Genomic DNA, 109,352 nt, shown 5'->3' on the forward strand with positions numbered 1-109,352 from the left:
TTTCCGGCCGGAAAGACCGCCCACCGGCGGGGCTACGGGGATGCTCTCAGTGCCGGTGATTGTGACCGGCGTGGTCGTGGCCCGCGTGGTCGTCCTCGTCCTCGTCCTCATCCGAGGGGCCGTCGGAGGGCTCGACGCCCAGCACGGCCTCGCGGGGCTCGATCTGCTCGACGTGCTCGATCAATCCCAGGACGTGGTCCGGCTCGATCAGCCACTGCAGCGCCGTGGCGCCGGTCTCGTCGGCCGAGACCAGTTCGGCCTGCTCCTTGCGCTCGTCGTCGTCCAGGTCGGCGTCAGGGTGGTTGATCTCCTTCAACGCGGCGGCCTGCAGGGAGGCGATGTCCTGCACCTCCACGGTCAGCTCAACAGTCAGACGCAGATAGCGTTCAGTGCCCGATTCATCACTCATGGTGGAAATCCTAGTGCCTGGTGAGGGTCGGACAGGGCCTGGGACCTGCCCGTTGGATCTTTTGCCCGCTGCTCCGCGCCGTAAGATCCGCGGGACGCGGCTAGGGGAGCTTCCACTCCACGGGGGTCGCGCCCTGCTGCTGGAGAAGCTCGTTCGTCTTGCTGAACGGGCGGGAGCCGAAGAAGCCGCTGCGGGCCGACAGGGGGCTGGGGTGGGCCGACTCGATGGCCGGGATGTTGCCGAGCATCGGGCGCAGGTTGCGGGCGTCGCGCCCCCACAGGATCGCCACCATCGGCTGCTCGCGTGCGACGAGGGCCTTGATGGCCTGCTCGGTGACCTCCTCCCAGCCCTTGCCCCGGTGCGAGGCGGGCTTGCCCGGCATGACGGTGAGCACCCGGTTGAGCAGCAGCACGCCCTGCTCGGTCCAGGGGGTCAGGTCGCCGTTGCTCGGCATCGGCAGCCCGAGATCCTCGGTGAGCTCCTTGTAGATGTTGCGCAGGCTGGCCGGGATCGGGCGTACGTCTGCGGCGACGGAGAAGCTCAGACCGATGGGGTGACCCGGCGTGGGATACGGATCCTGCCCCACGATCAGCACCTTGACCTGGTCAAAGGGCTGCTGGAAGGCGCGGAGCACGTTGGCCCCGGACGGAAGGTACTGCCTGCCCTCCGCCACTTCCCTCCGGAGGAACTCGCCCATCTCGGCGATCTTCTCGGCAGCCGGTTCCAGGGCCTCGGCCCACCCGGCTTCCACGACTTCATTCAAGGGACGTGCGGCCATGTGCAGGACCCTATCGATGTTTTAGGCCCGGTACGGCGTGTGCCGGAAATCAGCGCGCGCCGCACCGGGCCTGCCCCTGGCTCTACTTCACCGAGCCGGCCATCATCCCTTGGACGAAATACCTCTGGAAGGCGAAAAAGAGGATCAACGGGATGATCAGCGACAGGAAAGCGCCTGGCGCAAGAATGTCCACGTTGGTCCCGAATTGCCGCATCTGGGATTGCAGGGCCTTGGTCATCGGCTGGTTCTCGGTGTTGGCGAAGACCAGGGCGACGAGCAGGTCGTTCCAGACCCAGAGGAACTGGAAGATGCCGAGCGAGGCGACCGCGGGCTTGGCCAGCGGGAACACCACGGTCGAGAAGATCTTCCACTCGCCGGCACCGTCCATGCGCGCCGCCTCGAGCAGCGAGCGGGGGATGCCCGCGAAGAAGTTGCGGAGCAGGAAGATGGCGAACGGAAGCCCGAAGGCGACGTGGAAGAGGACCACGCCCGCGATGGAGCCGAAGATGCCGACCGTGCCGTAGAGCTTCGCGATCGGGATCAGCGCGATCTGGATCGGCACCACCAGCAGGCCGACCACCACGAGGAAGAGCGCGTCCCTGCCGGGGAACTCCATCCAGGCGAACGCGTACGCCGCCATGGCCGCGATGCCGATCACCAGGAGCGTCGCGGGCACCGTGATGAACACGGTGTTCCAGAACGACGCGGTGAACCCGCTCGCCAGCAGGTCGGAGTAGCTCTTGAGGGTGAACTCGGCGGGTTTGACAAGGGCGGTCCACCAGCCGGTGGAGTTGTTGGCCGTCTCCTCGCGGAGCGAGACCACGAACAGTCCGAGGGTCGGGACCAGCCAGAAGATGCCGATCAGCACCAGCACCGCCTGGACCAGGCCGCCGCCGATCCGGTCGACGACGCGGCCCGCCGCGCTGCGCGGTGGAGCGCCGAGGGTGGAGGTGGTCACTGGTTGTCCCTCCTGAACCGGCGGATGTTGAGAATCATGAAGGGCAGCACGAGGATCAGCAGGAAGATGGAGAGCGCGCTGCCCAGCCCCTGGTTGCCTCCGCCGCCGAAGGAGACGCGCCACATCTCCAGCGCGATCACGTTGGCCTGCGGCTGCACCGATCCCGGCGCGATGACGAAGACCAGGTCGAAGACCTTCAAGGTGTTGATGATCATCGTGACGAACACGACGAGCAGCACCGGGGCGAGCAGCGGGACGGTGATCCTGCGGAACACCTGCCACTCGGTGGCGCCGTCGATGCGGGCCGCCTCGAGCGCGTCGCGCGGGATGGCCGACAGGCCCGCCGCGATCAGCACCATGGAGAACCCGGCCCACACCCAGACGAACGCTCCGATGATCGCCGGGGTGATCAGGGTCGGTCCCAGCCAGGAGATCCCGTTGAAGGCCGCCTGGAAGTTCGACTGCGGCAGCCGCACCTGGTAGTCGCCGGGAGCGAGGCCGGTGAAGCGGAAGGTGCCGTCGGCCTCGGTGCGGGCGGTGGCCTTGACGGCGCCGTCCCGCACCGCCTCCACGGTCACCCCGACCAGCCCCTTCTCCGTCGGATCCACCTGGTTGACCGCTCCGCCGCCGCCCTGGGCGAAGTCCACCCACACCGTCCCGGCCAGCTCGCCGGGACCCGGCTGGGCCGCCTTCGCCGGTGCGGCCGAGGCGAGGGCGTCCGGCTTCACGCCGACCAGCGGGACGAGCACCGCCTGCCCGGGGGCGGCGGGCCCCCTGCTCACCACCGCGCCCTGCTGGGCGATGACCGGTGCCTGGTCGTTCTCCCTGGGACGGGCGTCGGGATAGCCCTGGTCGGAGCCGAAGAGGCCGGTCACCGAGGTGATCACGGCGTTGGCTACGCCCCGGTCGGGGTCCTGCTCGTACACCAGGCGGAAGATGACGCCGGAGGCCATCAGGGAGACGGCCATCGGCATGAACACGATCAGTTTGAAAGCCGTGGCCCAGCGGATCCGCTCGGTGAGCACCGCGAAGATCAAGCCCATCACGGTGACCAGGAGCGGGGCCACCACCACCCAGATCAGGTTGTTCCTGATCGTGACCAGGGTGGCGGAGTCGCTGAAGATCGTGGCGTAGTTCTCCGCGCCGACGAAACCGTCGCCGTTGGCGTCGTAGAGGCTGCGGAAGATCGAGTAGATGATCGGGTAGATCACCATCACGCCGAGCAGGAGCGCCCCCGGCAGCAGGAACCAGATCGCCATGCTCGGCGGCGGTCCCAGCCGGGTGGCCCTCTTCGCCTCCATCGGCGCGGTGCCCCCGGCGGGGGCGGCGGCTGGGGAGGTGCGGACCTCGGTGCCGGCGTCGGGCGCCGGTCGCCGGGTGTCGTCAGGTCCGGGGGAGGACCCGCCGGCGGTGTCGCCGTGCGGGCCCTGCGGGCCGTCTAACCGGTCGGTCACGGCCTGTCTCCCTTACTTCCAGGCTTTCTTGGCCTCGGCCTCGAGCTTGGCCTGGATGCCCTTGACGTCCGAGGGGTCGCGGACGAAGTCCTGCAGGAGCTTCCACTGGCCCTTGCCGTCCGTGCCACCGAAGGCGCTCGGCGCCAGGTCGGACATGTCGTAGCGGACCGCGTCGCCGGCGGAGATGATCGTCTGGGCGAGCTGCTTGGTCAGCTCGGCGGGGTAGTTGTCGGGCGAGACGTTGCGGTTGGGGGAGAGGTAGCCGGGGAGCTTCGCCCAGATCTCGCCGCCCTCGACGGAGGCGAGGAACTCCAGCAGGGCCATCGCGCCCTCGGAGTCCTTCATCACCACCGCGATGTCGCCGCCCAGCACGACCGGCTCGGTGTCACCGGCCTTCGGGAACGGGAAGTACTTGGCCTCCTCGCCCAGCTTGGCGCCCGACTCCTCGGCGGTGGTGCCCACGAAGTCGGCCTCGATGACCATGGCGGACTTGTCCTGGCCGTAGACCTGGGTCACGCAGGTCGGGAAGTCGGTCTGCAGGGCGCCGGAGGAGCCGCCGAGCAGGAACTCCTTCTTGCCGACGAGCTGCCCGATCTTCTCCAGCGCGCCGGTCACGCTGGGGTCGGTCCACGGGATCTCGTGGTTGGAGAGCTTGGTGTAGTTCTCCGGGCCCGCGCTGGACAGGTAGACGTTCTCGAACAGGTCGGTCAGCGTCCAGCCGGAGGCGCCGCAGAGGGAGAACGGCGGGGTGCCGGAGTCGGCGATCGTCTGGGCGGTCTTGATCAGATCGTCCCAGGTGGCCGGAGGCTGCGCCCCCGCGTCCTGGAACGCCTGGTCGCGGTACCAGATGAGCGACTTGTGGGCCGCCTTCACCAGCACGCCGTAGGACTGGCCGTCCGCGGAGCCGAGCTCCTTCCAGTACGGGGTGTAGTTGTCGTCGATCTGCTTCAGGACCCCGGCGGTGAGCGGCTTGAGCGCCTTCTGGTCCGCGTACTGCTTGACCAGGCCCGGCTGGGGCAGGATCGCGACGTCCGGCGGGTTGCCGCCCTGGATGCGGGGACCGAGGTAGGCGCCGGTGTCCTCGCCGGTAGAGGCGTAGATGACCTTGGCGCCGGTCTTCGCCTCGAACGCCTTGAGCACTTGCTCGAAGTTGGCCTGCTCGGGGCCGGTCCACTTGGCGGCGACCTCGATGGACACCCCGTCGAGGGTCTTGGCGGCGGGCGCGGACGAGCCACCGCTCCCGGCCGGTGCCGGAGTGGCCGACCCGCCGCCGCACGCGGCGAGTGCCAGGGCGAGTCCCGCCGTGGTCACCGCTGCAATGGTTCTGCGCATGCTGAACAGACCTCCTGAGATGTCAAGGTTTTGGAACAGGGGGATGTGAGGACGTACAAGCAGCCGAGATGGGGATGACGGCTCCTGCCAGGGGGTACCCCGGCGTCAACGAGCCCGAATGATCTCGTCGAGCTGGTCTCTCATGGAGGCGACAACGTCGTCGCCGGCCTCCTCGAAGGGTGGGGTGAGCGCATTGGAGACCGCGCTGGCGATCACCAGGCTCACCTGGTTGTAGTTGGCACCCGCCGGTCTGGGCCGGGCGGAGAGGATGCTCTGCTTGAGGACCGGCAGGTAGGGGAAACGCTTGATCAGGGCGGGGTCGTCGTACAGTTCGGCCCACACGGGCGGGAACGAGCCGTTGGTGAGCACCTTTCGCTGGTTCTCCAGGCCGGTGAAGTAGCGGATGAAGTCGGTGGCCGACTTCTGCCGCTTGGAGAAGGCGCTCACCGCGAGGTTGTAGCCGCCGAGCGAGCCGGTGCCGGGGCCGTCGAGGCCGGGCAGCCGGGTCACCCCGAACTTGCCGGCGACCGCCGAGGTGGTGGCCGGTCCGTAGGCGTGCGGCCAGTTGCGGGCGAAGGCCAGCCGTCCCTCCTCGAAGGCGAGCTGTGCCTCGTCCTCTTTGAAGGAGAGCGACTCCTGCGGGATCCAGCCCTCCCGGAACCCGTCCACCAGGAAGTTCAGGCCGGCCTTCGCCCTGGCCACGTCCATGGTCACCTTGGTGCCGTCCTGGCTGAGGATCTGCCCGCCCGCCGACTGCACGGCCTCGGTGAAGTTGACGGTCAGGCCCTCGTAGGCCAGGAACTGGCCGGCGTAGCCGCCGATGCCGTACCTCTCGTGCAGAGTGCGTGCCTGCGTGCGGAGTTCCTCCCAGGTCTTCGGCGGTTTGAAACCCTGCTTGGCCAGCAGGTCCTTGCGGTAGTAGAGCAGCCCGGCGTTGCTGGTGTACGGCACGGCCCAGAGCTTGTCCCGGTAGACCGCCGTGTCGACGACCGGTGGCAGGAACCGGTCGAGCGGGAACATCGAGCGCTCCAGCGGCAGGATCCAGCCGGCGTCGGCGAACTCCGCGGTCCAGATCACGTCCAGCCCGATCACGTCGTATCGGTCGCTTTTGGCCTGGAGGTTGGCGACCATCTGCGCCCGCTGCTCGTCGGCCGCCTCGGGGAGTTCGAGCAGGGTCGCCCGCTCCTCGGGGTGGGTCTGGTTCCAGCGATCGAGCAGCGGCTGCAGGTAGGCGGTCGCGGGGCGCCCGATCACCAGGGTGAACGGGCCGGTCCCGCCGAACCGTTCGCCCTCCCGCTCTCCGGCCGCCGAGCAGCCGGCGACGAGAAGCACGATGAGCACGACGGGGATGAGTCGACGCACCGTGGCCTCCCGGTTTCCGGCTGATTACATACATGTTAGGTAGATGCATGTTATGCATGGCGATAACATCGTCGTCAACGGATAAACCCGTAACGCTCACGTAACGAGCTCTCCGAGGAGGTGGGGCGTGCGGCTGATGCTGCTGGCGCTCCTCGCGAAGGAACCTGCCCACGGCTACGAGCTCAAACAGGCGCTTGAGCAGATCTTCGGGAGCGCCTACCCCTCACCGAACATCGGGCAGATCTACGTCACGCTCGGCCGCCTGGAGAAGGACGGTCTGGTGCGCGCGGTGGACGTCGCGCAGTCCAACCGGCCGAACAAGAAGGTCTACCACCTGACGGCCGCGGGCCGCGACATCCTCGACACCTGGGTGGACGAGCCCACCGAGGGGCCCAGGGTCAGGGACGAGTTCTTCATGAAGCTCGTGCTGGCCCCGATGACCGGCATCGCCGACAGGATGGCGATGATCAACCGCCAGCGCCGGCACTACCTCGGGCTCATGCGCGACCTCAACGAACTCGTGGAGCGGACCGATCCGGGCAATCGTGTCGCGCTCCTGCTGGTCGAGGGGGCCATGCTGCACCTCCAGGCCGACCTTGAGTGGCTCGAACGCTGCCAGGAGGAGTTGAGTTGACGTCCCCCGTGGTCGACACAGTCAATCTTGTCAAGATCTACCAGGACGGCGGGGTGCCGGTGCCCGCCGTGCGGGGGGTCGACCTGCGGGTGAACGCGGGGGAGTTCGTGGCGGTCATGGGGCCGTCGGGGTCGGGCAAGTCCACGCTGGTCCACATGATCGGTGGTCTGGAGGCCAGGACCAGCGGCGAGATCTGGCTCGACGGGCAGCGGGCCGACACGCTGAACGAGAGCGCCTGGGCGCTGCTCCGCCGCCGGAAGATCGGCTTCGTCTTCCAGTTCTTCAATCTCGTCGCCAACATGACCGTGGCCGACAACGTCGAGCTGCCCGCGCTGCTGGCCGGGGTCGGCGCGCGCGAGGCCCGCCTGCGCCGCGAGTACCTGCTCGGCGAGCTCGGCCTGACCGCGCGTGCCGACGCCGCGCCCGCCCAGCTGGCCGGGGGCGAGCAGCAGCGGGTCGCGCTGGCCCGCGCGCTGGCCAACAAGCCGAGCCTGCTGCTCGCGGACGAGCCCACCGGCAATCTCGACAGCCGCAACACCCGCGACGTCCTGCGCCTGCTCGGCGAGGTCCACCGCGAGGGCCAGACCGTCATCATGGTCACCCACGACGCCCGGGTGGCGAGCCTGGCCGACCGGGTGGTCTCCCTGCTGGACGGTCAGATCGTCGACGACGGCGGCGCCGGCCTGGTCCGCCGCCGTCCCAGGGGTAGCGCGGGCGACGTCGTCGAGCTGAGAGGCTGACCGATGCCCCTGCCGCCGGGGACCTTTCGACCCGTGCTCCCGAACGCCGCCGGGTGGGCCGTGCGGACCCGGATCCGGGGGGCGTCGCGGTGAGCACCGCCCGAGCCTCCTTCAGATGGATCCGGGCCGACCTCAGGGCACGCAGAGGGCAGGCGCTGCTGACGGTGCTGGCCGTGGCGGGGATCGTCACGGCGCTGATCACCTCCGCGACCCTGCTTGAGGACGGCACCAACCCGTGGCGCGGCCTGTTCGCCGAGTCCAGGGGCGCGCACGTGTGGATACACACCAGGGACGCCCCCGAGGTGGCCGCGCTGTCGAGGCTCCCCGGCGTGGTCCAGGTGGCCGGTCCCTACCGGTCGGCCCCGGTCACGCTCACCCTGGACGGGAAGAAGTCGCCGGTGGCGCTGCGCGAGATGTCCGCGACGCCGCCGAAGGTCGCCGTCCCGCTGATCCGCGAGGGGCGCCCGCTCCGCCCCGGCGACACCGACGGCGTGGTCGTCGAGCGCTCCTTCGCCAGGGCGCTCGGCCTGAGGGTGGGCGGCCCCTTCCTGGTGACCGGGCTCAACGGCGCCACCCACCCGCTCATCGTGGTCGGCCTGGCGGACAGCGCCGACCAGGGCTTCTATCCCGAGTGGACGCCCGGCCTGGCCTGGACGCTCGCGCCGGTCCTGGCCAGGGTCGAGCCCGCGCTGGGCCGCAGCGAGTCGGTCACCGGGCTGCGCCTGGCCGACGGCGAGGCCACGCTGCCCGCCGTCCACGGTGCCGTCACCCTCCTGGAGGGGCAGATCCAGCGGATGTCCACCTGGCGCGAGGTCCGCGCCTCGATGGAGCTGGACAACCGGCTGCTCGGCCTGCTGCTCGCGCTGTTCGGCATCACCGGGCTGGTCGCCGCCGCGCTCGCCATCGCCAACGCGGTGGGCGGCCGGGTGCTGACCCAGACCCGTGACATCGCCACCCTCAAGTCCCTCGGCTACACCCGGGGCCAGGTCTTCGGCGTGCTGATGGCCGAGCACGGTGCGCTCGGGTCGCTCGGCATCGTCATCGGGCTCCTCTGCGGTCAGGTCGCCGCCTCGTTCGTCCTGGACGGGGCGCCGATCCTGCCGCTCTCGCCGGGCCCGCTGCTCGCCATCGCCGGCGGCACCGCCGCGGTGGTCTGCGTGGCGGTGGCCCTGCCGGCCTGGCGTGGCGGGCGCACCCCTCCGATCCCCGCGGCCCCCGCGGCGCCGCTCCGGGGGCACCTGTCGCACCTGGCGCGGCTGGCGCTGCTGCTGCGGCTGCCGCCCGCCCTGGTCCTGGGCACCCGTGACGCCTTCACCCGGCGGGTCCCGGCGTTCCTGAGCATCTTCGGCGTCGCGATCCCGATGATGATGATCACCATCGGGCTCGGCTGCTGGGCCACCCTGGACGACTTCCTCCGCCACCCCGAGCAGGTGGGCCAGGCGGCGGCGCTCACGGTACGCCCGGACGAGCTCCCTGCGGACGAGGCCCTCAGGATCGCCAGGGCCGACCCCGGGGTGCTGGCCGCCTATCCCGGCGCCGAGGTGCTCGCCCTGGAGCCCGAGCAGACCAGGAGCGTGCTGACCCGCGCCGCGGGCACCTCGGCCGAGCCGTACCCGTTCTCGGTGGTCGAGGGCCGGATGTACGCCGCCAGGGGAGAGGCGGTCGCCGGGCAGGGGCTGTTCGACCTGCTGGGGGTGCGGATCGGCGATCGGGTCCGGCTGACCGTGGGCGGCACCCCGCTGATCGTGCACCTGGTGGGCCGGGTGGTGGAGCCGGACCAGGACGGGGAGGTGCTCTCCTTCGGCATCGACAGCCTCGCGGCCAAGGACGCGGTACCGCCGCAGTTCTACAGCCTGGTGCTCAGGCCGGGCGCGGACCCGGTCGAGGTCCGGGCGCGGCTGCTGGCCGCCTCGGGAGAGGCCCTTGAGGTGCACCGGGTGGTCAACCCGGCGGAGCGGCTCGCGATCATCCGGGTGGTGATCGTGGCGCTGATCGGCGTGCTCGCCCTGCTGGGCCTGGCCAACCTCCTGACGGCCGGTGCCCTGGGCCTGCGCGACCACGCCTTCGACCTCGCGGTGCTCAAGGCCATGGGCCTCACGCCCAGACAGGTGGCCGCCACCCTGGTCACCGGGACCGGCCTGCTGATCGTGCTGGGCGCGGTCGCGGGCACCGCGGCCGGGGCCTCGCTGGTCAGCGGGCTGATCGACCTGCAGGGCCACACCAGCGGCGTCGGCGCCGGCATCGGCCGTACGCCCTCGGCCCTGACGCTCGCCGTCGCGGTGCTCGTCGCGGTCGGCTCCGCCCTGCTGGTGACGCTGATCCCGGCGGCCCGCGCGGCCCGCGCCCAGGTCCCGGTAGCGGCCAGATAGCCCCGGGACACGCGTCCCGGGGCTATCTCGAAAGCCGTCCTCAGGGCTTGAGCGAGAACCAGTAGAAACCGTGACCCGGCAGGGTCAGCAGGTACGGCAGGGCGCCCACCGCGGGGAAGTGCACCCCGCCCCTGGCCTCGACGGGGGTCATCCCCGCGAAGCGGCGCAGGTCGAGCTCGACCGGCTGCGGATACTTCGACAGGTTGTTGACGCAGAGCATCAGGTCGTCCCCGTCCTCACGGACGAAGCTGAGCACCGCCGGGTTGCTGGACCACAGCTCGTTGTAGACGCCGGTGCCGAAGACCGGGTGTTCACGGCGGATCGCCAGCATGTTCCTGGTGAAGTGGAGCAGCGAGGCGGGGTTCCGCTGCTGCGCCTCCACGTTGACCGCCTGGTAGCCGTAGATCGGGTCCATCACGGCGGGCAGGTAGAGGCGTCCGGGATCGGCCGTGGAGAAGCCCGCGTTGCGGTCCGGGCTCCACTGCATCGGGGTGCGGACCGCGTCGCGGTCCTCCAGCCAGATGTTGTCACCCATGCCGATCTCGTCGCCGTAGTACATGACCGGGGAGCCGGGCAGCGAGAGCAGCAGCGCGGTGAACAGCTCGATCTGGTCGCGGTCGTTCTCCAGCAGCGGGGCGAGGCGGCGCCGGATGCCGAGGTAGGCCCGCATGCGCGGGTCCTTGGCGTACTCGGAGTGCATGTAGTCGCGCTCCTCCTCGGTGACCGTCTCAAGCGTCAGCTCGTCGTGGTTACGGAGGAAGATGCCCCACTGGGCGCTCTCGGGGAGCTTCGGGGTCCGCGACATGATCTCGGAGATCGGCTCGCGGCTGCCCCGCCGCACGCCCATGAAGATGCGCGGCATGAGCGGGAAGTGGAAGGCCATGTGGCACTCGTCGCCGCCGACCGCGGGGTCACCAAAGTACTCGACCACGTCCTCGGGCCAGCCGTTGGCCTCGGCCAGCAGCACCCGGTCGGGGTAGAGGCGGTCGACCTCGGCGCGGACCTTCTTCAGGTAGGCGTGGGTCTCCGGCAGGCCGGAGCAGTCGGTGCCCTCGCGCTCGAAGAGGTAGGGCACCGCGTCGAGGCGGAAGCCGTCGATGCCCAGGTCCAGCCAGAAGCGCAGGACCTCCAGCATGGCCTCCTGGACCGCCGGGTTCTCGTAGTTCAGGTCCGGCTGGTGGTGGAAGAAGCGGTGCCAGTAGTACTGCTTGCGGACCGGGTCGTAGGTCCAGTTGGACTCCTCGGCGCCGATGAAGATGATCGGCGCGTCGGGGTAGCCGGTCGGGCTGTCCGACCAGACGTAGAAGTCGCCGTACGGCCCCTCGGGGTCGTGCCGGGACGCCTGGAACCAGGGGTGCTTGTCGCTGGTGTGGTTCATCACCAGGTCGGTGATGATGCGCAGGCCCCGCCGGTGCGCCGACTCGATCAGCTCCACGAAGTCTCCGAGATCGCCGAAGTCCGGAAGGATCTTCATGTAGTCGGAGATGTCGTAACCGCCGTCACGCAGGGGGGACTCGTACAGCGGGAGCAGCCACAGGCAGTCGACGCCGAGCCACTGGACGTAGTCCAGCTTCTCGATGAGGCCGCGCAGATCACCCGTGCCGTCGCCGTTGGAGTCCTTGAACCCGCGGACCAGCACCTCGTAGAAGACCGCGCGCTTGTACCACTGGGGGTCGGCCGAGACGAAGTCCTCGGCGACGGACTCCGGGGAGGGGGAGGGGAGGGGGGATGGATTCATCGTGTTCTCGCTCACGGTGATAAAGGGCAGGACGAAGTCACCGGATGCTCCGGCTGATGATGTTTGGTGACCGCGCCGGCGGGAGCCGTCATCCCCACGAGCTCCATGGCCACGGACGGGCCGAATTTGTGATTCGGGGCCATCCGTTGTGGCGCTTTCTGGGCCGAACACTACCAGCCGAGTGAACCCCTCGAAGCCCCCTTGGCGTGGTACGTCGCCCCCGCCCCACGGAATCGCGGCGCGCATCGCGCCATGCCCGCGTAATCGCCGCGTCGCTTACTGTTTTCCTGCCTGAAACACGACACGCCCCAACGTGGTGACCTCGGCTTATGCCCGCGGACCCGGTCGGGGCGCGCGCGGTGCGGCGGGGACGCGCTCCGGCGTTCTCGAAGGGGTGGCCGGGCCCGATTCCGGGGGCGCGCGAAAACTCCGCGGGGCCGTGTGGTAGGGCCCCGGCGGGGGGAGGGCGTCAGGAGGTCAGTTCCAGGGCGGGCTGAGGTCGGGGAGGCGGTCCTGGTAGTCGCCGAGCCAGGCGCCGAACAGCACCAGGCCGCGCACCCAGAAACGGTCGTTCCAGCCGTTGAACCGCGTCAGGCCGTCGGGGCCCTCGGCGATCACGGTGTGCAACTGCTCGGAGAGCAGCGAGGGCACGGCGTCGGCGACGAGGGTGAGCATCCGGTGGCCGTACTCCCTGGCGGGCGCGGCGGCCGAGCGGAGCGGGACCCGCGCCAGTGGCTGCTTGACCACGTTGGTGGAGGGCAGCGCGGCCACGCGCGGGTTGGCCGCGTACAGCAGCTCGCGGTAGAAGCGCCCCTGGTCCTTGCGGTTCACCCCGACGGAGAGCGCCGCGTCGAAGAAGTCAGGGTGCATGAACGGCGCCGTGAACGAGACCTCGGGGCCGACCAGGTTGACCGGGGAGCGGGCGATGCCCCGCGCCGTCCTGGTGTGCAGGACCGACAGCGGCAGCTCCGCCCGGTGGCCGTTGAGCATGGAGGTCGACTGGGTGAAGGCGTGCCCGACGCTGTCGGTGATCCACTCTTGCGCCCGCTCCGACAGGAAGGGCGTGGAGGGGGAGCCCAGCGCCAGCGAGCCGAGCAGCGCGGCCTTGCGCTCGGCCTGGTTGGCGGCCTCCAGCGCGGCCCCGCTGACCATGAAGTTCTTCAGCAGCGGCCCCCCGGCCAGCCCGTCGACCAGGGTCCGCCCGGCCCGGTGCACCTCGCGGGCGAAAGGGGTGTACCAGGCGTGGTGCGGGGTGAGGAACTCCAGCCGCCGCGCCGCGGCCAGCGCGTCGTCGGGATAGGCGGCGGCGTCCTGAGGGATCACCCGGTGGCGCACGCCCAGCTCGTGGGTTATCGCCTTGGCGAAGACGATGTCGGTGTCGGTGCCGTCGTCGGGGCTGGTCGTCCACGACTCCACGTCGGCGCCGCGGGCCACCGCCACCGAGCAGAGCAGCCGCGAGTCGTAGCCGCCGCTGACCGGTACGAGCAGCGGGCGCCCGTCGAGTTCCTTGTAGACCTCGTGCAGGATCTCCAGGATCTCCCCGGCGGTCCTTCCCGCCTCGTACGGTTCCTCGCGCAGCCACCGGGGCAGCATCCGCTCGACGGAGATCCGGCCCGACGCCCGGTCGAAGACCAGCGCGCTCGCCCCGGCCAGCCGCTTCACCTGCGTGTACGGGGTGTCGTCGCGCAACGGGAAGGTGAGCTGGATGATCGAGGCCCAGGCGTCCCAGTTGATCTCGTACGGGGTACGCGCCAGGGAGAGCAGCGGTTCGAGCAGCGAGGAGAAGTAGAGCGCCCCGCCGCGGAACAGGTAGTAGACGTCCACGAGGCCGAGGCCGCCGGCGTGCAGGGTGATCCGCTCGCCGTCGTCGATCAGGCCGGGCGTCTCGTAGGTCTCGGCCACGGTGATCCATTGTGCGTTCCACGGTGTGTTCGACGGTGCCGCCCCGCCGGGCTTGCGCTCCCCCCAGGCGAAGGCCCAGCCGCGCTCGTCCCGCCGGTAGGGCGGCAGCGGGGAGGAGCTGAACAGGGCCGCGTTCTGGCTCTGGACGGCGGGTCTGACCCGCGGTCCCGCCCCGCGCAGCGTCTCCAGGACCGCCTCGTCGAGCTGCCCGATGCCGCCGCAGACGTACGGCCTCACATTGAACGTCGGCCACTGCACCGTGCTGACTCCTCTATGTCGCGATTGAGCAAAGGGTATCCTTTCGCCCGGCTGAGGAAACGGAGGACGGCGTGACGGGCGACCAACTCGAAAGCACACGGCAGGCGTTACGGGAGGCGGTGGCGCACGCGGAAAGGGCTTCCGAGCTGGCCCGTCTGCTTGACGCGGCACAGGCCAAGATCGCTGACGCGGAGCGGGTGGCCGAAGAACTGCGTGGGGTGCGAGAACTTCTCAGCGAGACCGAGGAGCGGCTGGAGGCGGCGAACGCGGCCGAGGAGAAGCTCCGCAAGGACCTGGCGGAGCAGCGTTACCAGGCCGAGGTGGCCAGGTGGAAGCTCTCCTCGGTGCAGGTGGCCCGCTGGTCCAGGCTCGGTGACGCGATCAAGACGGGCAGGAGCAACCCGGTGCGGCTGGCGCGTGGCCTGCGCGGGGCGGCCAAGCCCGCCAAACGCCCGACCGCTCCCAAGCGCCAGCCGGTGCCGCGCAAGAGCGGCGACAAGACGGCGGTGCCCGGCGCGTCCTTCCAGGCCACCAGCTCCGTCCGAACCGTCGGCGGCAGGTCGGTCAAGCTCAAGCCGTTCCGCGTCCCGACCGGGCCGAACACCCGCCCGCACCTGACCGCCGCTGTGATCGCCTCACCGCACGGCGAGGCACTGCTGCGCTACGAGTGGCGCCAGAGCACCGGCTTCACGCCCAAGGACTTCGCCCGGGTGCTGGCGGCGGAGGTCCCGCACCTGCTGCTGGTCGAGTCGGTGACCGAGGGGCCGTGGGCACAGGAGCTGTGCCGGCCGGGCCAGGGGCTGCGCGCCCTGCTGTCCTGGTGCGCGGAGCGGGGCATCCGCACGGTCTTCTGGCACACCGGGGGCGAGGCCGCCGGATTCGTCGCCGCGGCCAGGCTGTTCGAGCACGTGGTGACCGCGCTGCCCAAGTCCGTGGGGGCCTGGGGCGCCGCGCTGGCGGCCCAGGAGCCCGAGCCGGGCCGCCGGGCGCCCTCGCTGGGAATCCTGCCCTTCGCCATCCAGCCGCGCGTGCACAACCCGCTGCCGCTGGCCGGGGACCGGTTCGAGCGGGTGCTCTCGCTGGAGGAACTGCTCCCCGGGCACCTGTCGTATCCGGACGTGCTCACCTCCTACCGCTGGCCCGTCGCGGTCGACTGCCCGCCGGGCACCGAGCCCTGGCGGATGGCCGAGCTGGCCGCCTGTGGAACCTCCATCGGCACCGAGCCCGACCCGCGCCGGGCCCACCTGGCGCTCCGCCAGGCGTACGCCTCGGGCACGATGACCAACAAGGTCGACGATCTGCTGGACGCGATCGGCCTGCCCAGCGGCCGGGCCACCCTGAACATCTCGGTGATCATGATCGACCGGGGCGACCTGGACCACACGCTGGCCCAGGTCGCGCCACAGAAGGGCGTCGTCCAGCTGGTGCTGCTCTCGGACGTCCCGGACGCCGCCGCGCGGGCCCGCGCCGCGCTGCCCGACCAGGTGCACGTCACGGTACGCCGCCCCGACCCCGGCCTCACCACGGGCGGCATGCTCAACCGCGCCCTCGACCTGTGCCAGGGGGACCTGGTGGCGGTCATGGACGCCCGTGACCGGTACGGAGAGCACTACCTGACCGATCTCAGCCGGGCGTTCCTGTTCGCGAGCGCCGACATCGTCGGCAAGGCGGCCTACTACGCCCACCTGCGCGACGTCGCGGCGACGGTGCTGCGCCAGCCCTCGGCGGAGTACTCCTACCTCCCCGACGTCGCGGGGGCCACCCTGCTGGCCCGCCGTACGGTGCTGCGCGGCATCGGCTTCGCCGACGTCTCGGAGAACTGGGCCGACGTGCTGATGCGCCAGTGCCGCGCGGACGGGATCAAGGTCTTCTCCGCGGACCGCTTCGGCTACGTCTGCCTCCGTGACCGCGACCGCTGGCTGCTCGGCTCGGCCCAGCTCGTCGACTACGGCCCGGCCGACCCGCACGCGCTGATCTGAGCGCGTACGTCCGGAGTCTAGGCTGACCAGATGAGGCCAGGCGCGCTCGGTGAGGTCCTCGGCCTGCCGCCGATCCCCAAGGGGACGTGGGCCGAGGAGGCGATCTACGTCTCCCCGGCCGCGCTGCGCCGGGGAGAGGATCCGGAGCGGACGGCCGACCGGCTTCGCGCGCTGCCGGGCATCGCGGCCGTCCGGGTGCCGGCCGGCGGTTTTCTGGAGATCGTGGTGTCCGTGCCCGGCGAGCTCGTCACGGAGATCGGCGGGCCCGTTCCCCCCGTCACGGGCACGTCCCCGTGGGACGACCTCCCCAGGACGTGGGCCAACCCCGGGTTCGTCGTCAGGTACGCGCACGCACGGGCGGTCGCCGTGCAGCGCTGGGCGGTGGAGCTGGGTGTCGGCGGGGCCTTCAGGCCCGAACTGCTCGACGACCGCAGGGACAGGGCGGTGCTCAGGTCGCTGGCCGAGGTGCATGGCAGGCGGGTGAGCCGGGATCCCGGGTGGGCCGCCTACGCCGAGCACCTGGCCCTGGCCTACCACGACGCCTTCGAGGGGGCCGCCGCGCTCCCCGCCGGTGACGAGGAGCCGTCGGAGCTGCACACCGCCCGCGTACGCCTGGCGCGGGCGGTACGGGACGTGCTGGCCGAGGCGCTGGCGGCGCTTGGCGAGACGGCCCCCGACAGGTTGTGATAGACCCTCTCAAAGAAGATCAAAAGGATCAGGAGAGCGGCGAATGGGCGGTCCCCGTGACTGGGAGGCGTACGAGCCACGCCGCCCCGGGATGATCCGACGGGTGCTGCCGATGCTGCTCGCCTTCGCGGTGATCCTCGGCGGGCTCGCCTATCTGGGAGGCGACCTGCGCGAACTCCTCGGAACCGCGCCGGGCTCGCCCCGCTCGGCCGCGGCGACGCACCGCCTGTACGAGGAGACGGGGCCGATCGACGCCCGCTGCGGCACGCTCCCGGGAAACCTCGACGCCGACGCCCGCGCGTCGCTGAAGGCCCTCGCCGGATGCCTGGACCGGATGTGGGCGGACACCCTGGCGAGGGCGGGCATCGACTACGCGCCGCCGGAGGAGGTGCGGCTGATCGCCGTCCCCGAGGCGGCCGCGTGCGGGATCGACGACTACGACTGGGCCGGGATCTACTGTCCCGACTCCCACGTCGTCAACGTGCTGGTCGAGGACGAACCGGCCTTCCCGATGATGTTCACGCTCGCCCACGAGTACGCCCATCACGTTCAGGAGGTCAGCGGGATCGCCGACCAGAGAGGTTCCGAGGCCTTCGACGAGGCGTGGTCGCGGCGGCTCGAACTCCAGGCGGACTGCCTGGCGGCGGCGACGCTGCGCATCGCCACGCCGCGCCGGCTGGAGAACCTGCGCGGCTTCGCCGGGCACGATTCCGGCGCCGAGGACGGCGCGGAGGCGGGCTACCGGCAGTCGCACGGCTCGGGCGCCAGCAGCGCCGAGTGGATGCGGCGCGGCCAGGAGGGCGGCACGGTGGCGTCCTGCAACACCTGGGGCGCTCCCGCCGAACGGGTCTCCTGAGGATCCTGTCGCGACGCGACATTAAAATATGTCGCCAAAGTGGTCAATAACGTAAAAAGTTCGCGCGTTCGAGGGCGATCGCGTCTCGATAGGTGGGCAATCGTCTCAGGGGGATCACCGGGTCCGATAGCCTCGATCGGGTGAGTCGATTCGCCCATCCCGCCGGTGACCGGCATGCCGAAGTGCTGCCCGAGGAGCGCCCTCCGCACGCACCCGCCGACCTGAACACGCTTGACCCGACCATCTGGCCGCGAACGTCGGAGCGAGCCGACGGCTCGATCACGATCGGCGGCGTGGACGTCAGGGACCTGGTCGCCGAGCACGGCACCCCGCTCTACGTGGTGGACGAGGAGGATTTCCGATCCCGCTGCCGCGACTACGCCGGCGCGTTCTCCGGGGGCGAGGTCCACTACGCGGGCAAGGCGTTCCTGTGCCGTGAGGTCGCCCGCTGGATCATGCAGGAGGGCCTCGGCCTCGACGTGTGCAGCGCCGGTGAGCTCGCCGTCGCGCTCAGCGTCGGCTTCCCGCCCGAGCGGATCACCATGCACGGCAACAACAAGTCGTACGCCGAGCTGGAGAGGGCCGTCGAGGCCGGTGTCGGGCACATCGTGGCCGACTCCTTCGAGGAGATCGCCCGTCTGGGTTTCCTCGCCGACAAGCACGGCAGGCGCCCCCGGGTGATGATCCGGGTCACCGTGGGCGTCGAGGCCCACACCCACGAGTTCATCGCGACCGCCCACGACGACCAGAAGTTCGGCTTCTCGCTGAGCTCCGGCGCGGCGGCGGAGGCGGCCAGGCGGATCCTCGCCCTGCCCCAGCTGGAACTCGTCGGCCTGCACTCCCACATCGGTTCCCAGATCACCGACACCGCGGGGTTCGAGGTGGCCGCGGGCCGCCTGGCCAAGCTCCTGGTACAGATCAAGGACGAGCACGACGTCGTGCTGCCCGAGCTCGACCTCGGCGGCGGCTACGGCATCCCCTACGTCGACGGTGACATCGCGCTCGACGTCAAGGAGATCGCCGACAGTCTGCGGGAGATCGTCAGCAAGGTGGCCAGGACCGCCGGGCTGCCGGTGCCCAAGCTCACCGTCGAACCCGGCAGGGGCATCGCCGGGCTCGCCGGGGTGACGCTCTACGAGGTCGGCACGATCAAGGACGTCGAGGGGCTGCGCACCTACGTCAGCGTCGACGGCGGCATGAGCGACAACCTCCGCACCGCCCTCTACGGGGCCGAGTACACCGCGCGCCTGGCCTCCCGGGAGAGCGCCGCGGAGCCGATGCTCTCCCGGATGGTCGGCAAGCACTGCGAGAGCGGCGACATCGTCGTGCGAGACCTGTGGCTCCCCGGAGACCTGGCCCCCGGCGATCTGATCGCCGTCGCGGGCACCGGCGCCTACTGCCGCTCGCTCGCCAACAACTACAACTACCTCCCCAAGCCCGCCGTGGTCGCGGTCAAGGACGGGGTGTCCCGCGTGATCGTCCGCAGGGAGACCGAGGACGACCTGCTGAGAGGACAGCTGTGAAACGACCAGGAGCGGACGAGAAACCCGTGCGTGGCATGGGCGAGAGGGGGGCGTGATCGTATGGCGCTGAAAGTCGCACTTCTGGGCTGCGGGGTCGTCGGCTCCCAGGTGGTCAGGCTCCTGCACGAGCAGGCCGACGACCTCACCGCACGCATCGGGGCACCGCTGGAGCTCGCCGGGGTCGCCGTGCGGCGCCTGGGCCGCAGACGGGACGCCGACGTGGACCCCGCCCTGCTCACCACCGACGCCGAGGCCCTGGTCACCCGGGACGACATCGACATCGTCATCGAGGTGATCGGCGGAATCGAGCCGGCCAGGGCGCTCATCCTGGCCGCGCTGAACGGCGGCAAGTCCGTCGTCACGGCCAACAAGGCGCTGCTCGCCGAGGACGGCGCGACGGTCCACGCCGCGGCCAGGGCCGGCAACGCCGACCTCTACTTCGAGGCCGCCGTCGCGGGCGCGATCCCGCTGGTCCGCCCGTTGCGCGAGTCGCTCGCCGGGGATCACGTCCACCGCGTGCTCGGCATCGTCAACGGCACCACCAACTACATCCTCGACAAGATGGACTCCACCGGGGCCTCGTTCTCCGACGCGCTGGGGGAGGCCCAGGCACTGGGCTACGCCGAGGCGGACCCCACCGCCGACGTGGAGGGCTTCGACGCCGCGGCCAAGGCCGCGATCCTCGCCGGGATCGCCTTCCACAGCCGGGTGACGGCCGCCGACGTGCACCGCGAGGGCATCACCGAGATCACGGCGACGGACGTGGCCAGCGCCAAGGCCATGGGCTACGTCATCAAGCTGCTGGCGATCTGTGCCCGCTCGGAGGACGGCAGGTCGTTCGGCGTACGGGTGCATCCGGCGATGATCCCCAGGACGCATCCGCTGGCGGGGGTCCGCGAGGCGTACAACGCCGTGTTCGTCGAGGCGCAGTCCGCCGGCCAGCTCATGTTCTACGGCGCGGGCGCCGGCGGCGCACCGACCGCGAGCGCGGTGCTGGGCGACATCGTGGCCGTGGCCCGCAACGTGCTGGCGAGCACCCGGGGCTCGGAGGAGTCCACCTACGCGGACCTGACCGTGCACCCGATGGGCGAGACCGTCACGCGCTACCACGTCTCGCTGGACGTCGCCGACAAGCCCGGCGTGCTCGCCAGGGTCGCCGACATGTTCGCCAAGCAGGACGTCTCCATCCAGACCGTCCGTCAGGAGGGCCACGGCGCGGACGCCCAGCTCGTGCTGGTCACCCACCGGGCCAGCGACGCCGCGCTCTCGGCCACCATCGAGGGCCTGCGCGAGCTGGACATCGTCCGCGACGTGGTGAGCGTCATGCGCGTCGAGGGTGAGGACACCCCGTAGCGCTCCATTCCTTTTCGAGCGGTCAGATGAGACGTACCGTCAGGGCCCGGCGGGGCAGTGCCATGCTCTCCGTCCGGGCGGACGCCGCACGAAACGGTTGAGGAACACGAGATCCGCAGACCGGCCGGTGTACGACATGCCCCGGCCGGCTGGATCCGCAGAGCCCAGATCATCGCGCTGAGCTGGAAGCGGCTGTGGGTGCCCTGGGAAACGGCTCCCGGCTCGGCGGTTCGACAAAGACGTGCCAGTTCGCGAACACGGCGTATCCGGCGGAGGAGAGGCCGGGCCGCAGCCGGTCACCGTTCCCGCCTCGCCCGCGATCCGCGCCGTCTCGAAGTTCGTCGGCGGGTGGCGCGCCCCCAGTACCGACTGGACGCCTCGCGCCCTCATACGACATGTGCCGAGTGGGTCTCGGCCCTTTCTCCGACCAAGATCGTGAACCCCGGCGCGACACGGATCCGTGCATGCCCCCTGGTTTTTTCGCCGTGTCCAGGGAGATCGGGGCGATTGGCAGGGCGTTTGGTGCCAGATCGTTGAGTTGCAAGTCAGCCACAAGTAGCTGTTCGTAATGTCGTGATCGTTAATGATCATAATGGCCTGATCATGGATTGAGAGGTCAAGCACCGACTGGAGGCGCGGCGGGGCACGGCGGCCCGGATAGGCCACACCCACCCGAAGTTCGGGACGGGGGGTTTGAGTGAGTGCTCGCCCGGACCGGACGTCCGGCCCCACTGAAAGGGACGAACACGCCGGCCGATCCCCAGGCCGTGACCGATCGGCTTTGAAAAGGCCATGGAATTTCTGTGAATCGGCTACGAATTCACTCGGAGGTGTTCGGTGACCGGAAACAGCGGTGAGATTCAAGCGTGCTGGCTGAATTGGAACGACTATAGCGAGAGGATTCTCGGGCTCCGGCGGCAGGTGTTCGCGACCGAACAAGGCTGGGGAGAGGAGATGGTGAACCACGAGAGGGACCCGGAGGGCCTTCACCTGGGCGCCATGCTCAACGGAGAGATCATCGCCGTGATATCGGCTTATCTTTATGAGCCGGGGGCGCCCGAACTGTCCACCCTGGAACTGCAGAAAGTGGACGGGCTGACGGTTCAGATCGGCAAGCGAGTGGAACTCGCCGAGCATCGAGGGCGTCATATCAGTGAACGCATAGGTACCTCGATGCTGCGCCAGATCTGCGAGTCGCTGCGACCGGACCGCTTTTTCCTCCTCGTCAGGGGGCAGCACCGTAACCTTATCGACCGGTACACCAGGCGGAATTTCGTCAGGCACGCCGACATCGGTTCCGCTGACGATGTGCGCACAGTGATGACGGTGGAAGGAGAAGAGGCCGTAGAGGAGTTCTATTTCAAAAACCGGGCCCTGGACAAGGAACCGGCGCCCGGGGGCAGCCTGATCTCCGTCCCTTCACTCGTCCGGTTTCTGGTGGAGAGCGGGCGCGGCGACGTGCTGGCGGCCGAACGCCTCGGGGCCGAGAACCACTATCTGGAGCCGCTGTCCATTGAGGCCGAGATGCCGCGCCTGACCGCGCAGGGCCGGCTGATGGCCACCGAGCAGCGGTCGCGTCTGGCGTCGACGCCGTTCCCGCCCGCGCCCGCCTCGTTGCTCGACATCGGCACCGGGCCCGGGGAATACCTGGCGGCGGTCGCGCGGGAGGAGTCGCTCGCCGGGTACCGCGTGCGGGGGGTGGAGCCCTCACCTCAACTGCTCGCCAGGGCCCGGTCGAGCTTTCCGGAGATCACGTTCCGCGAGGGGACCGCTTACGCCACGGGTGAAGCCGACTCGTCACACGACGTGATAACGGCGAATTTCGTGTTCGTTCACCTTCGCAGTCCGGACCTGGCCCTGCTTGAGATGCGGCGGGTGCTGCGCCCGGGCGGACTCCTGTACGTGGTCGATGTCAACGATGACAGCTTCCGTGGTCCCGACGTGATCCGTCGGATGATCGAGACGCACAACCGCAACTACGCGGGTGATCGCACGTTCCTGACCGACCTGCCGGGGCGTGCCGAGCAGTTCGGCTTCGAGCCTGTCCGCCGTTTCTCGACGACGGTGCGCAACACAGGAGGCTCGCGACCGGCCTTCGGCCCGGACGAGATCCGTATCGGGCGGGCGGACGCCTGGGGACTCCTGTCCTTTGTGCGTACGCAGAGAGGTGTTGAGGAGGTCTTCAAGGAGGCGCAGGACTTCTACTTCGGCGCGGAATGCGAGATGAGCCTGGACATCGAGACCCAGGTCTATCGCAGCCGTCCTTCCCCGGAGAACGGGCGCTGACCTCGACGCCCCCGGCAGGGTCCTCGTCTGCCCGATTCCGAACCGATGATCTGGCCGGCGGACTCGGCAGGCGTTCGGGGGAGGGCCGGGCCATGCCGGGTCGGCATCGGCTTCCCGGGGGTTTGCCGGTAGATCATTTAGTAAGCCCTATGGGCTTATATAGTGATTTCCTATGTACTTCGTTACTGAATGACTTCGCTGTCCTCGCGTGATCGTCCGCGCCCGCACGACTCCCGGCCTCCTGGGGCGCCCGCGCCTCCCGGAAGGAGAGTTCACCGTGAAGATCGTTCGCCGGATGGTGGCGCCGGTGGTGGCGCTGGCTATCGCGACGGTGCCGGGACAGGTCGGTCAGGCGGAGACCGCGAAACCCGCGAAGAAGGTGGAGACCGTCGTCTCGCTCACCTTCGACGACGGTGACTCCACGCACCTGGTCGTGGCCCGCATGCTGGAGAAACGCGGCATGCGTGGAACTTTCTACATCAACACCGACACCATCGGCGGCGAGCTCAAGCTGACCCGTCGCCACCTCGCCGCGATAGCCGGGAAGGGCCACGAGATCGGCGGTCACACGCTGACCCACGTCCGCCTCACCGAGCTCACCCAGAGCGAGCAGGAGGGGCAGATCTGCGACGACCGCAGGAGGCTGGTGGCGTGGGGGTACCGGCCGGCCACCCTCGCCTACCCGTTCGGCGCGGTCGACTCCGACGCCAAGGCGGTGGCGAGGTGGTGCGGCTACGACGCGGCCCGCTCGGTCGGCGGGCTCAGGGAGTGGAAGTGCCCCGGCTGCCCGGCGAGCGAGGCCACGCGCCCAGCAGACCGCTACGAGATCCGCACGCCAAGCTCCATCCGCGAGGACACCCTGCGGCGACACATGAAACAGCAGGTACTCAACGCGGAGAAGAGCGGTGGCGGCCTGGTTCCGCTGGTGTTCCACCGGGTCTGCGACCGCTGCGGACTCTACTCGGTGGCTCCCGAGCGCCTGAACCCCTTCCTCGACTGGCTGGCGGCGCGCAAGTCCCGCGGCACCGTCGTGAAGACGCTGCAGAGTGCCGTCGGTGCCCGCTACCGCCCCGTGCCCGGCTGAGGAACGGCCCTTTCGGGGCCTCTCCGCGACCCCCGCGGGTCCGGTCCAGGGCCTGGGGCACCGGATGTGGGTGAAGGCCGTCAGGAGCCCTCGGTGAGCCTGCGGAGGCCGCGGGCGGCGCGGCCGAGCAGGGAGCGTTGCCGGGCCTGGCGCAGGGCGACGGCCTCCAGGCGGCGCTGTTCGGCCTTCTCCTTCCACCTGACGGTGTCGCGGCGGCCCTTGGCGGCCGCCGCGCGCAACTCCTTGAGCTCGGCCTTGAGCGCGGCGATCTGCCGCTGGGCCCGCTCGGCCTCCCGCGCCCGCGACTCGGCCGCCGCGCGCCAGCGCACGGCCTCCCGGTTGCGGTTCGTGGCCCAGTAGGGGTAGGCGTGCGCCGCCGGCCGCAGCCGCCAGGACTCCGCGTCCAGCCAGGTCGCGCCGTGCAGTTCGGCGATCACGTCGTCGAGCGACTCGCCCTCGCGGGCCACCCGCCTCGCCCTCGCCACGGCGGAGGTCCGCTCCAGGCGGGCGGCCAGAACGCCTGACTCGTCCTCGTCCAGCGCCACGAGCAGCAGGCCCTCGTCGTCCTGCTCCGCCCGCTCGACCAGCATGGCCAGCGACTCCGCCCCGGGCACCCACCCGGCCGGGCAGACGAGCCGGAACGGTGCGGGAGCCGAGGTCGGCGGGACCCGCTCGACGAAGGAGACGCGGCCGTCGTGGGCGTACTGGCCGCGCAGCAGCCGCAGGTCGAGCAACGGGTCGTCCAGCGGCCCGCCCACCGGTTCATGGCGCTCGCCCGCAGGCGACGCCCACGGCCCGGCCAGGGTGACGTGCACGTCGGGCAGGCTGCTGGCCAGTGCCCCGTCGACGCTCGCCCTGACGTCCTCGAAGGAGGCGCCTCGGGCGTCCACCACGACGTCGACGTAGGGGACCAGCCACTGCCGGCCCGCGTCGGTGCGCAGGTGGCGCCGGTAGGGGACCCGGTCGGCGATGAACGGGTCGTTGTGCCGCCTGACGTCCGCGGGCCTGCGCATGGCGGTCGTCGTGCCCAGGTGCCAGCTCAGCGCCTCGGTGTCGGGGACGAACACCGCGCCCGTCTGGGTGAGCCGGTAGCCCAGCTCGGTGTCCTCGCCGAGCCGCAGGGAGGTGTCCAGCCCTCCGGTCTCCTTCAGCAGGGCGGCCGGCAGTGAGACCGACGCGCCCACGTGGACGCGGTGCAGCAGCGAGCTGGGCGCGTCGCGGAAGCCGCGGTGCGCGGCGACGAGCCCGACGATCCAGTCGTGCCCGTGCTCGGGGTCCTCGGTGAAGAGGGAGTCCGCCTTGTCCTTGGCGACGGCGATCTGGACCTCGGCGGGGGTGGGCGGGGTGCCCGTCATGGCGGTGAAGCGCAGCGTCCCCAGCACCACCAGGTAGCCGGCCAGGTGGTGCCAGCGCATGTGCGCCTCGACGTGCTCCCGGTAGGAGACGATGTCGGCGTCCATCCGGTGGATCACCTCGCCGTCCGCGACGGCGGTGCCGGTCTCCAGGGCCCAGGCGATGCCCCGGCGGCCGGGGGCGCCGGGGACGATCCGGGTGCGTTCGGGGGCGATCTCGGGGAGCCGGAGCGGGGGCGCGCTGCCGTCGTCGACGACGATCACCTCAAGGAGGTGCGCGGGGTAGGTCTGCGCGGCGAGCGCGGCCAGGGTGAGATCGAGCCTGTCCTGCCCTCCCCGGGCGGGGATCACCACGCTCACCGGCAGGCGCGGCTCCCACGCGCCGAGGACGGGCGCCGGCAGCACCCCGTAGTCGTTGCCGGGAATCCGCGGCGCGGCGGCATGGACGGCCGGAACCGGCGGTGCGTACGGCGCGTCCGGTGCGTCAACGGGCTCCCCGCCCGGGACCTGCGGTGTGCGCGGCGCGTTCACGGTGCCTCCGGGGGGAGTTCCATGAGCGCGCTGGGCCGGAAGCCGCGCCACTGGCGCTTGTTCCGGCGCAGGAACGTGCCGATCGGCTCGCGCCAGGTGTGGTTGGCGACGTTGCCGCGCCGCAGGATGTAGCCCAGGCCCTGGGTGCGGTAGATCTGCCCGCCCGCGGCCTGTACGGCGTGCTGGAACTGGGCGTCGATCGTGCCGGGCAGGGGACGGAAGCCGCCCACGGCCTCGAAGGCGGAGCGTTCGGCGAAGATGGTCCCTCCGGCGATGAAGTTGGTGATCTGCTCGGTGACCTGCTCGCGGTGGACGGTCACCCCGATCGAGGCGAGGTAGACGAACTCCGGGACCATGCCCACCACCTGGGCCCCCGAGTAGGAGTGGGCCAGCAGCAGATCGGAGATGAAGTCGGGCCCGTACCAGTCGTCGTCGTCCATCTTCAGCAGGAACGATCCCGACGCCCTGGCCGCGGCCTCGTTCAGCACGGCCCCGAACACGCTCTCCTCGTTCGCCTCGAACACGGTGACCGGCCGCTCGAAGGAGGCCAGCGCCCCGGCCACGCCGGGATGCGTCGCCGGGATGCCGTGCAGGGCGAGGATCACCTCGAACTCGGCGCCGCGCTGCCTGGCCAGCTGCTCCAGTGCGAAGCCCACCATCTCCGGGCGGCGGGTGGCGAGCAGCACCGAGACCGGCGGCGAGGGCCTCGCGGGGGCGCCGAGCTGTTCCCAGCGGGCGCGGACGCCGTGGCCGCGCAGCGCCTCGCGGCGCAGCCGGATGCTGTGCTCCTCGCGCTCCAGGTCGTCCTTGAGCGCGGGCTCGTCGACCGAGGTGATCAGTCTGGCCAGCTCGGGGCCGAGGGCGCCGGCCCAGCGCGGCACGGCCTCGGAGACCAGCGGCACCCCGGCCGCCGCCAGCCCGGTGACGACGCGGAGCGCGGCCACCGGGCCGCTGTGGCCGCGCCGCCAGTCCACCCGTACCCCTCTGACCTGCCTGATCCGGTTGACGTCCACGTCCGTGACGGCGCCGGAGGCCGCGAAGGCGGTGAGGGTCCGGCCACCGCAGGTGATCGCCCAGCGGCCGGACTCCACGGACAGATCGGCGGTGCCGAGGGACGGCACGGTGACGAAGCCCATGGGGTTGACCGAGCGGTCGTCGACCGGTGGGACGGTCCGGGGTTCTGACAGGTCGCCGAGGCCGGCCTGGAGGATCCTGCCGCCGCCGGGGCGGCCGAGCCGCTCCCAGCTCATCAGCTCGGCGACCGGGCGGTCCACCGGGCTCTCGTCGCCGGACCAGGGCGGCGGCTCCTCGCCGGCCGCGCGCACGACCAGGTCGGCGCCGCGGGCACCGAACCTGTCGGGGACCGGCCCCTCCGGTGAGGACGGGGCCGCGTTCGGGTCACCGGGCCGCCAGTGGGCCGCTCCGGGGCCGGCCAGACCGGCGACGGGCGCGGCGACGGCGTCCATCCGGTGTCCCGCGAACGCCCTGGCGGTCGCGGCGAGCGTCCGCCCGGCGGGTGCCGGTTTGGAGAACCGCGCCTCGATCACCCAGGCGGGCGCCTCCGGCTGGTGGACCCGGAGTTCGACGAGCGACCGCCAGCGGTGGGCGGGAGTGGGCGAGGGCACCGGCGCGGTGTACCAGTGCGGTGTCTCCTCCACGGCGACGACCACCCGGGTGGCCATGGCCAGCAGTGACTGCAGGCTCGCGGCCCTGCGGAGGTCCGTCGGGGTGCGGGCGAGCACCAGGATCTCCGCGGCGCCCTCCTCCGCGCGCGGGATGCCGTCGAGGTCGCCGTCGAGGTCCATCGCCCCGTACGACTCCAGCTCGCCGAGTGTCTCGAAGCCCGCGCAGTAGACGAGGACGCGCCGCTTGCCGTTCCGCTCCCCGGCGGTGCGGACGAGATCGATCAGAAGGGACATCAGCCGCTCTTCCCCCGCCGCGGAGCCGTCTGCCGTCTGGCCGCCGGGATGATCCCCCTCAGGGGGCCACGCCGCCGCTCGTCCCGCGGGTGCCCGGCCTCCGCCCGCAGCCGCTCGGTCTCGGCGCGCAGGCTCTCCACCTCGCCCCGCAGCCGTTCCGCCTCGCGTTTCCACCGGGTGCTCTCGGCCCGCCACTTCGCGGGGTCCCCGGCGACGGGCTCCGCCTCCCCGGCGGTCGTCATGCCGAACTCGGCGGCACTCACCCACAGGGAGCCGAAAAGCTCGTGGACGGCACCGTCGATGTCACCGTCGATGTCACCGTCGATGTCACCGTCCGGGGTGCCTCCGGTCACCAGCGCCGCCCTGGCGAAGGCGGCGGTGCGCTCCAACCTGGCCGCCCTGACCCCGGTGGCCCCCTCGTCGAGCACCGCGCTCAGCAGCCCGTACCCCTCGCTCTCGGCGAGTCTCACCAGCTCGGCCAGGCTGTCGGCGCCGAGTGCCCACCCGGCGGGGAAGGAGAGGCGGAACGGCGCGGGTGCCGAGCCGGAGGGCGCCTCCTCGGCGAAGAGGACCCGTGGCTCATGGGCGTACAGGTTGCGCACCAGACGCAGATCGAGCAGCGGCTCGTCGAGGGAGGGATGGCGCCCGGCGGGGAGCCGAGCCCAGGGCCCGACCACGGTGACGGCGACGTCGATGAGGGTGCCCGCGAGCGCGCTGTCCACGCTCGCCCGCACGTCCTCGTAGCGGGCGCCGCCGACGTCGACGACGACGTGCACGTACGGCACCAGCCAGGTCCTGCGCGGGTGGGTGCGCAGCCAGCGCAGATCGGGGATGAGGTCGGGCAGCACCGACCAGTTGTGCCGGTGCACCTCCTTCTCCCTGAGCATGACCGTGGACGGGCCGAGGTGCCAGCCGCGGGCCTGCGGGTCGGGGATGAAGACCGCGCCCGCCTGCGCGAGGCGGAAGCCGAGATCGGTGTCCTCGCCCATGTTCAACGCGGTGTTCACGCCGCCGGCCGAGCGGAGCAGTGCCACCGGGACCGATGTGCTGGCCCCCGAGTGGAGCCGGTAGGCCCCGGCGCCCGCGTCCCGCAGCCACCGGGTCTCCTTGAGCACGCCCGCCCGCCACTCGTGTGGCGCGGACCCGTCGAACAGTCTCTCCGCGTCCCCGGCCTGCACGGCCGAGAGGACCTCCCCGGCGCGGGGCCAGGTCCCGTCGGGGGTGAAGCGGACGTCGCCCATCACGACGGCGTAGGGGAGGAGGTGGTGCCAGCGCAGGTGCGCCTCGACGTGCTCCCGGTCGAGGATCATGTCGGAGTCGACCCAGTGCAGGATGTCGCCGGTCGCCGCCTCGGCGCCGGTCTGGCGGGCCCAGCCCCGCCCCCAGCGGCCTTCCGGTACCCGGACGAGGCGGGTGCCCGCCGGGGTGATCTCGGGGACGCGCAGCGGCGGGTCGCTGCCGTCGTCGACCACGACCACCTCCAGCAGATGCGCGGGGTAGGTCTGCGCGGCAAGGGAGGCGAGCGTGCGGTCCAGGGCGTCCTGGCAGTCGTAGGCCGGGATCACCACGCTCACCCTGAGCCGGGGCTCCCACCGGCCCAGGTCGGGCGGGAGCAGCGGCCCGTAGTCGTTCTGCCTGACCCTGGCGCGCGGGACGCCGGTCTGGCCGGCCAGGTCGTCGCCCCCGGCCCCGCTCACGCCTTTCCCTCCGGGGTGGCCTGTTCGGTCCGCGCCTCCACGGCGGCCAGTCGCGGCAGCAGGTCGTTGACCATCTCCGCCATCTCCTGGCGCTGCGGTATGGAGACCAGCCGATCCTCGCCCAGCGAGACCAGGATCGTCTGCAGGTCCTCGTCCCGCTTCCGCTCGTGCTCCCTGAGCAGTTCGACGATCTCGTCCAGCCGCCGGTCCAGCCGCTCGGTGGCGGCCTTGACCGTGGCCAGCTCCGCTTCGTAGCGCTTGATACGGGTGTCGATCCGCAGGGCCTTGCCGTCGACCCTGCGCACCGTCGCGATCGCCAGCATCTGGACGGCGAACACCGTCGCGATCGCGCCGAGCACGACGGCCGCCGTGGCCGAGATGACATCGGTGCCCGCGAGCAGCGTCAGCGTGATCAGTACCACCGGACCGATGGTCGCCGCCAGAAGCGTCAGTTTTCGGGGCGTGGGCATCCGCGCTTACCTTCCATGCCGCTCTGTCATTACCTGTTCATTGATGGGGAGATAAATGAGGCTATCCGCTCTTCAAGTGCAAATATGGCTGGAAATGGGAAATTCCAAGGTTCCTGTGACCTGTGTGACAGCTGTGAGTGATTAATGGTGATCACACGGGTCAAGTGGGAAGTGTGGTGAGAAGGGATCTTCCTACCTCGCTATCCTTCGGTCGTGCCCGCGCAGCCGATCTCCCTTCCCCCGTCCCTTCTCGCCACACCGGCGGGCTTCCTGCGGTCGGCGGCCGGGGAGACGGCCGAGCTGTCCTGGACCGGCGAGGGCTGGCTGGCGGCCGGTTCGCCGCTCGGCGACCGGCCGGACGCCGAGGAGGCGGCCCGCCTGCGCCCGCTGCGGGGACTGGTCGTCCGGTGGCCCACCTCCGAGGTTCCGGTCGGCGCGGTCACCGGTCTGGCCGCGGCCGGGGTGCCGCTGCACGCCGCCGTCTCGCCGGACTGGGTGGATCCCGAACTGGCCCGCCTGCTCGCGGCCTGGGCGCCCGAGGAGGACGACGGCTCAGGTCTCCGGTCGGTGACCGCCCTGCGCAGGGAGGAGCACAGCGTGCGACTACGCCGCCACGGGCTCCGCGACCGGATGGGGACAGGCCGGGCGGAGACGCCGCCCACGGTCAGCGTCGTGATGTCCAGCATGCGGCCGCACCTGCTGGGCGCCGCGCTCGGCCAGATCGCCGGGCAGCGCCGGGTACGGGTCGAGGTCCTGCTCGGCCTGCACGGCGTCCCCGCCGCGCACGAGGAGGTCAGGCGGGCGCTGCGCGGGTGCGCCCTGCCCGTCACGGTGGTCGAGGCCGAAGGGGAGACCCCCTTCGGGGAGGTGCTCAACCTGGCCGCCTCCAGGGCGGAGGGCGACTATCTGGCCAAGTGGGACGACGATGACTGGTACGGCCCCGAGCATCTGGCCGACCTGCTGCTCGCCCGCGCCTACTCCGGGGCGGACATCGTCGGCACCGCGGCCGAGTTCTTCTACCTGGAGCCGCTGAACGCCACGGTCCGCCGTACCGACTACACCAGCGAGGTCTGGTCCGAGCACGTCGCCGGGGGCACGATCCTGCTCCCCGCCGACACCTTCAGGGACGCGGGCGGCTTCCCCCCGCTGCCCCGGGGCGTCGACGCCGGGCTGCTGAAGGCCGCGCACGCCGCGGGGGCGCGCATCTACCGCACCCACGGCCTGGGCTACGTGCTGCGACGTTCGGTCGGTGCCGAGCACACCTGGCGGCTCTCCCTGGCCCACTTCCTGCGCGTCGCGTCGAACCAGTGGCGCGGTTTCCGCCCGAGTCTGATCCTGGAAGCGCGATGACAGCACGGATAGCCGGTAACGACTACCGGAGCCTCACGCCGCCCGCCCTGGGGGCCTGGACGCCCTCGCTCCGGGTGAGCGTCGTCATTCCCGCCTACGGTGACCAGGAGAAACTCGACCTGGCACTCGCCGGGCTGTCCGTGCAGACCTACCCGGCCGCGCTGACCGAGGTCATCGTGGTCGACAACGGCAGCAGCCCGCCGCTGCGCCTGCCCGAACTCCGCCCGGAGGGCACCAGCCTGATCGGCTGCCCGATCCCCGGCCGGGCCCACGCCCGCAACGCCGGGCTGTCGGCCGCCACCGGTGACGTGATCCACTGGCTCGACTCCGACGTGGTCCTCGACCGCAGGTCGGTCGAGGCGCACATGCGCTGGCACCATGCCGCCCCGTACCTGGCGGTCACCGGTTACCTGCGCTTCACTCCGGCCCGGTTGCCCGCTCCCGAGATGGTGGCCGCCGCCGACGACCTGGCCAAGCTCTTCGAGCCCGCCGAGCCGCATGCCTGGCTGGTCGACCTCGTCGAGCGCACCGACGGCCTCACCGCCAACCCGCACCGCGCGTTCAGCCTGCACGTCGGCGGCGCGACCTCGGTCAACGCCGCGCTGCTCGCCGCCGCCGGGCCGATGGACACCGACCTGATCCTCGGCCAGGACACCGAGATGGGCTACCGGCTCGCCCAGGCGGGTGCCGTCTTCGTTCCCGAGCCGCTGTCGCGCGCCTTCCATCTGGGCCCGACCATGCGCATGCGCGGCAAGGCCCCGATCGACCGGGTCAGCCACGCGTTCGTGGCCGACCGGATCCCCTCCTACCGCTGGCTCCGCTCCCATCCGAGCAGGCAGTGGAAGGTGCCGTACCTGGAGGTGGTCGTCGAGCCCGAGGGGAGGACGGGGCGGGAAGGTCCCGGATACTCCTACGACGAGGTCCGCGCCACGGTCGACGCCGTCCTCGCGGGTACCCTGCCCGACGTCGCGGTCACCCTCACCGGCCCGTGGGACCGCATCGGCACGGAGGGGCGCGCCCCGCTGAAGGATCCGGACCTGGACCTGGTGCTGATCCGCGGCCACTACGCCCACGAGGCCAGGGTCCGCTTCGTCGACGAGGCCTCCGTCACCTCCGCTGTCACCTCCGCCGTCACCTCCGCCCCGTCCGAGGCCTCCCGGCAGCCCCGCGCCGGTGGCACCGCCGCCCCCTACCGGCTCAGGCTGCCCGCCGGGTGGGTGCCCGGTGACGACACCCTGGCCCGCCTGGTCGACCTGGCCGGGAACGACGGCTACGGCCTGGTCTCGGTGCTGCTGGCCGAGGGGGGACAGGACGGTGACGGCGGTGCGGCCGGCGGGCCCGGAGCGGGCTCGGAGCGGATGATCGTCGCGGCGCGGCTGGAGCGCGCCGCCGCGTTCGGGCGTGCCGCGTTCGTGCTGGAGGAGGGAGAGGACCTCGACGACGCCGTGGAGGACACCTTCGGCGTGGTCTGGGTGGACGGTGAGACCTACGGGTTCGCGTCCGAGGCCCGCCCCATCGTCGGCCGCCGGGGTGCCCACCGGGCCAGGATCGAGGCCGAGGCTCAGGTGGCCCGTCTCACCAGGGAGAACGAGCGGCTCCGCGGTCAGGTGACCAAATGGCGTGACGAGGCGGGCCGCTGGCGAAAAAGCGCGGTCGAGCTGCGGCGCGAGGTCGGCACCCTGCGCAAGGAGCTGGCCGCCGCCAGGAAGGTCGTCCAGTACGGGCTGCTCTCCTCGGTCAAACGGGCCATCACCCGCCGCCGCTGACCTTCCCGCACCGGTTTTCGCCGCGCCGGTCTCTCCCGCCTCTCCCGCGCGGACGCCCGCCCGCGCGGCGCCGGTCAGCGTTCGTTCCCGACGCCGCCCAGGAAGTAGGAGCCGATGTTCCGGTACGGCACGGTGGTGCCGGGTTCCGGGCGCCACTCGGGCAGGTTGACGATGCCGGGCTCGACCACGTCGAAACCCTCGAACAGACGGATGATCTCTTTGCCGGTACGGGCGACGAAGGGTGAGGAGGCCCCGTCGTAGACCTGGGGACCCTCTCCGCCGCTTCCGGGCGCGCGTCGATCGCGACGTGGGACAGGACGAGGTGGCTGCCGGGGGCCATGGCCCGGCGCAGGGTGGCGATGATGCCGAGGGGGTCCTCCTGATCGGGAACGAAATGCATGATCGCCAGCAGGAGTATCCCCACCGGCTGGTCGAAGTCGATGGCCGCGCGCACGTCCGGGTGTTCCAGAATCTCCTCCGGCCGGCGTACGTCGCCCTCGACTATGGTCACATTCTCGTTCTTGCCGAGAACCGCCCGGCCGTGAACCAGAACCGTCGGATCGTTGTCGACATAGACGACCCGCACGCCGGGCGCGACCTGGTGCACATTGTTCTGGGTGGGCAGGCCGGCACCGATGTCGAGAAACTGGCGGATGCCAAGTCCGGCGAGGAAACCGACGGTCCTGCCGAGGAAAGCGCGGTTGGAACGGGCGCTGTGCCGGACCTAGGGGATGACCTCCAGAACCTTCTCCGCAGCCTCCCGGTCTGCGGGAAAGTGGTCTTTACCCCCTAAATAGTAGTCGTACATACGTGCGACGTTAGGAATGTGGGTTTGAACACCCTTGGGTATCTGGTCGGTCATACCCTGCTCCCTTATAGGGATATCTCTTGAATTGTATGGATCATAGTCATTCGGACCATTGGAGAAGCTCTACCGGAACTGGCAGGATCGCGCCATGGCCGTCACCCCTCCGCGCCGCGTCCTTGGTCTCCAGCTCGCCGAGCTCGCCGCCCCGTTGTTCGGCTGGCTGGGCGATCGCATGCGGCGCCAGGACGTGGTCATCCTCGCCCAGACCGTCGCGGCGTTGTCCTATCTGTCGACGTTGCTGATCAGCGACCCGCTCGGCTCCGGGATGATGCTGGTGGCCGTGCTCATCGGGCTGGGGGAGATCGCCGGGATAACCACCGCGGGACCGCTGCTGGCCCAGCAGGCACCCGCCGGGGTGCGCGGCTCCGCCTACGGGGTGCAGACCCTCTGCGGCGCCCTGGGCATCCTCACCGTCTCCGCCCTGGGCGGCCTCCTCTACGACGCCTGGCGCCCGGCCGCGCCGTTCGTGGTGTCGGGCACGCTCGGCCTGCTCGTCGTCGCCTTCGGGCTGGCCGTACGGCGCCGGGTCACGCCCCTGCCGGAAAGCCGCGAGAGCGTGGGCGTCCCGGTCTGATCCGCCCCGACCGGCGACGGTACGGCTCAGTTCCTGAGAGAGGTGCGGAGCCTGCCGAGGAGTGTGCTCCACCCGCCCCGGGCCTGGTGCCGCCGGACCTGCCCGGCGCCCTGTCTCACCGCCTGCGGCGCGCTCTTCCGCTCGGGGGCCGGAGCCTGGGGCCGGGGCGCGGGCGGGGCGGGGGGCGCCGTCTCGGCGGGCCAGAACTCCGGCCGTGCCCCGCGCCGCACACCGTGGGTGGCCCTGACCGAGGCGGCGACGGCGGCGACGTCGTCCGCGCCGAGCAGCCTCGCCCGGCCCAGCGCCTCGGTCCGCTCCAGTGTCGCCTCGCCGTCGGCGCCGAGATCGACGACGAGCATGCCGGAACGGTCGTCCTGCATCGCGGCGATCATCCGTTCCAGTGAGTCACGCCCCAGCGGGACCGAGGTCGGACCGGTATAGCGGAACGGGATCGGGGTGGGGGTTTCGGAGACCTCGTCGGCGAATCGCACCCGCTCGTCGTGGGCGAAGTGCTCACGCAGCAACCGCAGGTCGAACAGAGGGTCGTCCAGCACCGGCCGGCGGTCCGCGGGCAGCTTCGACCAGGGGGCGACCAGGGTGACGACCACGTCGCCGAGCGACCCGTCGAGTGCCGCGCTCACCGCCTCGCGCACCTGTTCCCCCGGCCCCTCGGCACCGAGCACCACCTCCACGTACGGGACCAGCCAGTGGCGGCCACGGTCCTTGCGCAGGTCGCGGCGGAGCGGCACCCGGTGGGCCAGGTAGGGGGCGACGACCTGTACCGCCCGCTGCCGGTTGCGGCGCTGGGCGGGGAGTCCCAGGTGCACGGCCTGGGCCTTCATGTCGGGGATGAAGACCACGCCGTGCGCGGCCAGCCGGTAGGCGAACTCGGTGTCCTCGCCCCGCAACACCTCCGCGTCCACCCCGCCCACGGCGCGGAAGATCTCGCGCCGCATGGAAACCGTCGGCCCCGTGCACACGTGGTAGGGGTTGCGGCTGGCCCGCAGGCCGTTGGTGCGGGAGATCGTCTGCTCGGTGGAGCTGGGCAGGGCGTCCGCCAGGTCGAAGACGGACTCCAGCCGGCCCGCACGCACACCGTCGTGCACCTGGGCGGCCGTCAGCGACGGCTCCTCGACGAACTTCTTCGCGCCGATCGTGACCAGGTAACCGGCCAGATGGTGCCATCGGGCCAGCGCCTCGATGTGCTCGCGGCAGATGACCATGTCGGCGTCGAGGCGCTGGATGATCCGCCCGTCGGCGAGGGCGGCGCCGGTGTTCACCGCGTGGGCGATGCCCCAGCCCGAGGAGTCGGTGGTCACGAGCCTGGTGCCCCGCGGGACGATCTCCGGCAGCCGCAGTGCAGGCTCGCTGCCGTCGTCGACCACGATCACCTCCATGAGGTGATCCGGGTAGGTCTGCGCCGCCAGGGAGGCGAGGGTCAGATCGAGCCTGTGCTGTCCGCCACGGGCCGGGATGATCACACTGACCGAGAGTTCCGGATCCCACGCGCCGAGCGCGGGCGGGTCCAGGGGGGAGTAGTCGTTGTGCCGGATCGGTGGCAGGTCCGCCGCCGCGCCGCCCGTCATGATGTGGCACCCCTTGTCTGGTTCGTAGCCCGTCAAGTGTTCGGCCCATCGCTTGTCAAGGCCTGTCAAGCTCCGCAGACCCTACCGGCCCATTCTTAGGGTTTCCTGTAGGCAGGACGCCCCGGGTGTCCATTCGGTGGACAGCGCATCCCAAGACTGAACAGGTTGCCCGTAGACTCTTTTTCCAACACCGCAGGTAGCACGCGCACGGATTGGCCGCGCGCGGGAGGAGCAATCATGACCAGGGCGTGGCGTGGCCTCATCGAGGAGTACCGTGACCGACTTCCGGTGACCACGGCGACGCCCGTCGTCACGCTCCTGGAGGGCGGCACCCCGCTCGTCCCGGCGAACCGGGTGTCGGCGCTGACCGGCTGCGAGGTCTACCTGAAGGTCGAGGGCCTCAACCCGACGGGAAGTTTCAAGGACCGTGGCATGACCATGGCCATCAGCAAGGCCGTCGAGGACGGGGCGAAGGCGGTCATCTGCGCCTCCACCGGCAACACCAGCGCCTCCGCCGCCGCCTACGCGGTCCGCGCGGGCCTGACCTGCGCCGTGCTGGTGCCCCGGGGCAAGATCGCGATGGGCAAGCTGGCCCAGGCGCTGGTCCACGGGGCCCGGCTGCTCCAGGTCGAGGGATCCTTCGACGACTGCCTGGAGATGACCAGGAAGCTCTCCGAGAACTACCCGATCGCGCTGGTCAACTCGGTGAACCCGTTCCGGCTCCAGGGCCAGAAGACCGCCGCCTTCGAGATCGTCGACACGCTCGGGGACGCTCCCGACATCCACTGCATCCCGGTCGGCAACGCGGGCAACATCTCGGCGTACTGGATGGGTTACACCGAGTACGCGGGTGACGGCATCGCGACGAGAACGCCCCGCATGTTCGGCTTCCAGGCCAGCGGTTCCGCGCCGATCGTCAACGGTGCGCCGGTGACCCACCCGCACACGATCGCCACCGCGATCCGCATCGGCAACCCCGCCTCGTGGCGGCTCGCCGAGGCCGCCCGCGACGAGTCCGGCGGCGTCATCCAGGCCGTCACCGACCGCCAGATCGCCGCCGCGTACAAGCTGCTCGCCCAGGAGGAGGGCGTCTTCGTCGAGCTCGCCTCCGCCGCCAGCGTGGCGGGCCTCCTCCAGGCCCACAGCCAGGGCCTGGTCGAGCCGGGGCAGCGCGTCGTGTGCACGGTGACCGGAAACGGCCTCAAGGACCCCGACTGGGCCATCTCGGGCGCCCCCGCCCCGGTGACGATCCCGATCGACGCGCACGCCGCGGCCGTCGCCCTCGAACTCGCCTAGGTCCTGTGCCACGGATCCTGTCGTGGCGAGGGCCGGTCGGGCGGTGCCCCGCGGGACGGCGGAGGGAGCCGTGGCGTTCCGCGGTGACCGGCGGCAACGTGGCGAGGCACCGCCCGGCCACGATGGGCGGAAGATCCAAGGGGCGGGGCCCAGTGAACCCGGCACGCCGCGACCGCCCCGGTATCGCACCTGGAAATCCCACAGAACCGGGCAGATAGGAGAAGCCACTTGTCCGCCATGGCCACGCCATCGAGCCGTGCCCCGGGAGATCTATGATCAGCGGCAAGGTGACCGTCCAGGTCCCCGCGACCTCGGCGAACCTCGGCCCGGGATTCGACACGCTGGGTCTGGCACTCGACCTCCACGACGAGGTCGAGGTCGAGCTGTTCGAGCCCTCGGGGGGCTCCGGCTCCCGGAGCGCCGTCATCGAGGTCGAGGGAGAGGGCGCCGGCGAGCTTGACGGGGGTGAGGGGCACCTCATCGTCACCACGATGCGCACGACCTTCGACCGGATGGGGCTCGGGCAGCCGCTCGGGATCAGGTTGCGCTGTCTCAATCGCATCCCGCACGCCCGCGGCCTCGGGTCGTCCTCCGCCGCGATCTGCGCCGGGATCATCGCCGCCCGCGCGCTGGCCACCACCCCGTATCAGGACGGCTCCGCCCCCGCTCACCGGCCGGGGGCGCGGCCCGAGTTCACCGACGACGAGGTCTTCGCGCTGGCCACCGAGATCGAGGGCCATCCCGACAACGTGGCGCCGTGCCTGGCGGGCGGGCTCACCGTCGCATGGACGGACGGAACGGGCACGCCGCACCTGGTGCGGCTGCTCCCGCACTCCGACGTCAGGCCCGTGGTCCTCATCCCCGGGTACCGGCTGTCCACCGAGGTCGCCCGGGGGCTGCTGCCCAAGGCGGTGCCGCACGCCGACGCCGCCGCGAACGCGGGGCGGGCCGCGCTGCTGGTCGCGGCGTTGACGGCCAGGCCGGAACCGGAACTCCTGCTGGCCGCCACCGAGGACCGCCTCCATCAGGACTACCGCGCGCCCGCGATGCCGCTCACCGCCGACCTGGTACGGCGGCTGCGCGAGGCGGGCGTCGCCGCGGTCGTTTCGGGAGCGGGGCCCACGGTTCTTGCGTTTTCGACCGTGAATACGCAGGATTTGATCGCAGCAGAAGTGGGTAATGACTGGCACATCCGGCCACTGGATGTCGAAACCCGGGGTGCCCGCGTTGTTTCTCCTGAGACACGCTGACATCTCTCGACCTTCAGGGAATAGCTGTGTGCGCTGGTGATGTTAGGCTGATAGCCGCACCAGGTGCCCCGCGTTGGGTGCGTGCTTGTCAGCCACACATCGCTGCATCATGTCTCACTCCGTGAGGCGTGATCGCCGCAGTGGCCTCCCCGAATCCGTCGCCTCCGAATGCTCCACATTCGGCTGGGGCAACGAAGAGGCGGCGTTTTAGGGGACATGCGCGTTCGATCTACCTCGACATCTGGTTGCCGGTAGCAATCCGGGGGGGTGTCCTCCAAGTCCCACCGTCGGCGATTCTCGATGGTGACGGCCTGGATCAACCCTTCTCCGACAGTGGCGGCGGCTCTCCATGGGCCGTCGAGGATCGCAACGTGCAACCCGACCCGGTCTGTCCCACCGGGTCGATCGCACCACCGGGACGATTGGCTGATCATGGCCACGCCCGACCCCTGGGAAGGACCCATTAGTGAGCGACACCACCGAACTCCTCTCCGACGTCACCGGCACGGCGCCGGCGTCCGGCGACACCCCCACCCGCCCCGCGGCCAAGCCGCGCCGTCGCTCCGGCACCGGCCTGTCCGCCATGGTGCTGCCCGAACTGCAGGCCATGGCCTCCGGTCTCGGCATCAGCGGGACAGGGCGGATGCGCAAGAGCCAGCTCATCGCGGCCATCCAGGAGAAGCAGGGCGTCTCCGCCGAGAGTGCCCAGGCTCCCGTCACCGCCAAGGAGACTCCGGCCGTAGCCGTCCCCGCAGCCGCGGCCGAGCCGGTCGTCGAGCGTCCGGCACGCACCCGCAGGGAACGTTCCCGCCCCGTCGTGGCCGCCGAGCCCGTTGTGGAGCAGGCGCCGCCCGCTCCCGATCCCGTGGCCGCCGTCGTCGCTCCCGAGCCTGTCGTGGAGCAGCAGACTATCGACGCCGTCCCGGCCGAGGGCCGCGGCGAGCGTGGCGAGAGCCGCCGCGAGCGCGGTGAGCGTCGTGGCCGTGGCGGCGAGCGCGGCGAGCGCGTCAACGACCGCCGCGAGCGTGGCGACAACCGCGGCGAACAGCGCGGCGACCAGCGCGGAGACCAGCGCACCGACTCCCGCGCCGCCGACACCGGCCAGAACCGTGGCGAGCGGATCAACGACCGCGGTGAGCGCGGCGACCGCGGCGACCGCGGTGAGCGCGGCGACCGCGGCGACCGCGGTGAGCGCGGCGACCGTGGAGACCGCGGCGACCGTGGCCCGCAGAACCGGGGGCCGCAGGACCGCAGCGACCAGCACGGCGTGGGCGACGACGACGACCGTCGCGGCCGTCGCGGCCGGTTCCGCGAGCGCAACCGCCGTGGCCGCGACCGCTTCGACAGCAACGAGCCCGTGGTGGGCGACGACGACGTGCTGATCCCGATCGCCGGAATCCTCGACATCCTCGACAACTACGCGTTCGTCAGGACCAGCGGTTACCTGCCGGGTTCCAACGACGTCTACGTCTCGCTGGCCCAGATCCGCCGCAACGGCCTGCGCAAGGGCGACGTCGTCACCGGCGCCGTCCGCCAGCCCCGCGACGGCGAGCGCCGTGAGAAGTTCAACGCGCTCGTCCGCCTGGACACGGTCAACGGCATGGACCCGGAGCAGGCGCGGCAGCGCCCTGACTTCAATAAGCTCGTCCCGCTCTACCCGCAGGAGCGCCTGCGCCTGGAGACCGAGCCGAACATCCTGACCACCCGGATCATCGACATGGTGGCACCGATCGGCAAGGGCCAGCGTGGTCTCATCGTCTCCCCGCCCAAGGCGGGCAAGACGATGGTGCTTCAGGCGATCGCCAACGCGATCACCCACAACAACCCCGAGTGCCACCTGATGGTCGTCCTGGTGGACGAGCGTCCGGAAGAGGTCACCGACATGCAGCGGTCGGTGAAGGGCGAGGTCATCCACTCGACCTTCGACCGCCCGGCCGAGGACCACACCACGGTCGCGGAGCTCGCCATCGAGCGCGCCAAGCGCCTGGTGGAGCTGGGCCACGACGTGGTCGTGCTGCTCGACTCGATCACCCGTCTGGGCCGCGCCTACAACCTGGCGGCCCCGGCCTCCGGCCGCATCCTGTCCGGTGGTGTCGACTCCACCGCGCTCTACCCGCCGAAGCGCTTCTTCGGTGCCGCCCGCAACATCGAGAACGGCGGCTCGCTGACGATCCTCGCCACCGCGCTGGTCGAGACCGGCTCCAAGATGGACGAGGTCATCTTCGAGGAGTTCAAGGGCACGGGCAACCTGGAGCTCAAGCTCAACCGGCAGCTTGCCGACAAGCGGATCTTCCCCGCGGTGGACGTCGACGCGTCCGGCACCCGCAAGGAGGAGATCCTCATGGGCAAGGACGAGCTCCAGATCATCTGGAAGCTCCGCCGCGTGCTGCACGCCCTTGACATGCAGCAGGCTCTCGAGCTTCTCCTGGAGAAGATGAGGGAGACCAAGTCCAACGCGGAGTTCCTGCTCCAGGTGCAGAAGACGACCGTCAGCTCCGAGCGCGACTGACCGCTCACCGCACGTTGAACGCCCCGGCCCCTCAGGCCGGGGCGTTCGGCGTTTCCAAAGCGCTTGTCTGACCCGGGTCTTCGGGATATCCCTACTTCAGGACGCATTTTCGCGGACGACAGGGGGGCGCGTGACTGCCGAGACAATGGTGAGCACGCCCGTGGTCAGGACGCCGCTCCGGCGGCGCGTGCCCTTCGGGCCGAACGGTCCCCTCGGCATGTTCGTCGACCCGATGACCTGGCGGGCCGTTCCCTACCTGCTGGTGAGCCTGTTCCACGGCCTCGCCTGGTTCGCGTTCCTCGCCTCGGTGATCCCGCTCTCCCTGGCGCTGGTGATCGTGTGGATCGGGCTGCCGCTCCTCGCCCTGACCATGCTGGCCTGGCGGGGGGTGGCGATGCTGGAGCGCCGGTTCCTCCGGCTGGCCTTCGGCGTCGACATCCCCAGCCCCTACCGGCCATCGGAGGGCGACAACCTGTTCCTGCGCTGGAAGGACATGTTCGTCGACCCCGCCACCTGGAAGGATCTGCTCTACCTGCTGTTGCTGCTGCCGATCGGGATCGGGGAGTTCACGGTCTCGGCGGTCCTGTGGACGCTCGGGCTCGGCCTGACCGTGGCGCCACTGCCTCTGCTGCTGGTGGGGGAGCCGATGACCCCCATCGGCGAGCTGCCGATCGACAGCGGGCCGAAGGCGCTGCTGTGCATGCTGATCGGGATCGGGTTCCTGCTCGCGGCCCTGTACGCGACCCGGGGGATGGCCTGGCTGCACGGCCTGCTCGGCGCCGCCCTGCTGGGCACGGGGGAGAAGAACCGGCTGGCGGCCCGCGCCGCGCACCTGCGGGCCAGCCGGGCCCGCGGGGTGGACGCGGCCGAGGCCGAGCGGCGCCGGATCGAGCGTGACCTGCACGACGGCGCACAGCAGCGGCTGCTGTCGGTGGCCATGGACCTGGGCCGGGCCCAGGCCAAGCTGGACTCCGACCCGACCGCGGCCCGGGAGCTCCTCGACCAGGCGCACAGGGGCACCAAGGCCGCCATCGCCGAGCTGCGTGACCTCGCCAGGGGCATCCATCCGGCGATCCTCACCGACAGGGGGCTGAACGCCGCCCTGTCGTCGCTCGCCGCGCGCGCGCCCGTACGGGTGGATCTGGCGGTGGAGGTCTCGCACCGGCCCCCGCCGGCGGTGGAGAGCATCGCGTACTTCGTCGTGGCCGAGTGCCTGACCAACCTGGCCAAGCACTCCGAGGCCACCGAGGCGTCCATCCGGGTCAGCCGGCAGGAGCAGCGGGTGATCGTCGAGGTCTACGACAACGGGGTCGGCGCCGCGGTGCCGCGGCCCGGAGGCGGTCTCGCCGGGCTGGCCGACCGGGCGGCGACCATCGACGGCACCCTGAGCGTCGACAGCCCGCTCGGCGGCCCCACGATGATCAGGGCCGAGCTGCCCTGCGAATGGTGAGGGCCTGAACACATGCGGGTGGTGATCGCCGAAGACTCGGTGCTGTTGCGCGAGGGGCTGGCCAGGCTGCTGGCCGACGGGGGCATCGAGACCGTCGGGGTCGTGGGCGACGGCCCGGGGCTGGTGGCCGCGGTCGTCGAGCACGATCCGGACCTGGCGATCGTCGACGTCAGGATGCCGCCGACGCACACCGACGAGGGACTGCGCGCGGCTCTGGAGGCCAGGAGCCGGCGGCCGAGGCTGCCGATCCTCGTGCTGTCGCAGTACGTCGAGGAGCAGTACGCCACGGAGTTGATCGGCGGTGGCGCCGCGGCGGTCGGCTACCTGCTCAAGGAGCGGATAGCGGACGTGGCCGAGTTCCTCGACGCGGTGCGCCGGGTGGCCGCCGGGGGAACGGTCATCGATCCGGAGGTGATCGGGCAGCTGCTGGGCCGCCAGCGCAGGGGAGATCCCCTGGAGTCGCTGACCGCGAAGGAGCGAGAGGTGCTGGCCCTGATGGCGGAGGGCCGTTCCAACGCCGCGGTCGCCGGGCGCATGCTCGTCACCGAGGGCGCCGTGGAGAAACACATCTCCGGCATCTTCGGCAAGCTCGGCCTGGAGCCCGCCACCGACGACCATCGCCGGGTTCTCGCCGTGCTCGCGTATCTGGGCAGGTGAACGCCCGCAGCCCCGGTCTCTCCAGGGCGGGGAATGTCTTGTGGCCTGGGATGGTTGCAGGATCTGGCACACTGGTAGCCGAACCGCAGCGGTTCCGGTTCCCGCCCGCGCGCACCTCGGTGTGCCAGCGCGCAAGCCTCATCGGCGAGAGACAGTGGCGACCCGGCGACCGCGTTTTGGAGAGGAAAAGACGACATGAAGCCCGACATCCACCCGGAGTACGTCGCCACTCAGGTGACGTGCACCTGTGGTAACTCCTTCACCACCCGCAGCACCGCCAAGAACGGCGTGATCCACGCCGACGTGTGCTCCGCCTGCCACCCCTTCTACACGGGCAAGCAGAAGATCCTGGACACCGGCGGCCGGGTGGCGCGCTTCGAGAAGCGCTTCGGCAAGAAGTCCACGGGCCAGTAGCCCCCATCCCGACGCCGGCTCGGAACAACCCTCCCGCGAAAGGGGGGTGCCCGAGTCGGCGTTCGTGGTGATGAGGCAGGCTTAAAAGGGCTTTCAAGGAAGGACGCACGGTGAACCTCGACGAGCTGCTCAGTGAGTACGCCGAGCTGGAACTCAAGCTCGCCGACCCCTCCGTGCACGCCGACCAGAAGCAGGCGCGCACCTTCGGCAGGCGCTACGCCGAGCTGACCCCGATCATCAACACCTACCGCGAGCTCGAGGGCGTCCAGGCGGACCTCGGGACGGCGAGGGAGCTGGCATCGGAGGACGAGGCGTTCGCGGAGGAGGCCAAGGAGCTCGAAGCGCGGGTTCCCGAGCTGGAGGAGAAGCTCAGGCACCTGCTCGTCCCGCGTGATCCCAACGATGACAAGGACATCATCATGGAGATCAAGGCGGGCGAGGGCGGCGAGGAGTCCGCGCTGTTCGCCGGGGACCTCCTGCGGATGTATCTGCGGTTTGCCGAGCGGATCGGCTGGAAGACCGAGCTCATCGACGCCACCCACTCCGACCTCGGCGGTTACAAGGACGTCACGATCGCCCTGAAGGCCAGGGGCGACGAGGGCGTCTGGTCGAGGCTCAAGTTCGAGGGCGGTGTGCACCGCGTCCAGCGGGTGCCGGTCACCGAGTCCCAGGGGCGCATCCACACCAGCGCCGCCGGGGTGCTGGTCTACCCGGAGGCCGAGGACGTCGACGTCCAGATCGACCCGAACGACCTCCGCATCGACGTCTACCGCTCCAGCGGTCCCGGTGGTCAGAGTGTCAACACCACCGACTCGGCCGTGCGGATCACGCACCTCCCGACCGGGGTGGTCGCCTCCTGCCAGAACGAGAAGAGCCAGCTCCAGAACAAGGAGTCGGCCATGCGCATCCTGCGGGCCCGCCTGCAGGCGATCGCCGAGGAGGAGGCCAACGCCGCCGCCATGGCCGAGCGCAAGTCCCAGATCCGCACCGTCGACCGCTCCGAGCGCATCCGCACCTACAACTTTCCCGAGAACCGCATCTCCGATCACCGCGTCGGTTTCAAGGCGTACAACCTCGACCAGGTGCTCGACGGGGATCTCACGGCCGTCATCCAGTCCCTGCTCAACGCTGAGATGGCGGAGAAGCTCGCCAACCATTCATAGAACGCGCCCATGACCTTTCTGCTGGACGAGATCGCCCTCGCCACCGCCCGGCTCGCCGAGGCAGGTGTGCCGTCGCCGCGCACCGACGCCGAGGAGATCGCCGCATGTGTGCACGGTGTACGGCGCAGTGAGCTGCACACCGTGAAGGACTCCGACTTCGACGCCCTGTTCTGGGAGGGCGTCGCCCGCAGGGAGTCCCGCGAGCCGCTCCAGCACATCACCGGGCGGGCCTACTTCCGCTACCTGTCCCTGGAGGTCGGGCCGGGGGTGTTCGTGCCGCGCCCGGAGACCGAGATCGTGGTGGGCTGGGCGATCGACAGGCTGCGGGAGATGGACGTCGCCTCGCCCGTGGTCGTGGATCTCGGCACCGGGTCCGGTGCCATCGCGCTGTCCATCGCCCAGGAGGTCGCGCTGGCCACCGTGCACGCGGTCGAGGTCGACCCGGACGCCTACGGCTGGGCCAAGCGCAACATCATCGAGCACGGTCAGGGCCGCGTCCACCTGCACCCGGAGGATCTGGCCGACGCCCTCTCCGAGCTGGACCACCAGGTCGACCTGGTGGTCTCCAACCCGCCGTACATCCCGCCCGGCGCGATCCCCCGTGACCCCGAGGTCCGCGACTACGACCCGCACCGAGCGCTGTACGGGTCGGGCAGCGACGGCCTCGACGAGGTCAGGGCCGTCGAAAGGACCGCCAGGCGCCTGCTGCGCCCCGGTGGCTTCGTCGCCGTGGAACACGCCGATCAGCAGGGCACCCCGGTCTATCTGATCTTCTCTGAGGAGAACGGCTGGCGCGACGTCCGCAGCCGCCAGGACCTGACGCGCAGGGACCGCTTCGTCACCGCCCGCTTCGGCCAGGAATAGGATGCACGCCGTGAGCGAGGGGATCCTGGCCGTCGGTGACGTGCCGGTGGACGAGGAGGTACGCGAATGCGCGTAGCGAGCGATCCTGAGGAGGCACAGTGAGCCGACGTTTTGACTGCATCGATGCCGAGCAGCGCGCCGCGGGCCTGGTAGAGGCCGCGTCCGCCCTGCGGCGGGGGGAGCTCGTGGTGCTGCCTACCGACACCGTCTACGGTATCGGCGCAGACGCCTTCGCACCCGCCGCGGTCACCGCCCTGCTGGAGGCCAAGGGCCGCGGCCGTGACATGCCGGTGCCCGTGCTGGTCGGGACCGTCCGGGCGGCCAACGCCCTGGTGGAGAATCTCGGTCCGTACGGCCAGGATCTCGTCGACGCCTTCTGGCCGGGGCCGCTCACGTTGATCTGCCGCGCGAACCGGTCGCTCTCCTGGGACCTGGGGGACGCCAAGGGCACCGTCGCCATCCGGATGCCGCTGCACGCGGTCGCCCTCGACCTGCTCAAGGAGACCGGCCCGATGGCCGTCTCCAGCGCCAACCGCTCCGGTGCCCCCGCCGCGACCAGCGCCGCCGACGCGGAGAAGCAGCTCGGCGACTCGGTGTCGGTCTATCTCGACGCCGGGCCGTGTGAGAGCGACACCCCTTCGACGATCCTGGACCTGACCACCGCGGTGCCCAGGTTGCTGCGGCGCGGGGCGGTCGCGGTGGAGAGACTGCGCGGCGTGATCGGCTACGTCGCCACCGACGCTGGTCCCGAGCCTGACGGTGGCACAGAGTCCGGTGGGTGAACGTGGACCCGAGCGTTCCCGTCCTTCTCGTCAAGATCGGGCACTACCCGCTTCACCACGGTGCGGTCGGCGTCGTGCGGACGCTGGGACGGCTCGGGGTCGCTGTTCACGTCATCGCCGAGGGTCGCCTGACCGCGGCGGCGCTCTCCCGTTACCGGGCCGGCCAGATCGTCTGGCCGACCACTGGGGCCGAGCCCGCTGAGCATCTTGTGCGGGGGCTGCGGGAGATCGCCGCGTCGCTGCCGGGAAGGGCGGTGGCCGTGGCGACGGACGACGAGGCGGCGATCCTGCTCGCCGAGCACGCGGAGATCCTGTCCGAGCACCTCCTGCTACCGCCGGTCCCGCGTGACCTGCCGCGCCTGCTGGCCAGCAAGCACGAAATGTTCCGGCTGTGCCGGCGCCACGGCATACCGGTTCCGGAGTCACGGCTGATCACCTCGCTCGACCAGATCGACGAGATCGCCGGGGAGCTCACCTTTCCCGTCGTGCTCAAGAACTCCGAACCGTGGCTCCGGCTGGCCGCGCCGGCGGTCAGCCGTTCCACGGTGGTGGAGACGCCGGTGGAGCTGCGCGAGCTGGCCGCGACGTGGCCGGCCACGCCGTACACGCTCGTCCAGGAGTACCTGCCGCGCTCGGAGTCGACGGACTGGATCGCCCACGTCTGCTGTGACGCGCAGGGGAACGCGGTGGTCACCTTCACCGGGGTGAAGGTACGGTCGTGGCCGCCGCACGTGGGGGTGACGACGTACGCCTACTCGGTGGCGAACCCGGAGCTGGTGAGCCTGACCACCAGGCTCTGCAAGGAGACCGGCTACGCGGGCGTCGCCGATCTCGACTGGCGGCTCGACCACCGTGACGGAAAGTACAAGCTTCTTGATTTCAACCCTCGGGTGGGAGCGCAGTTCCGGCTTTTCGAAACCGACGCGGGGATCGACGTGATCCGGGCCCATTACCTGACGCTGACCGGCCAGGCGGTCCCGCCGGGAACGCAGGTGGAAGGGCGCAGGATCATCGTCGAGAACCTGGACGTTCCTGCCCGGGTCGCCTATCGACGCGCGACGCGCGCCTACCAGATCCCCGAGGGGGGTGGGAGGGAGTTCGCCTGGCTCGCCGCCGACGATCCTCTCCCGGGACTGGCCACGGCCGTCCGCAGCGCCCGTCCGATCGCGCGGCGGGTGATCGCGCGGCTCTCCGGCCGGAAACCGTCATTCATGTGAAGAAAATAATCACCTGTTGCTGATAGGAATCCTGGTCCGTATGTGACCCTGATGGCCCTGTCATCCGTCATCTACCGGGTGTTCGGCGCGGTGAGAGGACGACAGCGGAATGGTTACCCGACCGAGTGGGCCGCCGCGGGCGGCCGTCGTCCATCTGATCAGGCGGAACGCGTTCTTCGTCGGTGCCCTGGTGGCCGGGACGGTGGTCCGCGCGGGCATCACGGTGACCCAGCTTCCCGTGCTGGCCAAGAACGACAGTTACGCCTATATCGCGCTGGCCCTGCGGCCCCAGCCGCATGTGGTGCGGCCCAGCGGTTACCCGCTGTTCCTCTGGCTGCTCAAGCCGTTTCACAGCTTCACGCTGGTGGTCACGGTCCAGCACCTGCTGGCCCTCGTCTCGGTCACCGGTGTCTACGCGCTGCTGCGGCGGAGAACCTCGCTCCCCGGCTGGGGGGCGACACTTGTCGTCCTTCCCGTGATGTTCGGCGCGTGGCAGCTCAAGATGGAGAGCGCCATCATGAGCGAGGCGCTTTTCGTTCCGCTGACCATCGGGGCCGTGGTGGTGGTGCTCTGGTGGCGCTCGCCCCCCGCCTGGGCCGTCGCGCTCTCGGGGGTGCTCCTCGCCCTCGCCACGCTGGCCCGCGCGGCAGGGTTGCCGCTGATCCTGCTGGTGGTGGGATACCTGGTCGTCCGGCGCGTCGGCCCGCGCCCGGTCATCGCCTTCACGGTCGCGGCCGTCCTGCCGCTGGCCGGCTACGGGCTGTGGTTCCGGGCGTGGCACGGCAGCGTCGCGTTCACCCGGAGCAACGGGATCTTCCTCTACGGGAGGGTCATGGACTTCGCGGACTGCGAGAGGATGGCCCCTCCGATTCCCGAGCGGGGACTCTGCACGCAGGCACCGCCGGGAACCCGCCCGAAGTCGGACACCTACATCTGGTATCCGGGCACCCCCCTGCAGAGCATGGGCGTCGACGTCTTCAGCGAGGACGTCAACAACCTGGCGTCGAGCTTCTCCTGGCGGGCGATTCGTGAGCAGCCCCTCGACTTCGCCGCGACGGTCGCCAGGGACACCGGCGCCTTCTTCGCCGAGCCCTGGATACCGATGCCGCCGACGGCCGAGGAACTGGGGTACGACTCCGGGGTCAACGCGACCTACGTGCCGGGAGCCGATCCGGTGCGGGACGTTCGCGCGTACGAGGGAGGGGATCTCCTGGTCGCCACGGCCCTGGGCCACGACGCGGTGGAGCCGCCCGCGCCCAGGGCGGCGGGTCTTTTGAAGGTGGAGGGATACGCGACGGGCCTGCTCCTCGGCGTGCTGCTGATGGCGGGCGCGGCCGGAGCGGTCAGGTGGAGGCGGCCCGAGATCGCCCTCCCCTGGGCCTTCGCGGTGGCGCTGCTGCTGATACCCGCGGCGACCTCGGTGTTCGATCGGCGCTACGCCCTTCCGGCCATCCCGCAGGCGCTGCTGGCCGTGGCCCTCCTCTGGAGGCGGGAGAAGGATCCGGAGCGGTCGCGTATTCCCAGGTGACAGGCCAGAAAACCAAGCTTGATGTGATTTTTGTTGTTTTTGGTGGACAGGTAAACGCATGATGCGGATCGCACGTCCTTCTTGTGCTTGTCCAGCAAGAAGGTGAGAGCGTATGAGTGCGACGTCGACCGAGCGCAGAGCGGAGCGCCCTCCGGCTGCCCCGCTCGTTCCGGGGAACGGGCGGAAGCGGTCGATCACCCGCGTGCTCGTCGCGGGTGACCTCTGCTGTGCCCTGGTGGCCTATGCCGTGGTGCTGGGAGCCAGATGGTGGTGGGGCGGCTACGTCCCCTGGTTCGAGATGGTGTTCTCGGCGGGGCTGGTGATCGCCTGGCCGGTGGCGATGTCGTTCGTGGGGGCGTACCGAGGGCGGGTCCAGGCGGGTGGCCTGGAGGAGGTCCGCCTGGTGTTCAACGGTGGCCTGGGGCTGGCCGCGGTCGTCGCGATCGGTGCCTACATCACCAAGCTCATGATCGCCAGGAGCATCGTCATCGCCATGCTGCCCATGGCGATCCTGCTCACCCTCGCCTTCCGCCGCGCCCTGCGCCGGCACCTGCACAGGATGGACCCCCACGAGGCGGTCACGCGGGTCGTCGCGGTCGGGCACCAGGTGGCGGTGATGGACCTGGTGATGCAACTGCGTCATCAGCCCGGGTACGGCATGAGCGTGGTCGCCGCCTGCCTGCCCGAGGGGGCGGAGCTCGGATGCGTCCCCGACGTCGACGGGGTTCCGATCCTCGGCGACTTCACCAACGTGGCCGAGGTGGTGGCCAGGACGTCGGCGAACGCGGTGGCGGTCCTGGCCTGTCCTGAGCTGGATGGCGTGGCTCTGCGCAGGCTGGCCTGGAGCCTGGAGGTCACCGACACCGATCTGTTCGTCGCCCCGTCCCTGATGGACGTCGCCGGACCGCGGGTCAGCGTCCGCCCGGTCGCCGGCATGACACTGCTCCACGTGGACCACCCCTCTTTCGGAGGGATCAACCAGATCGTGAAGAACGTGTTCGACAGGGTGGTGGCCGCCGGGGTGCTGGCCGTTCTCGCGATCCCGATGTTGGCGATCTTCGTCGCGGTCCGGGCCACGAGCGACGGGCCGGCGCTGTTCAGGCAGACCCGGGTGGGGAAGGGCGGGCGCGAGTTCCAGATCCTCAAGTTCCGGACGATGGTGACCGGCGCCGACCGGCTGGGCGGCCTCGACATCGAGGCGGCGCTGCTCAAGATGCGGGACGACCCGCGCGTCACCCGGGTGGGAACGTTCCTGCGCCGGTACTCCCTCGACGAGTTCCCGCAGCTCGTCAACGTGGTCCGCGGGGAGATGTCGCTGGTCGGGCCACGCCCGCTGGTGCCCGCGGAGTTCGCCCTGTACGGCGCGGACATCCACCGCAGGCTGGTGGTCCGGCCGGGGATGACCGGCCTGTGGCAGGTCAGCGGACGCTCGGACCTCTCCTGGGAGGAGCGGATGCGGATGGATCTCCGCTACGTCGAGAACTGGTCACTGATCCTGGACCTGCAGCTGCTCTGGAAGACCTGGGGGGCCGTCGCGCGTGCCCGGGGAGCCTACTGACACCAACGGGCACTCAACGGATCTCGTCGACGGCGTTGGCACTGTCGCTCTCCCGGATGTAGTCGTCGACGCGGTCGTCCTGGATCGCCTGGCTGAGGGCCCGCACCTTCCGTGTGTCCAGGTACACGACGCTCTGCGAGCCCTCCATGCCGCTGCCCCGCACCGGCATGGTGGTGTACTGGAACCCGTCGGCGCCGGCCAGATCGAACAGCCGCGACCTGATGATCCCCGGGGTGACCCCCGAGTCGACGCTGATCGCCTTGGTCAGGGCGCGCAGCAGGTTGTTGACCTTCACGGGGTTGGCGAGGGTCTCGGCGCTGAGCACCTTGCCGGCGATGGAGTGCAGCAGCGCCTGCTGACGCTTGATCCGGTCGAGGTCCCCGCCGGGGAGGTTGACGCGCTGGCGGACGAACTGCAGGGCCTTCTCGCCGTCGAGGTGCTGGCGGCCGGCCTTCCAGGTGACGCCGCTGAGCGGGTCCCGGACGGTCTCCGTCACCTCGACGTCGACCCCGCCGATCGCGTCGGTGGCCGCGGAGAACCCCTGGAAGTCGATCGCGGCGTAGTGGTCGACGCGGACACCGGTGAGCTTCTCGACCGTCTTGATCAGCAGGGCGGGGCCGCCCCAGGAGAAGGCGGCATTGATCTTGGCTCTGCCCTTCCCGGGAATGGCGACCCACGAGTCCCGCGGGATCGAGATCACGCTGATCCGGTTCCCGGCGTCGGCGAGGTGGATCAGCATGATCGTGTCGGTGCGCTGCTCGCCGGGGCGCCACAGCCGGGTCCTCGCGTCCTTGCCGGTGGTCGTCCTCTCCGAACGCGTGTCGGTCCCGACGAGCAGCCAGTTCTCACCCACCCCCAGCTCGGCGGGGGGCCGATCGGCCTCAGCGGTGGGGATGGCGTCGGGAATGCGCACGATGTCGCTGTCGAGGCTGCTCTGGAAGACGTAGAGCGTTCCAGCGGTACAGGCACCCATCAGGATTCCGGCGGTTCCGGTGATCAGCAGGAGGCGGAGGGCGCGATGCATCGGGGGTGCCCCTATCGAGTCAGACATACCAAAAGAAGTGCCATGCAACCTGCGATACCTTATGTCGCGCTGGTGGCAGTTAGCACGGTCAACTCGTTCATCACTCGCGTCACGGAGGTCTTGGTGGGGCTTGACGCCGTGAAGCGGCCCGCGCCCGGCGGCACCCGCCCCGGGCAGGTGGTGCGGGTGCTCCATGTGACCGAGTGCTGGGGCAGCGGGGTGGCCAGCGCCGTCCACACCTACGTCGAGGCCACACCGGACCACGAGCACTGGCTGCTGATGGCGCACGACGCGGCCGACCCCCTGCTGGGCGAGGATCGCCTGCTCAAGGGGGTCAGGGTCTTCTCCGACGGGCACCTGGCGAGGATCCGCGACGTGGCCGCCGCCTACCGGGAGATCCGTCCCGACATCGTGCACGCCCACTCCTCCTACGCGGGCTTCTACGTCCGCTCCTGCCCGCCGGTTCCCACCGGGCGGATCGTCTACAGCCCGCACTGCTACGCCTTCGAGCGGACCGATGTCGCGCTTCCCGTCCGGTACGGCTTCCGCCTGGCCGAGACGCTGCTCGCCTCGCGTACCGGCGTCGTGGCGGCGGTGAGCCCGAGGGAGGCCGAGCTCGCGGCCCGGCTCCGCGGCGGCCAGCGCGTGGTCTACGTCCCCAACGTCGTCCCCGAGACCCCGGCGGCGGTGGAACCGCGGGAGCCCGGGGACCGGCCGGGCCTTGTCGCGGTCTCGGTCGGCCGCGTCTGCGCGCAGAAGGACCCCGCCTTCTTCGCCGCCGCCGCCCGCGCGAGCGACGAGTCCATCAGGTGGGTCTGGATCGGCGACGGAGACCCCGCCCTGCGCCGTGTCCTTCAGGACGCCGGGGTCGTCGTGACGGGCTGGCTCGCCCGCGAGGAGGCGCTGGCCCTGCTCGGCACCGCGGACGTCTACGTCCACACGGCGAGCTGGGAGGGCGCCCCGATCTCCGTGCTGGAGGCGGTCGGAGCCGGCCTGCCCGTGGTGGCGAGGGACATCCCGGCGCTGCGCAGCCTGGGCGTACCCGACCTGGTGACGACACCGGCCGGGTGCGCGCGGGCGGTGGCCGACCTCGGGGACCGCCCGCGGCGCGAGGAGGCGGTACGGCGGCTCGCCGGCGCGCTGGCGGGGCAGCACACCTCCGGGCTCCAGGCGGACCGGCTCGCCCACGCCTACACGCTCGTCACGGGGGCGGCGTGAGGGTCGGGGTGAGCGGTAAGGTGCTACGCCGGAACGTGGGAGGAAACACCTCCTACACGCGGACCCTCTACACCGCGCTGGCACCTTTCGGGATCGAGTGCGAGGCCCTCGTCCCGCCGGGCGACGGGTTCGGAGGAGCGGTCAGGCAGCTCGCCTACGCCGCCGCCGACGGCCTGCTGTGGCCGGCCCGCCCGGGAGGGGCCGACCTGCTGCACTTCCCGGCCGACACCGGGGCGCTGATCGGCTCCCGGGTACCGATCGCGGCCACGGTGCACGGCGTCGAGGACGCTCCCGTCCCCGGGCTGGCCCGCGCGCTCTGGAAGCGCACCTGGCTGGCCAGGGTCGGCAGGCTCACCGAGGTCGCCGGCGCGGTCATCACCGTCTCGCGCCATTCGGCCGGCGAGATCGGCAGGGTCTTCCGCGTCCCCGCGGCCCGCGTCCACGTGATCCCGCACGGGCTGGACGCCGGTCGTTTCCACCCCCGGGAGGCCGGCGACGACGCCCTCCTCGAACCCCTGCGGCTGCCCGGCAGGTTCGTGCTGTACCTGGGGAACCTGGACCCCCGCAAGAACGTCACGGCCCTGGTCGAGGCGACCGCGCGCCTGGGCGTCCCCCTGGTGGTCGCCGGAGGCGGGTTCCTCGGGTCGGGCCAGGTCGAGCGGGCACTGGCCGGGGCGCCGCACGCCCGTTACCTCGGCCAGGTACCGCACGAGTTGGTGGCGCCCCTGATGAGGGCGGCCACGGTGTTCGCCTTCCCCTCAGGTCACGAGGGTTTCGGGATGCCGGTGCTGGAGGCCATGGCCTGCGGCACCCCGGTGGTGACCTCCGACCGGGCGGCGCTGCCCGAGGTCGCGGGTGACGCCGCCGTACTCGTATCCGATCTTGACGCGCGCGGCATCGCGGCGGGTCTGGAGACCGTCCTGTCCGACGACCGCGCCGCGGCGGATTTGCGGGCCCGGGGGATCGTCCGGGCCGCTCTGTTCTCCTGGGAGGAGTCCGCGCGGCGCCACGCCGAGGTGTTCACGGCCCTGGTCGAGAGCGGAGGTACCCGGGCGTGAGCACCTCGCGGTTGCCGCTGCGCGAGGGCGCCTGGTGGCTCCACCCGGCCTGGACGGCGATGCTCGCCACCATCCCCGGGCTGCTGGCCGTCTGGCTGATCGGGGACGACAGCTTCCGGGAGTGGTGGCGGACGCCGAAGATCTTCGACGACGGCAAGGTGCTCACCGTCGTGGTGTTCATCGGCGTCTTCGTCGTGGGCTGCATGCTGCCGTCGCTGTCCAGGCCGGTTCGGGCCACCGACATACCGGTCAACGCGCGCCAGCGCCGGGTCCTGCTCCTGGCCGGCCGGGTGGCAGCCGCGCTCACCGTGGTGGGATACGCGGCCTGGCTGGCCTCGGCGGTCTCGAGCGGGCTCAGCCTCGCCGACCTCGTGAAGGTCTTCTCGCTGAGCCCGGGCTCCGCGGACGCGGTCAAGGACGAACTCGCCACCATCGGCGGGGTGACCACGCTGACCCAGCTGGGACCGCTGGCCATGGTCTGCCTGCTGCTTGAGCGGAGGCTCGGCGGTGGCTCGCACACCGCGATGTTCGTGATGCTCACCGGGTTGACGCTGGCGCGGGTGGTGCTCAACTCCGAGCGGCTCGCCCTGATGGAGATCGCGCTCCCGGTCCTCGCGCTGATCTCGACGCTGCGGCCCGGCGACGGGCGGCGCCACCACCGCTGGCTGTGGGCAGGGCTGCCGCTGCTCGCCCCGTTCGCCCTGGTGACGCTCTTCGGCACCTTCGAGTACGTGCGCAGCTGGTCCCACTACTCCGCGATCGTCCAGATCGACTACTCCGAGTTCGTGCTGCGCAGGCTGACCGGCTACTACGCCACGGCGTACAACAACTCCGCCATCGTGGTCGACCGCATCGGCCCCGGCCTCGTCTGGCCGTACTACACGGTGGGGTTCCTGTGGAACTTCCCCGGCCTGTCGGTGCTGCTGACCCCGGAGTCCGTGCTGGGTTTCCACCCCGCCCGGGTCTGGCCCGGCCTGCTGTGGCAGTTCGGCAACCCCGAGTACAACAACACGGGCGGCATGCTCGCCCCCCTCGCCGACTACGGGCTGGCGGGCGGCATGCTCTTCTGGGCCGGGACGGGGCTGGCGGTCGGCCTCTGCTACCGCTGGATGCGCTCGGGGGAGATCCGGGGCCTGATCCTCTACCCGCTGCTGTACGTGGGCCTGGTCGACCTGGCCAGATACTTCTACTGGGGTGAGGGCCGGGCCTTTCCCACGCTGCTCGGCGCCGTCGTGCTGGCCATGTTGCTGCACCGCCGCCGGGACCCCGGGGAGGAGAGGTGACCGCGGCGCGCCGGGGGCTGTGGACCCTCGCCGACCATGTGATCTGCAGCGGGAGCAACTTCGCCCTCATGATCCTGGTCGCCGGCAACGTCCCGGTCGTCACCCTGGGAGAGTTCGCGCTCCTCTACGGCTTCTACGTGGTGGTCGTGGAGCTGTCGCGGGCGGCGGTCAGCGAGCCGCTCCTGGTCAGGCGGCCCGAGGGAGACGCCGCGGTGCGCCGGGCGCTGGCGGACAGCTCAGGCTCCGCGGCCGTGTTCGGTGCCCTCGCCGGGGTGCTGCTGCTCGCCCTGTCCCCCTTCCTGATCGGCGCGCACTGGCGCTCGGCCGTGGTGCTCGCCGTGCTGCTGCCGGCGCTGCTGATCTGGGACGCGCTCAGGCTGGCGTTCATCGCGATCGGATGGCAGCGTCGCGCGGTGCTGGTGGACGCGGTGGGCGGGGTGGTTCAGGTCTCGGCGGCGTTCGCCGCGCTCACCGTGGAGGTGAGCCTGAGCTGGCTGGTCGCCGGCTGGGGGTTCGGCGGCCTGGTCGCCGCGTGTCTGGCGGCCGCCCAGGCCAGGACGCTGCCCCGGCTCGGAGCGCCGCGCCGCTGGTTGAGGGAGTACGGCACGCTGGTCCGGCCCTACTTCGTGGAGACCGGGGCGCTCTCCCTGGCGGGCTATGCCGTACTGATCGTCCTCGGGCACATCGCGGGGCCGGCGGCGGTGGGGGCCTGGCGGGCCGCGCTGACCCTGTTCGGCCCGGCGAACGTGGTGATGGCGGCCGGTCGGGTCGCGGCCGTCAGCGAGCTTTCCCGGCTCAGGACCGCGGGCCCCGGCCGGATGCTCCGCTCGGCGGCCGTGGTCGGGCTGCTGTGCGGGGTCGTGGGCGCCGTGGCCGGTGCCATCGCCGCCTTCCTGCCGGACTCCGTCGGCCATGCCCTGCTCGGCGAGTCCTGGGCGGACGTGGGGCCGCTCGTCCCCGCCTTCACCGCCCTGCTCGTGATCGAGGGGATCGGTCTCGGACCCTACGGTGTGCTGCGCGCGATGGAACGGGTCCGGACGCTGTTCGTCCTGAGGGTTTCCGTGGCGGCGGGACGCGTGCTCGCGGTCAGCGCGGGGGCGGCACTGGCCGGCGCCGCCGGCGCGGCCACGGCGAGCTCGCTGATCGAGGCCACCGGGTTCCTGGTCGCCATGGCTCTTCTCGCGGCGGTCCTCACCACCGCGCCTTTCCGAACGTCGCATGTGACCCCCCAACAGTCGAGAGAGCACCCGTGAACGCCAGAGAGCTGATCGCCGGAGCCCGCAGGAACCTGCTGCTCGTCATCCTGCTCGCCGTCCTCGGCACGGGGACCGGACTCGGGATCGGCCTGCTGCAGCCGAAGGAGTACAGGACCACGACGACACTGTTCGTCTCCATCGCGCAGGGCGGCCAGTCCAGCATCGACCAGAGGTACCAGGGCACCCTGTTCACCCAGGAGAGGGTGCGCTCCTACGCCGCGCTGGTCACCACCCCGGTGGTGACCAGGTCGGTGGTCAGGACCCTCGGGCTGTCACTGAAGCCCGAGGAACTGGCACAGAGGCTGGAGGTGGACGTCCCGGTCGACACCGTCCTGCTCAACATCACCGCCAGGTACGGCGACGCCGAAGCCGTGGCGAGGATCGCCAACGCGGTGACCGCCCGGCTCGTCGCGGTGGTCGCGGACCTGGAGACACCCGATCTGGACCAGGGCTCGGCGATCCGCGTCAAGGTGGTCAGGGACGCGGCGGTGCCGGAGCGGCCGAGCAGCCCCAGGATCGTCCTGGACGTGGTGCTTGGATTCGCGCTGGGACTCGTCGGGGGCGTCGGCGCGGGCGCCCTGCGCGAGGCGCTCGACACCCGGATCCACAGCGAGGCCGATCTCGCGAGGCTGAGCGACCAGCCCCTGCTGGCCATGGTTCCCAAGGATCCCGACGCCCAGGCCGCCCCGCTCGTCGGCGATCGTTTCAGCTCACGCGCCGAGGCGTACCGCAAGCTGCGCACCACCCTGCGCTTCGTCGGCGTCGACCAGCCCGCCAAGGTCTTCCTGATCACCAGCCCGCTCCCCGGCGACGGGAAGTCGACGACCGCGGTCAACCTGGCGGCGGCCCTGGCGGCCGAGGGTGCCCAGGTGGCCCTGGTCGAGGTCGACCTGCGCAGGCCGAAACTCGCCGACATGCTCGGGCTCGTCGGCGAGGCGGGTCTGACCAGCGTCCTGACCGGGAGGGCCGAGCTGGCCGATGTCGCCCAGTCGACGGCGGGACCGCACCGGATCACCGTGCTCACCAGCGGCCCGCTGCCGCCCAACCCCAGCGAGCTGCTGGGCACCCAGCGCATGCGGGACCTGCTGCGGCGGCTCGCCCAGGGCTTCGACTACGTCATCCTGGACGCCCCGCCGCTGCTGCCGGTCACCGACGCGGCGGTGCTCGCGCCGGAGGCGGACGGGACCATCCTGGTGACGCGGGCCAAGAAGACCAGGCGCGACGATCTGCGTGAGGCACTGACGGCGCTGGAGGGGGCCAGGGGCCGCGTCGTGGGGCTGGTCTTCAACTGCGGGACGGCCACCAGGTCCGACCGGTACGGCCCGTACGTGCGCGACACCGCCAAGCCCCAGCTGGGCGACACCTTCCAGGATCGGGAGCAGCCTGCCGTGGTGCGGCGGCCGAGGAGAGGAGACCCGCCGCTCAGCGGGGACCGAGCAGTTCCCCCAGGGCGCGGCTGAGCGAGTCGCCGATCACCCGGGAGCACTCCTCGTACTCCCTCGGCGGCCCACCGTACGGATCGGCGATCTCGACCGATGGATGGCGGCCAGGGGTACCCCGGCGCCTGGCGGCGGTCCTGACCACGGCGTGCGCACGCCCGACGGTGTCGGAGCGGTGGCGGATTTTCCGGCCCGCCGACAGATGGGCGAACTCGCGGAGGGTGAAGGTCCGGTGGATCGCGGTCGGATCCATCGTCACCGCCGTGCCGCGTTGCCCCGTCTCCATGGTGAGGATGAGATCGGCGTCGCCGACCAGGGCGCCGTCCAGCGGTCGCGAGAGGTGCTCGGAGCCGTCCAGGCCGAGGTTTCTCAGCGTGTCGAGCGCGTACGGAGCCATGGGGTGCCCCGCTCTGGCGTGGGTGCCCGCGCTCGACACGAGGATCGGGCAGGAGGAGAACCGGAGCATCGCCTTGGCTATCGCCTCGGCCATCGGAGAGCGGACGATGTTCGCCGTACAGACGATCAGAATCCGGAAGTCCTCTCTCACCTCGTCTATTTTAGCGGTGAGCCTGGAGATCGATACCGAAGCGGTCCTTGAGAATGCCTCGAATGTTGGGGTAGGTCTTGTTCATCCGATGCGCCAGCACCCGGCCGTGCAACCCCGCGGATCTCGTCTCGTCGAAGGGCTCGATGCGCGGCATCGCGAACAGACCCGCGTGCTCGGTGTGCCAGAGGGCGCAGGCGTAGCCGAACCCCGCCTCCGCGACCGCCTCCACCTCGCGGGCGCCGTGCTGCCCGTACGGGTAGCAGAAGCCGCCGACCTCCTCACCGGTCAGGTCCTCCAGCATCGTCCTGCTCGTCACGAGTTCCTCGGCCAGCCGCCGGTCGCCGTCCACGGTCGGCAGCCGGGGATGGGTCAGCGAGTGCGAGCCGATCTCCATGCCCGCGGCGGCCACCTCGCGAAGCTGCTCGCGGGTCATCACGTCCCGGGGGACTCCGGGATCCCAGGAACTGTCGCCGCCCACGTGGCCCGCGACGACGAACACCGTGGCGGTGAAGCCGTACTCCGCCAGGGTGGGCACGACGGTCGTGGCGAAGTCGGCGTAGCCGTCGTCGAAGGTGAGCCCGACCAGTCCGGCGGCCTGGCCCCTGGCCTCGGCGGCGCGCAGCTCACGCATCGTGACCCCGCGCAGCCCGCGGTCGCGCAGCCAGCGCATGTGGCGCTGGAAGCTGGCCGGAGAGACCGTGATCCGGAGCGGGTCCCGACTGAATTCGGCCACGGAATGATAAACCCATACCATCGGCGATTTGTTCACGTGAATCATCCCGGGAGGCTCCAATCGCATCTCTTTGCGCTGGCCTACCATATCGGCGTGAATTCCACTCCACGGGTCGCTCTGGTCGTCACGACGATCGGTCGGCCCGAGACCCTCGACCGCCTGCTCCGCTCGGTGCTTGAGCAGAGCCTCCCGGCCACCGAGATGATCGTCGTCGACCAGAGCGGCGGAACGGGGACCGCGGAGGTCGTCGAGCGCTGGCGGGAACGGCTGCCGGTCCGGCGGGTGACCACGCCGCGAGGGCTGTCCGCGGGGCGCAACGCCGGGGTGGCGGCGCTCGGGGACTACGACATCGTGGGCTTCCCCGACGACGACACCTGGTACGCCCCCGACACCCTGGCCAGGGTGTGCGAGGCGATCGGCGGGCACGGGGTCGTCTCCGGCATGCTGCTCGACGCGGCGGGGCAGCCGACCCAGCTGGCCTTCGGCGCCGAGCCGGCCGTCCTCGACGGCGCCACCGTGTGGTCCCAGGCCATCGAGGCGACCTGTTTCTACACGGCGGGCTTCATGGGTGCGGTGGGTTCCTTCGACGAGGGGCTCGGAGCGGGCTGCCCGACGCCCTGGCAGTCGGGGGAGGGCACCGATCTGCTCCTGCGCGGGCTGCGGGACGGCTGGTCGATCGCCTACCACCCGCGCGTCATCGTCTACGAGGACAACCCCTTCGTTCCCGCGGCCGGTACCAGAGAGTTCCGCCGCAGGGCACGCCACGTCGCGCGGGGGACGGGCAGGGTGTACCGCAGGCACCACGGCTGGGGGGCCCGGCTCAGGGTGCTGGCCAGACCGCTCGGCGGCGCGCTGCTGAGCGTCGCCCGCGCACGTTGGGCGGACGCGGGCTGGCACCTGCAGCGCCTGATCGGACGGTTGGAGGGCATCACGGGGATCCTGCTTCCCGTCCGGCGTCACGTCCACTCCAGGACGTGATCTCCTGAGGGTTCCCGTGCCCGGCGCCGCGCGGTCCATGTCCATGATCCATGCCATCTGATTATCACCGTGACGCGGGGCGCTCTCCCCGGTACCTTGAAGTGGGCCGACACTTCTGGGAGACGTCCATGGGCAAGTTCGAAGGAATGGACCCCAAGCTGGTCCGCGATCTGTTGTCCGAGGTGCGGCGGGCGGCCGATCAGATGCGGAACGTCGAGGGCAAGGTCACCCAGCTGATGAGCGGGGCCGGCCTGTCCTCGCAGTCGACCCACAGACCCGTCCAGATCGCCGACGCGTGCGACGTGATGGTCCGTGACGTCTCCGCTCGCGTGGCGTTGCTGGAGAAGAGGATCAACCAGAACGCGACGGCACCTCCCGCCGAGCCCAAGACCGGGGACACGAAGCCTGACAGCGGCGCGGCGGGCGATGACGCGAAGCCCGAGACCCCGAAGGCCGACGGCCTCAAACCGGCGGTCGGAGCGGACGACAAGCCCCGCGTCGGTGACCAGTCGGCCGGGAGCACCCAGCGTGACGATCCGAAGGACTCCCCCAAGCCGGAGCCTCCGAAGGGCGACGAGACCAAGCCCGAGACGGGCTCGAAGGGTGACGAGGGCAAGCCGGAGGCGGGCTCGAAGGGTGACGAGACCTCCCCGAGGGACGGTTCGAAGGAGACGCCGAAGCCGGAGGCGTCCGGGGCCGACGACCGGAAGCCGGACACGGGTTCGAAGGGTGACGAGACCTCTCCGCGCGAGGGAGACTCCCCCAAGGAGAACGTCAAGCCGGTTGACACCGCACCGCGCGAGACCCCGAAGCCGGATGCCACGCCCACGCCGGAGGCGCCCAGGGCTGAGGACCCGCCGCGTGAGGCTCCGAAGCCGGATCCCGTACCGGAGGCGCCCAGGGCTGAGGACACGCCGCGTGAGGCTCCGAAGCCGGATCCCATGCCGGAGGCGCCCAGGGCTGAGGACTCGCGGCCGGAGACGCCGAGGGTCGAGGATTTGAAACCCGCGGTTCCCGGGCCCGGCGAGGGGCCTCAGGACGGGGGACGGCCGGTTGACGACGTGCCACGCCAGACGCCCGAGGCCCCCGGCCCGGATGCCACCCCCGTGCCGGAGATGCCCAGAGCCGATGACACGCAGCCGGAGATCGTCAATGTGAACGACACGATGCCTGGCGGGGAGGATTCCGACGCCAAGGGTGACTCCGGCTCCAAGGGTGACGAGACGACACCGCGGGGGGACGGCTCCGTGGGTGGCGCGCCGGTCAACGATCCCGACGCCAAGGGCGACTCCGGCTCCAAGGGTGACGAGCGCTCGCCCAGGCAGGAGGGCGGCACGTCCGGCAACGACATCCTCGACAGTTACCGGAAGGACCATCCCGACGACATCGACCAGAGCGGCGATCAGCGGGCGAAGGTCGTGGAGGTCGACGGTGTGAAGGTGCTCCAGATCCCGCTCGACTCGCCCACGGCGGCCGAGGTCGACGAGTTGCTGAAGAACATCGAGGACATTCCGCCGCTGGAGATGCCTACGGTCGACAACGTCTCCGCCACGGCGGGGCAGCCGGGCTGGGTCGAGCCGCACGGCCCGCTCGATTCGGCCAAGCCTGACTATCCGCTCCTCGACACCGCGGGACCCACCACCGACCAGACCGTCCAGCCGCCGGGCACGGGGGGCGACGCCACCCCCGAGCCCGCCGGTACGACCTCCGGTGAGGCGGCTGTTCAGCCGCAGGCCACGACCTCCGCCGTACCCGCCGTCCAGACGGCGGGTACGGCCTCCGGCGAGGCGGCCTCGCAGCCCGCCGTGGTGCCGCGGGGAGACGCCGGCACGCCGTCCATCGGCGACGCGGTCTTCAGCGAGGCGCGAGGGGCGGAGGATGCCGCAGGGGGCTCGGGACAGTCGGCGGGGACGGCTCCCGGGGGGGTGGCCGCCGCACCGGACGGTTCGGTCGCCCGGTGGGCCGGCGACGGCGACGACGTCGTCACCGCGGAGGCGAGCCCTCTCGATCTGGACGCCCTCAGGACGCTCGCCGACAACGCCCGGGAGATCGAGCCGCTGGAGATGCCCGGCGTGCGGGTGCCGGAAGGGGAGACCTGGGGCGAGGGGGCCTGGGCGCCCATGGACATCGGGCCCGACGGACCGGCGGGCGACGTGGAGCCGGGGAATCCGCTGCGGCCGATCCCGCCTCCGGGAGGCGGGCAGTGAGCGGGGGCGGGGACCATGTCGGCGAGCCCGGCTCCCGAGCCGGTCAGCACCGTTACGGCGTCGGGCAGTGAGCGGGGGGCAGGGACTGTGTCAGCGAGGGTGAGGAGCCTGTGATGTTCGTGGATCCACCCGCACCGCAGCCGCTGCAGCCGGGGGAGACCCCACCGGCCTCGGGCGGCGGCGGTCTGCCGTCCTCGGACGCCGCCACGGCGTGGGAGTTCAACCCCGAATACCAGCGGCTGGTCATGATGTGGCGGCAGGTGCTTCCCACACTCGACACGCTGACCGCCAGTCTGGACAAGGCCTACCAGCTCGCCAGGAGCAGGGATGTCTGGGACGCCCCGGTCTCCGGCCGCTACGTCGAGGACATGACGGAGTGGCGCACCCGTCTCGGCCTCTACCGGCAGGCGATCCTGACCTCGATCAGCGACCAGGCGGCCGACACGCCGAGATGGGTGCCGGTGGGAGCCGGGGCCCCGCACGCCTTCTCCTGACGTCCTTCCCGGCTTGGAGGCGCCGGCCGGATCCTTCGGCGCGAGGCCCGCGGGCCGGGCGGTTTTCGAAGCCTCCCGGGGGGACGGCGCCAGGGGCCTTCCCGGGGCGTGCGTTTCCGCACGGAGACACGCCTTCCCATGGCGACACCTCTCTGACCTGGGATAACCGGGGTAGCCGGGCTTACAGTGGGGGTGAGTTGTCATCTTCGGGATGTGAGCCATGGGCGCAGAGTCGTACTACGGGCCAGATTTCGGCCTACTGCAGCGCGAGGATCCGGAGATCGCCCGTGTGCTCCTCGACGAGCTCGACAGGCTCCGCGGCGGCGTCCAGCTGATCGCGAGTGAGAATTTCGCCTCGCCCGCCGTGCTCGCCGCGCTCGGCTCGACGCTCACCAACAAGTACGCGGAGGGCTACCCCGGCAGGCGCTACTACGCCGGATGCGAGGTCGTCGACCGGGCCGAGCAGCTCGCGATCGACCGGGCCAAGCGGCTGTTCGGCGCCGATCACGTCAACGTGCAGCCCCACTCCGGCGCCTCGGCGAATCTGGCGGCCTACGCGGCACTCCTCCAGCCGGGCGACACGGTGCTGGCGATGGCGCTGTCGCACGGCGGCCACCTCACGCACGGTTCCAAGGTCAACTTCTCCGGCCGCTGGTTCGACGTCGTGGCGTACGGCGTGCGCAGGGACACCGAGCTGATCGACTATGACGAGGTCAGGGACCTGGCGTTGCAGCATCAGCCCAAAATGATCATATGTGGTGCCACCGCCTATTCCCGAAAGATCGACTTCGCGGCCTTCCGGGGGGTCGCCGATGAGGTGGGCGCCTGGCTGCTCGCCGACGTCGCGCACACCATCGGGCTGATGGCCGGGAACGCCCTGCCGTCCGCCGTGCCGTACGCGGACGTGGTGACCTTCACCACGCACAAGGCGCTGCGCGGCCCGAGAGGGGGCGGGATCATGTGCACCCGGGAACTGGCCCGCAGGGTCGACCGTGCGGTCTTCCCCTTCGTGCAGGGCGGCCCGCTCATGCACGCGGTGGCGGCCAAGGCCGTGGCGTTCGGCGAGGCGCTGCGCCCCGAGTTCGCGCGGTATGCGCGGCAGGTGGTGACCAACGCTCAGGTACTGGCCGACGCCCTGGCCGCCGAGGGGATGCGGCCCGTCTCCGGGGGCACCGACAGCCATCTGGCGTTGATCGACCTGCGTGACGTCGGGGTCTCCGGCGCGGTGGCCGAGCAGCGGTGTGGCGCGGCCGGGATCACGCTGAACCGCAACGCGATCCCCTACGACCCGGAGCCGGCCACGGTGACGTCCGGGATCCGGGTGGGCACCCCCTGCGTCACGACCCAGGGAATGGGGGCCGAGGAGATGAAGGCGGTGGCCTCGATGGTGGCACAGGCCATCCGCAACCCCGACGCAGTGGGTGAAATACGGGAGCGCGTCGCGGCGCTGACGAGCCTCCATCAGATATATCCCAGCGAACTATGAGCTGTTCTGTGGCGTTTTCCGGTCACAGGTGGCCGGACTATCCGCGAAACTGGTTCCGTGCGCGAATACCTACTCATGGCGCTCGTCGCGGCCGCGGTGACATACCTGCTGGTCCCACTGGTCCGCGTTTTCGCCGTCCGTATCGGTGCCATGCCCGAGGTCCGCGACCGTGACGTGCACACCACGCCGACGCCCAGACTCGGTGGCCTGGCGATGTACGGCGGTCTCGTCGCCGGTCTGCTGATCGCCGGCGAGCTGCCCTACGCCGGGGGCAAGCTGGCGGCCGAGGGCCAGGGCAAGACGGTGATCGCGCTGATCGCCGCGGGAGGGCTCATCACGCTGACCGGCTTCCTGGACGACTGGCTGGGGATGGACGCCCTCGTCAAGCTCGCCGGGCAGATCGGCGCGGCGGGCGTGCTCGTCGCCTTCGGCGTCAGCCTGCCGTGGCTCCCGCTGCCCACGGCGCTGGGCGGGCAGACCATTCTCGACTCCACGCTGAGCCCGCTGATCACGATCCTGATCGTGGTCGTCATGATCAACGCCGTCAACTTCGTCGACGGGCTCGACGGTCTGGCCGCCGGGATCGTGGGCATCGCCGCGATGGCCACATGGACGTACTCGGTGGCCCTGTCGAAGGACTACGGCAACACCAGCATCAACGTGACGGCGGTCATCGCCTCGGTGCTCATCGGGATCTGCCTGGGCTTCCTGCCGCACAACTTCCACCCGGCGAAGATCTTCATGGGGGACACCGGGGCGATGCTGATCGGCCTGGTCCTCGCCTCCACGATGATCCTGGTGACGCCGCTCGACTCCAGCAGCATCAACCGCTTCCCCGTCATCCTCCCCCTGCTCGTGCCGGTCGCGATCCTGGTGCTTCCGCTGCTCGATCTGATCATGGCGGTGGTCCGGCGCACGTCCAACGGCCTGTCGCCGTTCGCGCCCGACCGAGGGCATCTCCACCACCGCCTGCTGGACATCGGACACTCACACCGCCGCAGCGTCATGATCATGTACGCCTGGACCTTCCTGTTCGCCTTCGCGGTCGTGGCACTGTCCATCGAGGGTGTCCCGCTCATCCTGTTCCCGCTGACCGTGCTGCTCGCCATCGGCGTGCTGGTGATGATGGCGCTGCCCCGCTGGCGGGCCCGCCGCGACGTCGGCGGGTCCGGAGAGCAGGGCCCGACCGGCACCGCCGGGCCCGCCGGGCCCGCGGCTCCCACGGGATTCAGCGGTCCCACCGAGGGGCCGGGGCGGCAGGTGCGACCGGGCGAGCCGCAGGCCCGGGTCCGGCCCCACCCCTACCCCTCGGAGACGCCGGGGCCTCGTCCGGCCGTCAGCGGCGACGACGGCGACGGCACCGCCACGCTCTCGGCGCTGCCCGACCTGTCACTCACCGCTCCCCGGCAAGGTTTCTCAAACCCTGAGACGCGGCGTTGAGCGGTCCATGTCAGCTGCTTGATCGTTCACTTGAAACGGCAGGTAAAGGCGCTCTTCCATGAGCTTGTGATAGCTTTCACTAACGGATCCATGGTTCAGCTGGATCTTCGAGGTAGCAATCGCTCGCTTGATAACAGTCACTGGGAGTGCCGATGCAGGCCAATGACGTGCGCGTCCTCAAAGGGGCCGTGATACCCACCGCCGCCGCGGGTGCGGTCGTCATCCTCACGGCGGCTCTGCTCTCCGGTGCCAAGGGGGCGCTGGGGGCCGCGATCGGCCTCCTGGTGGTGGCGGTCTTCTTTACGGTCAGCCTGGTCGCGGTCTCCTCCGCGAGCCGGGTCTCTCCCGTTGTGATGATGGTCACCGCGATCGCCACCTACGCGGTGAAGGTCCTGATCATCATGGCGCTCCTCAAGATGTTCGAGAGCGCCACGGCGTTCGAGCCGCGTGCCTTCGGCTGGTCGGCGATCGTCTGCACCGTCGTCTGGACGGCCGGCGAGATGCGGGGCTTCGTGAAGACGAAGATGCTCTACGTCGACCCGGGCGCCGCTGTCCCCGGACAGGGTGGCCCCCGATGAGGCGTATCATGACCGGGCGGCGGGACCCGATATGACTAGTCATCTCCCCGGCTGCTATTGTCATGCCCGCAATGAGCGAACAAGAACGCAGGCCCGAGAGCGATGGCCGCGACTTCGCCAACGCTGCCTGGTCGGTTCCCAGCTACATTCTCTCCGGGATCATCCTGTACGGCGGCGGCGGTTGGTTGCTGAGCCGTTGGACTGGCGTGGCCGTGTTCACACCGATCGGAGTGATCGTCGGTGTCGTTCTCGCCATCTACCTGGTCTACCGGAAATACGGTCGCTGACCTCGCGCGGCGGTCGCTTCGCTGAGGAAGCAGTCTTGATCCACTACCACGTTGAAGGGAACGCCGCGTGAAGGCGCTGACGGTCCTCGCCGCCGACGAGTTCAAGGCCCCGGGGCTTGAGCTGTTCGATCTCCCCCCGATCATTCCCGGCGTCACCTGGTTCACCAAGCCGGTGCTGCTCGCCCTGCTGAGCTCGCTCGTGGTCATAGCCTTCTGCTGGTCGGCCTTCGCCAACCCGAAGCTGGTGCCCCGGGGCATCCAGAACATCGGTGAGTACGGCTACATGTTCGTCCGTGATCAGGTAGCCCGTCCCTTCCTCGGCAAGGACGCCGACCGCTGGATGGGCCTGCTGCTGAGCCTGTTCTTCCTGGTCTGGATCTGGAACCTGATGGGGGTCGTCCCCTTCCTGCAGTTCCCGATCGCCTCGCACATCGCCTTCCCGATCGTGCTGGCGGTAAGCGTCTACGTGCTGAAGATCTACCTGGGCATGAAGCACCAGGGAGGGCTCGGCTACTTCAAGAACATGATGTTCCCCCCGGGCCTGCCCAAGCCGATCTACGTGCTGCTCGCGCCGATCGAGTTCCTCTCCAACATGATCGTGGCGCCGTTCACCCACGCGGTGCGACTCTTCGCCAACATGTTCGCGGGCCACATCATCCTGGCCTTCTTCAGCGCCGTTGGTTTCTGGTTCCTCTTCGAGCAGCTCACGCCGCTCGGCGCCCCGGTCGGTGTCGTCGCCGTCATCATGACGATCGCGATGACCGCGTTCGAGATGTTCATCCAGTTCCTGCAGGCCTTCCTGTTCGCGCTGCTCGCCGCGATGTACATCGGCGGCTCGCTGCACGCCGAGCACTAAGACCCTTCTCCTCCAGTTCAGACCGGTGAGACCCGTTCACCGGCCATCTTGTAAAGGAAACAGCAATGAGCATCCTCGCTGAGGTCACCGGCAACATCGGCTCCATCGGTTACGGGCTCGCCACGCTTGGCCCCGGCATCGGTGTCGGTCTCATCTTCGGTAACGGTCTGCAGGCCATCGCCCGCCAGCCCGAGACCTACGGTCTGATCCGCCAGAACATGCTGCTGGGCTTCGTGCTCGTCGAGGCGCTGGCCCTGATCGGCCTTGTCGCGCCGTTCATCTACTGATCGAAGACACCCTGACGGAAGGCTGCATCGATGACATCCGCAGCTAAGCTCCTGGCGGCCGAGGGCACCACCAGCCCGATCATGCCGCACCTCTACGAGCTGGTCGTCGGCGGTTTCGCGTTCTTCGTCGTCCTCTTCGTCGTCGGTAAGATCCTCACCCCGCGAATCCAGAAGACCCTGGCCGAGCGGACCGATGCGATCGAAGGCGGCATCAAGCGAGCCGAGGACGCCCAGGCCGAGGCCCAGGCGCTGCTCAAGCAGTACAAGGACCAGCTCGCCGAGGCTCGTCACGAGGCTTCCCGCCTCCGTGAGGAAGCTCGCGAGCAGGGTGCGCAGATCAAGGCCGAGCTCCGCGAGGAGGCGCAGGCCGAGGCCCGCCGTCTCGTCGAGGCCGCGCACCTGCAGATCGAGGCCGACCGTCAGCAGGCGTTCGCCCAGCTCCGCGCGGAGCTCGGTCGTCTGTCGATCGATCTGGCCGGCCGTATCGTCGGCGAATCCCTTGAGGACGAGGCGCGCCAGCGCCGCACCGTGGACCGGTTCCTCGAGGAGCTCGAGTCGAGCAGCGCGGCGGTCCGCTGATGAGAGGTCTGAGCAGGGCTTCGCTGGCCGAGGTCGAAGAGCGCTTCAACGCCGTCGCGGGAAGCGCCGACCTCGGCACGCTGGCCGACGAGCTCTTCTCGGTCGCCGACCTGTTCGACCGTGAGCACGGGCTCCGCCGCAACCTCTCCGACCCCGCCCGGCCCGCGGCCCAGAAGGCGCAGGTGGTACGGGTGCTGCTGGAGGGCAAGGTCAGCGATGCCGCGCTGGAGACGGTCGCCGCGGCCGTGTCCGCGCGGTGGGCCCGCTCCGGCGACCTGGCCGACGCCCTTGAGCGTCTCGGTGTCATCGCGGCCTCCGCGGAGGCCGAGGCACAGGGCAGGCTCGACGATGTCGAGGACGAGCTGTTCAGGTTCGGGCGCATCGTCGCCTCGAACCTGGAACTGCACCGGACCCTGACCTCCACGACGGCACCGGAGCAGGCCAAGCGGGAACTGCTGGGCTCCCTGCTCGCCGACAAGGTCGCCCCCACCACTCTCCGCCTGGTCACGCAGCTCGTGGTACACCCGCGAGGACGTAGCCTGGACAGTGGCCTTGAGGAGTTCGGAAAGCTGGTCGCCGCCCAGCGGCAGCGCCTCGTCGCGGTGGTGCGGAGCGCCATCGTGCTCTCAGAGGAGCAGAAGCAGCGTCTCGCCACGTGGCTGCGCACCTCGTACGGCCGCGACGTTCATCTGAACGTCGAGGTGGATCCGCGGGTGCTGGGAGGGTTCTCGGTGCACATCGGGGACGATCTCATCGACACCACCATCGCGGGACGAATCGAAGAAGTCCGCCGCCGGTTGGCCGGCTAGGCGAATAGGGAGACTGAAGAGAGATGGCGGAGCTTACGATCCGGCCGGACGAGATCCGGGACGCACTTGAGCGCTTCGTCCAGGCGTACGAGCCGGAAGGCGCCGCGCGTGAGGAGATCGGGACCGTCGTCGACTGCGGCGACGGTATCGCCCATGTCTCCGGCCTTCCCTCGGCGATGGCGAACGAGCTGCTTGAGTTCGAGGACGGCACGCGTGGCCTGGCACTGAACCTGGACGTCCGGGAGATCGGTGTCGTTGTTCTGGGCGACTTCAGCAAGATCGAGGAGGGCCAGTCGGTCCGCCGGACGGGCGAGGTCCTGTCCGTGCCGGTCGGCGACGGCTTCCTCGGCCGAGTGGTCGACCCGCTGGGCATTCCGCTGGACGGCAAGGGTGCCATCGAGTCCGAGGGTGTTCGTCCCCTCGAGGTTCAGGCGCCTTCCGTCGTGCAGCGCCAGCCGGTGAAGGAGCCCCTCGCCACCGGCATCAAGGCGATCGACGCGATGACCGCGATCGGCCGTGGCCAGCGCCAGCTGATCATCGGTGACCGTGGCACCGGCAAGACCGCGATCGCCGTGGACACCATCCTCAACCAGCGGGAGAACTGGCTCTCCGGCGACCCGGACAAGCAGGTCCGCTGCGTCTACGTCGCGGTCGGCCAGAAGGGTTCCACGATCGCCCAGGTCAAGGCTCGCCTTGAGGAGGCGGGCGCGCTGGAGTACACCACCATCGTGGCCTCTCCGGCGTCCGACCCGGCCGGTTACAAGTACCTCGCCCCCTACACCGGTTCGGCCATCGGCCAGCACTGGATGTACCAGGGCAAGCACGTTCTCATCGTTTTCGACGACCTGACCAAGCAGGCCGACGCCTACCGCGCGGTCTCCCTGCTGCTCCGTCGTCCGCCGGGCCGTGAGGCCTACCCCGGTGACGTCTTCTACCTGCACTCCCGCCTCCTGGAGCGTTGCGCGAAGCTGTCGAAGGAGATGGGTTCCGGCTCGATGACCGGTCTGCCGATCATCGAGACGAAGGGCAACGACGTCTCGGCGTTCATCCCGACCAACGTCATCTCCATCACCGACGGCCAGGTCTTCCTGGAGACGGACCTGTTCAACGCCGGTGTCCGTCCCGCCATCAACGTCGGTGTCTCGGTTTCCCGAGTCGGCGGCTCGGCCCAGACCAAGGCGATGAAGTCGGTCGCCGGCACGCTGCGCCTGTCGCTCTCCCAGTACCGTGACCTGGAGGCCTTCGCCTCCTTCGCCTCCGACCTGGACGCGGCGTCCAAGGCTCAGCTGGAGCGCGGTCAGCGCCTGGTCGAGCTGCTCAAGCAGCCGCAGTACAGCCCCTTCCCGGTCGAGCACGAGGTCGTCTCCATCTGGGCCGGCACCACCGGTGAGCTCGACGAGGTCCCGGTCGAGGACATCCGCCGTTTCGAGGCGGACTTCCTGGACTACATCGGTCGAGAGAAGAAGGGCATCTTCGACAGCATCCGAGAGACCAAGGCCCTGTCCGAGGACACGGTCACCGCTCTCAAGGACGCCGTCACCGCGTTCAAGAAGACCTTCGAGACCTCCGCGGGCGAGCTGCTGGTCAACGAGGAGCCGGTCGAGGCGCTCGGCGCCGAAGAGGTCGGCCAGGAAAAGATCACCAAGCGCGTCCGTACGGCTGAGAAGAAGTAGCCGATGGGTGCCCAGCTAAGACTGCTGCGGCGGCGGATCAAGTCGGTCAAGTCAACGGCGAAGATCACGCGCGCCCAGGAGCTCATCGCTTCATCGCGCATCGTGAAGGCGCAGTTGCGGATGCAGGCGGCGGTGCCGTACGAGCGCGAGATCACTCGCGCCGTGACGGGCGTCGTCAGCAACACCGCCAGCGTCGATCACCCGCTGACCGTGGAGAAGGAGCGGCCGGCCAGGGCCGCCGTGCTCATCGTCACCAGCGACAGCGGCTTCTGCGGCGGCTTCAACGCGAACATCCTGCGTGAGGCCGAGGCCCTCGGCGGTCTGCTGAAGGACAGGGGCATCGAGCCCGTGCCCTTCGTGACCGGCCGCAAGGGTGTCGCCTGGCACAGCTTCCGTGGCCGAGAGATGAGCGGGCAGTGGACGGGGTTCTCCCGTAAGCCCTCCTACTCGGACGCCAAGGAGATCGCCGGCGTGCTGATCGACTCGTTCTCGGCCGAGGACGGGGTGGACGAGATCCACATCGTCTCGACCCAGTTCGTCTCGATGCTGACGCAGGAGGTCGTGATCAAGCGAATCCTGCCGTTGGAGGTCGAGGAGACCGTCGAGCCGGTGGACAGCACGCCGTTGCCGTACTTCGAGTTCGAGCCCAGCGCGGCCGATGTTCTCGACACGCTGCTGCCGCGCTACGTGGAGTCGCGCATCTTCAGCGCGCTGCTCCAGTCGGCGGCCTCGGAAGAGGCGTCGCGTCGCCGGGCGATGAAGTCGGCGACCGACAACGCCAACGAGCTCATCCGAACGTTCACCCAGCAGATGAACCAAGCTCGCCAGGCCGAGATCACCCAGGAAATCAGCGAGATCGTCGGTGGCGCGAGCGCGCTGGCTGACTCCGCAGCGGGGAAAGAGTGAAATGACTGCACAGACTGTTGAGACCGGCGTGGGCCGCGTCGCGCGGGTCACCGGTCCCGTCGTCGACGTGGAGTTCCCCGTCGAGGCGATGCCCGAGATCTACAACGCGCTCACCACCGAGGTCACCCTCGGCGGGGAGACCAGGCTGCTGACCCTGGAGGTCGCCCAGCACCTGGGTGACAACCTGGTACGGGCCATCTCCATGCAGCCCACCGACGGTGTGACCCGTGGCGCGGCGGTGACCGACACCGGCGCGGCCATCTCCGTACCGGTCGGCGACGTCGTCAAGGGCCACGTGTGGAGCACGCTCGGCGAGGCACTGGACGTGCCCACCGCGTCGCTCAAGATCGAGGAGCGCTGGGGCATCCACCGCCCCTCGCCCGCCTTCGACACCCTTGAGTCGCGCACCGAGATGCTGACCACCGGCATCAAGGTCATCGACCTGCTCACCCCGTACGTGCAGGGTGGCAAGATCGGCCTGTTCGGTGGCGCGGGCGTGGGCAAGACCGTTCTGATCCAGGAGATGATCCGCCGGGTCGCCCGCAACTTCGGTGGCACCTCGGTGTTCGCCGGTGTCGGCGAGCGTACCCGTGAGGGCAACGACCTCTGGCTGGAGATGGAGGAGGCGAACGTCCTCAAGGACACCGCGCTCGTCTTCGGCCAGATGGACGAGCCCCCGGGCACCCGTCTGCGCGTCGCGCTCTCCGCGCTGACCATGGCGGAGTACTTCCGTGACGTGCAGAAGCAGGACGTGCTGCTCTTCATCGACAACATCTTCCGGTTCACCCAGGCCGGCTCCGAGGTGTCCACCCTGCTCGGCCGCATGCCGTCCGCGGTGGGTTACCAGCCGACCCTGGCCGACGAGATGGGTGTTCTGCAGGAGCGCATCACCTCGACCCGCGGTCACTCGATCACCTCCATGCAGGCGATCTACGTCCCCGCGGACGACATCACCGACCCGGCCCCGCACAACGCGTTCGCGCACCTCGACGCGCAGACCGTGCTCTCGCGGCCGATCTCGGAGAAGGGCATCTACCCCGCGGTGGACCCGCTCGACTCCACCTCGCGGATCCTCGACCCGCTGATCGTGGGCGAGGAGCACTACCGCGTGGCTCAGGAGACCAAGCGGATCCTGCAGAAGTACAAGGAACTGCAGGACATCATCGCGATCCTCGGTATCGACGAGCTCTCCGAAGAGGACAAGGTCACCGTCAACCGGGCCCGTCGCATCGAGCGCTTCCTGTCCCACCCGATGTACGCCGCCGAGGCGTTCACCGGTCAGCCCGGAGAGAACGTGCCGCTGGACGAGACCATCGCCTCGTTCAAGGGTCTGTGCGCCGGCGACTACGACCACCTGCCCGAGCAGGCGTTCTTCATGGTCGGTGGCATCGACCAGGCCGTGGCCAAGGCCAAGGAACTCGCCCGCTAGTCGCCTTCGGTGCCGGTACGGTCACGCGGTCGTACCGGCACCTGGTTCGATAGGGAACTGGAGAGAAAGTGGCGAAGCTGCGAGTAGGCGTCGTCTCCCCGGAGCGGGAGATCTGGTCCGGCGAGGCCGACATGGTGATTGCCAAGACCGTCGACGGCGAGATCGGTATCATGCCTAAACACGCACCCGTGCTCGGCGTTCTCGTCGAGGGCGGGCTGCTGAAGATCAAGCGAGGTGACGGCGAGGCCGATCTCGTCGCCGCCGTCCACGGAGGATTCCTCTCGGTGGCCGACGACGAGGTGTCGATCCTGGCCGAGATCGCCGAGCTTGGTTCCGAGATCGACATCGCCCGGGCCAGGAGTGCGCTGGAGCGGGCTCAGGCCTCGGTCGAGTCCGGCCAGGAAGACGCGGACGCCGCCGCCGAGGCCAAGCGTGCCAGGGCCCGGCTGCGCGCGGCCGGAGAAGAAGTCGGATAAATTCGGCTTCTTAGCGGTAAGGGCTTGTTGGGGGGCGGGCAGACATGGTGGTGCTGGACGTACTCATCGTGGTGGGGCTGCTCGTCGCCCTCCTGGCGCTCAGGGTGCTCATTCTGACCCGCTTCCGAGGGTCGGTGCTGTGTTGCCTGCGCCCCATGTCGAGGGAGCGGGGGTGGCGGGTCGGAGTGGCCCGCTATGCCGACGGCCACCTCAACTGGATCCCGCTCATAGGTCTGCTTCCAAGGCCGCGCCACGTCATCGTGAGGCGCGGCCTTGTCGTTTCCGGCCGTCGTAAGGTCGGCTCCGGTGAGTTCTTCGGGTTCATCGAGGGGGTGACGGCGCTTGAGTGCCGCAACGGGCAGAGCGCCTTCGAGCTCGCCATGGGATACCGCGCACTGACCGGTTTCGTGGCCTGGCTGGAGTCCGCCCCGCCCAGCGCCCATCTCGACGTCGCCTGATCCTCCGCGCCCTGTCACCGGGCGGCGGGCCCCCTCAGCGGGTGCCGCCGGGCTTCCAGAGGATCTCGTCGCCGCCTGCGGCCACCCGGCAGAGGATGAACATCAGGTCGCTCAGCCGGTTGAGGTACTTCGCGGTCAGCGGGTTGACGTCGTCGTGGGCCTCCAGCGCCGACCAGACGGTCCGCTCGGCCCGCCGGACCACGGTCCTGGCGACGTGCAGCCAGGACACGGCCGGGGTGCCGCCGGGCAGGATGAAGCTGCGCAGCGGCTTGAGGCGCTCGTTGAACTCGTCACAGCGCGCCTCAAGCCATTCGATGTAGGAGGGCTCGACCCGCAGCGGCGGGAACTCGGGGTTCTCCGTGATCGGGGTGCAGAGGTCGGCCCCGACGTCGAACAGCTCGTTCTGGATCCGGGTGAGAACGGCGGTGACGTCCGCCTCCAGGGAACCCGTGGCCAGTGCCACGCCGATCGCCGCGTTGGCCTCCTCGACGTCCGCGTAGGCGGCCAGGCGCGGGTCGGTCTTGCGGGTACGGCTCATGTCGCCGAGCGCGGTCGTGCCGTCGTCCCCGGTACGGGTGTAGATCTTGGAGAGCACCACCGGGTTGTCTCTGTCAGCTCGCGTCATGCCGTCCAGCTTATCGGGGGCGAAAATTGCCCCCGATTCACCTGATAGTCGACAATATGATTTGTTAATGGTTTCTGGTTTCTACCTGCGATTCCCACACCTCTCCCATGAGACACTGACGTTCGTCGCGGACGACGACGTCTGGGTGGCTCCGGTGGATGGCGGCCGGGCGTGGCGCCTCTCCGCCGACCGGGCTCCAGCGAGCCATCCCCGCCTCTCACCTGACGGCGCCAAGGTCGCCTGGACCAGCGTTCGCGACGGTGCCCCCGAGATCTACCTGGCGGATCTGGACTCCGGATCCGCCGAGCGGCTGACCTACTGGGGGAGCGCGCGGACCCGCGCGCGCGGCTGGACACCGGAGGGAGAGGTCCTCGCGATCAGCGCGACCGGCCAGCCGTTCCTCTGGCAGACCTGGGCCTACACGCTTGGCGACGGAGTCGAGCGGCTGCCGTACGGTCCGGTCAACGACCTCTCGGTCACGGAAGACGCGGTGGCACTTCTCACCGCGGCGCTCGCCCGCGATCCGGCGACCTGGAAACGCTACCGGGGCGGTACGGCGGGCCGGTTGTGGGTGCGGCGGGGAGAGGGGGACTTCACCCGGATCCTGACCGATCTGAACGGCCAGCTGGCCGATCCGATGCTCGTCGGGGGACGGCTCGCCTTCCTCTCCGACCACGAGGGCGTCGGCAACCTCTACTCCTGCGAGCTGGACGGCACCGGCCTGCGCCGCCACACCGACCACGAGGCCTTCTACGCCAGGCACGCCACCACCGACGGGAGGCGGATCGTCTACCAGAACGCCGGTGACCTCTACCTCCTGGACGATCTTGACGCCGAGGCCCGCAAGCTCGACGTCACGCTCGGCTCCCCGCTGCGGGGGCGGCAGCCCTACCAGATCAACGCGGGCAGGCGGCTGCACGACCTGGCCGTGGACGCCACCGGGCGGGCCAGCGTGGTGGAGGTCCAGGGGACGGTGCACTGGGTGACCCATCGGGACGGCCCGGCACGGCAGCTCAGCACCGGCCTGTCGGCGGGGCGGCCCCGCCTTCTCGGCGACGACCGGGTGGTGTGGGTCTTTGACGACGGCGAGACCCAGGGACTGGAGATCGTCCCCGCAGGGGGCGGAGAGAGCCGCAGGATCGCCGCGGGCAAGCTGGGCGAGGTCGCGGACCTGGCCGTCGCACCCGACGGGAACGTGATCGCGGTGAGCGCCAGGGACGGGCGGCTGCTCCTGGTGGACGTGGCCTCCGGCGAGGTGGTGGAGCTGGCGAGGGCCGCCGGTGAGATCCAGGGCCTCGCCTGGTCGCCCGACTCCGGCTGGCTGGCCTGGTCACACCCGGACAGCGAGCATCTGCGCAGGATCAGGCTGGCCAGGGTGGCCGACCGGGCGGTGACCGATGTCACCGATGGCAGGTTCGCGGACATCTCGCCCGCGTTCGCCGGGGACCACCTGGCGTTCCTGTCGCGGCGTGGCTTCGACCCGATCTATGACGCGCACTCCTTCGACATGTCCTTCCCGCTCGGCTACCGGCCCTATCTGGTGCCGCTGGCCGCCTCCACGCCGTCCCCGTTCGCGCCCAGCTCCGCGGGGCGGCCCGTCGCCGACTCCGGTGACGACGACAAGCGGGACGAGGCCGCGATCACCGTGGATCTGGACGGCATCTCCGCCAGGGTCGTGCGGGTGCCGGTCCCCGAGGGACGGTATTCGAACCTGCGGGCGGTCAAGGGCGGGTTCGTCTGGCTGCGCGAGCCGCTGGCGGGGGAACTCGGTGAGGACCGGGACGAGGTGGGGAGTGAGGCGCCCCGGGCGGCGCTGGACCGTTACGACCTGGACAAGCGCAAGTGGGATGAGGTGGTCGACAAGCTCGACTGGTACCGGGTGAGCGGTGACGGCACGCAGCTCGTCGTCAGTGACAAGGGCACGCTCACGGTCCGGCCGGCCAGTGGCAAGCCGGGCGCCAAGAACGGCGACGAGACGACCATCGACCTGTCCAGGATCCGGATCACCGGAGATCCTCAGGCCCTGCGCCGGCACGCCTACGCCCAGGCGGGCCGCCGGGTGCGCGCCGACTTCTGGGTCGAGGACATGGCCGACGTCGAATGGGAGGCCGTGCTGGGGGAGTACCGGCCGCTGGTGGACCGCGTCGCCACCGCCGACGACTTCGCCGACCTGCTCTGGGAGGTCGTGGGGGAGCTGGGCAGCTCGCACGCCTATGTCGACGGGGCGGCCTGGGGTTACCCGGCCTCGGAGCCGGTCGGCCTGCTCGGTGCCGATCTCTCCAGGGAAGCCGACGGCCGCTGGCAGGTGGACACGGTGTTGCCCGCCGAGTCCTCCGACGTGCATGCCCGCTCGCCGCTGGCCGGGCCCGGGGCGGCGGTCCTGGAGGGGGAGACGCTGCTCGCGGTCGACGGCCGCCCGGTGCCACCGGAGGGTCCCGCCCGGCTGCTGGTCGGCGCCGCGGACAAGCCGGTCGAGCTGACTCTGGGCGGTGGCCGGAGGGTGGTCGTCACGCCGCTCGGCGACGACAGGCGCCTGCGTTACCAGCACTGGGTGGCCGGGCGCCGGGCGCGGGTCAGGGAGCTCGGCGGCGGCCGCCTCGGCTACCTGCACATCCCGGACATGGTCGCCGAGGGCTGGGCGCAGTTCCACCGCGACCTGCGCAGGGAGATGACCTTCGAGGGGCTGGTGGTGGACGTACGGAACAATCGAGGTGGCCACACCTCCGAGCTGGTCATCGAGAGGCTGATCCGCCGGGTCATCGGCTGGGACCTGCCCAGGGGCATGACGCCGATCACCTATCCCGAGGACGCGCCGCGCGGCCCGCTGGTCGCGATCGCCAACCAGAACGCCGGATCCGACGGCGACATCGTCACCGCGGCCTTCAAGATCTACAAGCTCGGGCCGGTGGTGGGCACCCGCACCTGGGGTGGCGTCATCGGCATCGAGGGCAGCCACCGGCTGGTCGACGGGTCGCACATCACCGTACCCAGGTACTCCTTCTGGTTCGAGGGGCTCGGCTGGGGTGTGGAGAACTACGGCGTCGATCCGGACGTCGAGATCGACATCAGCCCTGACGACTGGGCGGCGGGCAGGGATCCGCAGATCGAGGAGGCGGTACGGCTCGCGCTGGCCGCGCTGGACGAGCGCCCGGCGACGACCCCGCCCGACGCCTCCACCCGGCCGTCCCGTCGCCGCCCCGCGCTGCCGCCCCGCCCGTAGTTGACATTTGTCATCCAAAAGATCTTAAAGATCATATTTTTCCGGTGATATTGGCGACTACCTGCTCAAACGCGGGAAGACGACGATTGTCGCCATGAGAACACCACAGGTGACGGATCCGCCCGGCGCCGCGACCGCCGGCCTCGACAACGTGATCGAGGTCGGCGGGCTCCGGCAGGCGTACGGCGACTTCGAGGCGGTGCGCGGCGTCTCCTTCAGCGTTCCGAGGGGCGAGCTGTTCGCCCTGCTCGGCACGAACGGCGCGGGCAAGACCACCACCGTGGAGGTCCTGGAGGGGTTCAGAGCCGCGACCGGCGGTACCGTCCGAGTGCTTGGACTCGACCCGGTCGGCCAGCGCCGCCAACTGCGGCCCCGGGTGGGGATCATGCTGCAGGAGGGAGGGTTCATCGGTGACCTCACGGTTGCCGAGACCGTCGGCCTGTGGAAGGGGCTGAGCGAGGACGCGGGTCGGCCGGTCACCCTCTCAGGCACCACAGAGCCGCCGGCGGGCTCCGGCCTGCTGGGGCGCTTTTGGGGCGTGGACCGGCAGACCATGGGCGCGCTGGAGTTGGCCGGGCTGGAGAGGAAGGCCAGGACGAAGGTCCGGCAGCTCTCCGGCGGCCAGCGGCGCAGGCTCGACCTCGCGCTGGCGGTGATCTCCCGGCCGGAGGTGCTCTTCCTGGACGAGCCGACCACCGGGATGGACCCCGAGGCGCGCCGCGCCACCTGGAAGGTGATCGAGGACCTGCGGGTGGGGGGCACCACGGTGCTGCTCACCACCCACTACCTGGAGGAGGCCGAGCGTCTCGCCGACAGGCTGGCCATCATGCACGAGGGCCTGATCCACCTGCACGGCACCGTCGAGGAGGTGGTGGCCGGGGCCGGTGACCGGGTCTCCTTCCGCCTTCCCGGCATCGCCTGGAGCTTCGACGATCTCCCTCGGCTGGACGGCGCGGCCCCCGTGCTCACCTACGGCGGCGCCACGGAGGTCGCCTACACCCTGACCGTCGGGCGGCCAGAGACCCGCGCGCACGAGGCGGTCCGGCACCTCCTGGCCTGGGCCGACGTACGGGGCGAGAGCCTGGAACGGCTGGCCGTACGGCGCGGAACCCTGGAAGACGCCTTCATGCGAGTCGCCGGAGAGGTCAAGTAGTCATGAGGATCGACGTTCTGCACGCGGTACGGCTCGCCAGGCTCGACCTGACCCTGATCGGCAGGAACACCACGGTCCTGTTCAACGTACTGTTGCTGCCGTTCCTGATGGCCTGGGCGTTCACCCAGACCGTCGGTGACGCGGAGATCGACGGTGTGGCCGGAAGGCTGTTCGTGCTGACCGGGGTGCCGGGGTTGATGCTGGCCTTCGCGGTCTTCGTCAACCTGGTGAACTCCTTCACCGCCCGGCGTGAGGAACTGGTGCTCAAAAGGCTGCGCGCCGGCCAGCCGTCCGGTCTGGCGATCCTCGGTGGCAGTGCTCTCGGGGCGCTGGTGCTCTATCTCGGCCAGGTGCTGCTGCTGGCCCTCTGGATCCAGCGGTCCGAGGGCGTCACGGTGGCCAACGTGCCGCTGCTCGTGACCGCCGTGGTCCTGGGGGTCCTGCTGTTCGGCCTGCTGGGCGCCGCCTTCTCGGGGATCACGCCCAACGCCGAGGTCGCCCAGGTCACGGTGCTTCCGGTGCTCCTGATCGTGCTCGTCGGCGCCCCGATCGCCTTTCCCTCCGACGCGCTGCCCGGCACGCTGGGCACCGTCTCCGCCCTGCTCCCGGCGACCCCGGTCGTGGAGATCGTACGCACCGCCTTCCTGGGCGGGGACCACGTCTCCGGCGGTGGGGAGGCGTTGAGCACGGCTGGGCAGTGGGCGGCCGCACTGCCCTCACTGGCGATGCTGCTGGCCTGGATCGCGGTGGCGGGGCTGCTGGCCCGGTGGCTGTTCCGCTGGGAGCCCCGGCGCGGATAACGTTGATTACGAAATGTCATCCGAAACTAATCGGAAAGGGATGAGGCGTCTCGGACGCCTCATCCCCTTCGCGCTTTCCTGGGGGAGGAAGCGGTCACACCTCCAGCGGCTCCGCCGGATGACCGTTCTCTCCCTGAGCATGGGTATCGTCATGGCCTGGGCCGGTCCCCTGGGCGCGCTGGCGAAGGTGGACGGGCGGCTCCCGCTCACCCCACTGCTTGTCGGGGTGCCCGGCCTGGTGGTTTTCACAGTCCTCTCCCTGAGGATCCTTCAGGCGGCGGTGGCGGGGAGCACCGCCGGAGGCGCGATCCTCACCTCGGCCATGGTCGCGGTGGTCCTCATGCTGACCCAGGACGGCCATCTCTGGTCCTGGGGGCTGCTCGCCCCGGCATGGGCGTCGGGTGCCGCGCTGCTGCTGAACAGGTCCGCCACGATCGCCGCCTGCGTCGCCGCGGCCGTCGTCGGCCCGCTTCTCACGTCACCGGTCGCCGATCTCGCCAACGTGTTCGCGCCGCCGTACGCGGACGATCCCCGCCCCCTCCTCATCATCTACCTCGTGGTGAGTGTGGTGGCGCCGTGGACGAACCGGTTCCAGCTCTGGTTCTGGCAGGTGGTCAGGGCCGCCGAGGAGGGCAGGGAGGCACAGGCCAGGCTGGCCGTCACCGAGGAGCGGCTCCGTTTCTCCCGCGACCTGCACGACCTGGTCGGGCACAGCCTCACCGCGATCGCGGTCAAGAGCGAGGTGGCCGTCAAGCTGTCGAGGGTGGACATCGGACGTTCCACCGGGGAGATGGAGGAGGTGAGGACCTTGGCGCGGCAGGCGCTCAAGGAGATTCGCGCGGCGGTGCGCGGCTACCGGACCGTCGATCTCGCCGCCGAGCTGCGCGGGATGATCGCGGTGCTGGAGGCGGGCGGTGTCCGCTGCACGCTGAAGGAGCCGGGTGATCAGGTGCCTGAGGAGGCGGCCACGCTGCTGGCCTGGGTGGTGCGCGAGGGCACCACGAACGTGCTGCGGCACAGCTTCGCCACCAGGTGCCGGATCGCGATCACGATCCAGGAGGGGAACGCCGTGCTGGAGATGACCAACGACGGGGTGGCCGAGATGGACGGCGTCGGCGGCACCGGTCTCATCGGGCTGTCGGAGCGGGTAACCGCCACCGGCGGATCCGTCACGGGAGGCCCGGGGGGCCCGGGGGAGTTCAGGCTGCGGGCGACGGTTCCGCTGGAGGAAGCACGATGATCCGGGTACTGCTGGCCGATGACGAGCACCTGGTCAGAGGGGCGATCGCCACCCTGCTGGGCCTGGAGCCGGACATCGAGGTGGTGGCCGAGGTGGCCAGGGGGGACCTGGTGGCCGAGGCCGTGAGGGAACACCGGCCCGACGTGATCGTGCTGGACATCGAGATGCCGGGGATGGACGGGCTGAGCGTCGCCGAGACGTTGCCGGGCCACGCGGTGCTGGTGCTGACCAGCTTCGGCAGGCCCGGCTACCTGCGGCGGGCGCTCGCCGCCGGGGTGCGTGGCTTCATCCCCAAGGACACCCCCGCCGATGAGCTGGCGAAGGCGATCCGCAAGGTCTGGTCGGGCGGGCGCTACCTCGACCCGGAGATGGCCGCCTCGGCGATGATGGCCGGTGAGAGTCCTCTCACCGAGCGCGAGCGCGGCTCCCTGGAGCTGGCCGCGCGGGGAGCCTCGGTCGCCGAGATCGCCGCCTCGCTCCACCTCACCCAGGGCACCGTGCGCAACTACCTGTCCAGTGCCATCACCAAGCTGGGGGCGAGCAACCGGATCACCGCCATCCGGGCGGCTCAGCAAAAAGGATGGCTTTGAACCGCGTTTTATCCGTTGATTCGGGCAAGGGGTTCTCATGCGGGTAAGAAGGGGGAATTCTAACGCGGGGGAGGTTCGCGCCTTCTTACACGCTGTGGCAGCATATGAATGCGGTGCGTGATCGACTGGCTGCGGTGACGCACCGCCGTTGTGCCCGGTCACGTCTCTTTTGTGGCCAGGTGTGAGGAGGAGGCATGCGCGTCCCTGGTAACCCCCAGGCCCAGGTGGTCAGCGTCGGGGCCCGTCTCGACGTGGGAACCGTCACCGGAGTGCGCCCGCGGCTGCACGAGGCGGTCGACTCCGGGCGCGGCGACCTGATCGTAGATCTTTCCGGGCTGGAAATGATCGACGCCACCGGGCTGGGGGTGTTGGTGGGCACGCATCGCCGCGCTGTGGGCGCGGAACGCCGCCTCATTCTCAGGAGGGTGCCGCCGAGGATCATGCGGGTGCTGGCGGTGACCCGGCTCAACCGGGTCCTGACCGTCGAACACCCCATGGCCGCGGTGGCCTGATCCGGTCGCCCGCCGGAGTTCGGGACACCGGCGACACCGGAACATATCGGAGGACGGGCCGGTTGAGGCCCGTCCTCGTCTCCGCCTCGTCGAGGTCGTACCGAGGTGACCGGGCTACCCGGTGAAAGACCGGTAGAAGATGTGAACGGCAGTGCTGATCATGCTCTCGGTCGAGGGCGGGTCGTCGGCCAGCACCCACTCGATGAGCAGCTCCTGGATCGCTCCGATCATGCCCAGCGCGAGCAGGTGCCGGTTGGCCTTGACCGCCTCCGGCAGATCCGCGACGTTCAGCTCGATCATGTCGGTGAAGGCCGTGACGGCCAGCTGCCGTGAGCTGACGAGGCAGTCACCTGCTCTGCGCACCTCCAGATGCATGATCCTGGCACGACGCCTGTCTTCGGTGACGAAATTGATGTATCCGGAGATTCCCGCCTCGACCCGGGCGGCCAGGGTGTCAGGGGCCTGCTCTATGGACTTCGCCACCGACTGCAGCGTCTCGTGCACGCATCGGTCGTGCACGGCCCGCATCAACTCGTTGCGTCCGGAGAAGCATTCGTAGAAGGCGCGGTTGGAGATGCGTGCCGCGGCGCACAACCTCTCAATCGTGGTTTCGGGGAATCCTGGATCGGAGTAGAGGTTGTACGCCGCGAAGATCAGACGTTCCCGGCGTTCTGCCAGTCGCTCCTCCGCTGACATTCCCCGATATGACCGTCCGTTCATGTCAAGTACCTGAACGTCGGTATGGGGTTGACAAATAATCGCTTTATCACTTCCACCTCATGGCTCTGGCCCCCAGAATCAACCATTATGGGTGCAAGATCCTTTTTGTGGAAGGGGCATTGTGCTATTACCTACGTCGTCCATGCAAGAAGGTAACAAGCCTGACTAGCCGGTCAAGTTCCTTCTGGCTACGGGTGAACGAGGTGATGTTCATCCCGGGCAGCGCGAAGCGCTGGCGGGAGACGGCCTTGGGGCGGGCGAACTCCCGCAGCCCGTCCGCGCCGTGGATACGGCCGAATCCGGAGTCTCCGACCCCGCCGAACGGCAGCGCGGGGACAGACGCGAAGGAGATGATCGAATTGATGGCGGTCATCCCGCCGCGCATCCGGCGAGCGAGCTCCAGAGCCCGCCGGGTGTTTCCCGAGAAAACGGTCCCGGCCAGGCCGTACGCGGTGGCATTGGTCTTCTCCAGCGCCTCCTCCACATCGGCGACCCGCTTCACCGTCACCGTCGGGCCGAACGTCTCCTCGCGGACCGCGGAGGAGTCCTCGGGCACGTCCTCGACGATCACCGGGTCGACGAAGGGCGCTCGGACCGAGCCGGTCCCGCCCAGCACGGCCCTGCCGCCCGCGACCGCGTCGTCGATATGCCGCCGGATGATGTCCAGCTGGGCGGGCATGGTGATCGGGCCGTAGTCGCGCCCGGCCTTCACCTGACCGGCCCGATCGGTGAGTTCCTTCATGAAGGCGTCGTAGACCGCGTCCACCACGTAGATCCGCTCCACCCCGACGCAGGTCTGGCCCGCGTTGGACAGCGCGCCCCACAGCGCCGCGTCCGCGGCGGCGGGCAGGTCGGCGTCGGCGTCCACGATCAGCGCGTCCTTGCCGCCGCACTCGGCGACCAGCGGCGTCAGGTTCGTCGCGCACGCGGTCATCACCCGCTTGGCGGTGGCGGTCGAGCCGGTGAAGGCGATCTTCGCCACCCCGGGGTCCCCCGCCAGGGCCGCGCCGGTCTCGCCCAGCCCGGTGACGGTCTGGAAGACCTGGTGCTCCGGCACCGCCTCGGTGAACAGCGCGGCCAGTAGCACGCCCACGCCCGGGGTCAGCTCGCTGGGCTTGAACACCACGGCGTTCCCCGCGGCCAGCGCGTAGGCGATCGATCCCATCGGGGTGAACACCGGGTAGTTCCACGGCCCGATCACCCCGACCACCCCCAGCGGCAGGTACTCCAGGGTGGCCGCGATGTTGGCGCCGACCAGTCCGGGGGAGACCCGTCGCATCCCGAGCACCTTGTGCGCGTTCCTGGCGGCCCAGTCGAGGTGGGTGATGGCCAGGACGACCTCCAGGGTGGCGTCGGCCTCCGGCTTGCCCGTCTCCTCATGGACGAGGCGGGCGATCCTGGTCAGATCACGCGCGAGGATCGCCTTGTAGTCGAGCAGCCGGCGCCTGCGCTCGGCCCGGTCCAGCCCGGCCCACCACGCGGCGGCGATCCCGGCCTCCGCCACGGCGGCGCGCACCGCCGCGGCGTCCTGGATCGGGTGGGTGCCGACGACGGCACCGGTGGCTGGGGCGAGGGAGTCGAAGGTGCGCTGTCCGGTCGCCGTGGTCAAGGTTGTCTCCTCTGTGCCGTGACGGATGCCCTGGAAGGCGAAACGCCGCTCGGGGAAGGTCGGCGCCCGCCGCCCCGACTGCGGGCAGCGGGCGGTACGGACACGTTCCGCTCACGATAGACCGGGAGTCGTTGCGCAGTAAACCATTACTTACAAGCTGGGCCGTCCGCCTGCCGGGGCGGCGTCCGCCGCGCGGTGCCGCGGGTCATCGACACTCTTCCGCGGCGTTCTCCTGGGCGGCCGACGCGACCGTCGGGATGAAAATGAGGCCGGTCGGCGTGACCACGGCCACGAGTGCGGCGGCGGCTTTCCAGTTGTTTATGCGCTTCTCTTCTGCTGGTGCGGAACGGAGGGCCGGACTGCCCGTTCTTGGTGCCAGAAATCGCGCCCCTGGATGAGGTCTGGGCCAAATGTCATTTGAGGGCAGGCTGAAATGAGGCCGACGGCGGGATTTCCGGTGGCGGGCCGGGTGTCGCCGATAGTTGGTGTCCTGAGCTCTGCCTGGCCGATCCGCACTGACAACCGCTGAGAATCGGCGGATGGCTTAACGGGTGAGCAGACCTCGGTCCAGGGCGGTGGTCACGGCGGCGGTGCGGCCGGAGACGCCGAGCTTGCCGAAGACACGGAGTAGGTGGGTCTTGACGGTGGCCTCGCTGATGAACAGGGCCCGGCCGATCTCCGCGTTGGTCAGCCCTCCGGCCACCAGGGAGAGCACCTCCGTCTCGCGCGGTGACAGCGACTCGGCCACCGGTGCCCGCATCCGGGTGACCAGCCTGGTCGCCACCGACGGGGACAGCACCGTCTCCCCCCGCGCCGCAGAGCGGATCGCGGCGAGCAGGTCCGCCCTTGAGGTGTCCTTCAGCAGGTATCCCGCCGCGCCCGCCTCGACCGCCCGTACGATGTCCGCGTCGGTCTCGTAGGTGGTCAGCACGATCACCCGGCTCTGGGGCCGCTCGGTGAGGATGCGCGAGGTGGCGCTCACCCCGTCCCCGCCCGGCATGCGCAGATCCATCAGGATCACGTCGGGTCGTAGCTCACCGGCCCGCACGACCGCCTCGTCCCCCGAGCCCGCCTCACCCGCCACCGAGATCCCGGGGTCGGCCTCCAGCATGCCCCGAAGGCCCTCCCTGACCACCGGGTGGTCATCGACGATCATTACACGGAGCATGTGTCACGCTTTCTGGTCGAGTTGGTCGGTGGGGGCGTCTGTGCGGATGCCGGGCCGGTCGGTGGGGATGAGCACCTCAAGAGAGGCTCCCTCACCCTGGAGACCCGTCACCGCGAGGGCCCCGCCGACCTGCTCCACGCGGGCGCGCATGCCCCGCAGACCGTATCCCTGGGCGCCGGACGGGTCGAAGCCGCACCCGTTGTCGCGCACCTTCAGCAGCACCGATCCGTCCTGATAGGAGATCGAGACGGCCGCGGATCTCGCGTCCGCGTGCCTGCGCACGTTGGCCAGGCCCTCCTGGACGGCGCGGACGAGCACCACCTCGACCGGCGCGCTCAGCGGCCGGGACTTCCCGTGCACCTCGAACCCCGCTGACATTCCCGTCTCCTCGCCGAGCCGGTTCGTCAACCGCCGCAGTGCCTCATCCAGGGTCGAGCCGTCCAGTGGTGCCGGGTTCAGCGTGGTGACCAGCATGCGTGCCTCCGCGAGGTTCTCCCGCGCGGTCCGCACGGCCAGCGCCAGGTGGCGGGACGGGTCCGGCTGCGCCTCGGCGGCCTGGAGCAACATGATGATGCTGGTGAAGCCCTGCGCCAGGGTGTCGTGGATCTCCCCGGCGAGCCGCTCGCGCTCGGCCTGCGCTCCGCGCTCGGCCGAGAGCCTGGCCACCTCGGCCCGGCTGCTCTCCAGTTCCTCGATGAGCATGGCCCGCTCCTCGCTCTGCCTGGTGATCCGCTCGATCCAGACGCCGAAAATGGAGGAGAAGAAGATGACGATGGTGATGACCATCAGGAAGTTGAACGGCTCCGGTGCCCCGACCAGGAAGATGTAACGGATCGCCGGAGAGAGGTTGAGCGCGGTGACCGCGATCATCGCCCGTCTGGCGGGAAAGACGATGAAACACTGCGGGCAGAGTCCGAACAGGGCGAACGTCGCGTACGACGCGGTGAGCCCGGCCGGGGTGAACAGCACGACCAGCAGGGCGATGTAGACCGCCCCCCTCCGCCGGTCGTTGGTGACGATCGCCGGGCGGCCCAGCAGGAGATAGAGCGGCAGGACCGAGAGCAGGCAGCCCGCCACGATCACCTTCTCCTGCCAGGGCGCGTCGACGGTCAGCGCGGCCCAGGTGGGCAGGAGCGTTCCGACGACCAGGAGCACCTCCCAGCCGCGCAGCGACTGCCATGCGTGGACTCCGGCTCCACCGGTCGGGAGGCCGGGACGTTGGATACGCCCTGTCATCCATCGCGGCGGCTTTTCCAGCGGAATGTCATCAGGCACAGCACCAGTCCTCCGATGACCCAGGCTCCCAGGATCAGGGCGACCCGGTCCAGTTCATATGATTTCGCGAGCTCCAGTGTGGCGCCGGCGTCGCCCAGGAAGACCGAGCGGAAACCCTGGCACATCCACTTGAGCGGAAAGACCGAGGAGATGTTCACCAGCCAGGAGGGCAGCATGGCGATGGGGATGAACACCCCGGAGATGAACTGCAGCACCACGAACGGCATCGCGATCACCGCCGCCGCGCTCTTGGCCGACCGGGGCAGGCTGCTGATCGCGACGCCGAGCAGTGACGAGCTGAGCACGCCCAGCACGAACACCCAGGCGAAGGTCGCCCACCTGGACGACTCCGACGGCAGTTCCAGGCCGAACAGCGCGGTCCCGATGGCCAGCAGGAGGACGACCTGGCAGAAGGAGACGAACAGGGTGTTGAACGCCTTGCCCACGAAGTAGGCGGTGCGGGGCAGCGGTGTGCCGGCCAGCCGCTTGAGCGCGCCGTCGTCGCGCTCCACCGCGATGCTGATCCCGAGGTTCTGGAATCCAGTCATCGCGGCGACGCCGATCAGCCCGGCCACGTAGACCTGGGAGACGTTGAGCCCGGTTCCCTCCAGATCATCCCCGAAGATCGAACCGAAGAGCACCAGCATGATGATCGGGAAGGCGAAGGTGAAGATGACCGCGTCCCTCTCGCGGAAGAACATCCTGGTCTCGATAACCGCCCGCGACAGTCCCAGCCGTACCGCGGAGGGGGGCCGTGCCATGACGGGCTGAGAGGCGGGTCGGGTAAGGGGCTGGCTCATCTTGGTGGTCACCTCGGGGGATCGGTCGATGCTCGCTGGGGTGGCGGCGGGGTCAGGCTTTTCGCCTGCCGGTCAATGGGCCGGCCGGGGCCGTGGCCGTGGGCCGGGATGGTCGGCAGGGCGGCCGGTCGCTCGGACGGGCGGTCGCTCAGACGGGCGGCTCGATGAGGCGGAGGTAGACGTCCTCCAGGCTGGGGCGGGTCACGGCCAGTTCGGGGACCTCGCCGCCGAAACGGTGGGTCAGCTCCATGACGGTCCTGGTCGGGGTGTCCGTCTCCAGGAAGCGGTGCTCGCCCCCGTCGGACCAGCTCACCCTGGCCTTGGCGGTGGCCCTGCCGCCCAGGGTCTTGGGCTCGCCCTCGGCCACGATCCGCCCGCCGGCGACCACGGCCACCCGCCCGGCCAGTGCCTCGGCCTCGTCCAGGTAGTGGGTGGTCAGCACGATCGTGGTGCCGTCGCGGGCCAGGCCCTCGATCAGTTCCCAGAACTGCCTGCGTGCCTCCGGGTCGAACCCGGTGGTCGGCTCGTCCAGGAAGAGCAGCTCAGGGTTGCCGATCACGCCCAGCGCGACGTCCAGCCGCCGCCGCTGGCCGCCGGAGAGCCGCCGGATGCGCGTGTCCGCCTTGTCGGTCAGCCCGACCTGCTCGATCACCTCGTCCGGATCCTTGGCGCCCGGGTAGTAGCCCGCGAAGTGCCGCACGGTCTCCCGCACCGTCGTCTCGGCCACGTCGTTGGCCGTCTGCAGCACGATGCCGATCCGCGAGCGCCACGCCCGGCTTGGCCTGCCGGGGTCGACGCCCAGGACGCTGACCTCCCCGGCGTCCCTGGTGCGGTGCCCCTCCAGGATCTCCACGGTGGTGGACTTTCCCGCCCCGTTGGGGCCGAGGATCGCGAACACCTCACCCGCGTGGATGTCCAGGTCGATGCCCCCGACGGCCCGCACGTCGCCGTAGCGCTTGGTCAGGCCCCTCACTCTCACCGCTGTGCTCATGCCTCAAGCCTCGCGTTCACCGGGCTTTCGCGGCACCAACGTTCGATGGAACCCCGTGTCCACCGTTCGGAGGACACGGCTCGGTTCGAGGGGCAAGGCGACGGCGGATTCCCGCCGTCGCCGCGGCCTTGAGGCCGGATGGACCGATACCTGCGAGCGGACCCGGGGCCACTCCGCCCGCCGTCACGTGCGGTGCGGGCATGCTCGTCCCGTAAGCCCTGCTAGAACAGCGTGTCGTTGCGCTCGATGCCGCGTAGTTCGTCGTAGTCGAGGGTGACACAGCGGATTCCGCGATCCTCGGCCAGCGTCTTGGCCTGCGGGGCGATGCTCTGGGCGGCCAGGATGCCGGTCACGGGGGCGAGCAGGGGGTCGCGGTTCATCAACTCCAGGTAGCGGGTGAGCTGCTCCACGGCGTCGATGCCGGCGCGGCGCTTGAGCTCCACGGCCACGGAGGCGCCCGTGTGGTCGCGGCAGAGGATGTCCACCGGGCCGATGGCCGTCATGTACTCGCGGCGGACGAGCGTCCAGCCCGCGCCCAGGGTGGTGATGTGCTCGGCGAGCAACTCCTGCAGGTGGGCCTCGACCCCGTCCTTGATGAGCCCCGGGTCCACGCCCAGCTCATGGCTGGTGTCGTGGATGATCTCCTCCATGGTGAGGACGAGCTTCTCGCCGGTCTTGCCGTGGGTCACCGTCCAGGTGCCCTCCTCCTCGCGGAGCTTGCACGGCGGGTTCATCCAGTTCAGCGGCTTGAAAGCCCGGTCGTCGGCATGGATGGAGACGCTGCTGTCGGCCTTGATGAGGATGAGCCGAGGCGCCATCGGAAGATGGGCGGTGAGCTTCCCGACGTAATCCACGCTGCACCGCGCGATGACCAGACGCATTACCGAAGCCTATCGGCCCGGCGGCGCCCCGATCCCCGAGATCCGGCCACGGCGGCGGCTCCATCGCGCCGCCCGCGTCCGTACGCGTGAGCGGCCGGCTCACGCGTACGGCTTGGCGAGCACGGTCAGCGGACCGCCTCGGAGAGTTTGACGCGGGCGCCCGTGCGCAGCACCGCGCGCTGGTAGATGCGCGCGCCGAGCAGGAGCGTGCCCACCGTGGCCAGGAGCATCAGGGCCGAGCCCGTCGCGATCTCCCAGGCGAGCACCTCGCCCCCGGCCATCCGGACCGGCATGACCATCGAGGAGAACGGCGGCACCATCGACAGGATCCTGGCCACCGCGCTGCTGGGCTGGACCGCCGCGAAGTAGGCCACCAGGTAGGTGATCGTCATGAGCATCGTCATCGGCGTCAGCACACTGTTCGCGTCCTCCTGCCTGGACACCAGCGACCCGAGCGCCGCCGCCAGCGCGGCGAAGAACGCGTAACCGAGGATGAACCAGAACAGGGTGCTGATCACGATGCCCGTCATACCCGGGGGCAGCTCGGCCACGAAGCCGGTCGCCGTCGCCGCGCCGAGACCGGCCACGATGATCACGACGAGATTGGCCAGCGCGAGGGTGCCCAGCCCCAGGATCTTGCCGCCGAGCAGCTGCCATGGGCGGATCGAGGTCAGCAGGATCTCCACGATCCGGCTGCCCTTCTCCTCGATCACTCCCATGGCGACGTACATGGAGGAGTAGATGAGCAGGAAGAACAGGACCATGACCAGCAGGGACGCGATGCCCACCCGCACGCTCGCGTAGCGGGCGTCGGCGCCGACCGAGACCTGCTCCAGGGGGGCGACCTGCATCGCCTGGGCGACCTTGGCCGCGTCCAGGCCCGCGTCGGCCAGCTGACTCTGGGTCTGGACGGTCTGGTGCGCGTTCTCCAGCAGCAGGCCCAGCTCGCGGTCGACCTCGCCGTCGGCGAGCACCCTGCGGCCGTCCACCACCGCGGCGTCCACGTCGCCGGCGTTGACCGCGTCGCTCGCGGCGGCCTCGTCGGGGAACTCCCTGACGGCGATCGTCACGTCCTTGGCCGTGCCGGTCAGGACCGGCTGCAGCGCCTGCGACTGCGGTCCGACGAGGCCCACGGTGTAGGAGTCGGGCCCCGAGAAGAGCTTGGGCAGGAACGCGAGCGCGCTGACCAGCACGGCGCTCACCACCAGCCCGATGACGAACGCCTTCGTACGGCCGCGCGTGATGATCTCCCGCCGCGCGACCAGCAGCAGCTCGCTCACGCGACCGCCTCCCTGAAGATCTCGGTGAGTGTGGGCCGCTGCCAGCCGAAGTGCTCGACCTTTCCGGCCTCGACCGCGAGGCGCAGGATGTCCTGGCCGTCGCCGTCCACGTCCGCGACGAGGACCTCGTCGCCCTTCTCGACGACCTCTCCCGGCAGGGACGCGGCCCAGCCGGGGGAGGCGTCCCTGACGACCACCCTGAGCCGGCCGCGTCCCTCCCGGTCGCGCAGGTCGTCGACGGTGCCGCTGGCCACCATGCGGCCGGCGGAGATGATGCCGACCGAGTGGCAGAGCCGCTCGACGAGGTCCAGCTGGTGGCTGGAGAAGAGCACGGGCACGCCCGCCTCGCACCGTGCGGCGAGCACCCCGGCCAGCGCGTCGACGGCGAGCGGGTCGAGCCCGGAGAAGGGCTCGTCCAGCACGAGCACCTCGGGGGTGTGCACCAGCGCCACCGCGAGCTGCACGCGCTGCTGGTTGCCCAGGGAGAGCGCGTCCACCGTGTCGGCCGCGCGTTCGGTGAGCGAGAGCTGTTCGAGCAGGTCGCCGGTGGCCTTTTTCGCCCCGCTCGCGGTCAGGCCGCTGAGCCTGCCGAAGTACTCGACCTGCTCGGAGACCCGCATCTTCTGGTAGAGGCCACGCTCTTCGGGCATGTAACCGAACCGGCGCCGGTCTTCGAACGTCAGGGGCCGGCCGTCGCGGAGCACCGAGCCCGAGTCGGCGGTCAGCACGCCCATCAGGATGCGCATCGTGGTGGTCTTGCCCGCGCCGTTGGCTCCGACGAAGCCGAACATCTCGCCTGGTTTCACGGAGAACGTCACCCCGCCCAGAGCGGTCTTGTCGCCGTATCGTTTGTGTAGATCGTTTATCTCGATCATGGGGGAGGTCCCTCGGTAAGGCGTCTCAGCACGGAGACGTAGTCATGGAACGCCCGGCGGCCCTCGTCGGTGAGGGCCAGCCAGGTGCGTGGGCGTTTACCCACGAAGGCCTTCTCCACGCGCACGTAGCCGGCCTCTTCCAGGGTGATGACATGCTTGGAGAGCAGGGAGTCGCTGACCTCGATGGTGTCGCGGAGGAAGCGGAACTCGGCCCTGTCGGTGGCCGCCAGAGCGGCCATGATCGACAGCCGGACGGGCGCGTGGATGACGTCGTCAAGGGCGTGCCGGGGGTGCGAGCCCGTACCACCTCCGGCTCCGTCCAGGCCGCTCACCGCTCCGCCCGTAGCACGCGCCACGCCGCGTAGAAGGGCGGGACGCTCGCGCAGACCGTCAGTGTGACCAGCGTCGCGATCCAGCCGGGACCCGGGTCGTCGGGGCGGAAGAACGTCCCGAACACGAACACGGCCAGGAAGGCGACGAGGTAGGTGACCGTCACCGGCCCGGTGGACTTGTTGGCCCAGGTGACCTCGCGGTCCTGGATTCCCATCCGGCCGAGGTACCAGGCGAACACGACGGTCAGCGCCACCCATGCCACCCCGACCACGGCCCGGGACCAGCCGGGGCCGAGATACATGATCGGCCAGTACGCGATCGTGGCCAGGCCGAGGATCGCGTAGAGCAGGCCGACGACGCGTGCCGGTCGCCGGGTGCGCCGGTCGACCTCGCCGATCTGCCGCAGCGCCTCCTCCGGTGTCAGGTCGTCTCCCATGCCCCCTCCAGTCTTCATGTACTCAAATACTAATTACTACTCAACTCTCATTCAAGTACTTTCTTTCAGCTCCTGGGATGTCCGACCGGCTTTTGGGTAGCCGATCCCTCTCTGGGAGACTGTTGCGGTTCAAGGAACGGGCGGTTTGTCGCGCGGCGCGGGATCCGCGGACAGGGTGGGGAGAACGATGGCGGGCAGTTTCGAGACGGTCGGCGTGGTCGGCCTCGGCACGATGGGCGCCGGGATCGCCGAGTGCTTCGCCCGTGCCGGCATCGCCGTGATCGGCGTGGAGGCCGGCCCTGAGGCGTTGACGCGAGGCCGGGGCCATCTGGAGGACTCCACGGGCCGCGCGGTCGTCAAGGGCAGGCTGAGCGAGGCCGAGAGGTCGGAGATCCTCGGCCGGGTGACCCTCACCACCTCGCTGGAGGATCTCGCGGACGCCGACCTGGTGATCGAGGCCGTTCCGGAGGTCATGGTTTTCAAGCGGGCGCTCTTCACCGACCTGGATCGGATCTGCAAGCCGTCCGCGGTGCTCGCCACCAACACCTCCTCGCTCTCGGTCACCGAGATCGCGGCCACCACCGGCCGCCCCGGCCGGGTGATCGGCATGCACTTCTTCAACCCGGCCCCGGTCATGAGACTGGTCGAGGTGATCCACACGCTGATCACCGACGACGGCCTGGCCGGCGAGGTCGCCGACCTCGCGCGCCGGCTAGGCAAGACCCCGGTGACCGTCGGCGACCGCGCCGGGTTCGTGGTCAACCGGCTGCTACTGCCCTACCTCAACCACGCCGCGGTCCTGCTGGAGAACGGCGTGGCCACTCGCGACGGCATCGACACCGCGATGAGGCTCGGTGCCGGGCTGCCGATGGGCCCCTTCGCCCTGCTCGACCTGATCGGCCTGGACACCTCGTACGAGGTGCTGAGCGTGCTCTTCAGGGAGAGCCACGACCGCCGTCACGCCGCCGCGCCGATCCTGCGCGAGCGGGTCGCGGCCGGACTGCTCGGCCGCAAGTCGGGTGGCGGCTTCCACCGGGCCGCCGAACCGGAACCGGCGGCGGACGAGCCCTCGACCGGCCTGGTCGCGGTGCTGGGCGAGGGAGGTGACGCCTTCGCCGCCAGGCTCTCCGCCGCGGGCTTCAAGACCGTGCCCGTGCAGGACGCGGAGACGGTCGTCGCGCTGTCCAGCGTTCCCGTCGTCGAGCTGGCCCCCGGGCTCCCGCACCCCGAGCGCCTGGTCGGCCTGCACCTGGTGGGCGACCAGGTCGCCGAGGTCGCCTCCACCGCGCTCACCGGGCCCGAGGTCGCGCGGGCCGTGGAGGGGATGGTCCGGCTCATCGGCCTGGTCCCGGTGCCGTGCCGGGACAGGGCCGAGTTCGTGGTCGACGCGCTCCTGTACCCGTACCTCAACGACGCCGTCCGGATGTACGACTCCGGCTATGCGACCCGCGACGACATCGACAACGCGATGCGGCTCGGCTGCGGTTACCAGGCGGGACCGTTCGAGACGCTCGACGAGTTGGGCCTGGAGACCGTCCGCGACGGCCTGCGCGCCCTGTACGCGGAGTACCGCGAACCGTTCCTCGCGCCCGCGCCGCTGCTGGAGCAGCTCGTCGCGGCGGGGGTCCGGAGCTTCCGAGACCTGCCGTGAGCCCCCGCAGGGCCCGTCGGGCCGACCCGTTCGACCGCGGTGGCAACCGGGGTGCGGCCCGCCCCCTCGGCGGCTCCGTGCCCGGTGTCGACCAGACGGAGGAATGGCCCGACGGAGACTGGCAGGTGCGCCGGGTCACCGGCGGCGCGGCGGACAAGGTCTACCGCTGCCCCGGCTGCGACCAGGAGATCAGGCCGGGCCTGCCGCACCTGGTCAGCTGGCCCGCCTGGCAGGGCGGCGAGGAGGAGCGCAGGCACTGGCACACCGCGTGCTGGCGCAACCGGGTCAGGCGCGGTCCTGGCAGAAGCAGATACTGACCGGCGTGGATCGCCGGTCGTGGTGAGGAGAGACATGGAGATCCGGGCCTCTACGGTGCTGCCCGCGCGCAGGGAGCCGATCGAGCTGCACACCGGTGACGGGCTGACACTCGTCGGTGAGCTGGCCCTTCCCGCGGAACGGCCTCCGGTGGCCACGCTGGTCTGCCTGCACCCGCTGCCCACCCACGGCGGCATGATGGACAGCCACGTCTACAAGAAGGCGGCGAACCGGCTGCCCGCCCTCGCCGACCTGGCGGTGCTGCGGTTCAACACGCGCGGCACCACCTCCGAGCGGGGAACGTCCCAGGGGGCCTTCGGTAAGGGTGAGGACGAGCGCCTGGACGTCGCCGCGGCCCTGGAGTACGCCGACTTCCACGACCTGCCCCGGGTCTGGCTGCTCGGCTGGTCCTTCGGTACCGAACTGGCGCTCAAGTGGGGCCGCGACCCGCTGGTGGAGGGGGCGATCCTCCTCTCCCCGCCGCTGCACAGGGCTACCGACGCCGACCTCGACGGGTGGGCGGAGTTCGGGCGGCCGCTGACCGCGCTGGTTCCGGAGTTCGACGACTACCTCCGTCCCGAGCAGGCCCGCGAGCGCTTCGCCAGGGTGCCCCAGGCCGAGGTCGTCGGGGTGGACGACGCCAAGCACCTGTGGGTCGGCGAGCCGTACGTGCGGATCGTCCTCAACGAGATCGTCCTACGGGTCAATCCGGCCGCCCACCCCCTCCCCACCGAGGTCGCCGACTCGTAGGTACCCTGTCCGGTTCGGGCCCGTCCCGGAATCCTCGTCGCCGTATCGCCTGCCGGGTCCCATTCGTTGACCGCGGAGTTACCACAACGTCATAAACGGTTGTGGAACCGGGGGTGCCAGACGGGGGCTCCGGGAATACGGTGGACGGCGTGCGGCTGTACACGCGATCGGCTGGAGAGGGGCTTCCGGTCGTCCTCCTTCACGCGTTCCCCCTGTCATCGGCCATGTGGCTGGCCCAGCGTGAGGGCCTGGCCGAGGTCTGCAAGGTCATCACCCCCGATCTGCGCGGTTTCGGCGGCTCGGTGCTGGGCGGGGACGTTCCCTCCCTCGACGTGATGGCCGACGATGTCGTGCGCCTGCTGGACAGCGAGGGCGTCGACCGCGCGGTCGTCGGCGGCCTGTCCATGGGCGGCTACGTGACGATGGCCCTGTGCCGCCGCCACCCCGACCGGCTGCTGGGGGTGATCCTCGCCGGCACGAAGGCGGGTGCCGACCCGGAGGCCGCGAGATCCAACCGCGAGCGGATCGCCGCCGCGGTGCTCCAGGAGGGCACCTCCGTCCTGCTGAAGGAGTTGCTGCCGGGGCTGGTCGGGCAGACCACGGTGCGGAGCAGGGCGATGGTGTTCGGCCGGGTGCGCGGGCTGGTCCAGTCGGCTCCGCCGACGGCCGCGGCCTGGGCGCAACGGGCCATGGCCGGCCGTCCCGACTCCTTTGACACGCTGCGGGCGATCAAGACGCCGGTCCTGGTGATCGTGGGCGAGGAGGACGAGATCACCCCGCCCGCGGAAGCGGGCGCGATGGTCGAGGCGGTGCCCGACGGGCGGCTGGCCGTCATCGAGAAGGCCGGCCATCTCAGCGCGATCGAGCAGCCCGAGGCGTTCAACCGGGCGGTGTCGGACTTCATCGCCGAGCTTGCCGGGGGATCACCACCTCGCGGATGAGCAGGGCGATCGCCGCGGCCAATCGAGATCGACCGGCGCCGTTGCAGCGCCTCGACGGCCGGGTTGAGTCCCACGGCGAGGACGATCACGTTTGGCGAGGTGACCACCGCCTGGGCGCTCGCCCATGCGGTCAGGCCGACGATGAACGGGCTCTCGGCCAGGGGTTTTCCCGGCTGCCCGTAGGGCGCCCGGCCCTGGCGAGCCTCTCCGGGGGAACCGGTCGAGACCCGGTACGGGACATTCTCGTACGGGACCCTGGCGGGCACCTCGAAGGGCGGGACCGGCTCCCGGCCCGGGGCGGGGCCCCGGAATCGTCGGACACCGGTGACGCTTCGGGCACTGCCGATCCTGACGGTGGGTAAGAGGGGCAGGTAAGTGGGGCCGGTAGCCGAGAGAGCCTGGTGACCGTGAAGGTCACCAGGCTCTCTCGTCAGCCGTCGTCAACGCCCCGGAGTCAGCGGCCGCCTATTCCTGCCACCACTCCGCGTCGTCGTCCTTCTCCGCCCTGGCGGGAGTCGGAACCGGCTTCTCGGCACCGTTGGTGGCGGCGGGGATGGCCGGCTTCGGCGGGGCCGCGGTGATCGCGGGCTCCGGGTCGGCGGCCGGGAGCGGCGCGCCACCGAGCAGCTGGCGCAGCTGCGCGAGGTGGCTGGTGATGCTGTCGCGCTGGCGGGTCAGCTCGTCGACCTGTCGCTGGGCGACAGAGCGGCTCCGCTCGGATTCCGCCTTGGCCTCGGAGACGATGGACTCGGCGCTCGACTTGGCCTCGGACACGACCTGGTCGGCGTTCTTGCGCGCGTTGGCCAGCAGCTGCTTGGCGTGCGTGTCGGCCTCGCGGCGGGTCTGCTCGGCCTGCTGGGTGGCCTTGGTGGCGCGCTGCTCGGCGGTGGCCGCACGCTGCTCGGCCTCGGCGACCAGCTTCTGGGTGGCGGCCTGCGCGGTGGCGTGGCGCTCGGCCTCCTGGCGCTCGGCCTCCTCGCGCCGGGCGGCGAGCTGGATCTCGAACTCCGCCTCGTCCTGGGCCCGCTTGGCCTCGGACTCCTCAAGCACCCGCTGGGCCTGGGCGCGCATCTCGTCGGCCTGGCGCTTGGCGGTGGTGAGGACCTCGTCACGCTCGCGCTTGGTCGAGGCGCGAAGCTGGGCCACCTCGCGCTCGGTGGTGGTGCGCAGTTTGGCGATCTCGCGCTCGGCGTCGGCGCGCTTCTCGGCCACCTCGTGGTCGGCGGTGGCCCGCAGCTTGGAGACCTCGCGCTCGGTGGTGGCGGTCAGCTCGTCGGCCTCGCGGCGGGCGGTCGAGCGGATCTCCTCGGCCTCGCGCTCCGCGGTGGTGCGCATCTCGTCGACCTCGCGGGTGGCGAGGGCGCGCTTCTCCGCGGCCTCGTTCTCCGCGGCGGCACGCAGGTCGGCGGCCTCGACCTTGGAGGCCGCCTTGATCTCGTTCGCCTCGGACCTGGCTGCCTGGACCAGCTCGGTCGCCTGTTCCTCAGCCAGGCGGAGCAGTTGCTCGATCCGGGCGCCGAGGCCGGAGTAGGTCGGGCGCTCCTGCTCCTGAAGTTGGCGCTGGGAGTCGGACAGATCCCGCTGCAGGTTCTGGACCTGCTCCCGGGACTGCCGAAGCTCACCGTCGATTTGCTTTAGATGGTCGTGGACCTGGTGCCGGTCATAGCCCCGGAGCACCACGTCGAATTCCCGAGCGGGGGCGTCTTCAAAGAAGTTGTTGAGCTGGGCGTCGATGTCGGACTGCATGGAGGCTCGATCCTGGGTTGTCGAGACGGCTACACGGGCCGGACGGGGGTTTCAGGCATCCGAAGCGGGAGCCGGGGCGGGATCCACGTCCGGTGGTACGCCAGCGTACTCCGCCGTTGCCGAGTTGGCGGTCTCGTCCGACTTTATGCGCGACTTGTTACGTATCGGCGTTTCTTGCATTCGACGTGGCCTCAGCTTGCCTTTCCGGAGCCTGTACGAGTTCGGTAAGCATTCCTCCCACGTCTTTGGGGTGAAGAAAGGCGATGGACGAACCCATGGAGCCGTGGCGCGGCCGTTCGTCGAGCAGTCGGACGCCCCTGCCGCCGATCGTGTCCAGAGCACGCACGACGTCCGGAACACCGAAGGCGACATGATGAACGCCTTCCCCGCGCTTCGCGAGAAATTTACCGACCGGCGTGTCGGAACCGAGCGGTTCGAGGAGCTGGATATACGATCCACCGCCCTCCCCGTCGGCGATGTGCAGCATCGCCTCCTTCACCCCCTGCTCGGCGTTCACCTCGCGGGCCACTACCGTGAGCTCGAAGGTCTGCTCGAAAAAAGCGATCTTCTCCTCAAGATCGTGGCAGGCGATTCCCACGTGGTCGATGCGCATGAACATAGAGCCATCCTCCTTCAAGGTCACCGATGTGCCCATGGGTATGGTGGCAAAGTCGCTCCAAGCCCTGTCAGGGAGGCCCCCTGTTATGTCCGTTTCCGTCATCGTCTCCGGGGCTCGAACCCCCATCGGCCGACTGCTCGGCTCGCTGTCCGGCCTGTCGGCCGTCGAACTCGGCGGCATCGCGATCAAAGCCGCGCTGGAGCGTTCCGGCGTCGCTCCAGAGGCGGTACAGTACGTGATCATGGGGCAGGTGCTCCAGGCGGGTGTGGGTCAGATGCCCTCCCGCCAGGCCGCCGTCAAGGCGGGCATCCCGATGTCCGTGCCATCCCTGACGATCAACAAGGTCTGCCTTTCCGGCCTGGACTCCATCGCCCTGGCCGACCAGCTCATCCGGGCCGGTGAGTTCGACATCGTGGTCGCGGGCGGCATGGAGTCCATGTCGAACGCCCCGCACCTGCTGCCCGGCCTGCGCAAGGGCGTGAAGTACGGTGCCGCCGGCATCATCGACTCGATGGCCTTCGACGGCCTCACCGACGTCTACGACCAGGTGGCCATGGGCGAGTCCACCGAGCGGCACAACGCGCGCTTCGGGCTGACCCGCGAGGAGCAGGACGAGTTCTCCGCCCGCTCCCACACGCTCGCCGCCGCCGCGATCAAGAACGGGACCTTCGACGACGAGATCGTGCCGGTGGCGATCCCGCAGCGCAAGGGCGAGCCGACGGTCTTCTCCGCCGACGAGGGCGTGCGCGGGGACACCACGGTCGAGGTCCTGTCGCGACTGCGACCGGCGTTCACCAAGGACGGCACGATCACCGCCGGGTCCGCCTCGCAGATCTCCGACGGCGCCTGCGCCGTCGTCGTGATGTCCAAGGCCAAGGCCGAGGAACTCGGTCTTGAGTGGCTGGCCGAGATCGGCGCCCACGGCAACGTCGCCGGGCCCGACAACTCGCTCCAGTCCCAGCCGGCCAACGCGATCAAGCACGCCCTCGGCAAGCAGGGACTCGTCGCCGGTGACCTCGACCTGGTGGAGATCAACGAGGCCTTCGCCCAGGTGGTCCTGCAGTCGGTCAAGGAGCTCGACGTCCCCCTCGACAAGGTCAACGTCAACGGCGGCGGCATCGCGGTCGGCCACCCGATCGGCGCCTCCGGCGCCCGCATCGTCCTCGCCCTCGCCTACGAGCTCAAGCGCAGGGGCGGCGGCCTCGGCGCGGCCGGCCTCTGCGGCGGCGGCGGGCAGGGCGACGCTCTGATCATCCGCGTTCCCTCGGCATGACCTTGGAGGTCTCCGACCTGGTCGCGCTGGCCAGGGAGGGCCGACCCCGGGCCGTGGCCCGGTTGATCTCCATGGTCGAGAACGGTTCCCCCGGACTCAGGGAGATCGCCGCGCTGCTCTGCGCCGACCGGCCACACCAGGCCCGGATCATCGGCCTGACCGGCCCGCCCGGCGTCGGCAAGTCGACCTCCACGGGGATGCTGGTCCACGCGTTCCGCAGGCGTGGCGTGAGGGTCGGCGTGCTCGCCGTCGACCCTTCCTCGCCGTTCACCGGCGGGGCGCTGCTGGGCGACCGGGTCCGGATGCAGGACCACGCCACCGATCCGGACGTGTTCATCAGGTCGATGGCGAGCAGGGGCCACCTGGGCGGGCTGTCGTGGGCCACGCCCCAGGCGCTGCGCGTCCTGGAGGCGGCCGGCTGCGAGGTCATCCTCGTCGAGACCGTCGGTGTCGGCCAGGCGGAGGTCGACATCGCCTCGCTGGCCGACACCACGGTCGTGCTGCTCGCCCCGGGGATGGGCGACGGCGTCCAGGTGGCCAAGGCGGGCATCCTGGAGATCGCCGACGTGTTCGTGGTGAACAAGGCCGACCGAGAGGGGACCCAGGCCGCGATCCGCGAGCTCCGCAACATGATCGCCCTGGTCGACCGGCCCTGGAGGCCGCCGATCGTGCCGACCGTGGCACTGCGGGGGGAGGGCGCCGAGGAGGTGGTCGCGGCCCTCGACGGCCACCTGGCCTATCTGGAGGGGGCGGGCGAGCTCGTCCGCCGCCGCCAGGCCAGGGCCCGGGACGAGATCGAGGCGATCGCTCTCACCACCCTGCGCTCCCGCTTCGCCGACCTGCACGGAGACCGGCGCCTCGACGCCCTCGCCACCCGCGTTCTGGACGCGGAACTCGACCCCTACACCGCGGCTGACGAGCTTCTGACGGCGGTGGGGCGGCCGGGCTGATCCCCCGGCACTGAGCGGCGCCCGCGAACCCTCACCGCGCTTCCAAGGTGTCCCAAGGGGCGGGCGAGGTCGTCTCCGCGGCGGCGCGCCGCCGAACCCGGTGAGCGTGGGCGGGGCCCCGCACCGGCCGGAGCGCCGAGGGCCGGGACGCGGGGGCGTCAGGTCTCGTCGGCGAACTTGACGATGACCTTCTCGAAGCCGAGCCCCTTCAGCATGCCCTCAAGCATGATCTTGGTGTTCTGGTCGGCGCGGTTGCGCAGATCGCTGGCCAGAGCGGCTTCGGCGATCTTCTTCTCGGCCAGCACGTAGAGCTCCTGCTGGTCTGAGGGGGAGGAGGACAGGAAGTCCTCGACCCGGTCCAGCAGACCGCGCTGCTGGGCGTAGACATAGGAGCGCTTGTTGTCGAGATTCGGCTTCTCCAGCTGGGCGCGGGGCAGCCTGACCGTGACCTCGGTGCGGTCGGGGGAGACCGTCAGCCCGCCGTTGCCGATGCCGCCGAAGTCGACGTAGGCGTCTACGCCACCGGCACCGACGAAGAGCGTCCGGCTGCCCTTGACCGCGTCGGGCAGGAAGGCGGCGTCCTTCTCCAGGTCGACCACGACCTGGAAGTTGCCGGTGGCGGCCTCGAAACGGCTGAGGTTGTGAATGGACTCCAGCAGCACGGGCTGGCTGCGGTCGATCGTGGCCTCGCCGAACGGGTTCAGCCACGACCAGGTCAGGCGAGCACCCACGACGAGAAGAACCATGACGACGAGCAGCCCGGCGAGGAAACGCCAGCGGCGCCTGCGAGGCGCCGCCTGGGGGGTCTCGGGCGGAGCTTCTTGGGAGGCTTTCACGAAGCTCTCCTTCCCCGGGGGGCGACCTTCTCACGCCGAGCCTATGCCGATCTTGTCAGCCCCGTGGCGACGGCGGCGTGCCGCCTTCGGCGAAGGGGGCACGCCACGGGGCGGGCGGGACGCCCGTCCCGGGCGGCGGCGGCCCGCCGGGTGCCTGGTGGACGGGGCCTGACCTGGGCTCGGGCCCGGTCGAGGTGCCTCCCGCCCCCTGCCCCGGCTGGCCGTACTGTCCTGTCTGGGCGGTCTGCCCGGACTGGCCGCCAAAGTGAGTGCTTTGTAACCGGCAGCCGGTGAAGTCCGCGTAGTAGAGCCGGAGCCAGTCGCGCCGCTGGACGTCCGTGAGCCCCGAGAACCACGCCGCCGCGTACCGGTGCTCCGCGAGCGGCCCGCCGGGAAGCGGCTCACCCCGCAGCCACGCGGCCACGATGTCGCGGTAGCCCGCCGCGGGAGTGGCGTCACACCGCGCGGCCAGGCCGTCGACGAACTCGTCGGCCGCCTTCTCGGCGAACCCCGTGGCCAGATCGTCCACGTGGATCGCGATCACGCCCGCGGAGAGGGCGGAACCGTCACGCCTGGGGTGCTGCTCCACCCGGGAGAACTCCCCGGGTGTCCCGGCCAGCCGGGAGGCGATCTTGATGAACTCCGAGCCCAGTTCGGGTAGTCCGGCGCGCATCCCCGGGTGCACGCAGACCATGATCGGCCACTCCTGGCAGCTGTAGACGATCTGCTGGGCCGAGACCGGCTGCTCCTCGGTGAACAGGCGGGCCATGCCGGTCCCCGCCGCCAGCACCGCGATCAGCGCGGCGGCCAGCACCAGGGCCTGGCGCGTCACGACCGCGGCCCAGCCGAGCAGGAGCGCCGCGCTGATCCCCACCAGCCAGAGCGTCTGGTCGGTGAACGCCGCCGAGTTCAGCCCCTGGAACGGGTCGTACGGCTCCCGCGTGGCGGGGGCGAGCCGGTCGGCCCAGGTCGGCCCGTGACACAGCCAGGTGAACAGGCTGTAGCAACCGAGTCCGGCCAGGACCGGCGTGATCGTCCACGGCATCAGCCAGCCGGTGACCCAGCCGATGACGACGTACAGCGCCAGCCCGGCCACGCCCATCACCAGGCCGCTGGGCAGCAGTCGCCCGGCCTGCTCGGTGATCATGGTCCTGACCGCCAGGACCATGACGGTGGCGGTGAACGCGCCACCCGTCACCACCAGGATCGCCAGCGGCGCCCGCACCGCCTGCCACGGGGTCATCGATCGGCCCCCCGTCCCGCGCCGCCTGCGCACCGCCACCCACGCGGCGAACGCGGCCGCCACCGGGCCGGTCAACCGGAGCGAGCCGATCACCGCGACGATGATGTTCTCCCACGCGCTGACACCGGGAACCAGGACGCTCCACGCCGCGACCACCCCGAGCACGAGCAGGATGGCGACCGCCATCAACCCGCTCTGCTGGAGTTCCTCGCGTGAAACGCCCCTGTGCTCACGCACCGGTGGGCGTGGTGAGAACCCACGCCGAGCCGGTGTAGCCGAAGTGCGTCCGGCGTTCGAACGCCGTCAAGTTGTCGTTCATCAAGCACCCCCCGTGCCGTGAATGTGCGGATGCCGGTCCCCTCGGCACCGGTCCGGCTCGCTTCCCCCGCAGGCCGGACTGAGTCAGCGTGGCCACTTGGCCACGGCCTCACCATTCGATGTGGGAACCATAACGGAGCGTGACGTTTGGCGTCCGGGTTCTTGGTGAAGCCATCAGGATGGTGACTCTACGTATATGGGCGAATCGGGATGAGGCCGCGCTACCGTAGCCCTGTGGTTACCGGTCAGCTGAATCTCCCGTTTGACCCCATCGAGCGTGCCGCGAAGACGTGGCGCGTTCACTTCGGGCCCTCCTCGGCCATGGCCGCCGTCACATCGATCATGAGAGCGCAGCAGATCCTGCTGTCGCAACTGGACACGCTGCTCAAACCGCATGACTTGACCTTCGCCAGATACGAGGCCCTGGTGCTGCTGACCTTCAGCAGGACCGGAGCGCTGCCGCTCTCCAGGATCGGTGAGCGTCTGATGGTCCATCCCACGAGCGTGACCAACACCGTGAGCCGCCTGGAAAGTGCCGGTCTGGTACGTCGCATGCCCAATCCCCGCGACGGCCGGGGGGTGCTCGCCGAGATCACCGACCGGGGGCGGGAGGTCGTCCGCGGAGCGACCGCCGACCTGATGGAGGCCGACTTCGCCATGCCCATGTACGGCGAGGATGAGCTGGAGCAGATGTTCGACCTCCTCAGAACCCTCCGCGTCGCCGCCGGCGACTTTTTTGCTGGCGACGCTAACGCGTCGCGGTGAGGCCGCGTGCCCACGGCGACGCTGGCGCGTCGCGGTTCGGCCGCGTGCCCACGGCGACGCTAACGCGTCGCGGTTCGGCCGCTCTTACCCGGCTCCTTCCCTCGTCGAGGAAGGTCGCTCGTTCCTCGCGACCTTCCTCTCCTCGGTCCAGTCCCCGGCGCGGCCTCACGGGTTGTCCCTTAGGGCATGAACACAGGCACGTCCCCGTGGGAGTCCTTGGGGGCGGGCTCGCTCTCGCCGAGAAGTAGTAGGACGTCCTAGTATTTGGGGGAGGCCACAAGCCGGGGGTAAGCCGCTGCCGTACAGGGGGTTGGCCATGGACGCTGAGCAGGTCGAGGCGGGGCGTGCGCGCTGGCAGGCGCGGTTCGACGGGGCTCGCAGGCGTGAGGCCGAGTTCCGCACCCTGTCCGGGCTCGACGTCGAGCCGGTCTACGGTCCGGACGGCGGTGACCCGCGGATGGAGCGCATCGGCTGGCCGGGGGAGTTCCCCTTCACCCGCGGTCTGCATCCCACCGGCTACCGGGGCAAGGCATGGACCATCCGGCAGTTCGCCGGGTTCGGCAACGCGCGGCAGACCAACGAGCGCTACAAGATGATCCTCGCCGCGGGCGGTGACGGGTTGAGCGTGGCCTTCGACATGCCCACGCTGATGGGCCACGACTCCGACGACCCGCGATCGCTCGGCGAGGTGGGCCACTGCGGCGTGGCGATCGACTCCGTGCTGGACATGGACCTGCTCTTCGAGGGCATCCCGCTCGGCGACATCACCACCTCGATGACGATCAGCGGTCCGGCCGTCCCGATCTTCTGCATGTACGTCGTCGCCGCCGAGCGGCAGGGGGTGCCGGTCACCAGGCTCAACGGCACCCTGCAGACCGACATCTTCAAGGAGTACATAGCGCAGAAGGAGTGGCTGTTCGCCCCCGAGCCGCATCTGCGGCTGATCGGCGACCTGATGGAGTTCTGCGCGGCGGAGGTGCCCGCGTACAAGCCGCTCAGCGTCTCCGGCTACCACATCCGCGAGGCCGGGGCCACGGCCGCCCAGGAGCTGGCCTTCACCCTGGCCGACGGGTTCGGCTACGTGGAGCTCGGCCTGTCGCGCGGCCTGGACATCGACGTCTTCGCCCCCGGCCTGTCCTTCTTCTTCGACGCGCACATCGACTTCTTCGAGGAGATCGCCAAGTTCAGGGCCGCCCGGCGGATCTGGGCGCGGTGGCTGCGCGACGTCTACGGGGCCAGCACGGAGAAGGCCCAGTGGCTGCGCTTCCACACCCAGACGGCGGGCGTGTCACTGACCGCGCAGCAGCCGTACAACAACGTGGTGCGTACCGCGGTCGAGGCGCTCGCGGCGGTGCTCGGCGGCACCAACTCGCTGCACACCAACGCGCTGGACGAGGTCCTCGCGCTGCCCTCCACGAGGGCGGCGGAGATCGCGCTCCGCACCCAGCAGGTGCTCATGGAGGAGACCGAGGTCGTCAACGTCGCCGACCCGCTCGGCGGATCCTGGTACGTGGAGGCGCTGACCGACCGGCTGGAGGCCGAGGCCGAGGCGATCTTCACGAGGATCCGGGAGATGGGCGCCGACGGCACGATGACCTCGGGCATCCTGCGCGGCATCGAGGACGGCTGGTTCATGTCCGAGATCGCCGAGGCGGCCTTCGACTACCAGCGCAAGCTGGAGAAGGGCGAGAAGAGGATCGTCGGGGTGAACTGCCACACGGCGTCCGTCGACGAGCCGCTGGAGATCCTCCGGGTGGGTCACGAGGTCGAGCGCGAGCAGCGCCGCGTCCTCGCCGAGCGCCGCGCCGCCCGTGACCAGGCGGCCGTGGACGCCGCCCTGGCCGTGATGAGGCGGGCGGCCAGGGCGGCGGGCAACATGATCCCCGCCATGCTCGACGCGGCCAGGGCCGAGGCCACGCTGGGTGAGATCTGCGACGTGTTGCGCGGTGAGTGGGGCGTCTACACCGAACCGGCGCGTTTCTAGTGAGGGCGCGTCGGGGCACCGGCCGGGATACGGCAGGATTGGAACCATGAGCCCAGCGGACTTCACTCGACCCGGATCGCTCTACGGCGCCGTCGATCTCGGCGCTCGCAAGCAGGCACTGGAGGCACAGGCGCGGCGGGAGAGCGCCGCACAGGAAACCGGCGGTGTTCCGGCGCCGGTCATCGATGTCGACGACGCCAACTTCGCGACCGAGGTCGTAGAACGCTCCATGAACAGCCTCGTGCTGCTGGAGCTCACCGTCACCCGCGCCGAGCAGGCCAAACAGTACAGCCTGCTGCTGGAGAAACTGGCCGCCGAGAACGCCGGCCGGTGGACCCTGGCCAGGGTCGACGTTGAGATCAACCAGCAGATCGCGCAGGCGCTACGGGTGCAGAACGTGCCCGCCCTGTACGCCATCTTCCAGGGACAGCCGGTGGCCGTGGTTCCGGGCATCGCCACCGAGCCACAGCTCCGTGACTGGCTGTCGCAGCTCATGGAGGCGCTGGCGCAGTATCTCCCGCCCCCCACCGAGGAGGGCGAGGAAAAGCAGGAGCAGCCGCAGGAGCCCCCGGTCGACCCGGACGTGCTCGCCGCCGAGCAGGCCGTCGACGCCGGCGACCTCGACGGCGCGGTGGCCGCGTACGAGCGGCTGCTGGCCCGCTCGCCGAACAACCAGGACGCGAAGCTGGGCCTGGCCGGGCTCGGCCTGATCCGCAGGACGCAGGACGTCGACCCGGCTGACCTGCAGAGCAGGCTGGCCGACCCCGCGGACATCGAGGCCCAGCTCCTGGCCGCCGACTTCGAGATGCTCTCCGGCGAGGTGGACAGGGCCTTCGACCGGCTCGTCGACGTGGTGCGCCGCACCTCGGGGGCCGAGCGGGACAGGGCCAGGGTGCACCTGCTCGGCCTGTTCGACACGCTCCCCGGAGACGACCCGTCCATCGCCAGGGCCCGCAGGAACCTGGCCAGCGCCCTGTTCTGAGCACCCCGCCTCCGAGTGCCCGGCCCGGCGGCCCGCCCGCCGCGGGGCGGGTGCCGCCCCGCGGAGCCGTCTTCGGTGACGAGCGTCACGATGGGCCGGGACGGGGTGTTTCGTGACCGCATCTACATGTGCGGGGATCGCCGCCCCCGGTGCGCACACTCCCCTGGTGATGGCACGATGGAGGCATCCCAACTTAAGTTAGTCGCAAAGGAGCGGATCGGCTGTGGCCACCGTGCCGAGTGTGTCGTACTCCATCACCGTGCGCCTGGAGGTGCCCGCCGGCGGCAAGGCCGTCAGCCAGCTCACCCACGCGGTAGAGTCCGCCGGGGGTGTGGTCACCGCGCTCGACGTGACCACGGCCGGGCATGAGACGCTGCGCATCGACGTCACCTGCGCCGCGCGTGACACCGATCACGCGCAGGCGATCGTCGACAAGCTGGAGGGCGTCGAGGGCGTCGTCATCCACAAGGTCTCCGACCGGACCTTCCTCATGCACCTCGGTGGAAAGATCGAGATGCGGTCGAAGGTGCCGCTGCGCAACCGGGACGAGCTCTCCATGGCGTACACGCCCGGTGTCGCCCGGGTCTCGATGGCCATCGCCCGCAACCCCGAGGACGCTCGCCGCCTGACCATCAAGCGCAACACCGTCGCCGTCGTCACCGACGGCTCGGCGGTGCTCGGCCTGGGCAACATCGGCCCGGCCGCCGGACTCCCCGTCATGGAGGGCAAGGCCGCGCTGTTCAAGCGGTTCGCCGACATCGACGCCTGGCCGATCTGCCTGGACACCCAGGACGTCGACGAGATCGTGCGGACCGTGCAGATCATCGCTCCCGGTTTCGGCGGCATCAACCTGGAGGACATCTCGGCGCCGCGCTGCTTCGAGGTGGAGCGGCGGCTGCGCGAGCTGCTGGACATCCCGGTCTTCCACGACGACCAGCACGGCACCGCGATCTGCGTGCTGGCCGCGCTCACCAACGCGCTGCGCGTGGTCGGCAAGGACCTGGGTGAGGTCCGCATCGCCCTCGCGGGCGCGGGCGCGGCGGGTACGGCGGTGCTGCGACTGCTGCTCGCGGCGGGCGCCCGCAACGTGGTCGTCTGCGACTACCTGGGCGCGGTGCACCGCGGGCGCCAGGACCTGGACGACTCGCTCCAGTGGATCGCCGACCACACCAACGCCGATGGCTACGCGGGCGACCTGCGCGGCGCGGTCAAGGGCGCCGACGTGTTCATCGGCGTGTCCGCGCCCGGCATCCTCAACGGCGACGACATCGCCACGATGGCCAAGGACGCCGTGGTCTTCGCGCTCGCCAACCCCGAGCCCGAGGTCTCGCCCGACATCGCTCGTGAGCACGCAGCCGTGGTCGCCACCGGCCGCTCCGACTATCCGAACCAGATCAACAACGTGCTGGCCTTCCCCGGCGTCTTCCGCGGCCTGCTCGACGCGCAGGCCACCGTGGTCAGCCAGGAGATGCTGCTGGCCGCGGCCAAGGCGCTGGCCGACGTGGTGACCACCGAGGAGCTCGGCCCCAACTACATCGTCCCCAGCGTGTTCCACCCGGACGTGTCGGGCGCCGTCGCGGCGGCCGTGCGCGAGTCGGCCGGCGGCCGTGCGCGTACGGGTATGACGGAGGCCTGAGGCCCGTCGTCGGGCCGTCGTCACCGTCCCGTTCCGCGATCTTCGCTCCATGGAGTTCCGTCCTGTGCGCGTCGCGTGACGAGCGCATGAGGTCCGGGTCATCAGAAGGGCGGGGGGAGCAGCGCGAAGGGGTGTTCACCCCTCATGATGGAGGTATGGCGGAGGCGATCTACGTCGGTGGGCTTCTGGTGGCCACCCCGCAGCTGGAGGATCCCAACTTCCGGCGCAGCGTGGTCCTGGTGCTGGAGCACGACCTCGATGGCGGCACCCTGGGCGTGGTGCTCAACAGACCGAGTGACATCTCGGTGACCCAGGTGCTGCCGACCTGGGACACCATGGTCACCGGCCCGTCCGTGCTGTTCCAGGGAGGCCCAGTGCAGACCGACAGCGCCTTGGCGCTGGCCGCGGTGCCGAGCGGGCAGGAGCCGCTCGGCTGGCGGCGGCTGCACGCGGGCACCGCGGCGGTCTCCAGGCTCGGCACCGTCGACCTCGACGCGCCGCCGGAGATCCTCGCCGGGGAGATCGCCCAGATGCGCATCTTCGCGGGGTACGCCGGATGGTCGGCCGGGCAGCTGGAGAGCGAGATCGGCGAGGGCGCCTGGTACGTCGTGGACTCGGAGCCCGGCGACACCTTCCACCACGATCCCGAGTCGCTCTGGCGGGCCGTGCTCCGCCGCCAGCGGGGCGAGCTGGCCTACGTGGCCACCTGCCCCGACGACCCGTCGATGAACTAGGTCCTGTCCTGCGGATCTTGCCGTGGCGAGGATCGGTCAGGTGGTGTCTCGCAAGGCGGAGGAGGGAGCCGCAGCGTGCTGCGGTGACCGACGACAA

General features: G+C 70.3%; 95 protein-coding genes and 1 pseudogene. 63 read left to right on the plus strand and 33 right to left on the minus strand.

What is annotated here, in order from left to right; genetic code table 11:
* Positions 1-46: 46 nt before the first annotated feature.
* The 6 genes from ABZU75_RS05480 to ABZU75_RS05505 all read right to left on the minus strand — a co-directional run bounded on the left by ABZU75_RS05480 (position 47) and on the right by ABZU75_RS05505 (position 6,293).
* Complete coding sequence (locus ABZU75_RS05480; protein WP_350924586.1) at positions 47-409, minus strand: hypothetical protein; 363 nt, start codon at positions 407-409, stop codon at positions 47-49.
* 100 nt (positions 410-509) lie between these two features.
* Positions 510-1,187: a uracil-DNA glycosylase gene (locus tag ABZU75_RS05485; protein ID WP_355549802.1), complete on the minus strand. Its 678-nt coding sequence runs from the start codon at positions 1,185-1,187 to the stop codon at positions 510-512.
* An 82-nt stretch (positions 1,188-1,269) separates the two neighbouring features.
* Positions 1,270-2,145, minus strand: coding sequence for a carbohydrate ABC transporter permease (locus ABZU75_RS05490; protein ID WP_355549804.1), 876 nt, complete (start codon positions 2,143-2,145; stop codon positions 1,270-1,272).
* Entirely contained in the window at positions 2,142-3,599 is a 1,458-nt protein-coding gene (locus ABZU75_RS05495) for an ABC transporter permease subunit (protein WP_355549806.1), read from the minus strand. Before ABZU75_RS05495 ends, ABZU75_RS05490 begins: the two co-directional genes overlap by 4 nt.
* Positions 3,600-3,611: 12 nt before the next feature.
* Positions 3,612-4,931 carry an ABC transporter substrate-binding protein gene (locus ABZU75_RS05500; protein ID WP_355549808.1) on the minus strand — a complete coding sequence of 440 codons (1,320 nt, stop codon included), beginning with the start codon at positions 4,929-4,931 and terminating at the stop codon, positions 3,612-3,614.
* A 105-nt stretch (positions 4,932-5,036) separates the two neighbouring features.
* Positions 5,037-6,293: an ABC transporter substrate-binding protein gene (locus tag ABZU75_RS05505; RefSeq protein ID WP_355549810.1), complete on the minus strand. Its 1,257-nt coding sequence runs from the start codon at positions 6,291-6,293 to the stop codon at positions 5,037-5,039.
* A 136-nt stretch (positions 6,294-6,429) separates the two neighbouring features.
* Between ABZU75_RS05505 and ABZU75_RS05510 the strand changes: the two genes are divergently transcribed.
* The 3 genes from ABZU75_RS05510 (at position 6,430) to ABZU75_RS05520 (ending at position 10,036) form a co-directional block, all read left to right on the plus strand.
* Entirely contained in the window at positions 6,430-6,927 is a 498-nt protein-coding gene (locus ABZU75_RS05510) for a PadR family transcriptional regulator (RefSeq protein ID WP_355549962.1), read from the plus strand.
* Positions 6,924-7,667, plus strand: coding sequence for an ABC transporter ATP-binding protein (locus ABZU75_RS05515; protein ID WP_355549812.1), 744 nt, complete (start codon positions 6,924-6,926; stop codon positions 7,665-7,667). Before ABZU75_RS05510 ends, ABZU75_RS05515 begins: the two co-directional genes overlap by 4 nt.
* Positions 7,668-7,756: 89 nt before the next feature.
* A complete protein-coding gene (locus ABZU75_RS05520; protein ID WP_355549814.1) occupies positions 7,757-10,036 on the plus strand; it encodes an FtsX-like permease family protein in 2,280 nt (759 codons plus the stop codon).
* Positions 10,037-10,076: 40 nt separating this feature from the next.
* Here ABZU75_RS05520 and treS read toward each other — a convergent pair whose 3' ends face one another.
* Complete coding sequence (treS, locus tag ABZU75_RS05525) at positions 10,077-11,774, minus strand: maltose alpha-D-glucosyltransferase (RefSeq protein ID WP_355549816.1); 1,698 nt, start codon at positions 11,772-11,774, stop codon at positions 10,077-10,079.
* Between the two features lie 477 nt (positions 11,775-12,251).
* Entirely contained in the window at positions 12,252-13,934 is a 1,683-nt protein-coding gene (locus ABZU75_RS05530) for an asparagine synthetase B family protein (RefSeq protein ID WP_355549818.1), read from the minus strand.
* A gap of 71 nt (positions 13,935-14,005) precedes the next feature.
* Between ABZU75_RS05530 and ABZU75_RS05535 the strand changes: the two genes are divergently transcribed.
* The 7 genes from ABZU75_RS05535 to ABZU75_RS05565 all read left to right on the plus strand — a co-directional run bounded on the left by ABZU75_RS05535 (position 14,006) and on the right by ABZU75_RS05565 (position 23,702).
* Positions 14,006-15,913 (plus strand): glycosyltransferase, encoded by a 1,908-nt coding sequence (locus tag ABZU75_RS05535; protein ID WP_355549820.1) that lies wholly within the window; start codon positions 14,006-14,008, stop codon positions 15,911-15,913.
* 30 nt (positions 15,914-15,943) lie between these two features.
* On the plus strand, positions 15,944-16,600 hold the full coding sequence (locus ABZU75_RS05540) for a DALR anticodon-binding domain-containing protein (protein ID WP_355549822.1): 657 nt from the start codon (positions 15,944-15,946) through the stop codon (positions 16,598-16,600).
* A gap of 43 nt (positions 16,601-16,643) precedes the next feature.
* On the plus strand, positions 16,644-17,456 hold the full coding sequence (locus ABZU75_RS05545; protein ID WP_355549824.1) for a neutral zinc metallopeptidase: 813 nt from the start codon (positions 16,644-16,646) through the stop codon (positions 17,454-17,456).
* A 140-nt stretch (positions 17,457-17,596) separates the two neighbouring features.
* A complete protein-coding gene (gene lysA / locus ABZU75_RS05550) occupies positions 17,597-18,979 on the plus strand; it encodes a diaminopimelate decarboxylase (protein ID WP_355549826.1) in 1,383 nt (460 codons plus the stop codon).
* 60 nt (positions 18,980-19,039) lie between these two features.
* Complete coding sequence (locus ABZU75_RS05555) at positions 19,040-20,332, plus strand: homoserine dehydrogenase (protein ID WP_350924613.1); 1,293 nt, start codon at positions 19,040-19,042, stop codon at positions 20,330-20,332.
* 837 nt (positions 20,333-21,169) lie between these two features.
* A complete protein-coding gene (locus ABZU75_RS05560) occupies positions 21,170-22,618 on the plus strand; it encodes a methyltransferase domain-containing protein (protein WP_355549829.1) in 1,449 nt (482 codons plus the stop codon).
* A gap of 277 nt (positions 22,619-22,895) precedes the next feature.
* Positions 22,896-23,702, plus strand: a complete 807-nt coding sequence (locus ABZU75_RS05565) for a polysaccharide deacetylase family protein (RefSeq protein ID WP_355549831.1) — start codon at positions 22,896-22,898, stop codon at positions 23,700-23,702.
* 80 nt (positions 23,703-23,782) lie between these two features.
* Here ABZU75_RS05565 and ABZU75_RS05570 read toward each other — a convergent pair whose 3' ends face one another.
* Genes ABZU75_RS05570 through ABZU75_RS05585 form a run of 4 tightly spaced genes read right to left on the minus strand, consistent with a single transcriptional unit; the run spans position 23,783 to position 29,671 of the window.
* Positions 23,783-25,585, minus strand: a complete 1,803-nt coding sequence (locus tag ABZU75_RS05570) for a glycosyltransferase family 2 protein (protein ID WP_355549833.1) — start codon at positions 25,583-25,585, stop codon at positions 23,783-23,785.
* Positions 25,582-27,504 (minus strand): glycosyltransferase, encoded by a 1,923-nt coding sequence (locus ABZU75_RS05575; protein ID WP_355549835.1) that lies wholly within the window; start codon positions 27,502-27,504, stop codon positions 25,582-25,584. Before ABZU75_RS05575 ends, ABZU75_RS05570 begins: the two co-directional genes overlap by 4 nt.
* A complete protein-coding gene (locus ABZU75_RS05580; protein WP_355549837.1) occupies positions 27,504-29,201 on the minus strand; it encodes a glycosyltransferase family 2 protein in 1,698 nt (565 codons plus the stop codon). Before ABZU75_RS05580 ends, ABZU75_RS05575 begins: the two co-directional genes overlap by 1 nt.
* On the minus strand, positions 29,198-29,671 hold the full coding sequence (locus ABZU75_RS05585) for a hypothetical protein (protein ID WP_355549839.1): 474 nt from the start codon (positions 29,669-29,671) through the stop codon (positions 29,198-29,200). The genes ABZU75_RS05580 and ABZU75_RS05585 overlap by 4 nt, the downstream gene beginning before the upstream one ends.
* Before the next feature lie 213 nt (positions 29,672-29,884).
* Between ABZU75_RS05585 and ABZU75_RS05590 the strand changes: the two genes are divergently transcribed.
* Positions 29,885-31,021, plus strand: a complete 1,137-nt coding sequence (locus ABZU75_RS05590) for a glycosyltransferase family 2 protein (RefSeq protein ID WP_355549841.1) — start codon at positions 29,885-29,887, stop codon at positions 31,019-31,021.
* Entirely contained in the window at positions 31,018-32,787 is a 1,770-nt protein-coding gene (locus ABZU75_RS05595) for a glycosyltransferase (RefSeq protein ID WP_355549843.1), read from the plus strand. Before ABZU75_RS05590 ends, ABZU75_RS05595 begins: the two co-directional genes overlap by 4 nt.
* A 74-nt stretch (positions 32,788-32,861) precedes the next feature.
* On the opposite strand, the pseudogene ABZU75_RS05600 reads toward ABZU75_RS05595, so the two are convergent.
* A pseudogene (locus tag ABZU75_RS05600) lies at positions 32,862-33,649 on the minus strand (SAM-dependent methyltransferase).
* A 94-nt stretch (positions 33,650-33,743) separates the two neighbouring features.
* Here ABZU75_RS05600 and ABZU75_RS05605 point away from each other — a divergent pair.
* Positions 33,744-34,229, plus strand: coding sequence for an MFS transporter (locus ABZU75_RS05605; protein WP_355549845.1), 486 nt, complete (start codon positions 33,744-33,746; stop codon positions 34,227-34,229).
* 26 nt (positions 34,230-34,255) lie between these two features.
* Here ABZU75_RS05605 and ABZU75_RS05610 read toward each other — a convergent pair whose 3' ends face one another.
* Positions 34,256-35,815 carry a glycosyltransferase family 2 protein gene (locus tag ABZU75_RS05610; RefSeq protein WP_355549848.1) on the minus strand — a complete coding sequence of 520 codons (1,560 nt, stop codon included), beginning with the start codon at positions 35,813-35,815 and terminating at the stop codon, positions 34,256-34,258.
* A 237-nt stretch (positions 35,816-36,052) separates the two neighbouring features.
* Here ABZU75_RS05610 and thrC point away from each other — a divergent pair, with 237 nt between their 5' ends.
* From thrC to ABZU75_RS05670, 12 genes are all read left to right on the plus strand, one after another.
* On the plus strand, positions 36,053-37,111 hold the full coding sequence (gene thrC / locus ABZU75_RS05615; RefSeq protein ID WP_355549850.1) for a threonine synthase: 1,059 nt from the start codon (positions 36,053-36,055) through the stop codon (positions 37,109-37,111).
* 272 nt (positions 37,112-37,383) lie between these two features.
* The gene (thrB, locus tag ABZU75_RS05620; protein WP_355549852.1) at positions 37,384-38,361 is read left to right on the plus strand and encodes a homoserine kinase; all 978 of its coding nucleotides are present in this window, start codon (positions 37,384-37,386) and stop codon (positions 38,359-38,361) included.
* Between the two features lie 466 nt (positions 38,362-38,827).
* Positions 38,828-40,870, plus strand: a complete 2,043-nt coding sequence (gene rho, locus ABZU75_RS05625; RefSeq protein ID WP_355549854.1) for a transcription termination factor Rho — start codon at positions 38,828-38,830, stop codon at positions 40,868-40,870.
* Between the two features lie 130 nt (positions 40,871-41,000).
* On the plus strand, positions 41,001-42,320 hold the full coding sequence (locus ABZU75_RS05630) for a sensor domain-containing protein (protein WP_355549856.1): 1,320 nt from the start codon (positions 41,001-41,003) through the stop codon (positions 42,318-42,320).
* Between the two features lie 12 nt (positions 42,321-42,332).
* Positions 42,333-42,977 (plus strand): response regulator transcription factor, encoded by a 645-nt coding sequence (locus ABZU75_RS05635; RefSeq protein ID WP_355549858.1) that lies wholly within the window; start codon positions 42,333-42,335, stop codon positions 42,975-42,977.
* A gap of 195 nt (positions 42,978-43,172) precedes the next feature.
* Positions 43,173-43,391 carry a 50S ribosomal protein L31 gene (gene rpmE, locus ABZU75_RS05640; RefSeq protein ID WP_343975689.1) on the plus strand — a complete coding sequence of 73 codons (219 nt, stop codon included), beginning with the start codon at positions 43,173-43,175 and terminating at the stop codon, positions 43,389-43,391.
* Between the two features lie 110 nt (positions 43,392-43,501).
* On the plus strand, positions 43,502-44,554 hold the full coding sequence (prfA, locus tag ABZU75_RS05645; RefSeq protein ID WP_355549861.1) for a peptide chain release factor 1: 1,053 nt from the start codon (positions 43,502-43,504) through the stop codon (positions 44,552-44,554).
* Positions 44,555-44,563: 9 nt separating this feature from the next.
* Positions 44,564-45,418, plus strand: coding sequence for a peptide chain release factor N(5)-glutamine methyltransferase (prmC, locus tag ABZU75_RS05650; protein ID WP_355549863.1), 855 nt, complete (start codon positions 44,564-44,566; stop codon positions 45,416-45,418).
* Between the two features lie 98 nt (positions 45,419-45,516).
* Positions 45,517-46,200 carry an L-threonylcarbamoyladenylate synthase gene (locus ABZU75_RS05655; RefSeq protein ID WP_355549865.1) on the plus strand — a complete coding sequence of 228 codons (684 nt, stop codon included), beginning with the start codon at positions 45,517-45,519 and terminating at the stop codon, positions 46,198-46,200.
* Complete coding sequence (locus ABZU75_RS05660; RefSeq protein WP_355549867.1) at positions 46,197-47,417, plus strand: hypothetical protein; 1,221 nt, start codon at positions 46,197-46,199, stop codon at positions 47,415-47,417. Before ABZU75_RS05655 ends, ABZU75_RS05660 begins: the two co-directional genes overlap by 4 nt.
* 109 nt (positions 47,418-47,526) lie before the next feature.
* Positions 47,527-48,945 (plus strand): hypothetical protein, encoded by a 1,419-nt coding sequence (locus tag ABZU75_RS05665; protein ID WP_355549869.1) that lies wholly within the window; start codon positions 47,527-47,529, stop codon positions 48,943-48,945.
* 112 nt (positions 48,946-49,057) lie between these two features.
* Complete coding sequence (locus ABZU75_RS05670) at positions 49,058-50,503, plus strand: sugar transferase (protein ID WP_355549871.1); 1,446 nt, start codon at positions 49,058-49,060, stop codon at positions 50,501-50,503.
* A 13-nt stretch (positions 50,504-50,516) separates the two neighbouring features.
* On the opposite strand, the gene ABZU75_RS05675 is transcribed toward ABZU75_RS05670, so the two are convergent.
* Positions 50,517-51,527 (minus strand): LCP family protein, encoded by a 1,011-nt coding sequence (locus ABZU75_RS05675; protein WP_355549873.1) that lies wholly within the window; start codon positions 51,525-51,527, stop codon positions 50,517-50,519.
* Between the two features lie 72 nt (positions 51,528-51,599).
* On the opposite strand from ABZU75_RS05675, the gene ABZU75_RS05680 reads away from it, so the two are divergent.
* From ABZU75_RS05680 to ABZU75_RS05700, 5 genes are read left to right on the plus strand one after another with little or no spacing between them, the layout of a single operon-like run.
* Positions 51,600-52,745 (plus strand): glycosyltransferase family 4 protein, encoded by a 1,146-nt coding sequence (locus ABZU75_RS05680; RefSeq protein WP_355549875.1) that lies wholly within the window; start codon positions 51,600-51,602, stop codon positions 52,743-52,745.
* Positions 52,746-52,780: 35 nt separating this feature from the next.
* Positions 52,781-53,803 (plus strand): glycosyltransferase family 1 protein, encoded by a 1,023-nt coding sequence (locus tag ABZU75_RS05685; protein ID WP_355549877.1) that lies wholly within the window; start codon positions 52,781-52,783, stop codon positions 53,801-53,803.
* Entirely contained in the window at positions 53,800-55,086 is a 1,287-nt protein-coding gene (locus ABZU75_RS05690; RefSeq protein ID WP_355549879.1) for an O-antigen polymerase, read from the plus strand. Before ABZU75_RS05685 ends, ABZU75_RS05690 begins: the two co-directional genes overlap by 4 nt.
* Positions 55,083-56,339 carry a hypothetical protein gene (locus tag ABZU75_RS05695; RefSeq protein ID WP_355549881.1) on the plus strand — a complete coding sequence of 419 codons (1,257 nt, stop codon included), beginning with the start codon at positions 55,083-55,085 and terminating at the stop codon, positions 56,337-56,339. The genes ABZU75_RS05690 and ABZU75_RS05695 overlap by 4 nt, the downstream gene beginning before the upstream one ends.
* Complete coding sequence (locus ABZU75_RS05700) at positions 56,336-57,802, plus strand: polysaccharide biosynthesis tyrosine autokinase (RefSeq protein ID WP_355549883.1); 1,467 nt, start codon at positions 56,336-56,338, stop codon at positions 57,800-57,802. The genes ABZU75_RS05695 and ABZU75_RS05700 overlap by 4 nt, the downstream gene beginning before the upstream one ends.
* Here ABZU75_RS05700 and ABZU75_RS05705 read toward each other — a convergent pair.
* Positions 57,765-58,328, minus strand: a complete 564-nt coding sequence (locus tag ABZU75_RS05705) for a hypothetical protein (RefSeq protein ID WP_355549885.1) — start codon at positions 58,326-58,328, stop codon at positions 57,765-57,767. The two genes, ABZU75_RS05700 and ABZU75_RS05705, sit on opposite strands and share 38 nt — an antisense overlap.
* A 10-nt stretch (positions 58,329-58,338) precedes the next feature.
* Complete coding sequence (locus tag ABZU75_RS05710) at positions 58,339-59,061, minus strand: polysaccharide deacetylase family protein (protein WP_350954697.1); 723 nt, start codon at positions 59,059-59,061, stop codon at positions 58,339-58,341.
* 93 nt (positions 59,062-59,154) lie between these two features.
* Here ABZU75_RS05710 and ABZU75_RS05715 point away from each other — a divergent pair, with 93 nt between their 5' ends.
* The 16 genes from ABZU75_RS05715 to ABZU75_RS05790 all read left to right on the plus strand — a co-directional run bounded on the left by ABZU75_RS05715 (position 59,155) and on the right by ABZU75_RS05790 (position 74,004).
* Positions 59,155-60,039 carry a glycosyltransferase gene (locus ABZU75_RS05715; protein ID WP_355549888.1) on the plus strand — a complete coding sequence of 295 codons (885 nt, stop codon included), beginning with the start codon at positions 59,155-59,157 and terminating at the stop codon, positions 60,037-60,039.
* Between the two features lie 128 nt (positions 60,040-60,167).
* Positions 60,168-62,246 (plus strand): hypothetical protein, encoded by a 2,079-nt coding sequence (locus tag ABZU75_RS05720; RefSeq protein WP_355549890.1) that lies wholly within the window; start codon positions 60,168-60,170, stop codon positions 62,244-62,246.
* 113 nt (positions 62,247-62,359) lie between these two features.
* On the plus strand, positions 62,360-62,740 hold the full coding sequence (locus ABZU75_RS05725) for a hypothetical protein (RefSeq protein WP_355549892.1): 381 nt from the start codon (positions 62,360-62,362) through the stop codon (positions 62,738-62,740).
* A gap of 220 nt (positions 62,741-62,960) precedes the next feature.
* The gene (gene glyA / locus ABZU75_RS05730) at positions 62,961-64,226 is read left to right on the plus strand and encodes a serine hydroxymethyltransferase (RefSeq protein WP_355549894.1); all 1,266 of its coding nucleotides are present in this window, start codon (positions 62,961-62,963) and stop codon (positions 64,224-64,226) included.
* A gap of 57 nt (positions 64,227-64,283) precedes the next feature.
* Positions 64,284-65,666 (plus strand): undecaprenyl/decaprenyl-phosphate alpha-N-acetylglucosaminyl 1-phosphate transferase, encoded by a 1,383-nt coding sequence (locus ABZU75_RS05735; RefSeq protein ID WP_355549896.1) that lies wholly within the window; start codon positions 64,284-64,286, stop codon positions 65,664-65,666.
* A gap of 152 nt (positions 65,667-65,818) precedes the next feature.
* Positions 65,819-66,244, plus strand: coding sequence for a hypothetical protein (locus ABZU75_RS05740; RefSeq protein WP_355549898.1), 426 nt, complete (start codon positions 65,819-65,821; stop codon positions 66,242-66,244).
* A 71-nt stretch (positions 66,245-66,315) separates the two neighbouring features.
* The gene (locus ABZU75_RS05745; protein ID WP_343975662.1) at positions 66,316-66,531 is read left to right on the plus strand and encodes an AtpZ/AtpI family protein; all 216 of its coding nucleotides are present in this window, start codon (positions 66,316-66,318) and stop codon (positions 66,529-66,531) included.
* 67 nt (positions 66,532-66,598) lie between these two features.
* On the plus strand, positions 66,599-67,387 hold the full coding sequence (gene atpB / locus ABZU75_RS05750) for a F0F1 ATP synthase subunit A (protein WP_350924687.1): 789 nt from the start codon (positions 66,599-66,601) through the stop codon (positions 67,385-67,387).
* A gap of 65 nt (positions 67,388-67,452) precedes the next feature.
* The gene (gene atpE, locus ABZU75_RS05755) at positions 67,453-67,674 is read left to right on the plus strand and encodes an ATP synthase F0 subunit C (protein WP_343975656.1); all 222 of its coding nucleotides are present in this window, start codon (positions 67,453-67,455) and stop codon (positions 67,672-67,674) included.
* A 30-nt stretch (positions 67,675-67,704) separates the two neighbouring features.
* Complete coding sequence (locus ABZU75_RS05760) at positions 67,705-68,253, plus strand: F0F1 ATP synthase subunit B (RefSeq protein WP_355549902.1); 549 nt, start codon at positions 67,705-67,707, stop codon at positions 68,251-68,253.
* Complete coding sequence (locus ABZU75_RS05765; RefSeq protein WP_355549904.1) at positions 68,253-69,062, plus strand: F0F1 ATP synthase subunit delta; 810 nt, start codon at positions 68,253-68,255, stop codon at positions 69,060-69,062. The genes ABZU75_RS05760 and ABZU75_RS05765 overlap by 1 nt, the downstream gene beginning before the upstream one ends.
* 23 nt (positions 69,063-69,085) lie before the next feature.
* Positions 69,086-70,735 carry a F0F1 ATP synthase subunit alpha gene (gene atpA, locus ABZU75_RS05770; RefSeq protein WP_355549906.1) on the plus strand — a complete coding sequence of 550 codons (1,650 nt, stop codon included), beginning with the start codon at positions 69,086-69,088 and terminating at the stop codon, positions 70,733-70,735.
* A gap of 3 nt (positions 70,736-70,738) precedes the next feature.
* Positions 70,739-71,641, plus strand: a complete 903-nt coding sequence (locus ABZU75_RS05775; RefSeq protein WP_350924696.1) for a F0F1 ATP synthase subunit gamma — start codon at positions 70,739-70,741, stop codon at positions 71,639-71,641.
* A gap of 1 nt (position 71,642) precedes the next feature.
* Positions 71,643-73,070 (plus strand): F0F1 ATP synthase subunit beta, encoded by a 1,428-nt coding sequence (gene atpD, locus ABZU75_RS05780; protein ID WP_350924698.1) that lies wholly within the window; start codon positions 71,643-71,645, stop codon positions 73,068-73,070.
* 68 nt (positions 73,071-73,138) lie between these two features.
* Positions 73,139-73,546 carry a F0F1 ATP synthase subunit epsilon gene (locus tag ABZU75_RS05785; protein ID WP_343975638.1) on the plus strand — a complete coding sequence of 136 codons (408 nt, stop codon included), beginning with the start codon at positions 73,139-73,141 and terminating at the stop codon, positions 73,544-73,546.
* A 44-nt stretch (positions 73,547-73,590) separates the two neighbouring features.
* Positions 73,591-74,004, plus strand: coding sequence for a DUF2550 domain-containing protein (locus ABZU75_RS05790; protein ID WP_350924702.1), 414 nt, complete (start codon positions 73,591-73,593; stop codon positions 74,002-74,004).
* Positions 74,005-74,038: 34 nt separating this feature from the next.
* Here the strand turns inward: ABZU75_RS05790 and ABZU75_RS05795 are convergent, their stop codons facing one another.
* Positions 74,039-74,629: a cob(I)yrinic acid a,c-diamide adenosyltransferase gene (locus tag ABZU75_RS05795; protein ID WP_350924704.1), complete on the minus strand. Its 591-nt coding sequence runs from the start codon at positions 74,627-74,629 to the stop codon at positions 74,039-74,041.
* Positions 74,630-74,696: 67 nt separating this feature from the next.
* Here ABZU75_RS05795 and ABZU75_RS05800 point away from each other — a divergent pair, with 67 nt between their 5' ends.
* From ABZU75_RS05800 to ABZU75_RS05825, 6 genes are all read left to right on the plus strand, one after another.
* The gene (locus tag ABZU75_RS05800; protein WP_355549910.1) at positions 74,697-77,849 is read left to right on the plus strand and encodes a S41 family peptidase; all 3,153 of its coding nucleotides are present in this window, start codon (positions 74,697-74,699) and stop codon (positions 77,847-77,849) included.
* Positions 77,850-77,943: 94 nt separating this feature from the next.
* Positions 77,944-79,002: an ABC transporter ATP-binding protein gene (locus tag ABZU75_RS05805; protein WP_355549912.1), complete on the plus strand. Its 1,059-nt coding sequence runs from the start codon at positions 77,944-77,946 to the stop codon at positions 79,000-79,002.
* Positions 79,003-79,004: 2 nt separating this feature from the next.
* Complete coding sequence (locus tag ABZU75_RS05810; protein WP_343975623.1) at positions 79,005-79,802, plus strand: ABC transporter permease; 798 nt, start codon at positions 79,005-79,007, stop codon at positions 79,800-79,802.
* Between the two features lie 118 nt (positions 79,803-79,920).
* On the plus strand, positions 79,921-81,042 hold the full coding sequence (locus tag ABZU75_RS05815; protein WP_355549915.1) for a histidine kinase: 1,122 nt from the start codon (positions 79,921-79,923) through the stop codon (positions 81,040-81,042).
* Positions 81,039-81,632, plus strand: a complete 594-nt coding sequence (locus tag ABZU75_RS05820; protein ID WP_350924715.1) for a response regulator transcription factor — start codon at positions 81,039-81,041, stop codon at positions 81,630-81,632. Before ABZU75_RS05815 ends, ABZU75_RS05820 begins: the two co-directional genes overlap by 4 nt.
* A gap of 194 nt (positions 81,633-81,826) precedes the next feature.
* Entirely contained in the window at positions 81,827-82,144 is a 318-nt protein-coding gene (locus ABZU75_RS05825; protein WP_350924717.1) for an STAS domain-containing protein, read from the plus strand.
* A gap of 114 nt (positions 82,145-82,258) precedes the next feature.
* Here the strand turns inward: ABZU75_RS05825 and ABZU75_RS05830 are convergent, their stop codons facing one another.
* From ABZU75_RS05830 to ABZU75_RS05880, 11 genes are all read right to left on the minus strand, one after another.
* A complete protein-coding gene (locus ABZU75_RS05830; RefSeq protein WP_355549918.1) occupies positions 82,259-82,840 on the minus strand; it encodes a TetR/AcrR family transcriptional regulator in 582 nt (193 codons plus the stop codon).
* Between the two features lie 151 nt (positions 82,841-82,991).
* Positions 82,992-84,473 carry an aldehyde dehydrogenase family protein gene (locus ABZU75_RS05835; RefSeq protein ID WP_355549920.1) on the minus strand — a complete coding sequence of 494 codons (1,482 nt, stop codon included), beginning with the start codon at positions 84,471-84,473 and terminating at the stop codon, positions 82,992-82,994.
* Positions 84,474-85,017: 544 nt separating this feature from the next.
* Positions 85,018-85,641 carry a response regulator transcription factor gene (locus tag ABZU75_RS05840; RefSeq protein WP_355549922.1) on the minus strand — a complete coding sequence of 208 codons (624 nt, stop codon included), beginning with the start codon at positions 85,639-85,641 and terminating at the stop codon, positions 85,018-85,020.
* 3 nt (positions 85,642-85,644) lie between these two features.
* Positions 85,645-86,877 carry a sensor histidine kinase gene (locus tag ABZU75_RS05845; protein WP_355549924.1) on the minus strand — a complete coding sequence of 411 codons (1,233 nt, stop codon included), beginning with the start codon at positions 86,875-86,877 and terminating at the stop codon, positions 85,645-85,647.
* A complete protein-coding gene (locus tag ABZU75_RS05850; RefSeq protein ID WP_355549926.1) occupies positions 86,874-87,677 on the minus strand; it encodes an ABC transporter permease in 804 nt (267 codons plus the stop codon). The genes ABZU75_RS05845 and ABZU75_RS05850 overlap by 4 nt, the downstream gene beginning before the upstream one ends.
* Before the next feature lie 187 nt (positions 87,678-87,864).
* Positions 87,865-88,707: an ABC transporter ATP-binding protein gene (locus tag ABZU75_RS05855; protein WP_355549928.1), complete on the minus strand. Its 843-nt coding sequence runs from the start codon at positions 88,705-88,707 to the stop codon at positions 87,865-87,867.
* A 221-nt stretch (positions 88,708-88,928) separates the two neighbouring features.
* A complete protein-coding gene (gene nucS / locus ABZU75_RS05860) occupies positions 88,929-89,588 on the minus strand; it encodes an endonuclease NucS (RefSeq protein ID WP_350924727.1) in 660 nt (219 codons plus the stop codon).
* Positions 89,589-89,713: 125 nt separating this feature from the next.
* The gene (locus ABZU75_RS05865; RefSeq protein ID WP_355549931.1) at positions 89,714-90,868 is read right to left on the minus strand and encodes an ABC transporter permease; all 1,155 of its coding nucleotides are present in this window, start codon (positions 90,866-90,868) and stop codon (positions 89,714-89,716) included.
* Positions 90,865-91,743: an ATP-binding cassette domain-containing protein gene (locus tag ABZU75_RS05870; protein ID WP_355549933.1), complete on the minus strand. Its 879-nt coding sequence runs from the start codon at positions 91,741-91,743 to the stop codon at positions 90,865-90,867. The genes ABZU75_RS05865 and ABZU75_RS05870 overlap by 4 nt, the downstream gene beginning before the upstream one ends.
* Entirely contained in the window at positions 91,740-92,075 is a 336-nt protein-coding gene (locus tag ABZU75_RS05875; RefSeq protein ID WP_355549935.1) for a transcriptional regulator, read from the minus strand. Before ABZU75_RS05875 ends, ABZU75_RS05870 begins: the two co-directional genes overlap by 4 nt.
* On the minus strand, positions 92,072-92,530 hold the full coding sequence (locus tag ABZU75_RS05880; RefSeq protein ID WP_355549937.1) for a hypothetical protein: 459 nt from the start codon (positions 92,528-92,530) through the stop codon (positions 92,072-92,074). The genes ABZU75_RS05875 and ABZU75_RS05880 overlap by 4 nt, the downstream gene beginning before the upstream one ends.
* Positions 92,531-92,699: 169 nt before the next feature.
* On the opposite strand from ABZU75_RS05880, the gene ABZU75_RS05885 reads away from it, so the two are divergent.
* The 4 genes from ABZU75_RS05885 to ABZU75_RS05900 all read left to right on the plus strand — a co-directional run bounded on the left by ABZU75_RS05885 (position 92,700) and on the right by ABZU75_RS05900 (position 96,169).
* Positions 92,700-94,163, plus strand: coding sequence for a 3-hydroxyacyl-CoA dehydrogenase NAD-binding domain-containing protein (locus ABZU75_RS05885; protein WP_355549939.1), 1,464 nt, complete (start codon positions 92,700-92,702; stop codon positions 94,161-94,163).
* Positions 94,160-94,480 (plus strand): ATP/GTP-binding protein, encoded by a 321-nt coding sequence (locus tag ABZU75_RS05890; RefSeq protein WP_350924741.1) that lies wholly within the window; start codon positions 94,160-94,162, stop codon positions 94,478-94,480. Before ABZU75_RS05885 ends, ABZU75_RS05890 begins: the two co-directional genes overlap by 4 nt.
* Positions 94,481-94,514: 34 nt before the next feature.
* A complete protein-coding gene (locus ABZU75_RS05895) occupies positions 94,515-95,228 on the plus strand; it encodes an alpha/beta hydrolase (RefSeq protein ID WP_350924743.1) in 714 nt (237 codons plus the stop codon).
* A gap of 149 nt (positions 95,229-95,377) precedes the next feature.
* Positions 95,378-96,169: an alpha/beta fold hydrolase gene (locus ABZU75_RS05900; protein ID WP_355549942.1), complete on the plus strand. Its 792-nt coding sequence runs from the start codon at positions 95,378-95,380 to the stop codon at positions 96,167-96,169.
* Between the two features lie 465 nt (positions 96,170-96,634).
* Here the strand turns inward: ABZU75_RS05900 and ABZU75_RS05905 are convergent, their stop codons facing one another.
* Positions 96,635-97,915, minus strand: a complete 1,281-nt coding sequence (locus tag ABZU75_RS05905; protein ID WP_350954739.1) for a DivIVA domain-containing protein — start codon at positions 97,913-97,915, stop codon at positions 96,635-96,637.
* Positions 97,916-98,072: 157 nt separating this feature from the next.
* Complete coding sequence (gene mce / locus ABZU75_RS05910) at positions 98,073-98,534, minus strand: methylmalonyl-CoA epimerase (protein WP_355549945.1); 462 nt, start codon at positions 98,532-98,534, stop codon at positions 98,073-98,075.
* A gap of 85 nt (positions 98,535-98,619) precedes the next feature.
* Between mce and ABZU75_RS05915 the strand changes: the two genes are divergently transcribed.
* A complete protein-coding gene (locus ABZU75_RS05915; protein WP_350924752.1) occupies positions 98,620-99,807 on the plus strand; it encodes an acetyl-CoA C-acetyltransferase in 1,188 nt (395 codons plus the stop codon).
* Entirely contained in the window at positions 99,804-100,757 is a 954-nt protein-coding gene (meaB, locus tag ABZU75_RS05920) for a methylmalonyl Co-A mutase-associated GTPase MeaB (RefSeq protein WP_355549947.1), read from the plus strand. Before ABZU75_RS05915 ends, meaB begins: the two co-directional genes overlap by 4 nt.
* A gap of 158 nt (positions 100,758-100,915) precedes the next feature.
* Here the strand turns inward: meaB and ABZU75_RS05925 are convergent, their stop codons facing one another.
* Complete coding sequence (locus ABZU75_RS05925) at positions 100,916-101,593, minus strand: DUF4230 domain-containing protein (protein ID WP_355549949.1); 678 nt, start codon at positions 101,591-101,593, stop codon at positions 100,916-100,918.
* Positions 101,594-101,648: 55 nt separating this feature from the next.
* Entirely contained in the window at positions 101,649-103,073 is a 1,425-nt protein-coding gene (locus ABZU75_RS05930) for a hypothetical protein (RefSeq protein ID WP_355549951.1), read from the minus strand.
* 291 nt (positions 103,074-103,364) lie between these two features.
* Between ABZU75_RS05930 and ABZU75_RS05935 the strand changes: the two genes are divergently transcribed.
* The 5 genes from ABZU75_RS05935 (at position 103,365) to ABZU75_RS05955 (ending at position 109,255) form a co-directional block, all read left to right on the plus strand.
* Entirely contained in the window at positions 103,365-103,919 is a 555-nt protein-coding gene (locus tag ABZU75_RS05935) for a MarR family transcriptional regulator (protein ID WP_355549953.1), read from the plus strand.
* Between the two features lie 316 nt (positions 103,920-104,235).
* The gene (locus ABZU75_RS05940) at positions 104,236-105,903 is read left to right on the plus strand and encodes a methylmalonyl-CoA mutase family protein (RefSeq protein ID WP_355549955.1); all 1,668 of its coding nucleotides are present in this window, start codon (positions 104,236-104,238) and stop codon (positions 105,901-105,903) included.
* A 46-nt stretch (positions 105,904-105,949) separates the two neighbouring features.
* Positions 105,950-106,885, plus strand: a complete 936-nt coding sequence (locus ABZU75_RS05945) for a tetratricopeptide repeat protein (protein ID WP_355549957.1) — start codon at positions 105,950-105,952, stop codon at positions 106,883-106,885.
* Positions 106,886-107,108: 223 nt separating this feature from the next.
* The gene (locus tag ABZU75_RS05950; protein WP_355549959.1) at positions 107,109-108,521 is read left to right on the plus strand and encodes an NAD-dependent malic enzyme; all 1,413 of its coding nucleotides are present in this window, start codon (positions 107,109-107,111) and stop codon (positions 108,519-108,521) included.
* A gap of 155 nt (positions 108,522-108,676) precedes the next feature.
* Positions 108,677-109,255, plus strand: coding sequence for a YqgE/AlgH family protein (locus tag ABZU75_RS05955; protein ID WP_343975538.1), 579 nt, complete (start codon positions 108,677-108,679; stop codon positions 109,253-109,255).
* The last annotated feature ends 97 nt before the right edge of the window (positions 109,256-109,352 follow it).

This window comes from Streptosporangium sp. NPDC005286 (assembly GCF_040607515.1).
Taxonomy (GTDB): domain Bacteria; phylum Actinomycetota; class Actinomycetes; order Streptosporangiales; family Streptosporangiaceae; genus Streptosporangium.

What these genes read in the sequence shown, in the direction of transcription:
- ABZU75_RS05480 (WP_350924586.1), bottom strand. Translation starts at nt 409, where the DNA reads ATGAGTGATGAATCGGGCACTGAACGCTATCTGCGTCTGACTGTTGAG.
- ABZU75_RS05485 (WP_355549802.1), bottom strand. Translation starts at nt 1,187, where the DNA reads ATGGCCGCACGTCCCTTGAATGAAGTCGTGGAAGCCGGGTGGGCCGAG.
- ABZU75_RS05500 (WP_355549808.1), bottom strand. Translation starts at nt 4,931, where the DNA reads ATGCGCAGAACCATTGCAGCGGTGACCACGGCGGGACTCGCCCTGGCA.
- ABZU75_RS05510 (WP_355549962.1), top strand. Translation starts at nt 6,430, where the DNA reads ATGCTGCTGGCGCTCCTCGCGAAGGAACCTGCCCACGGCTACGAGCTC.
- treS (WP_355549816.1), bottom strand. Translation starts at nt 11,774, where the DNA reads ATGAATCCATCCCCCCTCCCCTCCCCCTCCCCGGAGTCCGTCGCCGAG.
- ABZU75_RS05540 (WP_355549822.1), top strand. Translation starts at nt 15,944, where the DNA reads ATGAGGCCAGGCGCGCTCGGTGAGGTCCTCGGCCTGCCGCCGATCCCC.
- ABZU75_RS05545 (WP_355549824.1), top strand. Translation starts at nt 16,644, where the DNA reads ATGGGCGGTCCCCGTGACTGGGAGGCGTACGAGCCACGCCGCCCCGGG.
- ABZU75_RS05555 (WP_350924613.1), top strand. Translation starts at nt 19,040, where the DNA reads ATGGCGCTGAAAGTCGCACTTCTGGGCTGCGGGGTCGTCGGCTCCCAG.
- ABZU75_RS05575 (WP_355549835.1), bottom strand. Translation starts at nt 27,504, where the DNA reads ATGTCCCTTCTGATCGATCTCGTCCGCACCGCCGGGGAGCGGAACGGC.
- ABZU75_RS05585 (WP_355549839.1), bottom strand. Translation starts at nt 29,671, where the DNA reads ATGCCCACGCCCCGAAAACTGACGCTTCTGGCGGCGACCATCGGTCCG.
- ABZU75_RS05595 (WP_355549843.1), top strand. Translation starts at nt 31,018, where the DNA reads ATGACAGCACGGATAGCCGGTAACGACTACCGGAGCCTCACGCCGCCC.
- ABZU75_RS05605 (WP_355549845.1), top strand. Translation starts at nt 33,744, where the DNA reads ATGGCCGTCACCCCTCCGCGCCGCGTCCTTGGTCTCCAGCTCGCCGAG.
- ABZU75_RS05610 (WP_355549848.1), bottom strand. Translation starts at nt 35,815, where the DNA reads ATGACGGGCGGCGCGGCGGCGGACCTGCCACCGATCCGGCACAACGAC.
- thrC (WP_355549850.1), top strand. Translation starts at nt 36,053, where the DNA reads ATGACCAGGGCGTGGCGTGGCCTCATCGAGGAGTACCGTGACCGACTT.
- thrB (WP_355549852.1), top strand. Translation starts at nt 37,384, where the DNA reads ATGATCAGCGGCAAGGTGACCGTCCAGGTCCCCGCGACCTCGGCGAAC.
- ABZU75_RS05635 (WP_355549858.1), top strand. Translation starts at nt 42,333, where the DNA reads ATGCGGGTGGTGATCGCCGAAGACTCGGTGCTGTTGCGCGAGGGGCTG.
- rpmE (WP_343975689.1), top strand. Translation starts at nt 43,173, where the DNA reads ATGAAGCCCGACATCCACCCGGAGTACGTCGCCACTCAGGTGACGTGC.
- prmC (WP_355549863.1), top strand. Translation starts at nt 44,564, where the DNA reads ATGACCTTTCTGCTGGACGAGATCGCCCTCGCCACCGCCCGGCTCGCC.
- ABZU75_RS05665 (WP_355549869.1), top strand. Translation starts at nt 47,527, where the DNA reads ATGGTTACCCGACCGAGTGGGCCGCCGCGGGCGGCCGTCGTCCATCTG.
- ABZU75_RS05670 (WP_355549871.1), top strand. Translation starts at nt 49,058, where the DNA reads ATGAGTGCGACGTCGACCGAGCGCAGAGCGGAGCGCCCTCCGGCTGCC.
- ABZU75_RS05675 (WP_355549873.1), bottom strand. Translation starts at nt 51,527, where the DNA reads ATGCATCGCGCCCTCCGCCTCCTGCTGATCACCGGAACCGCCGGAATC.
- ABZU75_RS05720 (WP_355549890.1), top strand. Translation starts at nt 60,168, where the DNA reads ATGGGCAAGTTCGAAGGAATGGACCCCAAGCTGGTCCGCGATCTGTTG.
- ABZU75_RS05725 (WP_355549892.1), top strand. Translation starts at nt 62,360, where the DNA reads ATGTTCGTGGATCCACCCGCACCGCAGCCGCTGCAGCCGGGGGAGACC.
- glyA (WP_355549894.1), top strand. Translation starts at nt 62,961, where the DNA reads ATGGGCGCAGAGTCGTACTACGGGCCAGATTTCGGCCTACTGCAGCGC.
- ABZU75_RS05740 (WP_355549898.1), top strand. Translation starts at nt 65,819, where the DNA reads ATGCAGGCCAATGACGTGCGCGTCCTCAAAGGGGCCGTGATACCCACC.
- ABZU75_RS05745 (WP_343975662.1), top strand. Translation starts at nt 66,316, where the DNA reads ATGAGCGAACAAGAACGCAGGCCCGAGAGCGATGGCCGCGACTTCGCC.
- atpE (WP_343975656.1), top strand. Translation starts at nt 67,453, where the DNA reads ATGAGCATCCTCGCTGAGGTCACCGGCAACATCGGCTCCATCGGTTAC.
- ABZU75_RS05760 (WP_355549902.1), top strand. Translation starts at nt 67,705, where the DNA reads ATGACATCCGCAGCTAAGCTCCTGGCGGCCGAGGGCACCACCAGCCCG.
- ABZU75_RS05765 (WP_355549904.1), top strand. Translation starts at nt 68,253, where the DNA reads ATGAGAGGTCTGAGCAGGGCTTCGCTGGCCGAGGTCGAAGAGCGCTTC.
- atpA (WP_355549906.1), top strand. Translation starts at nt 69,086, where the DNA reads ATGGCGGAGCTTACGATCCGGCCGGACGAGATCCGGGACGCACTTGAG.
- ABZU75_RS05775 (WP_350924696.1), top strand. Translation starts at nt 70,739, where the DNA reads ATGGGTGCCCAGCTAAGACTGCTGCGGCGGCGGATCAAGTCGGTCAAG.
- atpD (WP_350924698.1), top strand. Translation starts at nt 71,643, where the DNA reads ATGACTGCACAGACTGTTGAGACCGGCGTGGGCCGCGTCGCGCGGGTC.
- ABZU75_RS05790 (WP_350924702.1), top strand. Translation starts at nt 73,591, where the DNA reads ATGGTGGTGCTGGACGTACTCATCGTGGTGGGGCTGCTCGTCGCCCTC.
- ABZU75_RS05795 (WP_350924704.1), bottom strand. Translation starts at nt 74,629, where the DNA reads ATGACGCGAGCTGACAGAGACAACCCGGTGGTGCTCTCCAAGATCTAC.
- ABZU75_RS05800 (WP_355549910.1), top strand. Translation starts at nt 74,697, where the DNA reads ATGGTTTCTGGTTTCTACCTGCGATTCCCACACCTCTCCCATGAGACA.
- ABZU75_RS05805 (WP_355549912.1), top strand. Translation starts at nt 77,944, where the DNA reads ATGAGAACACCACAGGTGACGGATCCGCCCGGCGCCGCGACCGCCGGC.
- ABZU75_RS05810 (WP_343975623.1), top strand. Translation starts at nt 79,005, where the DNA reads ATGAGGATCGACGTTCTGCACGCGGTACGGCTCGCCAGGCTCGACCTG.
- ABZU75_RS05815 (WP_355549915.1), top strand. Translation starts at nt 79,921, where the DNA reads ATGACCGTTCTCTCCCTGAGCATGGGTATCGTCATGGCCTGGGCCGGT.
- ABZU75_RS05820 (WP_350924715.1), top strand. Translation starts at nt 81,039, where the DNA reads ATGATCCGGGTACTGCTGGCCGATGACGAGCACCTGGTCAGAGGGGCG.
- ABZU75_RS05825 (WP_350924717.1), top strand. Translation starts at nt 81,827, where the DNA reads ATGCGCGTCCCTGGTAACCCCCAGGCCCAGGTGGTCAGCGTCGGGGCC.
- ABZU75_RS05830 (WP_355549918.1), bottom strand. Translation starts at nt 82,840, where the DNA reads ATGTCAGCGGAGGAGCGACTGGCAGAACGCCGGGAACGTCTGATCTTC.
- ABZU75_RS05840 (WP_355549922.1), bottom strand. Translation starts at nt 85,641, where the DNA reads ATGCTCCGTGTAATGATCGTCGATGACCACCCGGTGGTCAGGGAGGGC.
- ABZU75_RS05845 (WP_355549924.1), bottom strand. Translation starts at nt 86,877, where the DNA reads ATGACAGGGCGTATCCAACGTCCCGGCCTCCCGACCGGTGGAGCCGGA.
- ABZU75_RS05850 (WP_355549926.1), bottom strand. Translation starts at nt 87,677, where the DNA reads ATGGCACGGCCCCCCTCCGCGGTACGGCTGGGACTGTCGCGGGCGGTT.
- ABZU75_RS05855 (WP_355549928.1), bottom strand. Translation starts at nt 88,707, where the DNA reads ATGAGCACAGCGGTGAGAGTGAGGGGCCTGACCAAGCGCTACGGCGAC.
- nucS (WP_350924727.1), bottom strand. Translation starts at nt 89,588, where the DNA reads ATGCGTCTGGTCATCGCGCGGTGCAGCGTGGATTACGTCGGGAAGCTC.
- ABZU75_RS05870 (WP_355549933.1), bottom strand. Translation starts at nt 91,743, where the DNA reads ATGATCGAGATAAACGATCTACACAAACGATACGGCGACAAGACCGCT.
- ABZU75_RS05880 (WP_355549937.1), bottom strand. Translation starts at nt 92,530, where the DNA reads ATGAAGACTGGAGGGGGCATGGGAGACGACCTGACACCGGAGGAGGCG.
- ABZU75_RS05885 (WP_355549939.1), top strand. Translation starts at nt 92,700, where the DNA reads ATGGCGGGCAGTTTCGAGACGGTCGGCGTGGTCGGCCTCGGCACGATG.
- ABZU75_RS05895 (WP_350924743.1), top strand. Translation starts at nt 94,515, where the DNA reads ATGGAGATCCGGGCCTCTACGGTGCTGCCCGCGCGCAGGGAGCCGATC.
- ABZU75_RS05905 (WP_350954739.1), bottom strand. Translation starts at nt 97,915, where the DNA reads ATGCAGTCCGACATCGACGCCCAGCTCAACAACTTCTTTGAAGACGCC.
- mce (WP_355549945.1), bottom strand. Translation starts at nt 98,534, where the DNA reads ATGTTCATGCGCATCGACCACGTGGGAATCGCCTGCCACGATCTTGAG.
- ABZU75_RS05915 (WP_350924752.1), top strand. Translation starts at nt 98,620, where the DNA reads ATGTCCGTTTCCGTCATCGTCTCCGGGGCTCGAACCCCCATCGGCCGA.
- meaB (WP_355549947.1), top strand. Translation starts at nt 99,804, where the DNA reads ATGACCTTGGAGGTCTCCGACCTGGTCGCGCTGGCCAGGGAGGGCCGA.
- ABZU75_RS05935 (WP_355549953.1), top strand. Translation starts at nt 103,365, where the DNA reads ATGAGGCCGCGCTACCGTAGCCCTGTGGTTACCGGTCAGCTGAATCTC.
- ABZU75_RS05940 (WP_355549955.1), top strand. Translation starts at nt 104,236, where the DNA reads ATGGACGCTGAGCAGGTCGAGGCGGGGCGTGCGCGCTGGCAGGCGCGG.
- ABZU75_RS05945 (WP_355549957.1), top strand. Translation starts at nt 105,950, where the DNA reads ATGAGCCCAGCGGACTTCACTCGACCCGGATCGCTCTACGGCGCCGTC.
- ABZU75_RS05955 (WP_343975538.1), top strand. Translation starts at nt 108,677, where the DNA reads ATGGCGGAGGCGATCTACGTCGGTGGGCTTCTGGTGGCCACCCCGCAG.